This is a genomic window from Myxacorys sp. (genome assembly GCF_059501405.1).
On record NZ_JCACCM010000097.1, the window covers coordinates 101,892 to 196,415 of the forward strand.

General features: G+C 47.5%; 57 protein-coding genes. 28 read left to right on the forward strand and 29 right to left on the reverse strand.

Annotated elements, in window-relative coordinates:
- Positions 1–113: 113 nt before the first annotated feature.
- Positions 114–2,771, reverse strand: coding sequence for an EAL domain-containing protein (locus AC5I6P_RS11880; protein WP_495693968.1), 2,658 nt, complete (start codon positions 2,769–2,771; stop codon positions 114–116).
- A 529-nt stretch (positions 2,772–3,300) separates the two neighbouring features.
- Between AC5I6P_RS11880 and AC5I6P_RS11885 the strand changes: the two genes are divergently transcribed.
- From AC5I6P_RS11885 to AC5I6P_RS11895, 3 genes are read left to right on the forward strand one after another with little or no spacing between them, the layout of a single operon-like run.
- Positions 3,301–5,238 carry a CHASE3 domain-containing protein gene (locus AC5I6P_RS11885; protein WP_495693969.1) on the forward strand — a complete coding sequence of 646 codons (1,938 nt, stop codon included), beginning with the start codon at positions 3,301–3,303 and terminating at the stop codon, positions 5,236–5,238.
- The gene (locus AC5I6P_RS11890; RefSeq protein WP_495693970.1) at positions 5,235–5,690 is read left to right on the forward strand and encodes a response regulator; all 456 of its coding nucleotides are present in this window, start codon (positions 5,235–5,237) and stop codon (positions 5,688–5,690) included. Before AC5I6P_RS11885 ends, AC5I6P_RS11890 begins: the two co-directional genes overlap by 4 nt.
- Positions 5,691–5,720: 30 nt before the next feature.
- The gene (locus AC5I6P_RS11895; protein ID WP_495693971.1) at positions 5,721–6,149 is read left to right on the forward strand and encodes a response regulator; all 429 of its coding nucleotides are present in this window, start codon (positions 5,721–5,723) and stop codon (positions 6,147–6,149) included.
- 53 nt (positions 6,150–6,202) lie between these two features.
- On the opposite strand, the gene AC5I6P_RS11900 is transcribed toward AC5I6P_RS11895, so the two are convergent.
- Positions 6,203–6,409 (reverse strand): hypothetical protein, encoded by a 207-nt coding sequence (locus AC5I6P_RS11900; RefSeq protein ID WP_495693972.1) that lies wholly within the window; start codon positions 6,407–6,409, stop codon positions 6,203–6,205.
- Positions 6,410–6,443: 34 nt separating this feature from the next.
- On the reverse strand, positions 6,444–6,791 hold the full coding sequence (locus tag AC5I6P_RS11905; protein WP_495693973.1) for an S-adenosylmethionine decarboxylase family protein: 348 nt from the start codon (positions 6,789–6,791) through the stop codon (positions 6,444–6,446).
- Positions 6,792–7,063: 272 nt separating this feature from the next.
- Here AC5I6P_RS11905 and AC5I6P_RS11910 point away from each other — a divergent pair, with 272 nt between their 5' ends.
- Complete coding sequence (locus AC5I6P_RS11910; RefSeq protein ID WP_495693974.1) at positions 7,064–7,771, forward strand: hypothetical protein; 708 nt, start codon at positions 7,064–7,066, stop codon at positions 7,769–7,771.
- A 240-nt stretch (positions 7,772–8,011) separates the two neighbouring features.
- Positions 8,012–9,412, forward strand: coding sequence for an FAD-dependent oxidoreductase (locus tag AC5I6P_RS11915; RefSeq protein WP_495693975.1), 1,401 nt, complete (start codon positions 8,012–8,014; stop codon positions 9,410–9,412).
- A gap of 76 nt (positions 9,413–9,488) precedes the next feature.
- Here the strand turns inward: AC5I6P_RS11915 and AC5I6P_RS11920 are convergent, their stop codons facing one another.
- From AC5I6P_RS11920 to AC5I6P_RS11945, 6 genes are all read right to left on the reverse strand, one after another.
- Positions 9,489–9,821 carry a hypothetical protein gene (locus AC5I6P_RS11920; RefSeq protein ID WP_495693976.1) on the reverse strand — a complete coding sequence of 111 codons (333 nt, stop codon included), beginning with the start codon at positions 9,819–9,821 and terminating at the stop codon, positions 9,489–9,491.
- 84 nt (positions 9,822–9,905) lie between these two features.
- Positions 9,906–10,889, reverse strand: coding sequence for an aldo/keto reductase (locus AC5I6P_RS11925; protein ID WP_495693977.1), 984 nt, complete (start codon positions 10,887–10,889; stop codon positions 9,906–9,908).
- Between the two features lie 78 nt (positions 10,890–10,967).
- Positions 10,968–12,101 (reverse strand): alkene reductase, encoded by a 1,134-nt coding sequence (locus AC5I6P_RS11930; protein WP_495693978.1) that lies wholly within the window; start codon positions 12,099–12,101, stop codon positions 10,968–10,970.
- A gap of 357 nt (positions 12,102–12,458) precedes the next feature.
- A complete protein-coding gene (locus AC5I6P_RS11935) occupies positions 12,459–13,259 on the reverse strand; it encodes an SDR family NAD(P)-dependent oxidoreductase (protein ID WP_495694025.1) in 801 nt (266 codons plus the stop codon).
- 223 nt (positions 13,260–13,482) lie between these two features.
- On the reverse strand, positions 13,483–14,430 hold the full coding sequence (locus AC5I6P_RS11940; RefSeq protein ID WP_495693979.1) for a beta-1,6-N-acetylglucosaminyltransferase: 948 nt from the start codon (positions 14,428–14,430) through the stop codon (positions 13,483–13,485).
- Positions 14,431–15,384, reverse strand: coding sequence for a WecB/TagA/CpsF family glycosyltransferase (locus AC5I6P_RS11945; RefSeq protein ID WP_495693980.1), 954 nt, complete (start codon positions 15,382–15,384; stop codon positions 14,431–14,433).
- 740 nt (positions 15,385–16,124) lie between these two features.
- Between AC5I6P_RS11945 and AC5I6P_RS11950 the strand changes: the two genes are divergently transcribed.
- The 7 genes from AC5I6P_RS11950 (at position 16,125) to AC5I6P_RS11980 (ending at position 24,425) form a co-directional block, all read left to right on the forward strand.
- A complete protein-coding gene (locus AC5I6P_RS11950) occupies positions 16,125–17,249 on the forward strand; it encodes a glycosyltransferase family 2 protein (protein WP_495693981.1) in 1,125 nt (374 codons plus the stop codon).
- Positions 17,246–18,682 carry an oligosaccharide flippase family protein gene (locus tag AC5I6P_RS11955; protein ID WP_495693982.1) on the forward strand — a complete coding sequence of 479 codons (1,437 nt, stop codon included), beginning with the start codon at positions 17,246–17,248 and terminating at the stop codon, positions 18,680–18,682. Before AC5I6P_RS11950 ends, AC5I6P_RS11955 begins: the two co-directional genes overlap by 4 nt.
- 55 nt (positions 18,683–18,737) lie before the next feature.
- A complete protein-coding gene (locus AC5I6P_RS11960) occupies positions 18,738–19,682 on the forward strand; it encodes a DUF6625 family protein (RefSeq protein WP_495693983.1) in 945 nt (314 codons plus the stop codon).
- Positions 19,683–19,726: 44 nt separating this feature from the next.
- Positions 19,727–20,833: a glycosyltransferase family 4 protein gene (locus AC5I6P_RS11965; RefSeq protein WP_495693984.1), complete on the forward strand. Its 1,107-nt coding sequence runs from the start codon at positions 19,727–19,729 to the stop codon at positions 20,831–20,833.
- A gap of 93 nt (positions 20,834–20,926) precedes the next feature.
- Entirely contained in the window at positions 20,927–22,060 is a 1,134-nt protein-coding gene (locus AC5I6P_RS11970) for a glycosyltransferase family 4 protein (protein ID WP_495693985.1), read from the forward strand.
- 46 nt (positions 22,061–22,106) lie between these two features.
- Complete coding sequence (locus AC5I6P_RS11975; RefSeq protein WP_495693986.1) at positions 22,107–23,303, forward strand: glycosyltransferase; 1,197 nt, start codon at positions 22,107–22,109, stop codon at positions 23,301–23,303.
- 27 nt (positions 23,304–23,330) lie between these two features.
- Complete coding sequence (locus tag AC5I6P_RS11980; RefSeq protein ID WP_495693987.1) at positions 23,331–24,425, forward strand: family 43 glycosylhydrolase; 1,095 nt, start codon at positions 23,331–23,333, stop codon at positions 24,423–24,425.
- Between the two features lie 29 nt (positions 24,426–24,454).
- On the opposite strand, the gene AC5I6P_RS11985 is transcribed toward AC5I6P_RS11980, so the two are convergent.
- Positions 24,455–25,792 carry an O-antigen ligase family protein gene (locus tag AC5I6P_RS11985; protein ID WP_495693988.1) on the reverse strand — a complete coding sequence of 446 codons (1,338 nt, stop codon included), beginning with the start codon at positions 25,790–25,792 and terminating at the stop codon, positions 24,455–24,457.
- 222 nt (positions 25,793–26,014) lie between these two features.
- Between AC5I6P_RS11985 and AC5I6P_RS11990 the strand changes: the two genes are divergently transcribed.
- Together AC5I6P_RS11990 and AC5I6P_RS11995 are read left to right on the forward strand one after the other, a co-directional pair.
- Positions 26,015–28,117 carry a GumC family protein gene (locus AC5I6P_RS11990; RefSeq protein ID WP_495693989.1) on the forward strand — a complete coding sequence of 701 codons (2,103 nt, stop codon included), beginning with the start codon at positions 26,015–26,017 and terminating at the stop codon, positions 28,115–28,117.
- Positions 28,029–29,453, forward strand: a complete 1,425-nt coding sequence (locus AC5I6P_RS11995; protein ID WP_495693990.1) for a GH39 family glycosyl hydrolase — start codon at positions 28,029–28,031, stop codon at positions 29,451–29,453. The genes AC5I6P_RS11990 and AC5I6P_RS11995 overlap by 89 nt, the downstream gene beginning before the upstream one ends.
- A gap of 62 nt (positions 29,454–29,515) precedes the next feature.
- On the opposite strand, the gene AC5I6P_RS12000 is transcribed toward AC5I6P_RS11995, so the two are convergent.
- The 9 genes from AC5I6P_RS12000 to AC5I6P_RS12040 form a co-directional block, all read right to left on the reverse strand.
- Positions 29,516–33,910, reverse strand: coding sequence for a non-ribosomal peptide synthetase family protein (locus AC5I6P_RS12000; protein ID WP_495693991.1), 4,395 nt, complete (start codon positions 33,908–33,910; stop codon positions 29,516–29,518).
- A gap of 14 nt (positions 33,911–33,924) precedes the next feature.
- Positions 33,925–39,645, reverse strand: a complete 5,721-nt coding sequence (locus AC5I6P_RS12005) for an amino acid adenylation domain-containing protein (RefSeq protein ID WP_495693992.1) — start codon at positions 39,643–39,645, stop codon at positions 33,925–33,927.
- The gene (locus AC5I6P_RS12010) at positions 39,642–42,902 is read right to left on the reverse strand and encodes a non-ribosomal peptide synthetase (protein WP_495693993.1); all 3,261 of its coding nucleotides are present in this window, start codon (positions 42,900–42,902) and stop codon (positions 39,642–39,644) included. The genes AC5I6P_RS12005 and AC5I6P_RS12010 overlap by 4 nt, the downstream gene beginning before the upstream one ends.
- 6 nt (positions 42,903–42,908) lie before the next feature.
- Entirely contained in the window at positions 42,909–43,841 is a 933-nt protein-coding gene (locus AC5I6P_RS12015) for a TauD/TfdA family dioxygenase (RefSeq protein WP_495693994.1), read from the reverse strand.
- A 130-nt stretch (positions 43,842–43,971) separates the two neighbouring features.
- Complete coding sequence (locus tag AC5I6P_RS12020) at positions 43,972–45,531, reverse strand: condensation domain-containing protein (protein WP_495693995.1); 1,560 nt, start codon at positions 45,529–45,531, stop codon at positions 43,972–43,974.
- Positions 45,518–47,179 (reverse strand): aminotransferase class V-fold PLP-dependent enzyme, encoded by a 1,662-nt coding sequence (locus AC5I6P_RS12025; protein WP_495693996.1) that lies wholly within the window; start codon positions 47,177–47,179, stop codon positions 45,518–45,520. Before AC5I6P_RS12025 ends, AC5I6P_RS12020 begins: the two co-directional genes overlap by 14 nt.
- 40 nt (positions 47,180–47,219) lie before the next feature.
- The gene (locus tag AC5I6P_RS12030; RefSeq protein ID WP_495693997.1) at positions 47,220–50,492 is read right to left on the reverse strand and encodes an amino acid adenylation domain-containing protein; all 3,273 of its coding nucleotides are present in this window, start codon (positions 50,490–50,492) and stop codon (positions 47,220–47,222) included.
- A gap of 1 nt (position 50,493) precedes the next feature.
- Positions 50,494–55,215 carry an amino acid adenylation domain-containing protein gene (locus AC5I6P_RS12035; RefSeq protein ID WP_495693998.1) on the reverse strand — a complete coding sequence of 1,574 codons (4,722 nt, stop codon included), beginning with the start codon at positions 55,213–55,215 and terminating at the stop codon, positions 50,494–50,496.
- Positions 55,216–55,227: 12 nt separating this feature from the next.
- On the reverse strand, positions 55,228–63,804 hold the full coding sequence (locus AC5I6P_RS12040; RefSeq protein ID WP_495693999.1) for an amino acid adenylation domain-containing protein: 8,577 nt from the start codon (positions 63,802–63,804) through the stop codon (positions 55,228–55,230).
- Positions 63,805–64,618: 814 nt separating this feature from the next.
- On the opposite strand from AC5I6P_RS12040, the gene AC5I6P_RS12045 reads away from it, so the two are divergent.
- Positions 64,619–66,745 carry an acylase gene (locus AC5I6P_RS12045; protein ID WP_495694000.1) on the forward strand — a complete coding sequence of 709 codons (2,127 nt, stop codon included), beginning with the start codon at positions 64,619–64,621 and terminating at the stop codon, positions 66,743–66,745.
- A 12-nt stretch (positions 66,746–66,757) separates the two neighbouring features.
- Here AC5I6P_RS12045 and AC5I6P_RS12050 read toward each other — a convergent pair whose 3' ends face one another.
- From AC5I6P_RS12050 to AC5I6P_RS12060, 3 genes are read right to left on the reverse strand one after another with little or no spacing between them, the layout of a single operon-like run.
- On the reverse strand, positions 66,758–67,588 hold the full coding sequence (locus AC5I6P_RS12050) for an ABC transporter ATP-binding protein (protein ID WP_495694001.1): 831 nt from the start codon (positions 67,586–67,588) through the stop codon (positions 66,758–66,760).
- Positions 67,585–68,622 (reverse strand): FecCD family ABC transporter permease, encoded by a 1,038-nt coding sequence (locus AC5I6P_RS12055; protein WP_495694002.1) that lies wholly within the window; start codon positions 68,620–68,622, stop codon positions 67,585–67,587. Before AC5I6P_RS12055 ends, AC5I6P_RS12050 begins: the two co-directional genes overlap by 4 nt.
- Entirely contained in the window at positions 68,619–69,680 is a 1,062-nt protein-coding gene (locus AC5I6P_RS12060) for a FecCD family ABC transporter permease (RefSeq protein ID WP_495694003.1), read from the reverse strand. Before AC5I6P_RS12060 ends, AC5I6P_RS12055 begins: the two co-directional genes overlap by 4 nt.
- A gap of 627 nt (positions 69,681–70,307) precedes the next feature.
- Between AC5I6P_RS12060 and AC5I6P_RS12065 the strand changes: the two genes are divergently transcribed.
- The 7 genes from AC5I6P_RS12065 (at position 70,308) to AC5I6P_RS12095 (ending at position 78,841) form a co-directional block, all read left to right on the forward strand.
- Positions 70,308–72,836 (forward strand): TonB-dependent siderophore receptor, encoded by a 2,529-nt coding sequence (locus AC5I6P_RS12065; protein ID WP_495694004.1) that lies wholly within the window; start codon positions 70,308–70,310, stop codon positions 72,834–72,836.
- 12 nt (positions 72,837–72,848) lie between these two features.
- Positions 72,849–73,823, forward strand: a complete 975-nt coding sequence (locus AC5I6P_RS12070; RefSeq protein WP_495694005.1) for a ferredoxin family protein — start codon at positions 72,849–72,851, stop codon at positions 73,821–73,823.
- A gap of 14 nt (positions 73,824–73,837) precedes the next feature.
- The gene (locus AC5I6P_RS12075) at positions 73,838–74,878 is read left to right on the forward strand and encodes an ABC transporter substrate-binding protein (RefSeq protein WP_495694006.1); all 1,041 of its coding nucleotides are present in this window, start codon (positions 73,838–73,840) and stop codon (positions 74,876–74,878) included.
- A gap of 16 nt (positions 74,879–74,894) precedes the next feature.
- Entirely contained in the window at positions 74,895–75,959 is a 1,065-nt protein-coding gene (locus AC5I6P_RS12080) for an ABC transporter substrate-binding protein (RefSeq protein ID WP_495694007.1), read from the forward strand.
- Between the two features lie 13 nt (positions 75,960–75,972).
- Entirely contained in the window at positions 75,973–77,280 is a 1,308-nt protein-coding gene (locus AC5I6P_RS12085; RefSeq protein WP_495694008.1) for an MFS transporter, read from the forward strand.
- Between the two features lie 62 nt (positions 77,281–77,342).
- On the forward strand, positions 77,343–78,041 hold the full coding sequence (locus tag AC5I6P_RS12090) for an ABC transporter ATP-binding protein (RefSeq protein ID WP_495694009.1): 699 nt from the start codon (positions 77,343–77,345) through the stop codon (positions 78,039–78,041).
- On the forward strand, positions 78,041–78,841 hold the full coding sequence (locus AC5I6P_RS12095) for an ABC transporter permease (protein WP_495694010.1): 801 nt from the start codon (positions 78,041–78,043) through the stop codon (positions 78,839–78,841). Before AC5I6P_RS12090 ends, AC5I6P_RS12095 begins: the two co-directional genes overlap by 1 nt.
- A gap of 428 nt (positions 78,842–79,269) precedes the next feature.
- Here the strand turns inward: AC5I6P_RS12095 and AC5I6P_RS12100 are convergent, their stop codons facing one another.
- Positions 79,270–80,940, reverse strand: coding sequence for an energy transducer TonB family protein (locus AC5I6P_RS12100; protein WP_495694011.1), 1,671 nt, complete (start codon positions 80,938–80,940; stop codon positions 79,270–79,272).
- 344 nt (positions 80,941–81,284) lie between these two features.
- Between AC5I6P_RS12100 and AC5I6P_RS12105 the strand changes: the two genes are divergently transcribed.
- The 3 genes from AC5I6P_RS12105 (at position 81,285) to AC5I6P_RS12115 (ending at position 83,792) form a co-directional block, all read left to right on the forward strand.
- Complete coding sequence (locus AC5I6P_RS12105) at positions 81,285–82,016, forward strand: MotA/TolQ/ExbB proton channel family protein (RefSeq protein WP_495694012.1); 732 nt, start codon at positions 81,285–81,287, stop codon at positions 82,014–82,016.
- Positions 82,017–82,095: 79 nt separating this feature from the next.
- Positions 82,096–82,497, forward strand: a complete 402-nt coding sequence (locus AC5I6P_RS12110; protein ID WP_495694013.1) for an ExbD/TolR family protein — start codon at positions 82,096–82,098, stop codon at positions 82,495–82,497.
- A 182-nt stretch (positions 82,498–82,679) separates the two neighbouring features.
- Entirely contained in the window at positions 82,680–83,792 is a 1,113-nt protein-coding gene (locus tag AC5I6P_RS12115; protein ID WP_495694014.1) for an alpha/beta fold hydrolase, read from the forward strand.
- A 15-nt stretch (positions 83,793–83,807) separates the two neighbouring features.
- On the opposite strand, the gene AC5I6P_RS12120 is transcribed toward AC5I6P_RS12115, so the two are convergent.
- The 3 genes from AC5I6P_RS12120 to AC5I6P_RS12130 all read right to left on the reverse strand — a co-directional run bounded on the left by AC5I6P_RS12120 (position 83,808) and on the right by AC5I6P_RS12130 (position 85,566).
- Positions 83,808–84,197, reverse strand: a complete 390-nt coding sequence (locus AC5I6P_RS12120) for a hypothetical protein (protein WP_495694015.1) — start codon at positions 84,195–84,197, stop codon at positions 83,808–83,810.
- Between the two features lie 135 nt (positions 84,198–84,332).
- Positions 84,333–85,034, reverse strand: coding sequence for a Crp/Fnr family transcriptional regulator (locus AC5I6P_RS12125; RefSeq protein WP_495694016.1), 702 nt, complete (start codon positions 85,032–85,034; stop codon positions 84,333–84,335).
- A 10-nt stretch (positions 85,035–85,044) separates the two neighbouring features.
- Positions 85,045–85,566, reverse strand: coding sequence for a response regulator (locus tag AC5I6P_RS12130; protein ID WP_495694017.1), 522 nt, complete (start codon positions 85,564–85,566; stop codon positions 85,045–85,047).
- A 613-nt stretch (positions 85,567–86,179) separates the two neighbouring features.
- On the opposite strand from AC5I6P_RS12130, the gene shc reads away from it, so the two are divergent.
- Complete coding sequence (gene shc, locus AC5I6P_RS12135) at positions 86,180–88,204, forward strand: squalene--hopene cyclase (RefSeq protein ID WP_495694018.1); 2,025 nt, start codon at positions 86,180–86,182, stop codon at positions 88,202–88,204.
- 47 nt (positions 88,205–88,251) lie between these two features.
- On the opposite strand, the gene AC5I6P_RS12140 is transcribed toward shc, so the two are convergent.
- Positions 88,252–88,791 (reverse strand): putative outer membrane beta-barrel protein, encoded by a 540-nt coding sequence (locus AC5I6P_RS12140; RefSeq protein WP_495694019.1) that lies wholly within the window; start codon positions 88,789–88,791, stop codon positions 88,252–88,254.
- Between the two features lie 462 nt (positions 88,792–89,253).
- On the opposite strand from AC5I6P_RS12140, the gene AC5I6P_RS12145 reads away from it, so the two are divergent.
- Both AC5I6P_RS12145 and AC5I6P_RS12150 read left to right on the forward strand, forming a co-directional pair.
- Positions 89,254–91,113 carry a tetratricopeptide repeat protein gene (locus AC5I6P_RS12145; RefSeq protein ID WP_495694020.1) on the forward strand — a complete coding sequence of 620 codons (1,860 nt, stop codon included), beginning with the start codon at positions 89,254–89,256 and terminating at the stop codon, positions 91,111–91,113.
- A 120-nt stretch (positions 91,114–91,233) separates the two neighbouring features.
- A complete protein-coding gene (locus AC5I6P_RS12150) occupies positions 91,234–91,659 on the forward strand; it encodes a hypothetical protein (RefSeq protein WP_495694021.1) in 426 nt (141 codons plus the stop codon).
- 55 nt (positions 91,660–91,714) lie between these two features.
- Here the strand turns inward: AC5I6P_RS12150 and AC5I6P_RS12155 are convergent, their stop codons facing one another.
- On the reverse strand, positions 91,715–92,119 hold the full coding sequence (locus AC5I6P_RS12155) for a response regulator (RefSeq protein WP_495694022.1): 405 nt from the start codon (positions 92,117–92,119) through the stop codon (positions 91,715–91,717).
- A 646-nt stretch (positions 92,120–92,765) separates the two neighbouring features.
- A complete protein-coding gene (locus tag AC5I6P_RS12160) occupies positions 92,766–93,758 on the reverse strand; it encodes a sigma-70 family RNA polymerase sigma factor (protein ID WP_495694023.1) in 993 nt (330 codons plus the stop codon).
- Positions 93,759–94,524: the final 766 nt, after the last annotated feature.

Below are 94,524 nucleotides of genomic sequence, written 5' to 3' on the forward strand. Positions count from 1 at the left end.
TGTTTTACATCTACCAAGTAGCCCCGGTAGGAATACTTCACGACAAAGCAATGCCGAGGACAACCGCGATCGCGGCATTTATAGCGTTGTTTTATTGTGAGGCAAATTGTTTGTCACGACAACGTCTTGGCAACACAACTCGTGAGGTTGCGTTTCTCTGAAAGGAGAGCGGCTGCCGCCGCTTGATCCATTGGACGAGAGAAAATGTAGCCCTGCCCATTGTCACACTTTAAAGCTTTAAGTTGGGCTAATTGTCTCTTCGTCTCCACTCCCTCAGCCACAACATCCAGGCCTAAATTCCAGGCAAGGGTAACCACTGTACGAATAATTTCCATTTTTTCATGGTCGTCTTCTACATTGGTGATGAAGGATCGATCGATTTTGAGAGTATCCACTGGAAAGCGGTGCAAATAGCCTAAAGATGAATACCCTGTCCCGAAATCATCGATCGAGAGATGAATGCCTAAATCTCTCAATTTGTGAAGCATCGCGACCGCAGCATCAGCATTTTCCATCACCGTGCTCTCCGTAATCTCCAGCTTTAAGCACTGAGCGCTAAACCCAGTTTCCTGTAAGATTTGCTGAACTTGATCCACTAAATCGGGTTGAGCAAACTGTCTGCTAGAAACATTGACACTGATGGTAAGAGGTGGATTCATCGGAAACTGAATCTGCCATTCTCGCATTTGACGGCAGGCTTCTCGCATAACCCACCAACCCAGTGGAATAATTAGTCCAGTCTCTTCTGCGATCGGGATAAACTCCGAGGGCGCAATCAACCCCCGTTTGGGATGTTGCCATCGAACCAATGCCTCAAATCCGTTAATTCTGTTATTTCTGATGGACACAATGGGCTGGTAATAGAGCCGAAATTCCTGATTCTGGAGCGCGCGCCGCATATCATTCTCCATATGCAGCAACGCTACTGCATGATCGTGCATTGAAGGATCGAACACCTGCTGCCGATCCCGCCCCAGTGCTTTTGCACGATACATCGCTGTATCAGCATCCCTCAGTAGATCTTCCGGTCGCTCATAGCGTGTTGTGCTGAGAATAATGCCGGTACTGGCGGTGACAAAAATCTCCTGACCATTAAGCTGAAAGGGGTGTTTTAGCGCCTGCTGCACGCGCTCAGCGATTTCAGTAGCATCCTCATCATTTCGGATATCATCCAACAAAATAACAAACTCATCCCCGCCTAGACGAGCGAAGGTATCGCCAACGCGTAGGCATTGACTCAATCGTTCGGCAATTATCACGAGGAGGTGATCGCCAACCATGTGACCCAAGCTGTCGTTGATCACTTTAAAGCGGTCTAAATCGATAAACAGAACAGCAAAGAAGTAGTTCTCATGTCGTTTGGACAACTGAATCGCGTGCCCCAACCGATCCATAAACAAGACGCGATTCGCTAAACCTGTCAGAGAATCGTGCAAAGCATCATGCAAGAGTTGTTCTTCAGCTCGCTTACGCTCAGTAATGTCTGTCTGAGAACCGACCATGCGGTATGCTTTGCCTTCTGCATCTCGGACGATAAACCCTCGGCTCAGCATCCAAAGATAACGTCCATCCCGGTGCAGCAGACGATGCTCACTTTCAAACTGCGTCGTGACCTCCTCCATGCAAGCTGCGATCTCTTGGTTCACTTTTAACGCATCCTCAAGATGAATTCGATCAAGCCATTCATAAGGACTATTTGCAATTTCGCTGTCTTCATACCCCAGCATTGATTTCCAACGGGATGAGAAAAAGATTCGGTTCAGTTCTAGATTCCAATCCCACAGTCCATCATGTGTGCCCTGAATGGCCAATGCATAACGCTCTTCACTTTCACGCAATGCGGCTTCAATCAGTTTAGTGTCAGTAATATCTGAAACAAACCCCTCATAATAAAGCACCTGGTGGTCACGATCGCGCACGACTCGGGCCGTCTCCAAAATCCAGATTACGCTCCCATCTTTGCGATAGACCTGTGACTCAAACTTTGTGATGGCATCCTGCTGCTGCAGCACCGTTACAAATTCTTTACGGCAATTGCGATCGACATATAGCTGATGCTCGATGTTTGTCAAAGCGGTTATCAGTTCTTCAGGTGACTCATACCCATAGATTTGGGCTAGAGCAGGATTAGCGCTGAGATAGCGCCCATCTGGGGTGGTTTGAAAGATCCCAGTTACCGCATTCTCAAAAATACTATGATATTTTTTCTCGAGTTGTCGTAGTGCTGCCTCGGCTCCTCGGCTTTTCAAGAGGAATAAGGCTAACCGTTGCACGAATAGAAGCATAACCCCACCGCCAACTAGCCCGATGACGAGTAGGGAAATTCTGTGATAGCTCAGGCTCTTCTTGCCTTGGTAAATCTCGCGGGGAGTATCGACTCGTAGCAACAGCGGTTGACTGTCAATATCGGTAAGCAGCACGTCTCCTCGCGTTCCCAAAACAGTTTGCCCTAAAGGCTTTACGAGCAGCACTAAATCTATCTTTAGATTTGCGAGTGCTTCTGGGAGGGGATTTAATTTGACGTAGTTGAGGTTGCCATCTTCAATGAAGGTGTACGTGTCATCCCAGGAAGACGAGTCAGCAAAACGATCGCTAACGTCAGCTTGAGCTTGAGCAAAGACACTTAAAACTCCTTTGATGGACTGACGCGTGCTCTGAGCTTCTGCGTCACCCACATGACGCTTCAGAATCGTTGATGAGGCGGTGTACAGCGTACCCAGCAAACCTAGGAAGGTAATGCCAACGAGGAGTGTCTTCTTGGGAGTGATCATGTATTCGCTTTCAACTCTGCATCAAACGGTTCTGCAAACAAGCTATGTCTCCTGTGCTTGCAATACACCAAACTTTCCTAAAGGTGTCTTAACAAGCACAGTTAGCCCACAATGGTCAAACTTGATGAATAGGTTATGGATGAATAGGCTATATGGGGATTGATGTAGCTCCAGTTGGACTTGAGCGGAGGCTAGGAACTGGGACAGTGGTCAAGCCGCCCGTTTAGAAGCCGCTGAATTAGAGTACTAATCTAGGACACGTCGTGGCTAGGCTGCCTCGACATACTCAGTTTTCCCCACAAGATGTAAAATCAACCTCGTTGTAGCGAGGGGTTCTGCCGCAAAAAATTTGCGGCGTAGCAAACTTGGTGAATCAGTACCGAAATTTCAGCACGTTACTACTTTTTCCGGGTATTACGTCATGAACCTCGCGATCACATGCTGAATCGTCATATCCATCTCAATAGGTTTGGTAAATTACTCCCTTTTTCAGTCGGGTTTGTGCAAGTTGAATCAGTAAAATGGCAATATGCTGAGTACTCCGACTCCCCAAGTATCATTCAAACGTCGCCTTATCCAGGCGATCGCTCTGCCAGTCACACTCATGCTGTTGCTGGCAGGGGTGTCCATTTGGCAGATCAGCCGTCTTTTGATTGTGATGCAGTGGGTCGAGCACACCGATCAGGTCATTGCTCAAGCAAACCGAGTGGAAAAGCTATTTTCAGAGGTAGAGTCTGGTCTGCGGGGATATTTTCTCACAGGTGACCCCGAACTGCTTGAGCCGTACCAACAAGCAGAGGTGCTGGTCGAACCTTCATTCGATACTTTGGTCAATCTGGTTTCAGACAATCCTTCTCAAAGTCAACGTTTAATTCAGATTGAAACGCAATATCAGCAGTGGAGCAGCTATATTCCGACGTTGGTTGCTGGCAAACGGAATAACGAGGCTCTACCGATAGCAGACTTAAAAAAGCGCAATCGAGTCATGGTCGCAATCCGTCGGGACATGAGCCAGTTTATTCAAACCGAGGAGCAACTGCGAGATAGCCGAACTAAAACGGTTCAACGTACAACTCAAACGGTAATCGGCAGTAGTATTACGCTGGCTACTGTACTTGGAGCCATCCTTGCCTATTTCATCTGGCAGCAAATTCGATCGGTATCCCGTATTTACGAACACGCCTTACAGGTCGCTCAGGAACAGACTGAATCCGTACAACGATCGGCTGAGCGCCTCAAAATTCTGCATGAGATTGACCAGGCAATTTTAGCGGCTCAATCGATTGAATCGTTGGCTCATGAGACGCTTTCCAAGCTGAAAAGCCTTACTGCCTACAAGGAAGGCGCAGTCATTCTGCTCAAGTCTGATGACACGACCGAAACCCAGATCTTGGCGGAAGAGATCGATACAGAGCTGGCTGGAGCGATCATCCTCATGACCGAGCAAGGGTCGCTAAACTCGCTTGAATGCAGTGACTCTCTCTGCTATGTCAAAGACATTTCTACCCTTGCTCATTGTTCGCCTGCTCTAGAAGCATTATTAGCCAAAGGTTATCACAGCCTTCTGACAGTGCCTCTGCGCGTAGAGGGAAACTCGATCGGTAATCTGCATTGGTTTGCGACGCCGGTAGATGCGTTCAATGCTCAGAAGCAGGACGTCTTTCGGGAAGTAGCGGCTCAATTAGCCATTGCGATTCAACAGTCGAGGTTACGATCGCAACTGCAAAAATATGCTGCCGAACTAGAGCAGCGAGTGGCAGACCGTACTGCCCGTTTGCAGGCAGCGAATGAAGAGTTAGAAGCGTTCTCTTACACGGTTGCCCATGATCTCAGAGCACCGCTGAGAGGAGTTGAAGGATATGCGTCAGCCCTGATTGAAGATTATGGAACGCAATTAGATGAAGTCGCGCAAGACTATATTCATCAGGTCATTGCAAGTATTGACCGGATGAATACTCTTGTCCAAGACTTGCTAGCCTATAGCCACCTGAGCCGAGAAGAGATTAAGCTTGTACCCGTTTCCTTGACACAAGTGATAGCAGAGGCTCAAGCGCAACTAGAGTCAGTATTAAAAGAACGACAAGCCCAAATCGCCGTGGCTGAACCATTGCCTAGAGTGATGGGGCATTATGCCACCCTCGTTCAAGCCGTTGTGAACTTACTGTCTAACGCCGCTAAATTTACAGTTGTGGGAAGTAAGCCACAAATTTGTATCTGGGCTGAAGAAAAGACGCACTGGGTGCGTCTTTGGGTCGAGGACAACGGCATTGGAATTGAACCACAGTATCAACAGCAGATATTTGGAGTCTTCGAGCGGTTACATGCTAGAGATGCTTACCCTGGTACCGGAATTGGTTTAGCCATTGTCCGCAAAAGTGTAGAGCGTCTGAGCGGTCGCTCGGGTGTAGAATCCATACTGGGTCAAGGAAGCCGATTTTGGGTGGAGTTACAGACAGTAAAACCGTGAATAGCCTGCACAACTCTACAATTTTGCTCGTAGAAGACAACCCGGATGATGTGTTTAGGATTCAGCGAGCATTTCGCAAAGCCAACATAGCCACTCCTATGCAAGTTGTAAGCGATGGAGAACAAGCCATTCATTACTTAAGCGGGCAAGAACTCTATCAAGATCGGGATTGCTACCCGCTGCCCGTTCTTGTCTTACTTGACCTTAAATTACCCCGACGCTCTGGATTCGATGTCCTCAACTGGTTGAGAAATGAGTCTGATATCAAACACTTGCCTGTAGTGGTTTTAACCTCGTCTGAGCAACAAAGTGACATCGAGCGAGCCTACGCCGCTGGAGCCAACTCTTACTTGGCAAAGCCACCGAGTCCGGCTGAATTACTAGAAATGGCGCGGACTATCGGTCTTTATTGGATTCTTTTCAACCGTCCACCGAAAGCTAGGATTAGTTAAGACAGATTATATTTTTATAGGAAAATTAAGATGACACAAGTACAAGAGCTACAGCAGAAAACAGTTCTGGTTATAGAAGATGAGGCATCCGATCGCTTCCCTTTAGAGAGAGCATTTCATCAGCTTGGCTCAGAATTTTCTCTTCACGTTGTTGAAACAGGACAAGCAGCGGTTGCCTATCTTGAGGGCAAAGAACCTTACAGCGATCGCTCACAATTTCCTCTACCTAATTTAATTGTTTTAGATCTGCGGCTGCCGGGCATGTCGGGTCTAGATCTGCTCAAATGGATACGCCAGCAATCCCAATTCAGCGACTTACCGATCATCACCTTGACAGCTTACGGAAACCGCGATTTACCCCGTGCCTATGAACTAGGCATTAATTTTTACCTGCTCAAACCTGCAGAAGCTCATGCATTAGCTGAAATATTGGAAGCCATTGGCTTATATCAAAAATAAAGGATCTCTTGAAGGTGGACTATCGCATAACTGCAAATGCTGGCAGGATTGTTTCATTGTAGGAGAGGAAAAACTTTGTCCAACTGATTGGCGAACTGCCGTTTGGCAGCAGCCATCGAAGTGAACCCCAACGTGCGAGCTAGGGTAATGAAGACGTTGAGGACCACTGACCAGTTCGCGGCAGCATTCCTACCCGTTTGCGGCAGGGTTGTTTCATTGTCACCGGGAGATATCTGGAAGTCCCAAGTCCTCGTTTGCAAGGTTCAAAAAATTCAAGAACGTCGAACGAGGGAATCAAGCAGCCAGTTTTTCATTTCTCACAATGAAACAGCCCTGCCGTTGATCGAGTAGTTGAGTTAAATGTTGCGCTTTTGAATAATTATCTTGTACGTAAACACAAACATGAACATCAACGGTCACTTTGCCGCATTCCGTCCAAACGTGTAGTGCAACATGGGACTCTTCTAAAATCAGTACAACCGATACTCCTTGCGGCTCAAACGCGGCAGACGCTTCACTCACTGCATTTAGACCTGCTCCTTGCACAACGATTTTTAGCAGACCCAGCAATTCTGCGGGTAGCATAGTAACAATTTTATCCGTAGCCGTCAAAATGGCAGAAAAATGATGCGAGCGGATCATGAAGGATTGTGCCTGCCTAAATAGGTGAGCGAGATAAGTAGGTGAGCGAGATTAAGTTTAAGATAGACCACCCTCAGCATCCGCTAAAAACTCACCAAACGGAGACAATTGCGATTGATTGTAGACGCGAGCCGCGCGATCGCTTAATTTTGACAATTGCAAGCATTCACTTTCTCGGTTCGTAACCCGCAATTAAATGTGCTAAAGACCTATTTAGGGCAGAGCCTGCGTACGTTACGCTAAGACTAGAGGCGACGTTTGGAGAATGAACAGTGCTCCCCAATTTAAGTCATAGAAGCACAGAAGACCTCAAACAGGAGATTCTGAAGCTGGCTGAAGGCAATGATCGAGCGCCTTTAAGTCAAAAAGTAAAGTTTTACAAAAGTACGCTGGAACCCCTGTTTGCAGAATTAAGTCAGCGCAACCCATTTCCCAATGCTGAAGAGCAGGTAGCGATTTCGCTAGGCGTGTGGCTTCCAGTCTGGTCTACAATTCCATTCATTGAAATTTTGCCCGGACGAGTCCGAGACCAGTCCTATCAAATCTTTCAAGACAATGGCTACTACGCCAATATTGCCCGCTATGCTCCGGGGCAACGCCACTCTTTTCTCCGAGCGCTTTCTGCCGTTCTGCTGGCTTACGACTTTATGTTGTTGCAGAAATTTTCAGTGCAGAATGGCCAGTGGTACATCCAGAATGTTGGCATTGAACAGGCTTTCAGGTGGAGAGGGAATCTGCTCACTCCCGAAAAGGCAGGGAGTTGGCTGACTAAAGTCGTCAGATCCAAGCTGAGTCAAGTCGATGTGCCAAAGGCACCTGATTTGAGCAGCCTAGACAAAAGTACGGCTAAAAAGGTTGGCACCAGTTTCTTAGCAACTCCTCAACTTGAGCATCTCTATATTGACCACGACTTTCGTGTAGTTAAGAGTCAACGCGATCAGCAACGACCTTCTTACACGATCGCAATTCGCCACCAGTAATACTTTTAGAGATATTGAATAGCTACGGGAACGCCGAGTGAAATCAGGACTGGTTGAGGGCTTGAGGGGTAGAACTCCTGCACCCTGTCAGCAAATTGGAAGTGGAAGCAAAGTACTTTGCTTCAGACGATCAGGAGTGCCTTAATGGGTGCCGTTGCCTCCTTGGAAGGAGGGTTAAGATCATCCATTATAGATAGGGCAAGCTAAACAGATTGCTTGAACCTTTCAGGGGATGTCCCGATGCAACACAAGACGCGTGCCTTAGTCATTGGCGGTAGTTTGGCAGGTCTGTTAGTAGGTCGATCTTTAGCAAACCATTTCGATCACGTCACCATTGTAGAACGTGATTTTTATGCAGATCTGCCTGCGCCTCGTAAGGGAGTACCCCACTCTCGCTTTCCGCACAGCCTCATGCTGCGAGGACAACAAATTTTAGAACAGTTCTTCCCAGGACTCCGAGCAGAACTTGTAGCGGAGGGTGCGATCGCGATGGACAGTATGAAAGAAATCGCGTTTCTGACCTCCGCTGGATGGACGACTCGGTGTTCCTCAGATTTGCAGCTATTTACCTGTAGCCGGGACTTATTAGATTGGGCAATTCGCCGTCGATTAGCAGCATTTCCCAACGTGCAATTTCTGCAAGGAGCCAGCGTTACCGGATTGCTGACGGATGCAGAACACACAAAAATTGTTGGGGTATCGCTGCACCGGCATGGGGATTCTAACCCCCAATCACCCGAGGAACTCTATGCCGATCTGATTGTGGATGCAAGCGGTAAAGCGTCCCACGCGCCACAGTGGCTAAAAGCTGTGGGATATGAGCCGCCACACGAGACAGAAGTCAATGCGTTTGTGGGTTATGTTGCCCGAGTCTACCAACCTCCAGCAAATTTATCTGTAGATTGGAAACTACTGTTTGTGCCAACAGCCCCGCCCCAGCGACAACGAGGTGGAGTCATTTTTCCGATTGAGAGCGATTTCGAGTTACCCGAAAGGGGTTGCTCTGGTTCCCCCAACACTCGTTGGATTGTCAGTTTGATTGGTGGCGATCGCGATTATCCTCCTACCGATGAGGCTGGCTTTTTAGCCTTTGCTCGCAGTCTACCGACCCCAATTGTGGCAGAGGTGATTGAACGAGGCACACCACTGACGCCGATTTATGCCTATTACAGCAATGAAAACCGCCTGCGTCATTACGATCAACTCTCCCATTCACCCGCTCATTTTATTGTGGTGGGACATGCGGCTTGCTTACTGAATCCCACGTATGGACAAGCTATGACCGTTGCTGCACTTGAAGCAGTGACTTTGGATCAATTCTTGCAGCACCATTCGATCGACGACCTCAACTCCCACACCCGTCACCTTCAACAACAGTTGGCGAAAGCACATCACGAGGCTTGGATGGCTGCAACGAGTGCAGACTACCGTTACCGCAATGTGCAGGGCAAACCGATTAACGCTGCTACTTGGTTTACGAATTGGTATTGGGATCAACTGATGGAATTAATCGTCGATCGCGCACGGGTCTATCGTACTTTCATGGAAGTGCTGCACTTGCTTAAACCCTCGATCGCATTGTTTCAACTCCACATTTTGAGCCAAGTGGTGTGGCATCAATTAAACAAGCGTTCGAGCTGACATTAGGGCAAAAAAGGGCAAGCGGACTGAAAAGCCCTGCTCAAGTTGAGTTTCAGAAAAACTGTCAGCAGCAATTTCATTTCAGTCGGCAGGCATGAATGGGTGTTGCTAAGGAATACATAACTCTGCAAACGTTCGAGAATGTGGCGATCGCTGCCAAATTGAATTCGCCCTTTGCCCTCAGCACTCGCCGCTCCGCCTTCCAAACACGAAACTTCACCTTCCGAACTCGGAACTTTGCCCTCGGAACTCGCCGCTCCGCCTTCCAAACCTGGAACTTCGCCTTCAGAATGAGAAACTTCGCCTTCCGAACTCGGAACTCCAAGCTCAGAACCCGGAACTTCGCCTCCAGAACTCGGAACGTCGAGCTTTTTACTTCAAAAATGAAGCTCAGAACCTGGAATGTCAAGCAAATTGGTTCAATCTCCGCGTTCTGAGCTTCAACCAGCCGCTTCAGAAGTCAAATGAATGCGGTTTTCCCTGACGTTCACCTCTATCGATTGACGGTACTCATATCTGGGTAGCGATCTCCCACTGCAATTCCGGGCGGCAGTGCCTTGCCGATCTGCTCCAACTCTGCCTGAGTCAACGTCACCTCTGTTGCTGCAATATTCTCTTCCAAATACGTGCGACGCTTGGTTCCAGGAATCGGCACAATGTCCTCTCCCTGAGCCAACACCCAGGCTAGAGCAAACTGTCCGGCTTTGATTCCTTTAGCGGAGGCCATCTGCTCAACTTGCTCCACCAGTTCCAAATTGTGCTGCAAGTTCTCGGCTCGAAAGCGGGGATAACGCTCAGCCCGGTAATCTCCCTCCGTTAGATCCTTGAGGCTTTTGATCTTGCCTGTCAGAAAACCACGCCCCAACGGGCTGTAAGGCACAAAACCAATTCCCAACTCCCGACAAGTCGGCAAAATTTCTGCTTCTGGCTCTCGGCTCCAGAGGGAATATTCCGTCTGGAGAGCAGAAATAGGATGCACCGCTTGGGCGCGACGAATCGTTTCTGGAGCCGCTTCCGACAATCCCAGGTAGCGAACTTTCCCCTCTTGCACCAACTCCGCCATCGCTCCAACGGTTTCCTCGATCGGAGTGTCGGGATCAACCCGATGCTGGTAATACAAATCGATCACGTCAACACCAAGCCGCTTTAGACTGGCTTCACAGGCAGAACGAACATAGTCGGGCTTGCCGTTTACCCCCAGAAAGCTGCCGTCGTTACCCCGCACGTTGCCAAACTTGGTCGCTAGGATCACCTGATCTCGGTGGTTTTGAATCGCCTTGCCAACTAGCTCCTCGTTGTGACCGACCCCATACATATCAGCCGTATCGAGGAAGGTCACGCCTAGCTCTAATGCCCGCTGAATGGTCGCGATCGCTTCTGGCTCATCGGGAGTGCCGTAAAACTCAGACATGCCCATGCAGCCCAGTCCCAGTTCCGAGACCACTAATCCTTGATTGCCGAGTTTTCTTTGTTTCATACGTGTCTCCTGGTGCATTTAGTCCTTGAAAACCTGTTTTATCAGCCCTGGTTTCAGGCGTTCGACTGATTGAAATTCTCAAGCGGTTTGGCGATCTAGAGCAGGATAATCGGTATAGCCTTTCTCGCCACCTCCGTAGAATGTGTTGCGATCCCAAGCATTCAACTCTGCACTCTGGGCAAATCGCTCTGGCAAATCTGGGTTGGCAATGAACAACCGCCCATACACGATCAAATCCGCCTCGCCCGCCGCCAAAACCGCTTCTCCACTGTCGCGATCGTAGCCGCCTGCTGAGAGCAACGTTCCGTGAAACATTGGGCGAAAGAAGCCCGATGTCATGCGGGTCGAATTCGCCTCCAAGGTCACATTGCCGTCTACTCTTGGCTCGACAAGGTGGAGGTATGCCAGACCAAACTGGTTCAGAGCTTTCACCACATAAGTAAACAGCGCTTCTGAGTTGGAATCAGACATGTTGCTGAACGTACCGCTAGGAGAGAGACGCACGCCCACGCGATCTGCGCCCCAAACCTGCGTTACGGCTTCTAAGACTTCCATCAGCAGTCGTGCCCGGTTCTCTATCGAGCCACCGTATTGATCTGTGCGATGATTCGAGCCATCTTGAAGAAATTGATCCAGCAAATACCCATTCGCGCTGTGGACTTCAACTCCATCAAACCCAGCCGCCAGCGCGTTTTTAGCCCCCTGACGAAATTGCTCAACAATGCCTGGAATTTCGTTAGTTTCTAGGGCACGAGGTGTGACAAAAGGCTTCTCTCCCTCAAATGTCGATGCCATACCCTCTGGCGCGATCGCGCTTGGAGCCACGGGCAACGCACCACCGGGTTGCAGATCAGGATGAGAGATTCGACCCACATGCCAAAGCTGAAGAAACATGTGACCGCCCCGCTCGTGAACAGCATCGGTAATGGCTCGCCAACCTTCTATCTGCTCTGGCGAATGAATACCAGGCGTCATTGGATAGCCTTGCCCCTGTGGTGAAACTTGGGTGGCCTCTGAAATAATCAGTCCGGCTGAAGCTCGCTGACTGTAGTAAGTCACATTGAGTTGGTGCGGAACGTTAATTGCAGTTTCTCCAGAGGAGCGCGAAACGTTAATCGCACGATTACGAGTCAACGGTCCCATCACAATCCGGTTCGGCAATTTATAAGGTCCCAGCGTTACAGGCGAGAGTAGACGTAGAGAACTAGTCATAAGCGTTCAATCTCCATAGGCTACTGCATAAGAAGCAAGAGGTAACACTCAGTTTTGCAACCGATCCTGCTCCCAATAACGGAGGATTTAGCTTAACAAATACCAGATGCTAAACGAAGCGATCGCGCTGCTACAGTCAGTTCCTTGTTGGTTATAAAGTTGATAATAAACATTTTCAGCAACGCTTCACTCCTCTGCTGTTATTCAAATGCGCTGCTACTAACAGAGATAGACTCTTGTTCCCTCTCCCGTAGGACAGGGCTAGAGTGAGGCAGCTTCGAATACTAGATCTAATGTTGCCAACTTAACAACAAGCAACCTTTGTGTAAGTCCTAAATTCAGCGATCGCAACCCCGATTACTTGTTAGCCGATCCGGGTTCAGTCAGTTTACTGTGCAGTTCAGCCCGGAGAGGTTCAGGTAAGACCTTACTCACAGCACCCTGAATCTTTGTCATCAGTGAACCTGCAATGATCTCGTTTTTGCCCGCCATCAACGCTTCAAACCCCTGCTTTGCCACCTCGGCTGGGTCGTCGTTCTGGCTCGAACCTACTACAGTATCGTCCATATCAGCGCGGTGGAAGAAGTCGGTATCAGTCGGTCCGGGCATGAGTGCTGTAACGGTAACGCCCGTATCTTTCAGCTCGTTTCGCAGCCCCTCCGAGAAAGAGCGCAAAAATGCTTTCGAGGCTGCATAAACTGCTTCAAACGGGCCAGGTAGCAAAGCCGCGATCGACGATGTAAACAGGATGCGTCCCTTGCCGCGCTCGACCATATCTTTCACGACTCGCTTCGCAAGGTGAACAGATGACACAACGTTCAAATTAATCAAATTAAGCTCGTCCTGCAAATCTGTCTCGCGGGCAAACTCACCACCAACTCCAACCCCAGCATTGATTGCGATCGCGTCCACAGGTCGCCCTGTCGCCTTGATCCGACTGTAAAGTGTCTCAACTCCATCAAAGGTCGCGAGATCAGCCTGCACTGTCTCGACTTTTGCACCCAGCTTCTCGCAAGACTGAGCCGCTTCATTGATGCTCGCTCCGGTAGATGTGATCAGAAGATCGAAACCGTTTTGAGCGAACTGTCTGGCGAGTTCATAGCCAATGCCCTTAGAGGCACCTGTTACGACAGCCAGAGGACGGGTTAACGTGTCCATCACTATTCAAAAACTCCTATATGACTGCTCCTTGCTTGCCCTGGCTTGCTGTTCTTCTGCTACCAGGCAACACACATGAGCCGTTTGCAAACACCTGCGATCGTAGAGAAGCAGGAGCAAAATTACGTCTTTCCAACGAGGGAGCGCCCTTTTGGCTGAAAGCTAAATAGTTGATATAAGACTTCCACAAAGATTTCTCTAAAACTTCAGCAAATGCTACACCCTATAACAACGCCAAATCGATTAAATCAAGAACTTTGCTATCTTTATTTAGATCAAACTTTCGAGCAAAATGAGCTTGACTGTGCTTTAAGCGTGGAAAATCATCCACACCTAAAGTACGAGGATGACCATTGTGGGTTTGTGAGAAATCAAAGTAGCGTTTGCAGTCATTGCACAAGTTAAATTTCTGACTGTTGACTAATATGGTTTGGATCAGAGATTCATCAGGAATCTCGACAGTTTTATAATGGTTAATGACAGTAGAATTTGTTCTAACAAAATTATCTATATATTCAACACATTTCCTAGAAAGTGTGCTTAGAAATGAACCTCCATAACACCCAAATTCTGTTGTAAATGGAGCCCGTGTTCTTAATCCCAATGTAAAACCGTATGCGAAATTCACCCGGAAGAAGGGCTGAATATAATTCAAAAATTTAGCTGGCTTCAAAAGATCTTGTTGCCAGTCAGGCAAAGGACTGGTCAGCGTTCTGTATTTGTAGCAGTAGCGAGTATAGCCTGCTCTTTTCTTCCAAGGGCTTTCATCGGAGAAGACATCAAAGTAATGAATGAATGCATCGTAATTTGTGCTGGACAAAAATGCTTCAATCTCTGCGATCGGTTGAATTGGATAATCTTGTCCCGACAGGTTGATAAACCAATCAAACTCATGATTGCTCTCAAGTAGCCATGCGATCGCGTCCAAATAACTTTGGACGATCGCAAAGTTTCCCCGCCCTCCCCGTGAAGCAAGAATTTTGACGTTTGTTAAATCTTCAAACAAGGTTTGCTTTAAATCGCAATTAGTAAAGTCATGACTAATAATGATCAGAGCATCAGGGCTTGATTTCTTGATTGTGTGAACGAGTCGATGAATTTGATTTGGGTCTTTGTGGGTTTGAATAAGATAACAGACTCGCATGATGGATGATATTGGATGAGAACGCATTTAGCCTAATTCAACTTCGACCTGATTTGAAGTAATTAGGCCAGTCTCAAGGAGATAATTCTCAAGAGATAAATCTATGGAATCAGGTTCAACTCCACGTTGACGAGACTTTCGAGTAACAGGTTTCATCAATTGAACTTTCAAAGAACTAGAATAGGTTCTCGCTAAAGCAAGATGAAGCGCAAAAGCTGGATTGCCGAACAGATAGCGAGCCGCTAATCGTTTAGGTTCACGGCAAAGGCGATAAAACCATTCCAAGCCAATGTTGGACAGCACCGCAGGACAATCAGGAACGATCCCCGCCATGCGATCGATAATTGCGCCTCCTGGCATGATCACATTGACATCAAGCTGATGGCGATTCTTTTGAATCCAACTCTCCTGAATTGGCATTCCCATTCCAACAATTAAAATGTTGGGTTTGAAGCTGTTGATCTGTTGCACCACGCGCTGATTCTGGTGGGGATCGCTCATATCAAAGTAGCCGTGATGCCCATCCACCGCAAGATTGGGATACTGATTTCGCAGCTGAGCGATCGCAGACTGTAAGTATTCAGGTTTCGCTCCTAAAAGAAACACTGAGAATCGATTTTGATTACAATGCTCTAACAGTTCTGGCATGAGAAGGCTGTAAGAGGCGCGATACTGTAATGGTAATTTCAACCCCATTAAGCGAATAGCACTAAGAATACCAATGCTGTCACAATGAGCAATGTCAGCGTTCTGAAGGAAATTGTAGAACCAAGGAACTTGCATTGAGAGATTGAAGCTATGCACATTGTAATTTGCAACGGTTAGCTTGTCGCCCTCGATACAAGCAGTGTGAATAGCATCTACGATCGCCGGAACTGTCATACAGGTAATGCGTCGCCCTAGCAGGAACACGTTTAGGTTCCGAAGCGTTTCCGACTGATGCTTTTCCAACTTGCGTGAATCTGCTTGCACAATCATCATAATTTATCCAAGATGCAACTGAAGCCCTGTCGGCTAGACCAAGATGTTCTATCCGAAAAAAAAAGAGTTGTAAGCGAAATCAAAATCTGGAATTTTGGGTGGTCAACGAAACTCTGCTAACAGCCCAACTAATTAGGGAAAGACTACACCATACATGCGAAGAGCTCAGACTGGACACCTAACACTTGCTTAAGAAGCAAAACCCACCTCACCTGGTGTTACTTCTCTAGTGAACGCCTAGAGCGTTTGGTTTTGTTGAAAATCATAAGAGCGTCGAAATTACAATGACATCCTTCTTAATGTAGACAAACAAACATAGTGTTAGGTGTAAATTCACATGCAACATCTATCAAAGGCTATACAAGTCACCTACCAATTACGCATTTGTCTAATGTGTGTAGATATTGATGATCGAGGTCTTTGAAGGTGGTGTGTAAAACGAATTACACATTCTATGTAAAGAGGCTTACCTTACTGTTGTCATTTCTGTTTGTGACACTGATGTTTTTGTCACAGCTACTTGTATCACGTACGGTTGCTGCCTGTATCTGCTTGCATCTGTGTTTGTTACAACGGTTCTCCTTTTGTTTTATAAAGTTATGATGAAATTTGCTACTTCCACAGTTCTAAAATTGAAGATGAATTTGAGTGCGATCGCTCAAATTAATTGTCAGATCTAGTCTCTGAGCGATTGCCGCACTCCAACATTCTTGCTTCAGAATTATGAAGTTAGTGTGAGGATGCTGCCTCTATACCTTTGGGGAGAGGGTGTTTCTACGGCAATATCTCCTATTGTTAAGAAACTTGTTACGAGACTTCATTCACAATCTTTAGCTCACAGTTTGATTGTTCTGTACTCAAGTGATGTGTACTCAAAGCAGTGTAAAGGTCTTGGCATGAGCACTTCTCCTAAAGTCACTGTTGTGGTTCCCACCTACAATGTGCGTCATTACATTAAAGAGGCTTTAAGCTCTTTAATGCAGCAATCTTTTCAAGCTTTCGAGGTGATTGTTGTAGATGATGGGTCTACCGATGGAACTACTGAAATAGCCCAATCGTTCTGTCAGCAAGACGATCGCTTTCGGGTCGTAACAAAGCCCAATGGCGGACTTTCTTCGGCTCGAAACTGCGGCATTCGCCAAGCTCAGACAGACTATATTGCAATGCTTGATGCCGATGATGTTTACGGAGTCGATAAGCTGGCAAATCATGTTGCACAGCTTGATGCTGATCCACAAATTGGGGTGGTCTACAGTGCCTCAAACATCATTCGCGAAGATGGTCGCTTGAGCTGGATGTCATTGAGCGGCAAACCCATTTTGCCGGATACACTCATCTCTCTTTTGTGTAAAAACTTTGTGGGTCATGGGTCTAACGCTGTTTTTCGACGGGCGTTAGTCGATGAGGTAGGCGAGTTTGATGAAACCTTGCGGAGTTCTGAAGATATCGATTTTTGGTTGCGTATAGCCGCTACGGAACGCTGGCGCTTTCATCGAGTTGCTCGCGCTTTGTGTAGTTACCGAGTCCGTGCGGCTGGGTTAACTTTTAATGTGGCACAAATGCAGCGATCGCATGAGCAAGTTCTTCAATCGGCGTATGAACGCTCCCCAGAACGGGTTGCTCCGTGGATGCCTACGGCCTATGCCTATTTATATCGCTTGCTCGCTCGCCTGTCCCTCACCGCAGGCGATGCCGACCAAGCCAAAGCGTTTATCGGGCAAGCTTGGTCAGCTGATCGCTCCATTTTTGCCCGTGATCCCCGCTCGCTGCTCACTCTGCTCGCAGTACAAGGTGCGCCCGTCTCGAAGCAACTGATTGAGCGATCGCTAGGGTTTGCAAAGTCAGTTCAAGGTAAGAATCTATGAAGCCAGTCTCACTGCTTAAAAGTGGGTTGTGGATTACCTACGCCACGTTTATCACCCGCATTTTCGCATTTCTCAGCAGCCTAGTTCTGGCACGATTGCTGCAACCTGCTGATTTTGGCGTGATTGGGATCGCTTATGTTTTCTGGTCTTTTTTTACGCTGTTCATTCAAGATACAGCAGGCAATTTCATTATTTATAAGGGGACGGATAATCCCAAATACATTGACACTAGCTACACTATTAGCCTATCAATTGGGCTACTTCTCGGTTTAGGAATGGCAGCAACCGCTCCTGCTGTGGCAATGTTTTTTAATGAGCCAGCCCTATCTAGCATCTTGGTTGCGTTTGCATTTAATTTACTGTTGTCGTCAGCAAGCTCTGCACATTCAGGCGTGATGACACGGCAAATGCAGTATCAAGCGCTCGCTAACATCAGCTTAGTCAGCTCTATGACGCGATTGCTTTGCACGGCCGGAGCTGCAATGTTAGGTCTGAGCTATTGGTCTTTTGTTGTTGGTGATACAGCATCTTGGGTGGTTAGTTGTATCTTGACGCGACATTACTCAGGCCATCGGTTTCGGCTCCAAATTGATCCAGAGATCCGCTCTGAAGTTTTGTCCTTCTGCTTAGGCTCAACCTTTTCAAGTTTTGGCTTGTATGTCAACTTCAACACCGACAACTTCACAGTAGGAAAGCTGTTAGGTAGCGCTAGTCTTGGCTACTACAATCTTGCTTATCAATTAACAATGGCAGCATCAAGCATTTTTAGTTCCGTCATTAGCCAGCTTGGGATGCCAGTCTTTGCCCAATTGCCAACCGATGAACAGCAAAAGAATACGCTCTCTCAAGTGGTTGAACAAACTGCTTTTTTCATAGCTCCTCTATATGCATTAATGTTCCTAATTTTTGATCCACAAGTCGTGACATTCGTCTTTGGTTCTAAATGGATACCGATTTGCACAGTGATCCCAGGATTATTATTTTTTGCGTATTTTCGCGTTATTAATTCACTTCTCTTTTCTATGCTGGTCGCCAAGGGTCGCCCTGACATAAACGCTAGGGTCAATCTCCAGATTGCTCCTATTGCGGTTCTTAGCTTTGTTGTGGGTGCTCGTCAGGGTGGCATCGTTGGAGTGAGTCTAGCGGCGGCACTGATACTTGGAATTTTCTGGACGATTTACTGGTGGTTGACCGGCTGTAGAATCTTGGGCTGGCCGTTGAAGAAGTTTCTTCTCCCCTGCTTTATTCCTATTCTGCTGAGTGTTCCAGGAGTTGCTAGTTCGTTTGCGTTACCTTTGTTGCTGAGACCATTCGTATTTCTCCTAATTTATTTAGTATGTATCCGCATTCTCATGCCCAAGCACTTTTTTCTCTATCAATCTGTGCTCGATCAGCTAGTGAATCGTTTGGCCAAGTTGCGGTTTAGTCGTTAGCTTCTCACTACTTCCTGTCTAATTCTTGTTTTCACACTGTTTTGTTTCAAGTCTCATGCAGAAAAAAATTATCTTTCTAATGCCTTATTTTGGTCGCTGGCCAGAATGGTTCGAGTTGTATTTAGAGTCATGTCGTTGGAATTCAACGATTGATTGGCTATTTTTTACTGATTGTCCTGTGCCCGAAACCGCACCACCCAATGTTCGATTTGTCAGTCTTCGCTTTCAAGACTATCAGCAACTTGCTTCCGATCGATTGGGCATCAATTTCAAAACAGATTCCTCTTATACCCTTTGTAATCTTAGACCCGCTTATGGCGTAATTCATGAAGAATATCTGGACGGCTATGATTATTTTGGTTTCAGCGATATTGATGTAATTTATGGAAATCTCCGAGCTTTTTACAACGATGAGATTCTTGTCCACAACACATTATCTACTCACTCTGACAGGGTTTCTGGTCATCTTTTCTTAATCAAGAACGATCAGGAATGGTTGAATGCATTTCGCCAAATACCCGACTGGCAGCATCTCATGAGCCAACCCATTAATGTGCCTATGGATGAAGGCTATTTCACAAAGTTATTACTAGGACGCAGGCGGCTTCCAAACGCTCTGCGTCGGATCTGGGGAATGTTTGACCCTTACAAGCGCAATCATCTTTTTAAGGAAAGATTTAGCACAATTTTATCAGATTACCCCTGGATAGATGGCAGCTATCACTACCCAGCTAAATGGTTTTGGTATCAAGGTAAATTGACGGTTGAATCGGGCGAGGAGCTCATGTATCTGCATTTCATGAATTGGAAATCAAGCCGATATTTGCAAAAGCGCTATGGAGATCAGGCAGCTTGGGAATCACTACCTCAACTCATCGATCCTGCCCTAACCGATTTGAGCCAAGGCTTTTGCGTGAGTCCTTTGGGGTTCACGCCTCTGGATGTCACGGATACTCTTGGGAAAGCCGATGAGCCTAGATCAATCAGCTGTGTTCAATAGGTTTTTATTTGCTTGAGTAATTTTTATGGCCGGAACATAAAGCGATGGAGACTAAAACTCTTTTGGTAACAGGTGAGCCTTTATTCCTTGATCGTCACCAGTTTCTATTTAAAGCCTTATCTGATCATTTTGCTCAACTACGCTTTTCTCCTAGAAAAAATGAGTGGTATGAAGCGAACTTACCTAGAACAGTGCTGAAAGGCCTGTTAACGCTTCGCGCAGGCTCTTTGAGTAAAGCAAACGCAGTGTTTCAGAAGAACAGAGCGGCGTTTGTACTCAAATCTCGGCGAGCTGAACGGGACATTCAGCAACTCAGTGAGCAACCGGATCTTGTTTTTCAGCTATTTGGTACCTATAGCCCCTTTTGGAAGACTTGCGATATTCCTTACATAATGTTCCTTGATTACACAACCGCTCTAGCCGAAAAGAACTGGTCCGACTGGGCAACCTTTTTAAGTGATCATGCTCGCGAGGCATGGTTTGGGTGTGAGCGTTTAGCCTATGCAAGAGCAAAGCATATTTTTAGCATGAGTCATGTCGTTAAAACATCGCTTATTCAAGATTACGGAATAGCTCCTCAAAAAGTAACTGTTGTTGGCTCCTCAGGTGATTTTCAGGAGCCTTATACAGGAGGAAAAACTTTTGGCAGCCGACAAATTCTTTTTAATGGCTCAGATTTTGAGCGAAAAGGTGGAGACATCGTGTTGGCTGCCTTTAGAAAGGTGAGACAAGTGATTCCCGAAGCGAAGCTAGTCATTATTGGCAAAAAGCTGCCGATTGAAGAAGCTGGTATTAACAATCTAGGATACATCGCGTCTCGTTCAGAAATTAGTGATCTGTTTTTAGGAACAGATTTAGTTGTTGCTCCTGCCTACTGCGACCCCTTTCCGACTTTCTTGATGGAAGCAATGAACTACGGCGTTCCTTGTGTTGTTTCAAATCGAGATGGAATGCCTGAAATTGTTGATCACAAAGTAGATGGAATTGTAATCAACCAACCTACGGCTGCTCTATTAGCAGATAATATGATTCATCTTTTAACTAATCCTTCTGTATTAGTAGCAATGTCACAGGCGGCACGACTTAAAGTGAAAACTAAACTGAGCTGGAATATCATAGCTAAAACCATAGCGGACACTATTGCTGACTAGACCGTCTCAGGCATTAATACCGCAACAAAGCGGATATGAACAAAGTGATTAGTGATTGTTAAATTAATTTAGTAATGGTGAAGACTGGACATCATGTTTAATTTTGGTTTTGTTATCGAACAAATGCTTGGACATGTTACTCACGGTCAGAATTTAAAGTATTGGGTGTCACAAGACCCGTCGATTCATCCAACCTGGCTACCCATCGATGCAGAGAGCAATGATCTATGGGAACATCTCCCCGTCGTTCGATCAAACTGGTCGCTCAAAAGCAGTTTGCGGACTCGTGATGCTATTCGTCGGGCACTGCGATCGCACTCCTTCGATGCTCTATTCCTGCACACTCAAACGCTCGCACTACTGGCAATGCCATTTATGCGTCACATTCCAACCGTGATCTCAACCGATGCAACGCCGTTCAACTATGACACGGTAGGAGCCGGATATAGCCATCATGCAGCGGGGCAATCTTGGTTAGACCAACAAAAATTTCTGTGGAATCGAAAAACTTTTCATGCGGCGACTGCTATCGTAGCGTTCTGTCAGTGGGTAAAAGAGTCAATTGTTCACGATTATGGCGTTCCGGCAGAGAAGGTCACTGTGATTTCGCCAGGACTTGATTTAGCACAATGGAATTTTGATCGGGAGCAACGTTCGGTTTCCGACCCTGCACGGTTGCTATTTGTAGGCGGGGATTTTACCCGCAAGGGGGGACAAACCCTGCTCGAAGCCTTTCGGAGCGGATTGGATCACAACTGTATACTAGACATCGTGACCAAAGATGAGACACTTTGCCGGGATTTAGCAGGCATGGAGCGGGTACACGTTCATCAAGGATTACCACCAAATAGTTCTGATCTAAAAGGCCTATACGCAAATGCAGATATGTTTGTGTTTCCAACGCTGGCTGACTGCTATCCCAACGTCATTCTAGAAGCCATGGCGTCAGGATTACCTATTGTTTCGACCGATGTGGGCGCAATCAGCGAACAAGTCCAGCATGGAATTAATGGATTGCTCGTGCCTTGCTCAGATAGTAGGGCGTTGGCAGCTGCTGTGAATGAGTTAATCAATGATGCCTCGAAACATCGTGCTATGGCGATCGCAAGTCGCCGCATTGCCGAAGAACAGTTTGATGGTCGGCGAAACTACGGCGCAATTACGAGTTTGATGAAGCAGTTGGTTGAACAGCACCCTGAACCCTCGCTTTTGCCCTCGTTGCGCTAATTTTTTAGAGACTTATAATTTCTTAAAGACTTAAATCTATAGGATCATGACGATTGCAAAAGGTTTGAATGTACGATCGCAGCCTAAGCCCTCTGATTCGCAAGGAAACTCTCCAGACATCGCGATTTTTCTGCGAGGACTGTATGGTGGCGGAACCGAGCGAGTCATGCTCAATTTAGCCCGTGGTTTTATCAAGCGGGGTTTAAGAGTCGATTTGGTGCTTGCCCGCGTTGCAGGACCTTATCTGGAAGACGTTCCACCTGATGTTCAGATTGTCGATCTAGGGGCAGATTGGATACCCTCTAGTTTGCCTAAGCTGGTGAATTACTTGCGTCGTGCCCGTCCCAAAACACTTTTATCGGCCCTGCATTATCCGTGTGAAATTGCACTATGCGCCAAACGGCTTGCAAACGTTCCCACTCGCGTTATCGTCTCGGAACATAATACGCTCTCTTTAGAAGCCGAACAGATTAACCAACTGTCTGTGAGATTGAGTCCATTTGCAGCTCGATTGTTTTATCCGTGGGCAGAAGGCATTGTTGCTGTTTCCCAAGGTGTTGCTAATGATTTGGCCAATGTCATAGGCATAGATATCAATCAAATTAAAGTTATTTATAATCCTGTTGTATTACCTGAACTATTAACGCTTGCAAAGCTGCCAGTGGATCATCCCTGGTTTGATGATGGGCAGCCTCCCGTAATTTTGGGTGTTGGAAGATTATATCCACAAAAAGACTTTTCCACGTTGATTCGTGCATTTGCTCAAGTGCGGCGGATTCGCCCGGCCCGGCTGATGATTTTAGGAGATGGGCCAGAGCGCGATCGCTTGCAAAATCTCATCGCAGAACTTGGCTTAACAGACGATGTTGTGCTCCCTGGTTTTGTGCAAAATCCCTATGCTTACATGGCGAACTCGGCTGCGTTTGTTCTATCTTCTGCTTGGGAAGGGCTGGGAAATGTGTTGATTGAAGCAATGGCAATTGGTACGCCTGTTATTTCTACCAACTGTGAGAGCGGCCCTGCTGAAATCCTGGCAAATGGACGGTACGGCTCGCTCGTTCCAGTGGGTGACAGTGACGCGATCGCCGAGGCGATCGTTGAAGTGTTATCTAATCCAATTCAGAACATTGATCCCCACTGGTTAACCCAGTTCACTTTGGAAACCTGCACGCAGCAATATTTAGATGCTTTAGGTTTTGCCGAGCATCAAGCCGGGGTATGCATACCCCATCTATCAAATTAGGTTAGGGCAAATTAGGGTGAAAACAACATGAGATTTAACAGCACGCTCTATCAAACAACAGCACAGTTGGTCGGTCAATTGCCAAAAGGCAGATCGAAGGCGTTGGGAACACTATTCTCATTGTGGAATAGCCATCCTAGTTGGGATCCTTGGATTCTGAAGGATGGCGATATCTACCGTCTTTTCTATCTATTAGGCTCAAGCAAATCGGGCCCTTGGTGGCTAGAAGGCAAAATTTGTGGGGCAATTTCAACCGACTTGGAACGGTGGCAGGACATTGGAGTCGTGCTGGAAGTGAACCCTGAAACCTCCTGGGAAGCTGGAAGAATGTTGGCTGGTTGCGCCCTTAAAGAAAACGGCGTTTACTACCTTTTCTATTCGGCAGCTGGGCAGGGTGACGACATTATGAACGAGGGAATTGGTTTAGCAACCTCTGTAGATGGTGTGAACTGGCAGCGAAGCCCCAATGAATTAGTCAAACCAGACGCTAACCATCGCTGGTACGGTCAGTATAAGCGGAGCCTGGGTAAGTGTGAGTATGACCATTACCAATGGCGCGACCCATACGTTGTGAAGGATCATGAGACTGGCCGCTACTACATGTTTATCTGTGCATACCTAAAAGAAGGCGGTTACGGAACGTTTAGAGGATGTGTGGGTCTAGCAGTGGCAGACCAAATCGATGGCCCTTATGAACTTCTGCCGCCTGTGGCGACACCGACGGTTGAAGGAACCCAAGAGTCACCTTTCTATGAAATGGAACGCCCTCAAGTTATCTATAGGAACGGTCAGTATCATCTATTCTTTTCTTGCTGGACAACTTGGTTAAATCCTAAGTGGCTGCAGACCGTCGATCGCAGCCAAATCACAGATTCGTCTCTGTACTGGTACGTCTCCGATCGCATCACTGGTCCCTTTAAGCCCGTCAGTCAAACACCCGTTGTCAAGGGTAGTGAAAGATCGGGAATCTATGGAACTAACTTTTTTCCCGCCCCAAATGCCCCTGATGAATTTATCGCTTATGGTTGGTATTGCAGACGCATGACATTAGCGGTTTCTCCCCTGACACAAGTTCTGTGGGGGGCAGATTCAATTCAAATTGTGAATCTGGCTGCTAGATGAAGGTATAGCTGCACGTTCGAGCAAATTAATTAACTCTGCCCAGATATCTGATCCCAACTGGTCAGACGGGGCTGCTGGGGTCGTGCTTCACTGAGTACAGCACCTAACCAGGCAAAAAAGAACCAAATATTGACTGCCATCCAACTCAATGGAGTGGCGTTGCAGCTGATGTAGAGGGTAACTAGGCAAGCAAACGCCCATATACAAAATGAGTTGCCTCGAACGGCTGGAGTATATACAGAGAAAAGTGTCAATAACAGGGCAACAACGAAGACAATGAACCCAACAATGCCATGTAAGTAAAGAACTGCAGCGTACGTAGAGAAAGAGCCGAGTCCAATGTAGGAATCCTCATACAGATGCGCTCGCCCCCGGATCACACCCCAGCCAATCCAGGGCGACTCTTGCCATGCTTCAAGGGTTTTCTGCACCACCAGTGCCCGTTCTGCTGAAGAATCTGCACGAGCTTGATTAAATTCTTCAATAGGCTTCTGAATCAATCCTACGATCGGTATTTGCAAGGTACTGCAGACTAGGAGGACTAAGGAGGTGAGCCAAAGTGAGATTTGGCGAAACAACCCGCTTTGAAAGCAAACACTAACAAGCAGAGCTACCGGAAGGCCAACCCAAGCGCTTCGGCTGGCACTCACAATCAAGGCACCTATGGAACCCGCCAACGCTAAGTTCCGTAGCCGTCGATTGGTTTCACCTAGACAGATTAGAAAGCACAAGACAGCACACAACCCCAAGATAGGCGGGTCAGGGGTGTAAAGGACTGATCTGGGCAGCGGAATACCCAAGAAGGGTGAGTAATTTGCAAACATCACTCGCAAACTGCCTTTATCTCCAGGCAGCAGACGTGCAAGAGGAGGAAGGTAGCCGTTGCTGCCAATCTTGAGAACCAGCATCGCGATTTCAATTGCGATCGTGACTAAAAAGCCCGATGCCATCCAAGCAACCGCTCTTGTGACAACTTGAACGCGAACATGGCTCCAGAAAGGCAATGCAAGACAGGCAAAAATGAGAAAGTAACTCTTGATAAAAGTGACGGCAGCGGCAGCAGCGGTCTGAAGATTAAATCCCATTTCGTTGATACCTAGAATGGCTGTCCACATCATGGTGATCGACATGGCTAACCAAGCCCAGGCACACGCGGGAAGTGGCTTCTGAATCACTTTATCAATACTAAAATGAGTCGCTAGTAATCCACTGACAACGAGTGGATAGAAAAGCGGCTGGATTCCCATCAGCCACCAAACTGGAGTCAGAACGATTGTCCAATAAACTATCCGTTCAGAACGCGATAGAATAACATCCTGGGTGCTAATTGAAAGAAAGTCGGGTCTAATAGATGGAAGATTGAGCATCTTGATTTTTCAAGTCCTTCTTACAGACTTACTTAAGCTTAAAAATTAGTCGAGGAAAATCAGTCGATCGGTAGATGAGAAAGGCAGGTTATTTCTAACATTGTTAACACACAGTGTGTGCCCCTGCTATCTATGCCTATTTATGTAGCTAAGTGTGAATCTGCTTGCTTAGAATAGCAGTCAGCTGAAAATTTGAAAGTTTAACGATACCCAAGCGTGGTTATGAAAAAAAAAGTAGCCGTCACTGTTTCAAGGCACTGGAAAGCTCTGCTGGGTTTCAATCTTCTAGTGTTCCTTGGAGCGTGGGGCGTAATTTTAACCTCCCCCAAAGTTTGGACTGCTAGTGCTCAGCTAATTCTGCCTTCGTCAAACGGTGGTGATCTCGATGCGGATCTAGGTACCCTTGGCTCCTATCGCAACAATGATCCCAGTTTTTCCACACAAGTCAATCCTCTTAAGATACAGCAAGAGATCTTAACCAGTGATGCATTGTTAACGCAGGCATGGGCAAGTGATCCTGAACGCGATCAGGCCACCAAACCCCGCAATTATGGCGGTTTCTTCGAGGTGACGCCAGTTGAGCAGACGAGCATTCTGCAACTATCGGTAGCGGGTTCGAGTCCTGAAGTTGCAACTCAGCGAACGAGTGCACTTTTGAAGGCCTATCAGCAACGGTTGGATCAATTACGCAGCGCTAACAATGACGCACGAGGAAAATTCAGCCAGAAACAACTGGAGGAAGCGCGACGTAACTTGGCAAAAACCCAAAGCGCGTTGGCACAATTTAAGCGATCGACAGGACTAGTCAACAGCGAAGAGCAAACAAAAGGCACTCTCGGAACAATCAATCAGCTTGAAGCATCACAGGCAGAGGCAGCCGCGCAAGCACGGTCTAGTCAAGAACGCGCGAAGACGCTCTCTGCACGGTTGCGGCTGTCGCCTGATCAAGCTGTACAATCGGTGGGTCTCGATCAGAACGAGGACTACAAATATTTGCGAAATCAATTAGCGCAAGTTGAAGCAACCCTTGCGAAACAGAGATCAACCTTTACTAACAATAATCCTGTTGTGCAAAGAACGCTGGACGAACGAGCAAAACTTCGTCAGCAGATTGAGCGGTATGTGGGTCAAGTGTCAGGCGGGCAAGTGAAGGGCGATCCCAGTATTACTAGCGGTGCAGAAGGACGCGGAGAATTAATTCAAGCATTGGTGTTGGCAGAAAGTGAGGCGCGGGGTCAGCGCCAGCAAGCGGCTCAACTGCAACAAAAGATTCAAACCCTGAGAAATTCCCTGACTGCACTTCCCGCTCAGCAGGCTCGGCTCGGGGAGTTACAGCGTCAGGCAGAGGTAGCAGAAGGCGTGTATAAAGGACTAGTAGCGCAAGTTCAGCAATCTAATATTGATGCCTTTGGTGCTTATCCCAATGTTCAGGTGCTAAATGCGCCCAGCGTGGATGCAAAACCATCGAGTCCAAAGCGATCGCTCGTGGCAATTAACGCCACTCTTGCCGCGATCGTCGGCAGCATTGCCCTAATTCTGTTGCTAGAATCTCGCAATCCGTTGCTCACTCCCAAAGATTTGCAATCGTTCAAATTCTCGGTTGTGGGTCGAATTCCACGGGACAAACAGTTGAGCGATCGCTTGAACAGTCAGTCAGATCGAGGGTTGAGCCAAGACCTAGATGTCAGCGGGGCATCAGAAGTCCCGTTTCAGCGATTGGCATCCGCCATTAGTCTACAGCCATTGCGCGACCGCCGGATTCTGATTACAAGTGCTGTGATGGGCGAAGGCAAGACAACCGTAACCTTACAACTTGCAGAAGCTCTGGCAGATCTCGGATTTCGGGTGCTGATGGTGGATGCTGATTTTCGAAAGGCAGACCTGAGCGGACGTTTAGGATGTATGCGGGATTTCGCAACCGACAGGCAAATTGTTCAAGTTGAACCAAATTTAGATTTAGCTCCCACTCAGCCCAAGCTCGGCAAAAAAGTTGTAGATATTTTGAAGCGGGGTCGATTTCAGCAGTATTTAGCAGCGGCTGAAGCTAATCATGACTACGATTATGTTTTGATCGATAGTTCTCCAGCTAGTTCAACGAGTGAAACGGCTTTGATTGCGGCAGTGGTTCCTAATGTGCTATTTACCGTCTATCCTGGCGTGAGCGCTCGTAATGCCGTTAACGAAAGCATTGAGCAACTCACACAACACAACGCTACCATCATTGGCTTGGTGATCAATGGAGTGGAAACGCAGTCTAGTTCTTACAGCTATCGGTCTACTGGTGCTGTGTTCGATCGCGATCGCTCAATTAGACGGGAGTCGTGATGGTGCAACTACGGCTACGGTGGACTGGAATGCTGTTCAAGGAACAGTGCCGCGATCAGCCTTTGGACTAAATGCCTTTCAAGGCTTTCGGACGCAAAATCAAGCCTATCGCAAAAATCTGGCGTTTATGAATCCGGGGCTGATTCGCTTTCACAATGGTGGTGCGATGCAGGATTCGAGTACCCCGGATGGTTTGATCGATCGCGATCGCAAAACCTGGGATGCCCGTAAGGTAAAAAGTGCGTTGGCCGCTTCCTTCTCTACTTTTGGCAAGCAGCAACCCCAGCGGATGATCAACATTCCGACTTGGGCGGATTGGATGGACGCCGATCAAGATGGCTTTCTAGACGCCAATCAGTTTGATCGCTTTGCTCAGCTGTGCGCTGACTTGGTTCGTCTAGTGAATCGAGAGTCGCGCTTTGGCGTGAAGTATTGGGAGATCACCAATGAGAAGGACAATACCTATTTTTCTCAGTTTCGGAATGGGGGGGGATGGGGCAGCTTAAAAGATGATGCAAAGCCCGATCGTTTGAATGAACTCATTGCAATTTATACTAAAGCCGCGATCGCGATGAAAAAAGTTGATCCGACCATTCAGGTTGGCGCACCTGCGATCGAGCGGTCAGATTTGCAGCCGTTTTATGTTCCCTTTATTAAAGGAACCGCTAATCATCTCGACTTTTTTACCTATCACTTCTATGCGACCGGAAGTGCTTCAACACCCGACTCAGAAATTTACGAAGCCACGCGATCGATCGCGTCGCGAACCGAAACGATGGTTCAAGCGGTAAAGACTGCAATTCCAAATCGATCCATTCCAGTCATCCTAGGAGAGTACAACATCAGCTGGACGTGGGAAACGCGTGATCCGCGCATGACGAATCATAAAGGTGTTGTCTTCGATGCGCTGTCCATGATCCGAGCGCTTTCTAAAGGTGCGACAGCAACCCTTGCTTGGAACGAGAAAGATGGAGTTTACGGCAAAACAGATGATCAAAATAAGTTGCGCTTAAGTGGGCGGTTTTTTCAGTTAATCAATCGGTTTTTAATTGGAGATCGGGTTCGGAGTGTAACTAACAATGAGAAAGATATCACTACGTTTGCAGTAAAGAATCAGGCATTGCATCACAGGTCTTATTTAATTGTGAATCACTCCTCAAAATCACAACCAATTAAAACGAATTTTGGTAGCTATAGACCAAAGCGATTGAGCGTTGAACGGTATGAGTTGTCTGCTTCTGGTTATGCCAAGAAAGCAATTGGCTGGAATGCCGTTCAGAAGGGGATTGTAGTGCCGGATAACTCGGTCACTTTGCTAGTCTTTGCTGATCCTTGAACCAAGAGCGGTTTGCCAATTTTGGCAAACCGCTTCGAGACCCTCTGCAGAAGCCGCGATCGCTACGTCAACGAATTACAGGATTCTGTGGGCGCTTCGAGTAGTCCTTGGGTGATGAGGTATGAGAAGTAAGGATGCACTAAGTCGGCATCAACAGACGGGCAACTCAAGGATGCCAGCACTAGACTATCCAAGGTGTTTTGGCAGTCAAACTGTAACGATACATCAGCATTGGATGTTTGTTCTGATGATTCTTGTTCAGATTGTGCCAGAAACGGGACGAGAGGATGCAGCGCATGATTTGGATCTTGTCCAGCAACTTCGCGCAATTGCTCACGCCATTGTTCATCAGGTATTTCTTGCAGGGGATAGCCTAGCGATCGTACCCATCCAATCACCTCGCTCCAAGACGCAGGATTTGGGTTAACAAGATGAAAAGTTTTACCTAAAGCTTTTTCCTGTTGGGATAGCTGCACGATCGCTTTGCTAGCAAAATCAGCGGGAATTAAGTTGACTGAAACATCACGTTGCGGAACGCTGCCTAGTTGAATGCAACCTTTGATCATTCTAAAGGTGTTGTCACCAGTGCTGCCTATACCAGTTCTGCTATCCCAGGCAATGCGTCCAGGACGGTAAATGCAGATTGGCAAGCCGCGATCGCGGGCTGCCAGAACTAACTGTTCCGCAACCCATTTGCTTTGAGCGTATCCTGTCTCAATGACCTCATCAGGATCTAGAAAATCCGATTCGTACATCACCCGCACTCCCATCCCCTGTTTCGGAGAAACTGCGTTGGTTGTGGAGATAAAATGCACAGGCTTAACTTTCACTTGACTTGCTAATCTCAATACCTCCTGAGTTCCTGATACATTGGTGAGTTTGAGAGCAGCATAAGGATAGGTAAAGTTAACCAGTGCCCCATTGTGATAAATCACATCGATTTGACTCGCCAACTCCTGAAACTGAAGTTTAGAAAGTCCTAGGAGAGGTTGAGCGAGTTCACCAACGACAGGAATAATGCGAGAAGCAAACGATTCCTGCCAAAGTAAATAGGTTTCTAGGTTCTTTCGGAGCTTCTTTTGAGCAGATTCAAGGTTTGTGGAACGAATTAGACAATAGATATCGGCTGAGGTTTGTTCTAGCAGTTCGCAGAGCAAGAAGGCACCTAAGAAACCCGTTGCTCCGGTTAGGAAAATTCGAGTGGGTTTTGTTGTAGCCCAAGTAAATGGAGTCGTTGGACGAATAGCAGGATCTAGCGTCGCTTCTGCAACCAGATCGACCTTAGGAACGATCGCATCTCCATTTTCTCCTAAACGACTATACTCAATTTGCTTCGCTAGTCCTGCTACAGTCGGCGTGACAAATAAACGACTCAGAGGGAGATCGACTTGAAATGTCTCTCGAACTCGAACTAAGAGTTGGGTCATTAATAGCGAATGTCCACCCAACTCGAAAAAGCTGTCGTGAATGCCGATACGACTCACTTTTAACAGATCTGCCCAAATATCCGCCAGAACTGCCTCAATTGGTGTTCGAGGAGCCACAAAAGTTGTTGCTGAGCTGCTCTGTTCTTGCTGGGGTGCGGGTAAGGCTTGACGATCGACTTTGCCGTTCTGAGTCAAGGGCAGAGACTTCAGAAACACAAAGGCGGAAGGCACCATGTATTCTGGCAATTTCTGCTGCATGAAATGGCGTAATTCTGTTGTGCTAGGAGAGCATCCTGGCTGAGACACGATGTAAGCAACCAAACGTTTGTTTGAAGTTGCATCCTGATATTGAGTGACCACAACTTGCTTGATTTCAACACATTGCTGCAACACTGCCTCAATTTCTTCTAGCTCAATTCGATAACCTCTGATCTTGACTTGGTTGTCTGTGCGACCGAGGAAGTCAACCGTTCCATCCGGGAGGTAACGAGCAAAGTCTCCGGTTTTATATAAACGTGCTCCTGGTTGAGGATTGAATGGATTGGAAATGAACTTTTCTTGCGTGAGGTCAGGACGATCGAGATATCCCCGCGTGAGCGAGTCTCCTCCAATGTATAGTTCACCCTTAACACCGATCGGGACAGGTTGCTGGTGTGAATCGAGGAGATAGATTTGAGTGTTGGCAATCGCTCGCCCTAGAGGAACGATCGAAGTCTCAGGTTCATCCTGACCTTGAGGGACAGCATAAGTCAGAACTCCCACGGTTGCTTCAGTCGGTCCATAATGGTTGAGGATTTGACAGTTAGGTGCGTATTTCTGAATGGTTTTGATCAGTTCCCAACTGGCAGCTTCGCCTCCTAAAACAAGACATTGACGGGGCAGAATTGCTGCTGTCTGAGGAGAGATCAACAGCGCTTGCAAATGAGAAGGAACAATCTTGAGACAGTCAATTGGGTGACGATGACAGTAGTCAGCCAAGGCTTGAGGGTCAGAGATACGATCGCTCGATACCACATGCAAACATCCTCCTGTACACAGCGCTGGAAAGATAGCTGTGTTGCCTAAATCAGCCGCAAGTGTAGAGACAGTGGCAAAGTGCGCACCTGCCGACAAAGACAACCGCCCCAGAATCCCGTAGAGGTAATTGAGTAAATTCCGATGCTCAACTGCAACTCCCTTGGGCTGACCCGTAGAACCTGAGGTGTAAATTACATAAATTAGATTTTCAGGAGTAGCGGTGTTGGGAAGATTGGAGGTGCTATGTTGAGCAATCTTATTCTGGTCTTGATCCAAGCAGATAATCTGGAGAGTGGAGCCTAAACCAGATTGAACTGACTCAAGCAATCTTTCTTGTGTTAGCAACGCGATCGGTCGAGCATCCTCCACTCTGCTAGCTAAGGCTTCAAGCGGCAAAGCAGGATCTAGCGGTAGATAGGCGGCTCCTGCTTTGAGAATGCCAAGTAGACTGATGATCGTATCTAATGAGCGATCAAGATAAATGCCGACTAATTCATCAGGCTGAATGCCTAAGGTTTGTAAGTAGTGGGCAAGTTGATTGGCACGAGCATTCAGTTCTGCGTAGGTTAGTTGCTGATCTTCAAACACTAACGCAACTTGATCAGGAGTGCGTTCTACCTGTGCCTCAAATAATTGGTGAATGCATTGGTCTTTGGGAAAATTAGTCTGAGTTTGGTTGAACTCAACTAATAGTTGATGATGAGCACAATCGCTGAGAATTTCTAGCCGATCAATGGATGTTTCAGGAGCAGCGATCGCGCTAGCCGCTAGTATTTGAAAATGCTCAATTAAACGATGAATATCTTCTGCATCAAACAGGTTCACATCATAGTCAGCGGTAGCGATTAGCATTTCTTCGCGTTGAATGCAGGAGAGTTTGAGTTTGAAGCAATCGGTGTAAGCAAACTGTTTATCAAGCTTAAAGGAAACCTCACCTGCTGAAAATCGAGTGGTCTGCTGCTGAAAGTCGAACCCAAAGGACAATTGTCCTAGCTGAGCGCTTTCTGCCCAATTATCCCAGGTAAAATACTCCTGCCATTGCTCGACTTCCTGGATAGAAGCATGAGTTTGTTGCAACAGTTCCTTAAAAGAAAGATTTTCTAAAGAACAAGAGAGCGGCAGATATTGGGCTAGTAGCCCGATCGTCGTTTCTAGCTCCTCATATTTGCGCCCATTCATAGCAACACCGATCGTCAAGTCCGGCTGTCCAACAAAGCGCGACAGTAGAATTTGCCAACATGCCAACAAGAAACTAGAAGGTGTAGTATCCGTTGATTTGGCAAGAGCTGAAATCTTAGCAACAATTTCAGGTTGAATCTGCCACTCTAAAGAGTCGATCACAAAATTTGGCGAGTTTGTTCGCGACTTTTTCTCAAACGGCAGCCTCAACGCCGTTAAAGAGGAAAATTTATGCTTCTGCCAATAGGTCTGCTCCTCTGTGTCCTCTTCTAAAAGTTGATTTCGCCATTCAGCAAATTGAACATACTGCACTACCTCATCCTGTAGTTCTGTTCCTTGCAGACATGCTTTGTATGACTGACACACTGCTTCAACTAGTCGTGGAATGCTCCAACTGTCAGCACAAAGCGCCGGTAGACTCAGGAGCAAAATGTGCTGCTGCTGAGATAAGACAAGAAGCGAACCACGCAGTAGCGAATGTTGCCAATTGAACGGGATAAGTTGCTCTTGTTGAAACAAAGTCTCGATTTGCTGGGTTTGTTGCTCTGCGTCGTAGCCCTGCAAATCGACTTGTTGCCAGTCAAATGTGCTAGTTTCTGCAATCACCTGAAGCGGTGTTTTAATACCTGCCGGACGTTGAAATGTGGTGCGAAGAATTTCATGACGATCGCAGACCTGCACCAACGCCGCCTTTAACGTCTCAATCTGAAGCAACCCTTCTAGCCGAATGGCACACTGCACTCGATAAGTAGGGTTATCTTGCTGCAATCCCCAAAGCCTTTTCTGCTGCGGAGACAGGTGAAAACCGTTGATCACTCTTTCTTGAACTTGCATGATTTTAACCTCTCTCACACTGCGGTTTTGGATAACGCGATCGATGGATTACTGATGAGTTCTCCCATTGCCACGACAATCTTGCGTGGTCCTACATAGGGGTTGCGCCCGTGGGCGGTCAGCATGTTGTCTAGCATCAACACATCGCCTGCTTGCCAGGGAAATGCGATCGTAGCTTGTTGATACAATGCACTAATTTCTTCAATCACTGAATCTTCAATTGGGGTAGCATCGCCGTAGTAAACATGGCGGGGTAGATTGGCTTCTCCAAATAAAGCCAAAAGAGAATCGCGAACCGAGCGATCGAGATAAGCAATGTGGTGCAACTGGATTTGATTGAAGAATACCCAGTCCCCAGTTTTAGGATGTTGAGCAATAGCTTGCCGCACCTCGCGAGTTCTTAAACCGTGGTCTGTCCATTCAAACTCAATGCCATGCTGATGACAGTATTGCTCAACAACAGCACGATCGCTCGTGTGAAAGAAATCTTGCCAACTCACATCTAGACCATCAGTGTAGTTGCGAACATACATCAGTTGTTGTTGGGCAAATTTTTCTCTCAGCTTCGGATTGAGCAATTGGTAGAGCTTACGACAATCGACGATCGGGGTTTCTCCGCCCTGCTGGGCTGGCTGAACACAGAAAAACCAGATTTTGAGGGGATAACGATGCATGTGAGAGCTTTCGTTATGAAACAGAATCGCTTTGTCGGCTGGATATGGCGTAGAACTGTAGACTTTGCCACCCACACCTTCGCGAGGAAGATCCCCATATTCGCCAAATAATTCTGGACAAATTGCTTGAGCAAAGTTCTCAAAATCCTGCACACAGTGAGTGTTGAAACCTCGGAACAGTAGTCCCCCGTGTTTGAATAACTGAGTTTCGATCCAGGCTCGGTTGGATTTTGCCCAGTCCACCAAATCAAGCTCTCCAACATTGGGTTGAACGAGGAGCGGCAGAGATTGTCCGGGTTGTAGCTCTTCAGTTTTGACAAATTCGGTTGTCGGTAGGCTCACTGCTTTAGGCTTGACAAAGTTGAATTTTTGCCGATTTGATGCTTCCCGTTGTTTTTGTTCAGCCATTTTTGCGATTTTTTCAGTTTCAGTCAGCATTTCTAAAGTGTTGAGGCGGCTGTCGGGTTGAGTCACAATGCTATCTAGAAGGGTTTCAAAGTGCTTGGAGAACCGGGTGAGAGTGGCTTGATCGCAAAACTCCCGATTGTATTTCCAAGTGCCAGCCAATCCCTCAGGGGTTTCTACCATAAACAGCACCAGATCAAACTTGGAAGCATGATTCTCAGCTTCTAGCGGAGTTAGGGTCAGCCCTGGTAACTCCAAAGGAGGCATCGGTGCATTTTGTAGAACAAACAACACCTGAAACAGAGGCGTTTGGTTGAGGTGACGCTCTGGTTGCAGATGCTCGACGATTTTACTGAAGGGTAAATCTTGGTGAGCATAGGCTCCCAAGGCGACCTCTCGCACCCGATCTAACAACTCTCGAAAACTGGGATTGCCCTGCAAACTGGTTCGTAAGACCAAAATATTGATGAAAAATCCAATCAAAGCTTCTGTTTCAGCCCGATTGCGATTGGCAACATCGGTTCCAACCACCACATCTTCCTGCCCGGTATAGCGGTAAAGCAGGGTTTTGAGGGCTGCCAGCAGCGTCATGAACAAAGTCGCGCCTGTTTCACGACTCAAACGATTTAGGGCTTCAGAAACAGTGGGAGACAGAACAAACGAGTGAGTTTCGCTTTGACCAGTTGAACAAGCTGATTGACCAGAGGATTGCTCAGTCTGGAGCCGTAAGACCGGAAGTTTACCACCTAACTGCTGTTGCCAGTAGCTCAACTGCTGGTCTAACACTTCACCTTGTAAGTGCTGTCGCTGCCAAACAGCAAAGTCTGAATACTGGATTGGCAGTTCGGGCAGGACGATCGACTTACCTGTGCAATAGGCGGAGTACAGCGTCGTCAGTTCTCGAATTAGTACCCCCATCGACCAGCGATCGGAGATGATGTGATGCATCGTAAACAACACGACGTATTCGGTTTCACCAAGTTGGAGCAAGGTGACACGCAGCAAGGGAGCTTGAGCGAGATCAAACGAAGTCTGAGCCTCTTGCATTGCTAATTGTTGAATGCGCTGCTCTTGCTCAGTCCCTTTCAGATTTTGCAAATCTACGATAGGCAACGGTAACGACACTGTTTCTGCGATCGCTTGAATGGGTTGTCCGCCTCGTATTACAAAGCTGGTTCGCAGGACGGCATGCCGTTGCACGATCGTGTTGAGACTTTGCTCCAGCGCGGTTACATTCAAAACACCCTGTAGCCGGACTGCTGCGGGAATGTTATACGCTGGATCGCCGGGTTTGAGTTGATCCAAGAACCACAGCCGTTCTTGAGCAAACGAAAGGGGTAAATCTGCTGACTGTGAAACTCGCTCAATCGGAGCTTCTGAGCTTTGTGCAATATCAGAAATGGCGATAGCTAAGTCTGCGATCGTTGGTGCCTCAAACAAACGACGAAGGGGTAACTCAACTTGAAAGGTCGTTCGCAGGCGAGAAACAACTTGCGTTGCTAACAGAGAATGCCCGCCCAATTCAAAGAAGTTAGCCTGAACTGATGGAGGTTGAGAGAGATTGAGCACTTCTGTCCAAATGTCAGCGATTGTTGCCTCAATAGCAGTGCGAGGAGCAACGAAATTGCTTTCTAGATCAGAACTAATATTGGGTGCAGGCAGAGCGCGGCGATCGAGCTTGCCATTCGCGTTAAGGGGAAGCACGTCTAGAAGCACAAACGCCGCAGGCACCATATAATGTGGCAACTTCGCCTTTAGGAAGCAACGTAGATTTGGAATCAGAGGTGTCGCTTGGCACTCAACTACTGAAGTTGGAACCACATAAGCCACGAGACGCTGATTACCCGGATTGTCCTCTCGTGCGATGACAACAGCTTGTTTGATCTCTGGATGCTGTTCCAATACAGTCTCAATCTCACCTAGCTCAATTCGGAAACCTCGAATCTTGACTTGATGATCAATTCGTTCAATCACCTCGATCGTGCCATCAGATCGGTAACGACCCAGATCCCCTGCTCTGTAGAGACGAATTGATTTGGAGTTGTCAATTTGGAAAGAGATGAAGCGCTCAGCCGTCAAGTCTGGGCGATTTAAGTAGCCACGTGCTAAACCCTCCCCACCGATGTAAACCTCTCCGGGCACACCAACAGGGACAGGGTTAAAGACGTTTCTGTCACGATGGGAATGCTGGTTCAAGATATAAATTTGGGTGTTGGCGATCGCTCGCCCCACAACCACTGAACCATCTCCAGGCTCTACTGGATGAATGGCTGACCAGATGGTGGTTTCCGTTGGTCCATACATGTTCCAGAGAGACTGACATCTCTTGAGCAGTTGGTTTGCCAATTCTCTAGGTAGGGCTTCGCCGCCGCAGAGCAGTTTCAATCGTCGATCACCCTGCCATCCTGCCGCTAACAACAGTTGCCAAGTTGCTGGTGTTGCCTGCATGACAGTGACATTAGATTGCTGAAGAGTTCTAGAAAGTTGGGCTGCATTTGAGGCAACGTCACGGCTGACTAACACCACGCGAGCGCCAACGATTAATGGAAGGTACAGTTCCAGCGCCGCAATGTCAAAGGAGATCGTCGTTACGGCAAGCAGCACATCATCAGCGGTTAAACCTGGCTCCTGACGCATGGAGTGCAAGAAATTAGTCAGTGCCCGATGTTCAATTTGCACACCTTTGGGTTTGCCAGTAGAGCCTGATGTGTAAATGGTGTAAGCCAGATGTCTGTCTGTAACGCCACTATCCAGGTTTTCCTGTGAGGCGATCGCAATCGTCTCCCAATCGGTATCCAAACAGACCACCTGCGCCGCCTGGGGTTGAAGCTTCTCTAACAAGTTGTGCTGGGTCACGAGAACTGGAATATGTGAGTCTTCCAGCATAAATGTCAGTCTTGCTTGAGGATAGGACGGATCTAAAGGCACATAAGCACCACCCGCCTTGAGAATGCCAAGCAGACCGATCAGCATTTCGAGCGATCTTTCCACACAGATGCCCACCAAAACATCTGGAGCGACACCCAACTTTTGCAAATGACGTGCAAGTTGATTCGCACGTGTATTCAGTTCTCGGTAGGTGAGTTGTTGGTTTTCATAGACAACGGCAATTGCCTCTGGTGATTTTGCTGCTTGTGCTTCAAACAAGTGATGCAGACAGTGTTTCGGTAGATTTTTAATTGAAGGCGGGTTCCACTCTACCAATTGTTGCTGTTCTGATTGGGTTAGCAGAGGCAAGGTTACGATCGAGCGATCGGGGTCAGCAACAATTCCTTCTAGCAAAGTTTGGAAATGCCCAACCATTCGCGGCACAGTGCCGACATCAAACAAGTCTTGGCTATACTCAAATGCGCCGCTCAAACCTTCGGGTGACTCCCACAGATTCAGAGACAGATCAAACCGAGACGTAGTGCGCTCTAAGTCCTGACTGCTCAGCATCAGTTCGGGTAGTTCCAAGGTAGGCATCTGGATGTTGCGCAGAGCAAACAACACCTGAAATAAAGGATTGCGGCTCAGATCGCGCTCGGGTTGCAGAGTTTCGACGAGCTTCTCGAAAGGAAGATCTTGATGGTTATAAGCTCCTAGCGTCGCTGTCCGCACTCGTTGCAACAATTCGCGAAAGGTAGGATTGCGGGATAAATCTGACCTCAGGACTAGGGTATTGGCGAACAATCCAATCAGACTCTCAGTTTCGGCGCGGTTGCGGTTAGCGATCGCAGACCCTACAAGAATGTCTTCCTGCCCGGTGTAGCAATAAAGTAGAACTTTGAAAGCAGCGAGAAGCGTCATAAACAAGGTTGCGCCTTGCTGCTGGCTGAGTTGCGTTAGAGCCGCAATCAGGGGTTGTGGCAAGACAAAATTGACCACGCCACCCCGATAAGTTTGCACAGCAGATCGAGGTCGATCGGTCGGCAAGTTCAGAATCGGAAGCTCTCCCGAAAGCTGCTGTTTCCAGTAGTCAAGATGTGTTTCGAGTACCTCTCCTTGTAGCCACTGCTGCTGCCAAGCGGCAAAATCAGCATACTGAATTGGCAAGTCAGGCAACGATGCAGGCTTTCTAGTCACGATCGCTTGATACAAAGATGCCAATTCTTGCAGAAAAATTCCCATCGACCAGCCATCGCAAATGATGTGGTGTAGGGTGAACAGCAAGACATAAGCAGAACTGTTCAGATGCAGTAATTGAACTCGTAGCAGCGGTGCTTGAGCCAAATCAAAGGAAGTTTGCGCTTCGACGATCGCCAATCGCTGTACTTCCTGTTCAGGTTCAGGGTGCGATTGTAAATCGGTGACTGGAATCGTTAATTTTAGTGTTGGAGCAATATTTTGAACGGGTTGCCCATCGATCGTAATAAACGTTGTTCGTAATATTTCGTGTCGTTGCACTAGTGCATTGAAACTTTGCTCTAATGCAGCAACATCTAACTTGCCTGTCAGTCGCACGATCGCTGGAATTTGGTACGTTGGATTGCCCGGATCGAGCTGATCGATAAACCACAAGCGCTGCTGAGCAAACGACAACGGAAAGGTGTTGGTTTCGCGGCTGAGTGGACGAATAGAAACACCTGTATTATCTTTTTTCTGGTTTAGCTTTTGCAGCAATAATTCTCGTTTAGCCGGAGATAGCCCCGCAATACGCCCACTCAATTGACTCATGACTGCACTCCTTGCACCAAAACAGTTTGGGCGTCTTCTTCTGACAGTTCTTCTAGTTCTGCTAGCATTTGCGCTAGCATTGTTTCATCTGTTTGCTCTGTTAGCTTTTGGACAATTACAACTGCTAAATCAGCTATTGTCGTTGCCTCAAATAAGTGATGAAGAGGCAACTCTACTTGAAAGGTTTGCCGCAGTCTAGAAACAACTTGAGTTGCCAGTAGTGAATGCCCACCCAACTCAAAAAAGTTGTCGTAAATACCAACTTGATCCAATTTGAGAACTTCTGCCCAAATATCAGCTAAGGTTTGCTCGATCGGATTGCGGGGAGCAACAAAATTTTCTAAGGTTGTGTGAGTAAAATCGGGGACTGGCAGTGCTTGGCGATCGAGCTTACCATTCGCCGTTAATGGCAAGGTTTTCAGCATCACAAATGCAGATGGCATCATATACTCTGGCAGTTTCTCACTCAGCCAACGATGCAACTCGCATTTGTCTAGCATCTCCTGCTCATGAGGTAGTACATAGGCAACCAAACGCAACTCACCACTCGTATCTTCTTTGACAGCAACCACTGCTTCTTTTACGATCGAATGCTGCTTTAGTACGGCTTCAATTTCGCCAAGTTCAATACGGAATCCCCGAATCTTCACCTGATGATCGATTCGCCCTAAGAATTCAATATTTCCATCGGGTAAGTAGCGGGCTAGATCTCCGGTTCTATAGAGACGCGCTTCTGTACCAGACATGAAGGGATGAGGAATGAATTTTTCTGCCGTCAGTTTCGGTTGGTTAAGATAGCCTCGCGCTAGACTGTTACCCCCGATGTATAGCTCTCCCACAGCACCAACAGGGACAGGTTGAAGCTCGGCATCCAGAATGTAAATCTGGGTGTTGGCAAGGGGACGACCTAAAGGAACAGTTTTAGAAATATGGGTAGGTTGGTCTAGTTTTACTTCATAGGTCAGAACCCCGATCGTGGCTTCAGTCGGTCCGTAATGGTTAAAGATGCGGCAATCGGGTGCCAACTCCTGCACTGTTTTCACCAAGTCCCAACTCAACGCTTCGCCTCCTAAAATTAGGCGTTGACGCGGCAAAATTGCTTCTGGATAAGTACAACTTAACAGTGCAGACAAATGAGAGGGAACAATTTTGAGACAGTCAATGGAATGATTGCAGCAATACTGCGCTAGCACTTCTGGATCAATCGATCGTTGCTGAGAAATTATATGCAAACAGCCTCCAGTACACAGCGCCGGAAAGATAGCTGTATTTCCCAAGTCGGCAGCGAAAGTAGAAACCATCGCAAAATGGGCACCTTTGGGTAACGCTAGTTGGTGCAGAATCCCGTCTAAGTAGTTCAGCAGTTGTCGATGCTCGATCGCGACGCCTTTAGGAGCACCTGTAGAACCCGATGTGTAGATAACGTAAGCCAAATTTTCGCTTGTGGTTTGACTAATACAATTTTGTGAACTCTCCTGAGTAATCAAGTCGAAATCACGATCTAGGCAAACAATCGGCTGTGTGAAGTTTCCAAATTGATTTACCAAAGATTGTTGGGTCAGTAACACAGTTGCTTTAGCGTCTTGCAACACGCGTGTGCGACGCTCTGTTGGCATTGCGGGATCAAGAGGTAAGTAAGCACCTCCAGCTTTGAGGATACCGAGTAGGGCAACAATCGAATCGAGAGAGCGATCGCAGCAAATCCCAACCACAACTTCTGAGTTTACGCCCAGCTTTTGCAAATAATGAGCAAGCTGATTAGCGCGGCAGTTAAGTTCACGGTAAGTGAGCCGTTGATCTTCAAAGACAATAGCAATCTGATCAGGCGTTTGTTCTGCCTGTGCTTCAAATCGCTGATGTACACACTGGTAAGGTACAAAATTAGCTTGAGTTTGATTGAATTCAACTAACAGTTGATGACGGTGACGATCGTTTAATAAATTTAACTGAGCGATCGAGTTTTTTGGATGAGTAACAGCGCTTTCTAGCAGAGAGGCGAAATGCTCTGATAAACGCTGAATATCAGTTTCGTTGAATGCATTAGCATCATAGTGAAACTCTACGTTTAGAGAATCATTTTGTTGAGTACAGAAGAGTTTTAGGTTGAATCGATCGATATAGCTGCACAGTTTTTGAATGGAAAATGCCAAATTATTCTGACAACGTTTTTTAGGTAATTCTTGAAAATCAAAACTAATCGGAAGAAATTCTATTTCTTGAGCATCTTCGGTTTGAATTACGTCTTTCCACTCAAAATATTCCTGCCACTGCTTAGCGTCTTGAACAGATTGATGAACTTGCTGCAATACCTGACTAAACTCTAGCTCAGTCGCAAAATTAGTTGCTAATGGAATTGTCTTAGATAACAGCCCAAACGCTGTTATTAGCTCTTCATAATTTCTTCCATTGACGGCAATTCCAATCACAAGATGAGATTGGTGATTAAACCTCCAAATGAGTGTTTTCCAACACGCTAGAAGAATCGTTGAAACTGGCACATTCTCAGATTGCGACAGTGCGATGATTTTTTGCTCTAGTGGCTTGCTGATTTCTAAACTCAAACACTGAGGATTAAAACTGTGTTGCGAAGCTTCTTTCTGTTCTAAAGGCAATTTAGGAATGTCTGAAGTATTGAATTTTAGCTTCTGCCAGAATACCTTTCCAGCCTGAGACTCGTCTGATTCTAATAACTCAGTTTGCCATTGGGCAATATCGGCATATTGCAATGGATCTCGCGTTGATTTGTCTTCTAAACATTCTGAATAAGTATCACAGACGCCTTGTAATAAGTTCACCAATGTTGAACTGTCCGCATTCAATGCAGATAGATTGATCAACAAAATGTGTCGGGCTGAAGACAACGTAATGAGAGATGAAAATCCAATTAGTCCTTGCTCGAAATCGAAAGATTGTTGGCCTATTTCATGCCATTTTGATTCAATCTGAATTAGTTGCTCGGAAGGTGATAAATGGCTCAGATCGTGTTCAACGATCGAAAATTGATTTGCATTTTGGATGATTTGCAGCGGGATTGTCATTCCCATTAGACAAACAAACCGAGTACGCAGAATTTCATGACGATCGACCACACATTGAAAAGCTTGCTTGAAAAGGTCTAAATTGAGATGACCCTCAATCAAAATCGACCCTTGAACTCGATAAGGAAAAGTAGGATCAAGCTGCTGCGATCGCCATACCCATTTTTGCTGGGGAGAAAGTTGAAATCCTTCGCTAATTCCTGTTTGTAAATCTTTCATTTCTACCTAAACCTCCTGCTGTGTAGATGCTTTAGCCATACCCACAACGACCTTGCGTGAACCTGAAAAAGGGGTGCGCCCGTGGCTAGACAATAAATTGTCAAGTAGAAGAACATCTCCTTCTTGCCAAGGAAATAGGATGGTTTCTTGCTGATAAACCTGACGAATTGTTTCTAAAACCGAATCTTCGATCGAAGAGCCATCACCGTAGTAAACATTACGAGGCAAATCTTCTGGTTTGAAGGTGGCTAAAAGCTCATTGCGAACGGTAGGTTCTAGACTAGAAATATGGAATAAATGAGCTTGATTAAACCACACTGTTTCTAACGTTTTAGGGTGTTGAGCGATCGCTTGACAAACTTGTCGTGTTCTCAATCCATCCTTGGCTTTCCACTCAAACTCAATTCCTGTTTTTCGGCAGTAATTTTCTACTTCAGACTTGTTCTGAGTATTAAAAACAGTCTGCCAGGGTAGATCAATATTGCCTCCATAATTCCGCACATACATTACCTTTTTTTGAATAAATGTTTCCCGAATGGTGGAATCGATTTTTTGAAAAACTTTTCGGCTGTCAGCGATCGTTGTTTCTCCGCCCTGATTTGCTTTTTGCAAACAACAGAAAGCAATTTTAAGCGGGTAAGTTCGTGTATAAGACATCTCATTGTGTAACGGAATGACTTGATCCGCAGGATATTCTGTTGAGGTATAAATCTTTCCGCTTACTTGACTGCGAGGAGTTGATTGAAAAGTGTAGTTCAGCAATTCTCCATAATTTGCTTGTATAAACTGCTCAAATTCTGTTGCTCCTGCAACTTGAAAACCTCGGAATAAAATGCCTCCATGCTGCAATAATCGAGTTTCAATCCAAGTTTGATGCTGCTGAGACCAGGCTGTTAAATTTAGACCTCCGATCGCTGGCTCAACAATTAAAGGAAGCATATGTTTTGATTGAAAATAACTCGTTTTGATTAATGTTTCAGATGAGAGACTAACAGCTTTACGGCTAGCCATCCCTAGTTTTTTTAGGTTGGAATTTTGAAACTCTGAAATAGCCATTGCTAGTCCTCGATTAGTCAGACAATGTACTTTGTGCTTTGCGTCGCATGAACTTGAGTTTGTTTAAGTTTGCTGCTTTTATATCGTGTTCGTACTGAAGCCGATACTGTTTTTCGGCTTCGGCGAACATCGCGGCTAATTCACTCAATTGGATATCAGGTTCAGCGACAATTTTGTTCAGAAAAGCTGTGAAATGTTGGATCAATCGATCGCAGGTCGCCGCATCAAATAAGTCGGTTTTATACTCCCATGTTCCCTGCAATCCAGATGGCGTTTCCCACAGGTGTAGGCTCAAATCATGTCGGGTCGTGCCGCTCTCGATCGCCAGTGGACTGATAGAAAGTCCGGGTAGCTCTAAGCTGGGCAAGGGCGTGTTGTGCAAAGCAAACCAAACCTGAAATAGCGGATTGTAGCTCAGACTTCGCTGAGGTTGCAATTCCTCCACTAATTTCTCAAACGGAACATCAGCATGAGCAAAGGCTTCTAAAGTAACCTGACACGATCGCGCTAACACATCTCGAAAGCTGAAATCAGCATCAAGTCGCGTTCTTAGCACTAGAGTATTCACAAAGCAGCCAATCAAGTTCTCTAGTTCAGGCAGATTACGATTGGCGATCGGCGTTCCTACCAAAATATCGTTCTGCTGGGTATAGCAGTACAGCAAGGACTGAAATGCAGTTAAAAGCGTCATAAACAAGGTAGCTTCTGCTTGCTGACTCAGCGCTTTTAGAGCGTCAGTTAAAGCGAGAGGCAACAGAAACGATCGCTGTGCTCCCCGAAAGGTCGGTGCGGTAGATCGAGGGCGATCAGTGGGTAATGGGGGAAGCAATGCTGCACCTGACAACTGTTGTTTCCAGTAATGCAACTGGTTCTTTAACTTTGCAATTTGATCAGAGTGTTGTTGCCAAACCGCGAAATCGGCAAATTGAATTGGTAAGTCTGCAAGAGGAGATGACTTGTTCTCACAAAACGCTGGGTAAAGCGTTGCGACTTCTTGCACCAGGACTGCGATCGACCAGCCATCGGAGATAATGTGATGCACCGTCAGTAGTGCTACAGACTCGGTTTCACTCAGTTGAAGCAACGTCACCCGAAGGAGTAGTTCTGCCGTTAGATCAAAAGGATATTGCGCTTCTGAAATCGTCGATCGCTCTACTTCTGCTTGTCGATCCGGCTCCGGTAGTTTCTGCAAGTTCACAACAGCGAGCTTGAAAGAAAGCGTAGGAGTAATAACCTGTACAGGTTCACCGTTTAGGGTTGCAAAAGTAGTGCGTAGTGCTTCATGCCGTCGCACTACTTCATTGAAACTACGTTCTAAAGCTGCTACATCTAAGCGCCCCTGGAGTCGCACCGCTGCTGAAATGTTGTAAGAAGGATTGCCAGGAGCCAACTGAGCGAGGAACCACAAGCGTTGCTGAGCGAGCGAGAGCGGAGCAGGACTGAACGGAGTGCGGCGCGAAATCGTTGTTGTCGTTTCAGCATTCGCGGTCTGTTGTCGCAGTGCTTGCAACAGGAGTAATCGTTTTTGTGGCGAAAGTTGTTTAAGGCGCTCTGCACGGTTAGTAGCAGTCACAAGTAACCTCCAAGCTCATCTGATCGGGGGGAACAACCACAGGTAATTGAGCAGCAGTCTGGAGCTGATCGGCGAGAACTGCATCAATGTCTGCTTCCGTACTCAGGGGGTTAACAATCACGGCTCGTAGCGCCACGATCGCTTGTTGTTGCCCGTAGATACTGGTAGATAAGGTCGTGCGGGAGATAAAGGTTTTGCCCGCTTGACGCTGAGCATTTTGCAGCAGTTCGTTAAAGTCATTAATCGATCGCTGATCCACTTCCGTCAGTGTTTTGGTCGTTAACTTCTGCCGAAATGGTTTTGGAATATAGCGGTACAGCAGCAGATTCATTTCGGGTTCTAGCAAGAGTTCAAATTCTGGGCGCTGACGAATTTGATTTGCCAGATATTGCGTCTTCTGAATTCCAGCATCGATCAGTACAGCATATCCCTGCTGACCGATCAGCTTCAAAGCGGCTTGCAGAAATAAAATCATGCCGGGACGAGAGCCTTCGATCGAGCGCTTACCCAAGTCGATCGAGTCTTTCCGAACCGTGTAGCTAGCATTTTTTTCAATTAGTGCAGCGAGGTGAGGATTGCGCAAAAGCACCATACCAATTCCCATTGGCAAATAGAGTTGCTTGTGCCCGTCAATCGTGACGGAATCGGCATCTTCAATACCAGCTAGCTTATGAGCGTGTTGTTCGGAAAATAGCACCGGACCGCCCCAAGCGGCATCCACATGAAAGTGAACCTTGGCTTCCCGCGCGATCGCGGCTATTTCTGCCAACGGATCAATACTGCCAGACTCCGTGCTGCCTGCGATGCCAACAATTGCCAAAATGAGTTGCTTACGATCGCGACACTCGGCAATCGTTTTCCGTAGCGCTTGTAAATTCATGCGGTGATTGTGATCAACCGGAATTTTGAGCAGATGACGATCGCCAATTCCCAGCAGTCCTGCTGCTTTCTCAAACGAGTAGTGCATCAAGCTAGAACCAATGATCACTGCGCCTTTGTAGCCATAGAACTCTAGTGCAGCCAATAATCCCTCTTGTTCCACTCCCGCAAAACCAGCTTGAGGCTTGAGCGCGACATTCCGAGCGCACCACAGCGCCGTGATGTTTGCCAATGTACCCCCGGTCGTCAGAATGCCCAGCGTACTTTCACTCGCTTGGATGTGTTGACTGTAGAAATCGTCTGAACAACCGTAAATTAATCGGTGCAACATTGCTAGAGCTTGACGCTCATAGAAGCTGAACGTTTTAGCTGTTTCCACTTTGACAACATTCTGATTCATCGCCGTCATGAGCTTCCCCAAAGGACGCACAAAGTAAGGCAAAGCAGTGGTCATATGACCAATAAATTGTGGTGAGGAAGTATGAATCGAGTGGGAAATAACGCTGGAGGTTAGTTCATTGAAATACTGATCCACGTTACAAGCAGTCAGTGGAATTTGACTGTCTGTAAACTGATCCGCGATCGTCGCTAAATCAATGTCTGTACTGATGGTTTTGGCATTGACAAACGCTTGAACGATCGCGTCAACGCGAGTTTCCAATTCTTGCTCAGTTAACAAAGTGGTTTCTGAACGAGAAAACAGTGCCATTACGTCTATCAGGCGATTAGAGGGTTCGGCGAATTGGATATCATCACGCAGATTTTGCACCCGAAATACTCCTTGATTTAGGAAGGGCTGAGAGTTGGGATTATGACGTCAAAATGCTCTGTGCTGTTGCTGTTTCATCCGTTGCCTCTAGTTGGTCTAACAGTCGATCGAGATCGGCTGGATTGGACTGAGCAAGAATGGCATCCTCGATCGTTTCCGCCAATTCGCGAATGGTAGCAGCAGCAAAGAAGTCAGGTAAACTTAACTCTACCTCAAACTGTTTACACACACGGGATATAAGCTGCATCGCCAGAAGAGAATGTCCTCCTAAGTTGAAGAAGTTATCTTCAATGCTTACTTGCTCTAACCCCAATACGGTCGCCCAAATGTTTGCCAGTTCTACTTCGATCGGGGTTTGTGGCGGCACAAACGAGTTGGTTGATGCCCGCTGGTGCGTTTCTGGAGCAGGCAAGGCACGACGATCAATTTTGCCGTTGGGGGTCAGTGGCAGTGCCTCCAGCAAAATAAACGAGATCGGCACCATGTACTCTGGTAACTTCTCGCTTAAGAAATTCCGCAACACGTCGTTAAGAGGCTCAACTGATTGCTGTTGTTCTAGGCGGGGAACTACATAAGCAATCAAGTGAGAATTGCCGGGAGAATCTTCCCACGCAATCACAACGCTTTCCTGAACCGAGGGATGCTGATCGATCCAAGACTCGATCTCTCTCGTCTCAATGCGAATTCCGCGCAGCTTTACTTGATGATCCGATCGTCCCAGGAATTTAATTTCTCCATCAGGTAAGAAACATCCCAAATCTCCCGTTTTATAAAGCCTCGATTGCTCCTTCTGAATCTGGAACGGGTTAGAAATAAATTTTTCAGCCGTAAGTTCTGGACGGTTCCAATATCCTCGTGCTAGACCTGCGCCAGCAATATGAAGCTCTCCAGGTACACCAATAGGAACAGGTTGCAAATGACGATCGAGAATATAAATTTGAGTATTCGCGATCGCTCGACCAATGGGAATGAAATCAGACAAGTGATTAATACTCGTGTCATGCCAAGTCACATCAGCAGCAACCTCTGATGAGCCGTATAAGTTAATTAAGATACAATGCGGCACCTGCTGGCGAAAGCGCTGACAAAGCTCGATCGTCAAGGCTTCACCACTGCTGACCCAATATTTTAACTTAGGCAAGCGATCGTGTAGATCTGGAATCGTTTCTAACAAGACGCGCAGCAGCGAGGGAACCAACACTAGACGTGTCACCTGCTGTTCAGCAAGCATTTGCACAAATTGCAGCGGGTCTTTTACGGCTGAATCTGGCAAAATCACAGAGCGAAGCCCGTGCAGCAAAGGAGCGAAGATTTCCCAGACAGAATCGACAAAGTTTAGAGAAGTTTTTTGGCAACAAACGTCATCCGATGTGAAGGGATAGGGATTCCAGTGCAAACGATTTACCGTGCCTCGGTGCAGCCCCATTGCTCCTTTGGGCGTTCCGGTTGAGCCGGAGGTGTATAGCACGTATGCCAACTGATCTGCTGTAATATTTTCAGTGAGATTCTGTTGGCTCGCTTGGCGAATTTTGTCCCAGTCTGTATCAAGGCACACTAGTTTTGCTGAATGTTCAGGTAGGGTGTCTGCTAAGTATGATCGCGTCAGCAAAACAGCCATTTGAGCATCGTTCATCATGAATGACAGACGCTCTTGTGGATAGGCTGGATCTAAAGGTACATAAGCTCCTCCAGCCTTGAGAATGCCTAAAAGCGCCATGACCATTTCTGGAGATCGTTCTAAACAAACACCCACCAAAACTTCTGAAGTAACTCCCAGAGTTTGTAAATAATGAGCCAGTTGATTAGAGCGTTGATTTAATTCTCGATAGGTAAATTGTTCATCGCCATACACTAACGCAACGGCATCAGGTGTACGTTCTACCTGTGCTTCAAATCGTTGATGAACACACTGATTGGGATACTCAACTTGTGTATTATTCCATTCCGCCAACTGGTGCTGTTCTGCTTCGGTTAAGATCGGCAAGCCAGACAAGCATTGATTTGGATGAGAAATCATTCCTTCGAGAAGAGTCTGGAGATGCCCTAACATACGAGCGATCGCGGCTGAGGCAAAGCGTTGACTGTCGTACAGAACTTTCAGCCCCAATTCTGAACCGGGAAATGCGATTAGCGTTAGGGGATAATTTGTTTTTTCAAAGGCACGAATATCTCGAATTTCCAGATCCGTTTGCGTTTGTAGAGCAGCATTGATCGGATAGTTCTCAAACACCACCACACTTTCAAATAGAGGCAAGCCGCGCGGCACATCACTCCAGCCCTGCACTTCTACCAAGGGACTGTACTCATACTGACGTGCTTCGACCTGTTGCGCCTGGAGTTGTTGAAGCCAAGGCAACAAATTCTCTGCTGCCTGTACCTGCACTCGGACAGGCAAAGTGTTGATGAATAGCCCAACCATTGCCTCAGAGCCTGCCAGGGTGGGCGGACGACCAGAAACCGCTGCACCAAACACAACATCATCCTCGCTACTATAGCGGCTTAGGAGTAGCGCCCAAGCTCCCTGCACCAGAGTATTTAGCGTTAGTTGGTGCTGACGAGCAAACGACTGGAGAGCCCTAGTCTTAGCAGTTAATAGCTGAATATGCTGTTCGTCGTAGCTGACTTGAGCATCGGCTGCATCTGGATCAGTTGCAACTTTCTTTAGAAGCACTTGCTCGATCGTCGTCGGTGTTGAGAAGCCTTGAAGCCGTTGCTGCCAGAATGCTCTAGCCTTGGATAAATCTTGCTGCTGTATCCAAGCAATGTAATCCCGGTAGGGACGGGGACGAGGCAAGGATGAGGATTGCCCTTGGCAAAGGGCTTGGTAATCTGCAAAGACTTCCTTGAGCAGCAATGGAGTAGACCAACCATCGAGCAAAATATGGTGATGGCTCCAGACAAAGCGGTAACTCTGCTGATCTAGACGAATCAGCGCAAATCGCATCAAGGGAGCTTGAGTGAGGTCAAATCCCTGTTCTTGGTCGGTTTTGAGGAAGTGTTCTAACTGTTCTTGCTGCTCACGAGGAGAAAATGCCTGCCAGTCCAGTTCTCGCCAAGGTAGTTTCACCTGTCGATGCACGACTTGCACAGGTTCCTTAATTCCTTCCCAGACAAAAGCGGTGCGTAAGATCGGATGACGATCGCACAAAGCTTGCCATGCCTGTTGGAACAATTTTGTATCTAGCTTGCCATTCAGCGTACAGCTTAACTGCTCATAGTACATCCCCGATCGAGGTGCACACAGAGTATGAAAGAGAATGCCTTGTTGCGTTGGTGAAAGTGGATAGAAGTCTTCGAGATTGCGGTTGCCCATTTCAAGCGTCTCCAATTGCAGTCAGAATATCGTTCAAATCAGTCTGGCTCCATTGACTCCACTGGAAATCTGAAAAATCAGAGGGAGTATAGTTGATCGCATCTTCAGATGGGTTGTGAGCAATCAGCGATCGTAGAGCGTCGATAAATCTCTGTGCCAAGCCTTCGACTGTAGAACGTTGGTGTAAGGCTTCGCTATACGTCCAGTTCAAGCGCAATTGTTCACCTGAAACAAAACCGTTGATTTCAAGCAAATGGCTACGATGTCCTTTGGGGCTAAAGGCTAAGCCACTAGACGCTTGGGATAACCGAAACAATCTTCCCTCCAGGAGAACTTGGTCAAACTGACCGAGATAGTTGAAGCTGATATCTGCGGTTGGTAAAGCTTGCAGTTGTTCAACAATCTGGCGATCGCCGCTGAGATAGCGCAGAATGCCGTAACCAATACCGCGATTGGGGAGCGATCGAAGCTGTTCTTTCACAGCGTTGAGCGCCTGACCGAGAGTTGCTGTTTCTTCTAAATGCAAACAGACCGGAAACTGCGTGGTAAACCAACCGATCGTGCGGGATAAATCAACATCGGCAAAAATTTCTTCTCGTCCGTGTCCTTCTAAGTCTATTAGTAAAGTGGGTGAGCCTGTCCACGGCGCAACTGCCTGCACTAGAGCGGTCAGCAATACTTCATTGATTTGGGTGCGGTAGGTTTTAGGAATTTCGTGTAGAAGCGCTTGAGTTTCTGCGGTGCTGAGGGCAACCCCGAAGGTACGAGACATGGCGATCGTGTTTGCTGCGTCAGGATAATCGACGGGGAGTTGAGCAGTCGGACGTTGCAGAGCGGTCAACCAATCATCGAGTTCTGCTGCCACTGATGGCGCATACTGGTTTAACCGTTCTGCCCATTGCTTGTATGAAGTGGTTTTTGCAGGAAGTTGAAGGGTCTCGCCTCGATAAAGCTGCTGGTATGCGGTTTCAAAATCTTCCAGCAAAATTCGCCATGAAACGCTATCAATTGCTAAATGATGAACCACAATCAACAATCGATCCGGTTGGTTTTCGCCTAACTTGAAAAGTGCAACTCGCAACAAAGATCCTTCAGAGAGATTCAAACTTGCCTGAAATTCTGTCACCGTTGCTTCTAGTGTGCAGAGTTGCTGGTCGATCGGCAGCGTTGACAGATCGATATAGCTGAAAGGAACAACGTCATCTGGCTCAACATTGCGCTGCTGCCACCCTGACGCATCACGGGTAAATCTTAAACGCAAAGCGTCATGATGCACCAGTAAATGTTGCATCACCCGTTCCACCAACGAAGAGTCTAACGTTTCACCCACTTCTAGCAATACTGCCTGATTCCAGTGGTGCGGTTCTGCAAAGTCTTGCTCAAAGAACCAGTGTTGAATCGGAGTAAGAGGAACTAGTCCGGTTACTACACCTTGTTCCGCTTGAGTAGATTGATTTGCGTGAACAACGGCTGCTAATTCCGCGATCGTCTGATGCTGGAAAAGCTGCTTAGGAGTGATTCTCAGCCCGACCTGGTTTGCTTTAGCAATGATTTGGATACTAAGAATTGAATCTCCGCCCAATTCAAAGAAGTTCTCATGAATGCCAACTTGCTCAAGTCCTAGCACTTCTGACCAAATTTTCACAAGCTGCTGTTCAGCCTGAGTCGAGGGAGCGGAAGCGGTGGGCAGTTCGGGGCGAGTTTGGTCTGGAAGGGGGAGCGATCGACAGTCAATCTTGCCGTTGGCAGTCAGAGGCAGAGTATCCAACACAACAAAAATTGCAGGCACCATGTATTCCGGCAATTTTTCTTTCAAAAAGTGCCGGAGTTCGCTGAGATCAAGAATTTGCTCTAGCTCTAGTACAAGGTACGCGACCAGCCGCTTTTGTCCAGGCATGTCTTCTCGCAACAGCACCACGGCAGTCTGCACCTTTGCGTGGCTATTTAGCGCTAGTTCAATCTCACCCAGTTCGATCCGAAATCCGCGAATTTTAACTTGATCATCAATGCGTCCCAGGTACTCTAGATTACCGTCAGCGCGGTAGCGTACCCAGTCTCCTGTTTTGTAGAGTCGTGCTTCTGGATCAGAGCTAAAGGGGTTGGCGATAAACTTTTCACGAGTGAGATCTGGATGGTTGCGATAGCCTCTCGCAAGACCGACGCCCCCAATGTGCAATTCACCCGGCACCCCAACGGGCACAAGCTGCAAGAACTGATCCAACACATAAGCCTGAGCATTAGGAATCGCTGAACCGATCGGTAACGCTGAGTGCGTTGAATTCTCAGTGAACTCCCACTGCGTCGAGACGATCGTGGCTTCCGTTGGACCGTAAGTATTCAGAAGCCGTACAGAACTCTTCACATGCTTTTGCCAAAGCGCGAAGCGATCGATCTGTGCTTTTTCGCCTCCAATGATCACCAGACGAACAGAAGACGGCAGCGCTAAGCGATCGCGCTCCAAACTAGTTGTGAGTTCATGCCAGTAGGCAGTTGGCAAATCTAACACGGTGATATTCCAGTCCTGACAGGCTTGCAAAAACTCAACCATCCACCCTGATAGAGCGTTGCTTCGTAACACTAGAGTTGCGCCACCAGTCAGACAGGGAAAGATTTCTTCAGCACTCGTATCGAAGCTGAAAGAGGCAAATTGCACAACGCGATCATTACGCGTCAATTGCCAATTTTCTACCGCAGCTTGAGTGTAATTGACAAGCGATCGATGCTCGATCATCACACCCTTGGGCTGCCCTGTTGAACCTGATGTGTAGATGACATAGACCAACTGGTTTGGGGTTGAACAACTAACCGGATTGGTTTGAGGCTCCTGAGCGATGCGTTGCCAATCTGTATCTAAACACAACACGGTGGCATCCGTAGCGGGAAGGCAATGGTGCAGATGGTTTTGAGTTAACAACACCGAAACTTGAGCATCCGTTAGCATAAATGCCAAACGATTTGCAGGGTAAGCCGGATCTAAAGGCACGTAGGCACCTCCCGCTTTCAGAATGCCGAGAATGCCAACGATCATGTCGAGGGAGCGATCGACACAGATTCCTACTAAATCATCTGCCCCCACTCCCAATGTTTGTAGATAATGAGCAAGCTGATTGGCACGCTGATTCAGTTCTCGATAAGTGAGTTGTTGGTCTTGAAAGATAACCGCAATCGCGTCTGGTGTTCGTTCTACCTGCGCTTCAAACTGTTGATGAACGCATTGCTCTAAGCAATAATCAATCTGTGTTTGATTCCATTCCAGTAATTGTTGGTGTTCTGCTGCTGTTAGTAATGGAAGACTAGATACAGATTGATTCGCATTCGCCACAATTCCAGTCAGCAGGGTTTGAAAATGCCCTAACATTCGAGTGATGGTGCTGTCATCGAACAAATCTGTACTGTATTCCATCAGCACTTGTAGCCCATCTGCCACTTCTGTCACGTCTAGGCTCAAATCAAATTGAGTGGTGTGAGTTTCAATTGGTAGCACGCTAAGGGTTACACCCAGTAGTTCCAAATCTGGCATTGGCGCATTGCGAAGTTGGAACATCACTTGAAACAGCGGATTATAGCTGAGGCTACGATCGGGTTGCAGTTCTTCCACCAGTTTCTCAAACGGCAAATCCTGATGAGCGTATGCTTCTAAAGTCACCTGTTGCACTCGTTCCAGCAAAGTGCGAAAACTAGGATTGTCCGAAAGATCAGTCCGTAAAATTAACGTATTGATGAAAATACCAATTAACCCTTCAACTTCAGCCCGATTGCGGTTCGCGATCGTGGTTCCGATTACTAAATCGATTTGATTTGTGTAGCGATACAACAAAATTTTGAATGCTGCCAACAGCGTCATGAACAGCGTTGCGTTTTCTCGATGGCTGAGGTCTTTTAGCGCTTCGCTTAATGACTTGGGTAGCAACAAAGACTGAGTTGCGCCGTGAAACGTCTGCTCTGGTGGGCGAAGTCGATCGGCGGGAAGTTCTAAAAGCGGAGGGGCACTCTGAAGCTTCTGTTTCCAGTAGGCAAGCTGCGTTTCTAGCATGTCTGTCTGTTTCTGCTGCCAAACTGCAAAGTCAGCATATTGAATAGGCAGGTCAGGCAGGTTAGGAGTCTGTCCAGTTGAGAACGCTTGATAGAACGCAGCTAATTCCCGGATCATCACACCGATCGACCAACCATCCGCAACAATATGGTGCATTGTGAGGAGTAGTACATACTCCGTTGCATCCAGTTGCAGTATCGTCGTCCGCAGCAACGGGCCATGTTCTAGATCAAACGCTTGCTGAGCTTCTTTGAGGGCGAATTGCTGTACCTCCACTTCTCGTGTAGCTACGGGCAACTCTTGCAAATCGATTAACACTATGAAGACAGCAGAACTAGCAGGAGCATTTGTCTCCGACCAGCTTTTTGCTATGACCTGAACAGGTTGCCCTTCCACCTGCTTAAATGTGGTTCGCAATGCTTCATGACGCTCAACAATAGCATTAAAACTCTGTTCCAGAACAGCTACATTCAGGTGTCCTTGTAGGCGAACCGCCGCTGGGAGATTGTAGAACGGTTTTCCGGGTTCAAACTGATCTAAAAACCACAAACGCTGTTGAGCAAAGGAGAGCGGAGCCGTATCACTGGCAGGTCGGACAGGAATGCCTTGTGACGAGGCTGTCATCCCTTGTTCGCGCAGCAACACCTCTAGCAACGCTCGCTTTTGAGCAGAAAGTTTAAAGGAACTCATAGATTACCCTCCTCAAACACCAACTTGAAGGTACGATCGCTTTTCTTCGAGCAGAGTCTCAACTTCGTGATCAGAAAGCTCGGAAATTGTTAACAACAGTTGAGCGGTTTGCTCGACTTGCTTTGCTTGAACAGAATCTTTGAGTAAATCCGCTGCTTGCTCTGCGATCGTGGGTGAGTCAAACAAGCAACGCAAGCCTAGATTGACTTGTAGAGTATCCCGCACGGCTGACACCACTTGGGTTGCGAGTAAAGAGTTGCCGCCCAAATCAAGAAAGAAATTGTCGTGAACGCCAACTTGCTCTAGTTGCAACACGTCTGCCCAAATTCCTGCTAGCACCTTTTCTAAAGCAGTCTGGGGAGCCACAAAGTTTCTTTGAGATGCGATGACATCGAGATTGGATAAGAGGAGTGCGGCTAACGATCGCCGATCGACTTTGCCGTTGGGTGTTAGGGGCAGTGCATCCAACATCACGAATGCAGAAGGCACCATATATTCTGGCAATTTCTGACTCAGAAATTGACGCAGTTCTTCTACAGTGGGAGTCGCTTCTGGTGCTGTAATAACGTATGCAGCTAGACTCTGACGGTTAGGCTGTTCACCCACTGCCATCACGACGCTTGATCGCACCATTGGATGTTGATTGAGAACCGCTTCGATTTCTCCTGCCTCAATCCGTTGTCCACGAATCTTGAGTCGGAAGTCGTCTCTGCCTAAAAACTCGATGTTGCCATCTGGTAAATAGCGCCCTAAATCCCCGGTGCGATACAAGCGTACGCCCGTCACCGGATGCTGGATAAAACTCTCCTGTGTCTTGTCTAGATTGCGCCAGTAGCCTTGTGCTAAACCCACCCCCGCACAGTACATTTCACCGGGAATCCAGACGGGGCAATCTTCTAAGGCTTTGTTCAAAATGTAGTACTGGGTATTCGCGATCGGTTTGCCGTAGGGGATACTTTTCCAGTTGGGATCAACGACTTCGACCGCATACCAGATGTTCCACAGAGTAGTCTCGGTGGGTCCTCCGACACTAACGACCTGCGCTTCTGGAACCAACGCTTTGAGACGATCGGGCAACGTCACAGAAATCCAGTCGCCGCCTAAAAATGCCCACCGCAAACTTGCAGGAAGCACTTCGGGACGTTCGGCAGCATACTCTAACAGCATCTCCATCATGGCAGGAACCGAGTTCCAGAGGGTCACCTGTTCACGCATCATTAACTCTGACCAATGTGCCGGATCACGCCGGAGTGCTGCATCCGGGATCACGAGGGTTCCACCTGCGGCTAACGTGCCGAAGATGTCATAGACCGACATATCGTGATACAGCGCGGTTAGCGCCAAGACGCGATCGCGATTGCAAATTTGGAAATGCTGATTCGTCTGAGCGATCGCATTTACGACACCTCGATGGGCGATCATCACGCCCTTAGGCAATCCTGTTGAGCCAGAGGTGTAAATTACATAGGCGAGATCATCGAGTTGCTGTACAGGTTCAAGTGGTATTACTGGTTCATTGATCAATTCATTAGTATCAATGCAAATAGATTGAATTGTTGGTGGTAGTTGTAATCGTTCGCGTAACCACGATTGCGTTAACACAATCTCAGCTTCAGCATTCTCTAAAACGTAGTGAAGGCGTTCTTGCGGTAATTCTGGATCAATGGGTAAATAAGCAGATCCAGCATTGAGAATACCCATCACTGCTAAAATTTGCTCCCAGCCTTTATCCATCACGATCGCCACAAGCTGATTTGGACGCACTCCTAATTGGCGCAACCGATGTCCTACCTGATTCGATCGCTGGAACAATTCCTCGTAAGTGAGAGTGCAATCGGACGTAATCACAGCAACCTGTTGAGGACGCTGGGCAACTTGCTCGGCAAACAGCGTCTGCAACAGCTTGTCTGGAACGGGAGCTTGGTTGGCACGAAACGCACTCTGCTGCGCTTGCTGAGCTGGAGGCAATAATTGTTGGTTAGTTTCCTGCCATGTTGTCTCTTCGGTTGCAAGCCGTTGCAGCAACCTACAATAGGCAGCAAACATATCGTCTAACATACCTACTGGGAAGAGTTCTTCGACCGCATCCCAGTTCAAACACAATGCGCCCTCTGCCTCACTAAACTGACTATCAATCCAAACTTGGGGAGTTTGTCCGAGGATATAAACAATGTCTCCCAGTTCTTGAATCAGAGTAGCGATCGAGGAATTAGTTTCTCCAGGGGTGTTCTGTGGATAGGTTGTGAACACGATCGGCATGGGGATTCCTGTAGTCTTGCCGTGAGCTTGAGCTAGTTCCCGCAACACGCGCACACCACTAACATAAGGATGCTCTAAATCTTGCCAAAGTTGCGCCTGCAATCGTTGTGCGCGAACCTCAAAGGACGCGGGATGAGTGTGATCAACCTCTAGCAGGGTAAACGAGGCAAACTCACCAATTAGGTCATTCACCTGCGGATGGAGCGGCAATCGATTGAAGCGCGGGACGTTGAGCGTGAAGCGTGGACTCTTACTCCAAGTCGTTAGAACCTCGGCGTAGACCGCTAACAGAACGCCTGTGGGAGACAGTCCAGCTCGCCTGGAGCGAGCCTTTAACCGTTGCCAAAGTTCAGGAGCTAAAGTAGCACTCCAACGCTTGAAGCGGGGTTGCGTGAGCGAACTTGGAGCCTTGGCTAGCGGTAGCTCTGGCGCAGGAGGTAACGTTGCTAGTCGATCGCGCCAATACTGCAAAGATTGTTGATAGATGGGAGTGTTTTGCAGATCCAGCACTGCCAATACATAATCCCGAAAAGAAAGTTCTAGGGGCATCAATGCGGCATCTGGATTTCGATAAAGCTGCATCAAATCCCGGAACAGAATTTGATAGCTCCAGCCATCTAAACAAATGGCATCCATGCTGATGTGCAGCCGAATTCGACGATCGCTTAGCCGAGACGCCCGCAGATCAAACAAGGGAAATCGATCGAGTGGTAATACTTGATGGGAGAGTTCCTCTCGAATGGCTTGTAGTTGTGACTCTACTTGCCCTGTTTCTTGTCCCCGCAAATCCAGCACTGGAATTTGATAAGTCGGCACCTGCTGCAAAATTTGCTGGTGTCCATCTGGTAGCACGATCGCTCTCAGCATATCGTGGCGTTCTACTAATCGCTGCCATGCCAGATTAAACCGTTCCAGGTCTAGCTCGTCGCTCTCAATCTCGACGTAACCATGAATTGCGACATTTCCCATTTCAAAAATGCTCGTTCTGCCTAGCCAGTAAGCTTGCTGCATTTCATTCAAGGGGAAGGGCTGGTAGCGTTGGCTGATATCAGGCGCGATCGTGGGTAGATTGTTGAGGGGTTGAGGTTCCAGCAATTTTGTTTGAGCAATGGTATTTGCTAGGCTGGCGATCGTCGGGGTTTGGAATAAACAGCGTAACGGCAGTTCCACTTGCAGCACATCTCGTATTCTGGCAATGAGTTGTGTTGCCAGCAGCGAGTGCCCTCCCAACTCAAAGAAGTTGTTCTGAATTCCAACGTGTTGCAGCCCCAACACGTTTGCCCAAATTTCAGCTAACTGTTGCTCTACAGCAGTGCGAGGCGCAACAAAAGCGGTTTGTCGTTCTAGCGTGTCTGGTGCAGGTAGGGCACGACGGTCTACTTTGCCATTTGGAGTGAGAGGCAACGCTTCTAAACAGACAAAGTGCGATGGAATTATGTACTCCGGCAGTTTTGTCTGCAAGAAAGAACGGAGATCGGCAGTTGCAGGTGCGAATGACTGGTGTGGCACCACATACGCGACTAAATTCTGCTTGCCGTGCTCGTCCTTCCGAACCACTACAACGGTCGTTTGTACCGCTGGATGGTGACTGAGTACCGCCTCAATTTCACCCAGTTCAATGCGAAATCCTCGCAGTTTTACCTGGTCATCTAGGCGACCTAAAAACTCAATGTTGCCATCCGATCGATAACGCGCCAAATCTCCAGTTCTGTATAGCGTCGGGCTATCATGTTCTCCCTGAAACGGATTGGAAATAAATCGCTCAGCCGTTAGCTCTGGACGATTGAAATAACCACGTGCTAGTCCATCTCCACCAATATAAAGTTCTCCGGGAATCCCGATCGGGACAGGCTGTAACTGATCATCCAGGAGATAAACTTGCGTATTGGAGATCGGACGTCCGATTGCCACAGTTGCTCCCATTGGGTCGGGGTCTACGATTGAGTAGCAGCAGGTGAATGTCGTATTTTCAGTAGGTCCATATCCATTAATCAGCCGTAATTCTGGTGAAGCTTGCAATAACTTCTGCACATGAGAAACCGATAAAACGTCACCCCCCGCTAACAGTTGCCGTAGTGGTTTTAAGTCCTCTAGCTGCTCATCGACCATTTGGTGAAATAGCCCTGCCGTCAGCCACAGAGTTGTAATCTGGTGCTGTCGAATTGCCTGCCCCAACTCGCGCAGCGAAGGAACGCCAGGAGGCATCAGCACTAACCGCGCTCCATTAAGCAAACTGCCCCAAATCTCAAACGTCGAAGCATCAAACGCGATCGGCGCTAGCTGAAGAAACACTTCTTCGGCAGTTAAGTTTGCGTAATGGTTGTTTTGAACTAACCGCACGGCTCCCCGATGAACAATGCTGACTCCTTTGGGTTGCCCAGTAGAACCGGATGTGTACATCAGGTAAGCCAAGTTATCAGGCGTGGCTGAAGACACAGGATTTTGATTAGTCTCTTGAGCAATGATTTCCCAATCTGTATCCAAACAGAGGAATGTTGCTTGAATTTCAGGTAATTGCTCTAACAACGGCGATCGCGTCAGCACAACAGGCACCTGTGTATCGCTCAGCATGAATGCCAAACGTGCTTGAGGATAGCTTGGATCAAGCGGCACATAGGCTCCTCCAGCTTTGAGGATGCCGAGTAGACCAATGATCATTTCAGGAGAGCGATCGACGCAAATCCCGACTGGAACTTCCGGCTTGACACCTAGCTTTTGCAGATAATGAGCAACCTGATTTGCCCGTTGATTTAATTCTCGATAAGTTAGTTGCTGCTCTGCAAATACGATCGCAATTGCATCAGGTGTTTGTGCAACCTGTGCCTCAAACTGCTGATGAATGCATTGATCATGAGGATAGTCTGTCTGAGTTTGATTCCACTCAACTAACAGTTGGTGCCGTTCAGTAGAAGACAATAAGGGTAAATCAGACAGCCGTTGATTAGGATTCGCGACAATGCCTTCTAGTAAAGTTTGAAAATGCTCGATGAAACGATCGATCGTACTCGTCTGGAACAAATCAGTGTTATATTCCAGCGTGCCGATGAGTCCCTCAGCCGTTTCCTCTACAAACAACGTGAGATCAAATTTTGCAACTTCTGTATCGACCTCGTTCAAGCTCAGCGTCAGATCGGGTAGTGACAGAGTTTGAGTTAAAGCAGTTTGCAGAACAAAAGAAACCTGGAATAACGGTGAATAGCTTAAATCGCGCTCTGGCTGTAGTTCTTCTACTAGCTTCTCAAACGGCAGATCCTGATGTGCGTAGGCTTCTAATGCAACGTGTCGAACTCGGCTCAACAACTCCCGGAAAGAAGGATTGCTTGTCAGATCAGTTCGCAGTACCAACGTGTTCACAAAGAAGCCAATTAGGTCTTCTAGCTCAGCCCGATTCCGATTCGCGATCGGTGTTCCAACTAAAATATCTTCCTGCCCAGTGTAGCGATGCAGCAATGTCTTGAATGCAGCTAACAATGTCATGAACAATGTTGTGCCTTCCTGCTGACTCAGTTTGAGCAGTGCTTGGTGCAATAGCTGAGATAGAACAAACGATCGTCGCGCCCCGTGGAACGTCTGCATCGGCAGACGGGGAAAATCAGTTGGCAGATTGAGAACAGGTAAACTGCCTGCAAGCTGCCGTTTCCAATAAGTGAGTTGAGCGTCTAAAATCTCTCCCTGCAACCACTGACGCTGCCAAGTTGCAAAGTCAGCATATTGAATCGGTAAAGCGGGAAGGAGTGAGGATTTTTGAGCGAGAAATGTTTGGTAAAAAGATGCAAGTTCTTGGAGAAATATGTTGGTTGACCAACCATCAAAAATGATGTGGTGAGCACATAGTAATAGAACATGCTCATGCTCACGCAAGGACACCAGTTGAGCACGTAACAAAGAACCCTGCTGAAGATCAAACGACGATTGTGCCTGCTCTAAAGACAATCGCCGGACTTCCGATTCTTGTGCTGTGGGTGAAACATTGCTCAAATCAAGGATGGGCAGATCAACACGCATCGTCGAAACGATCTGTGTTGGCTGACCATCCACACTGACAAATCGGGTGCGTAAGATCTCGTGTCGTTCAATCAGTGCATTCAGGCTTTGGTGGAGGGCTGCAATATCAAGATGTCCTACCAATCGAATTGTTGCTGCCAGGTTATAGAAGGGATTGCCCGGTTCTAACTGATCTAAAAACCACAGTCGCTCCTGTGCAAAGGATAGCGGTAAGTTGCGATCGCGCGAGATTGATTCTAACGGCAACACTGGTGAGGCAGTTTCAAGTTGCGCGAGAATCTGCTGTGCGAATTGAGCAATGCTTGCACCACTAAAGAAACAGGTAAACCCGATCTCAATTTCTAAATCTGTCTCAACTTGATTTTTAAGTTCAACAATCTTGAGAGAATCCAATCCCCAAGCAGCTAGCGGTTGGTGAGGATCAGGAGAAGAAGCCGCCTTTAAGATACGGGTAACTTGGTGCTGAAGATACGTTTCTAATTGGGTTTGACGGGCTTCTAAAGACGTTGCCAGTAGAGCTTCACGGCTGAGACGACGATCATCGCGCTCCACCTCAGTTGCTTCCAGAATGCTGCTTCCCAATACTTGTAACTTGCCTGCAAGAAACTCCGATCGACAAGCCCGACGCTGAATTTTACCACTCGAAGTTTTCGGAATGGTTCCTGGCTTGATCAGCACAACACCGTAGGCTTGTACCTCGTACGCTTCTGCGATCGCTTGACGAATTGCTGCCGTCACGTCTGCTACATCTGGCTTTTGGCGAAACTCGACCTCTTGCACCACAACCAATCGTTCTTCGGCATCAACTTCAACGGCAAACGCCGCACTACTACCTGCCCTCAACGCAGGATGACTTTGTTCTGCCGTAAGTTCAAGATCTTGTGGATAAAGATTACGTCCGCGAATGATGATTAAATCTTTAGCTCGTCCGGTAACAAATAACTCCCCTTGATGCAAAAAGCCTAAATCGCCAGTTCTTAGAAAGGGACCCTCGTGGGTATCGGATAGATAGGCTTGAAACGTGCTAAATGTCTTATCAGGACGATTCCAGTAGCCTTGACCGACACTCGGACCTGATACCCAAATCTCTCCAATCTCATTGTCAGCGCAGCGAGCGCCGCTTTCAGGGTGAGCAATCACGATTTGCTGTTCGGGAACAGCCTGACCACTACCGACCAACACATACGAGGCTACCTGACTTTCAGCTACAGCATCTACAGCAAGGTTTTGAATGTAGTTTTGCTCTAATGCGGCTGCATCTACGGGTTTGCTAATTGGTCGATCGGCTTTACTGCTACCTGTCACCATTAAGCTAGCTTCGGCTAACCCATAGCAGGGATAGAAGGCTTCAGGTCGAAACCCACATTCTGCAAAAGTAGCTGCAAACCGTTCTAACGTAGACTGACGAATCGGCTCAGCCCCGTTGAATGCCACACTCCAACTGCTTAAATCGAGAGTTTTCCGCTGTTCGGGTGTAATCTTATCAACGCACAACTCATAGGCGAAGTTGGGACCTCCGCTAGTTGTTCCCCCGTAGCGGGAAATTGCTTGCAGCCAACGATAAGGACGCTGAAGAAACGAAGCAGGCGACATCAACGTACAAGGAAACCCACCATAGAGTGGCTGTAAGACTCCACCAATTAATCCCATGTCGTGGTAGACCGGCAACCAAGAAACAAACTGGCTCGTGTCAGAATGCTCCATGCAGTGGTAGGTGATGGCAGCATTGTGCAACAGATTGCCATGACTCAACATCACTCCCTTCGGCGTTCCTGTTGATCCAGAGGTGTATTGCAGAAACGCCAAACTGTCTGCCACGATCGCGGGGGTTTGCCAATCTTTAGCAAGGCGATCGTCTAAAGTATCGGTTGCTAGCCATTGAATGTTATCTAATTCTGTTTTGTCTGCAAGTAGAGACTGAGTGCGGTCTTGGATAGTGCTGGTCGTTAGCGCGATCGTGGCGTTAGCGTCTGCAACAACTGCCTGAATTCTAGGGGTGTTGCGCTGATTGTGCGGAGGATACGCTGGAACCGCAATCACGCCAGCATACGAACATCCAAAGAAAGCAGAAATGTAATCTAATCCTGGTGGATAGAGCAGTAAAGCTCGTTCGCCCCACAAATTGAATGCTTGCAGTTGCGCTGCAATAGCTCGACTACGCCGATCTAATTCTTGATACGTGAGGCTGGCAGACTCGGTTTCTCCATCACCTAGAAAGCGATACGCTGTTTGCCCGGGCTGATGCATCGCTCTGTGACGCACAAGGTCAACCAATGTACAGCGATCGAGAGGTTGTTTGAGAAAGTGATGATGAGGGGCGAACATTAAAGTCTTCCTGCTTGATGAACCCAGAACTTTAGAAGCAGCCAATCTGGCTATCGGTAAGAAATAGTTGTCAAATCTGATATCAAATTTGAAGCAGTTTGCTCGTGCATATAGTAGCGATCGCGCGCTGCTACATCAGAAGATTAGCCCTACTTGCTATGAGGGCATCTGCTTTGAAGCGTTTCTGCTTAAACTTCATGGCTAAACGATGCAGTCAACTAGTTGTACTGGCTGCTAATCTCCACATAATTGCTCACCAGCATTAGAGCAGAGTTGCACTGTGATGACACTGCAAAAGTAGTGACTAACCAAAAATACAACAGATGCTAGTTATTCTCAACAAGAGTTAAGAGATTTGCTAAATTTACTGGTAATTAATAGAGAATAGTTATCAATAAACAGATGGGTTAAGTTGAACTAACAGAGCAATGCATTTCAGGTTGCTCTACTCACAAAGACATATCGGTTAAGAGCGGTAGACAGAAATTTCAATAACATCCGACTCATTAGACGAGGATGATCAGCAAAACTTCAACAAGAACAACTCACACATATCAATCTTGATAAGCTTGACAATAACAGTATTTATCCCACCTAATAATGAGTGGAGTTCTCATTTAAGTTCGGCATTGATTGAATCAATGCCAAAAAATTTGTTATCTAGATTCATGTTGTAATGCGCACGAGCAGCAGCAAGTTAGCACTCGTTCCAAGCCAATGACTCACGGGGTTTAAATCTGTCGTGTTATTGCTCTGCAAAAAATTAGTTTTCCTGTTTTGTGTAGCATTCGAGTTCACCATTTGAGCTACGTTTATGTCATTTATACGATTTAAGCCGCCTCATCTTCGGAGTCGCCTACTCTCAAGTTGCCTAGCTGTACTCGATTCTGTATTCGTCCCGATCGCTGATCTCAACAAACATGCGATCGAGCAGACCGAATTACTGTGGGATACTTATGGCGTTCCCCACATCTACGCGCAAAATTCAAAGGGTTTATTTCATGCCTTTGGTTGGGCACAGATGCACAGTCATGGCAACTTGCTGCTGCGTCTTTATGGTCAAGCCAGAGGACGAGCAGCAGAATATTGGGGAGAGGACTACTTAGAATCGGATCAGTGGACGCGAACGATGGATGTTCTAGCCCGCGCTCAGCGATGGTATGCAGCGCAAACTCCCAGATTTCGTCGCTATCTTGATGCTTTCGCTGATGGAATTAACGCCTATGCTCAACAGCATCCTGAAGCGATCGAGGATGCCGTCAAAATCGTGCTGCCAGTCACCGCAGTCGATGTTCTAGCGCATACTCAACGGGTGCTCAATTTCACGTTTGTGGTGAATCCTGAAAAAGTTGCAGGAATCATCGAGCAGCAAACAGAGGAAGTCGCGAGCGAGCATGTACCTGGTTCTAATGGCTGGGCGATCGCGCCATCTCATTCCAAAAGTGGCAATGCTATGCTGCTCGCAAATCCACACTTATACTGGTCTGACTTGTTTCTCTGGTACGAAGCTCAACTAACTGCTCCTGGAATTGATGCTTACGGAGCCGCGTTGGTCGGTACACCTGTTTTGGAAATCGCCTTTAACAATTCTTTGGGCTGGACTCACACCGTCAATACTCACACTGGTTGGACTGCTTATGAACTAGAACTAGCCGAAGGTGGCTATCGCTGGAATAACAGAATTTGCGCCTTTAAAACCAAGCAGCAAACTCTGAAAATTAAACAAAGCGATGGAACCATTCAGGAGAAATCTTTTCCAGTCCAACACTCGATTCATGGTCCAGTGATACATAAGCCAGATGGTCGAGCGATCGCGATTCGAGTCGTTGGACTAGATCAACCGAGAGCCTTGGAGCAGTGGTGGAAGATGGCACGCGCCAATAATCTATCTCGGTTTGAGGCTGCGCTGAAACGGTTGCAAATTCCAATGTTTACGGTGCTGTATGCCGATCGTGCTGGGCACATTATGCATTTATTTAACGCTCAAGTTCCGATTCGTTCTCACGGAGACTTCAAATCCTGGAAAGAGTTGATTCCTGGCAATACCTCCGCAACACTGTGGTCAAAAACTCATCCCTACCGCGATCTTCCTAAAGTGGTTGATCCCACTAGCGGTTGGTTGCAAAACGCGAACGATCCGCCTTGGACGACCACATTTCCTGCGCCACTGCATCCCACAAATTATCCAGCATATATCGCTCCGAACGGCTCAATGAATTTTCGAGCGCAACGCTCAGCCCGTATGCTGCAAGAAAATGACAAACTTTCATTTGAGGATGTCATGGAGTTGAAATATTCAACTCGTTCAGAGCTAGCAGATCGTTTGTTGGATGATCTGATTCTGCTAGCACAACAGCAGGAAGATGAATTAACTCGTCGATCGGCGGAAGTATTAGCCAATTGGGATCGGCACACAGAGCCAGAAAGCCGAGGCGCAGTCCTGTTTGCAGCTTGGGTACAAGAGCTTGACTTGCCCAACTTTTTTGCAACATCCTGGCATCCAGATTCACCATTGAGCACACCCAATGGCATCGCTGATCCTGAAACAGCGATCGCTGCCTTGACAGCCGTTGCTCAGAAGATCGAGGCAGACTACGGTTCTCTCGATCTTCCATGGGGCAAAGTCTTTCGGATTCAACACGCAGGGAAGAATTTGCCCGCAGATGGTGCAGAAGATCCCTTGGGAATCTTTCGTAATCTTTGGTTTGTACCTGGTGAAGATGGACAATTTACAAACATTGGTGGCGACTCATTCATTGCAGTCGTGGAGTTTTCTAACCCAGTGAAAGCTAAGGTGCTTAACACCTATGGCAACTCGACTCAGCCTAATTCACCTCATCAAACCGATCAGTTACCATTCGCGATCCAAAAACAGTTACGTCCTGTTTGGCGATCGCGACAAGAAATCGAAGCGCATCTAGTGTCCCGTCAGGTATTTTGAGCTATTGCCAACTTATCGACGCCGACCGACAGGAATGCAGAGTGGTGTTCCGACAACCGGATCTTGAATAATTCGGCTCTCTAGCCCAAACACCTCTCGCACTAACGCTTCCGTCATGATCTGGGCAGGTTCTCCCTGAGCTACAACCTGTCCTTGCGCGATCGCCACCAAACAATCGGCGTACCGACAAGCTTGATTCAAGTCGTGCAGCACCATTACGATCGTTCGTCCTTGAGTTTGATTCAAATCGTAGAGCAAATCTAGAACTTCGATTTGATGCGCTAAATCAAGAAATGTAGTTGGTTCATCGAGCAAGAGAATGTCGGTGTTTTGTGCCAGTGACATGGCGATCCAAGCTCGTTGGCGCTGACCTCCAGAAAGAGTATCAAGCGAGCGATCGGCTAGCTCAATCATGTCAGTAATCGACAAGGCTTGCTCGACCATCCACTCATCTTCTTTTGACCACTGTTGCAGCCAGTTTTGATGCGGATAGCGTCCCTGTGCTACCAATTCTCGAACCGTCAAACCTTCAGGAGCAACGGGTCCTTGGGGCAAAATACCGAGCCGTTTTGCAACGTCTTTGGTAGACAGCTTAAAGATAGAAGCACTGTCGAGGTAAACGGTGCCATGACGGGGTTTAAGCAACCGAGCTAAACCGCGCAGTAGCGTAGACTTACCACACCCGTTTGATCCAACAAGAACGGTGATTTTTCCAGCAGGGATTGCCAGATCTAGGTCTGAAATGATAGACGTGCCATCGTAGGCTAGAGTGAGCTTACGAGTGGTGAGCGCAATTCTCTGCGAGAGAGCTGCTGCGGTTGCTAAAGAATTTTCTACATTCATTGATGACGATTTTGGTATAGCAAATAAAGAAAGTAGGGTGCGCCGATCGTTGCGGTAATCACACCACAGGGTAGCTCAGTTGGAGCGAACAGCGTCCGCCCAAGCAAATCAGCTAGAACCGTGATCATGCCGCCCATAAGGGCAGCCGTTGGCAATAATCCTTCATAACCAGCTCCGACTAATTGCCGAGCCAGATGAGGAGCCATCAGTCCAACAAATCCAACGGTGCCTGCTGTTGCTACCGAAGCACCCGTTAGTGCAACACTTGTAATTAACAATACGATACGCTGCCATTCGACTCGGCTCCCTACTCCCCGCGCAACATCGTCTCCTAAATGCAAAACATTCAAATCGCGAGACAGCAACAGCGCCAATGGAATCAAGACGATGAGCCAGGGCAAAAGCGGCAAGAGATGCTCCCAACTGCGTCCGTAGACGCTTCCCGTTATCCAAATCCACGCTTGGCTAACGCTATTGATCTGTCCAAACGTGAGCATAACTGAAGTAACAGCATTGGTTAAAGCCATGATGCCTATACCGATTAAAATTAAGCGAATCGGTGAACTTCCTCCATTCCATGCAAGTAGGTAAATTAAAATTGCAGCCACAAGTGCTCCTGCAAATGCCGCAATCGGGAGCACAAATCCTGGAGCAGATGGAAACAACACGATTAGGCTAACAGCAACTACGCTCGCGCCTCCATTAATGCCAATTACATCTGGGGCTGCAAGTGGATTGCGCGTTATTCCTTGTAAGATTGCTCCAGAAATTGCAAATCCAACTCCAACCAGAAAAGCAATCAATGCACGAGGCAACCGCAACGTGTAAATAATAAAATCGTAATCTGCGTTGTCTGTCTCAAGTTTTAATAATGTCTTTAATACATTAATAGGCGAAATGGGATATTCACCTTGTCCTAAACTTAGAATCACGATCGCGAAGCTAATGAGTCCCAATACGATTAAAACAATGGGAACACGCCGATCAATGCGAAACGAAATCTGCCGAGATCGAACAGTTATCCAATGATTCATCGTTTTACCCGCGATCGCGCTAAATAAATAAAGAATGGTGCCCCTAAAAGACTGGTCATAATCCCAACCGGAAGCTCTTGAGGTTTGAGGATTAAACGAGCACCAATATCTGCTAGCAGTAAAAGAATGCCACCGAGACAGGCAGAATAGGGAAGCAGCCAACGATAATCAGTACCGATCAAAAACCGAGCAACGTGCGGAACAATCAGCCCAATAAACGAAATGGGTCCTGCGATCGCGACAGCACTGCCTGCCAATAGCACCACTACAACTATTGCGGTCACTTTTACCCACCCTGTTTTCAGTCCTAACCCCGTTGCGACATCTTCACCTAACGCTAACGTTGTTAACGGTTTACCCATGGCAAACGCCATGAGTAAACCAACAACCATGCAAGGAAGCACCTGCAAAAATAAGCTCACATCTCGTCCTGCCACTGATCCCGCTAACCAAAAACGAATTTCATCCAGCGTTTCTTGATCGAGAATCAGAATGCTTGTCGTGAGTGAAGAGAGGAGATAAGTTAGAGCAGACCCCGCTAACACAAGCTTCAACGGAGTCATGCCGCTTCGACCTAAAGATCCCAACATATAGACTGCGATCGTGGTTAGACCTGCACCGAGAAAGGCACATCCGACATAAACCGGAGCAGAGACACTACCCAGGAGAGATAAAACTACCACCATTGCAAATGATGCACCACTGTTGATGCCCAAAACATCGGGTGAAGCTAGAGGATTGCGAGTGAGTCCTTGCAGAATGGTTCCAGCAACTGCTGACGTTGCCCCGACCATCAACGCAATCAGCGATCGTGGAACTCTTACCGTTTGGATGATCAAATGCTCCGCCGAACCATCAAACGCTGTCAAAGCAGCAAAGACAGTATTTGGGTGAATCTCTGCTGCCCCAAAGGTAATACTCGTCATCAAACAGATGAAGAGAACTAGCAAACATAACGCAAGTCCTACCACGAGTAAAGCCTGCGATCTCCCTATAACCTTCTGAGGAGATCGCGCCTTTTCTCTGATTAATGAGGATGGTTTGACCACTCTCTTCATCTCCTAGCGGGTTTGCAAGAAATGGGTTTGCAAGAAATAATTGTGACTACGAGCCAAGGGCGCAAGCCTGGCAACAGAATTAAACACGGGTTGAATAAGCTGAGAGGTTTTCTCAATAAGATTAAACGGTCAGTTGCTACATTGCAAGTAGAGTTGAAACAAACTTTCAAGTAGCCAGGTTCACAGCAAATCGTTTAGCGATTGGAACGTGGATCGAAGCAAAATTAGCAGATCAGATCCTCAAAGACTCTAGTAGCACGAAACCTGATTGGTTTTATCGATGGAGCAAGAAGTTAACATCCTCAATAGAACACGGTTGACAGAGGAACCACTTCACTGCTTAATGATAAGTTATGTCATCTGCTTGACCCAATTAGCAGAATTGTTCAAGCAACTAATAAAAAGCTTTCGCGTTTAAAGTTGTGATTCCTTTGGAGTTGAGCTTTGCGCAACTTGTGGCTTTGCCTCTAACGTTCGTCCCGTGGAGGCTGTTTAGTCATGCTCAATTTTTATGCTCAATTGTTATCCCATTCCAATGTTTTCGTGTGAGGAGAGATGTTGAAAGCGCAGTCATTTACTTGTTTAGGCGTTACTTGTTTAGGCGTTGTAGGTCTAGCATCGATCCTGATGGCTCAGCCAGCTTGGGCTGAGGTTACACAAATCACAGCTGTGCAGGTCAAGCCAACATCTAAGGGGATTGAACTAGTTTTAGAGAGCACAAGCAGCCGGCCACTTCAAGTCTTTACAACCCGCTATGGTCAAACGCTGATTACAGACATTGCTAACGCGCAATTGCTGGAGGGCAAAACGTTTCGCCAAGATAACCCAACTGACACGATCTCTAGTATCACGGTAACGCCCTTGGGGGCGAACACGGTGCGAGTCACGATCGCAGGCAAAGCCGGGCTGCCGTCTGCCCAAGTTGTTGAGAACACGCCAAGACTGGTTCTAAGTGTTGCTGCCCCAGCGACAGCTGCCACAACACCCCTGCCCCCTTCTGAATCAACCCCTAACCCAGCTCAGACAAACGGTAACTCGCCAACTCAGTCTAACCAACCTGAGTCATCTGCCGATGAGGAAGAGGTCGCTCGGGCCAATCCATCTGCACCTGCCGATCGAGCATCAGATCCGTCTGAGGAAGAATCTGCCGATGAGGAAGAGGTTGTTGTCACAGGCGATGGAGAAACAGGATATCGTGCTCCTCGTGCCACAACTGCAACCAGAACAGATACACCCCTGCGAGACATTCCTCAGTCCATTCAAGTTGTGCCCCAGCAAGTGATTCAGGATCAGCAAGTCACTCGGATTGGGGAAGCGGTTCGCAACGTCAGTGGTGTGACGGTCTTGCAAGGTTACGGTGGCTCAACTGATAACTACACGATTCGCGGTTTGGCGGCGTCTAGCAACCTGAGAAACGGATTTAGAGACGATGGATTTCTCACATTTACTGATCCCGCCAATATCGAGCGGATCGAAGTGCTCAAAGGTCCAGCTTCGGTACTGTATGGACAGTTTGAGCCGGGTGGCGTGGTGAACTACGTTACGAAACAACCGTTGAGCAATCCCTTTTACGCGGGTGAGTTGGCGATCGGTAGCTACAGCTTCTACCGCCCATCGATTGATTTTTCGGGTCCGCTGACTCCAGATAAGTCAGTGTTGTATCGCTTAAATGTTGCCTACGAAAACTCAGGAAGTTTCCGCGATTTTGTTAACAGTGAAGTGTTTGTTGCGGCTCCAGTCTTGACGTTTAAGCTCGGTGAGGCGACGAACTTGACGTTGGAGTATGAATACGTCAATGTAGACCGCACCTTCGATCGTGGCTTTCCTGCTGTACCCGAGATTTTTAGACTGCCGATTGGCCGCTTTTTAGGAGAACCTAGCGATCGTTATCGCTTGACGGGTAACAAACCTAGCTTGACTGTAGAGCATCGGTTCAATCCAAACTTGCGGTTGCGGAGTGCATTTACGGCGCAAATTTTTGATGCCGATCGTTCCAATGCTCAAGCCCGCAATTTTCGGCTGAACGAAGATCGTGAAACGTTACGACGCAGATACACCGTTTCTGAGGAGAAAGCTGAGGATTACGGGCTACAAACAGACCTGATTAGTAACTTCAATACCGGGTCTGTTAAGCATGAATTGTTAGCAGGATTTGAATTGAGCCGAAATACTTATGATGCTGTGTTGCGGCGTACCGAGTTTACTCCAATTAACATCTTCAATCCAGTTTACGGTTCTCCGATTCCGACTGATCTCGGTACTGTATTTGATAATGATCGACGTAGCGACACGCTAGGTATCTATTTACAAGATCAAATTGCCTTATCACCCAATCTCAAACTTCTCGTTGGCGGTCGTCTCGATTTGATTGATTTTGAGAATGAAGATAGATTGACAGATACGACTTCTAGCCGTAACTACACTGCCTTCTCTCCCCGCGTTGGTCTTGTTTATCAACCGATCGAACCCGTTTCGCTGTATGCCAGTTTTAGCCGATCGTTTAAACCGAATGTTCTCGCTACCACGAGCAGTGGAGATCTGCTAGAGCCTGAAAAAGGCACACAGTATGAAATCGGGGTTAAAGGCGAACTCTTTGATGGCAGGCTCTCTGCAACCCTAGCGGCTTACAGCATTACGAAAACCAACGTTGCCACGACTGATCCCAACGATATTGATTTCTCGATCGCGGTGGGTGAAATCAAAAGCCGAGGGGTTGAGCTAGATGTGGTCGGAAGACTCGCTCCTGGCTGGAATGTGATTGCCTCGTATGGGTACAACGAGGCCTTTGTGAGTGAAAACGAGGCCTTTGTGGAAGGAGATGCTGGCAGCCTCGCTGTAGGCAGCAGATTGGTCAACGCACCTCAACACAGCGCGAGTTTGTGGACAACCTATGAAATTCAGAGCGGCAGCCTGAAAGGGCTAGGGTTTGGTGGAGGTCTTTACTTTGTGGGCGATCGCGAAGCCGAATTGCCAAACAGCATTGAGTTGCCTTCATTTGTGAGAGGCGATGCTACCATCTTTTATCGACGAGATAACTACCGAGCTGCGCTCAACTTCAAAAATCTCTTCGGCACTCGATACTACGAAGCTCAGGGAACCCTAGTGTATCCAGGTTCGCCTTTTACAGTGGTCGGTTCTCTCTCGGTTGAATTTTAGGGATGTGCTCCAATGGTAGACAGTTTCTTTTGCACCGAGGAGTCCCAGGAGGCGGGTGAAGACCTGATCGGCTCTGCTGTAGCTGCTCAAATCTACATTCTTGTAGAATGCCCTCCACTGTGGTCAGCGAATGCCTTTGCTTCCAAAGGCATTCCAGCCAATTTGCGAACCCTGGTTCAAGAACTCAAGCAAGATAAACGGTCTATCAGACCTTTGCTGATTTACCGCGATCGACCGAAGCAAGAGCACCATACCAGCGTACTGATTTTTCGTCAGCAAGAGGGGCTGTCACGAGGGTACAGCAAGCAAGAGTTTCAGGTTTCAAGCCTTGAAGCAGTAGCACCGCTTGTAACCGATTACTTGTTTAGCGATCGCTTGAGCCATGAACCTGTAGAAACTCAAACTAGAGACATTCTCGTTTGCACGCATGGCAGCCATGATAAATGCTGTGCGAAGTATGGTCACTCGTTTTATCGTCAAGCGATCGCGACCGTTGCTCGCTTGGCACTCGATCCAGAAGTGCGAATTTGGCAAGCCAGTCACATTGGCGGACATCGCTTTGCGCCGACTGCGATCGCGTTTCCTGATGGTAGATATTACGGCAGGCTAGACCAAGAATCGCTAACGGCAATTCTGACCCAAAGCGGCGACATCCAATGCTTCAACCAAGTTTACCGAGGCTGGGGCATTCTCCCTTGGGCAGCGCAAGTTGTAGAGCGAGAATTGCTCCTGAAACACGGCTGGAATTGGTTTAACTATCAAGTGATGGGTCGAGTCATCGATCACAATGAAGACGAAAGCCGCAATCGAGTTGAGATTACCTTTGCAACACTCAATCAAAACCTAGAAACTTATCAAGCGGATGTCGTTGAGAATGTCAGCAAAGCTTTGCATTTGCGGGGTAGCTGTGGCAGCACAGACACTTACACCATGTCTCAATACACCGCTGAAGATCTCGTTAGGCTCTCTTACTCAGACATACGTTGAAGGTATCAAATCGGATGCGAACACTTCTGCGATCGTGGTTAAGCGGCTCTCTGTCAACCAATCCACAATACTCGATCTCCCCTGCCCCCCTCAATAAGGGCGAGGGGATTTCAGTCGCTATGGATGTAGTCAAACGATCGCTACTCATTCCCCTCACAGTTCTGCTGTTGTCAGCCTGCAATTCGACGAATAGCAATAAGCCTAGCGCCCCCGCTGCATCAACATCCTGCCGAACCGTAGAACATGGTATGGGCCAAACCTGTGTTCCGCCCAATCCGAAACGAGTGGTTGTACTGAGCAATCTTGATAATGTTTTAGCTTTGGGAGTCAAACCAGTTGGGGCAGTCACGCTCGACAATGGTAAGTTCATCGACTATCTCGCTAATCAAACTCAAGGCATTGAGAATGTCGGGACTTATAGCCAACCCAATCTGGAAAAAATCCTTCTGCTAAAGCCAGATCTGATTTTGGGGACAACTTGGGATGGCAAAGAGGTTTACGACAAACTATCTCGAATTGCGCCGACGGTTTTTGTTCAAACCGACGACAACCGTTTATGGAAAACATGGCTGAAAAAAGAAGCGGAAGCGTTGGGTAAAACTCCAGAAGCAGAAAAGCTGTTGCAAAACTACGAACAACGAGTGCAAACTTTCAGGAAATCGATGGGCGATCGCCGACCCCAAATCTCGGTTGTTAATTTCTGGCAAAATAACGTTCGTATCTATATGAAACAGTCCTTTAGCGGACTGATTTTGCAAGATGTAGGTTTGCCACGTCCTCCTGCTCAAAATAAAGACAAACTGTGGGAACGCATGTCTTTAGAGCTAATTCCTCAAATGGACGGGGATGCCATTTTCTTGCTCTTGGGAGATCACAACGAATCAAACCTAACGCAGTTTAAGCAACATCCACTGTGGTCACAGTTGAAGCCTGTTAAAGAAAACAAAGTGTATGAAGTAGATAATTATATTTGGGTTGCCGGATGGGGGATGATCGGAGCAAACCACGTGTTGGATGATCTCTTTCAGCATTTAGTCGAGCAGAAAAAGCAGTAGCAGTGGAGAACAAGTAGTGGCACCAACGGCTCCGGGGATCAAGAAAGACTGGCTTTATGCACAAGTTTCTAACAAGTTGCTCTTGCTCGCAACTCTGACACTCTTCTCGATCGCAGGCTGTGGTAATCCGGCTTCTCGGAAAAGCGTAGATACCTCGTCCGTTGGCTCAGAGGCATCTTGTCGAAGTATCCAACACCGATCGGGAGTCACGAGAATCTGTGAACAAGCTCAGCGTGTTGTTGCGCTTGATCCCCATGCGCTAGATCTGCTCCTAACGCTAGGAATACAACCCGTAGGCTATGCAGAAGACAAACGCGCCTTAGTCGGTTCTCCAAAGTCAGGAGAGCCAACGGTACAGGTTAAGTATCTCGGCGATCGCCTCACCCGACCTCCAATTCATGTTGGCACATGGCAAACTCCTTCTCTAGAAGCCATTCTGAAACTAAAGCCTGATTTGATCTTAGGACGGATCGAACCCTCTCTCTATCTGCCGCTTGCAAAGATTGCGCCCACTCTGCCCTTAGAGCCATCTAGCCAAGAGCGTTGGCAAGACGGCCTTTTGAAGTTGGGCAAGGCGATGAATCGAGAGGCTCAAGCTCAACGCGAGATCGAGCAGCATCAGCAGCGAATGGCGATCGCTCGAGATAAACTAAAACCAATTACCCAAACCTCGAAGCTCCTTTTACTAGCGGTTTCAGCAACAAATCAGATCGAAATCTTTACCGATACCACATATGCAGGTGGATTGCTCAAAGATCTTGGTTTTCAGCTTGTGATACCGAGACCGACGAATTCTGGCGAAATTAACATTTCTCTAGAAGCCTTGCCTCAAATCAATGCTGACACCATTATTGTGATGGCAAGTGGCAATAGTAACGTAGAGCAAGTTCAGAAAGAATGGAGAAACAATCCCATTCTTCAGTCGCTGCCTGCGAGTCAAGCCAAACGAGTTCACTTTGTTGATTACCAACTTTGGAGCCGCATCGAAGGACCGATCGCGGCTGAACTGATTCTGAAGCAAGTTCAAGAGCTTTTGCTGCCCGCTAAAGCACTGCTGCCTAAGGTAGAGACTGAATCTTAGCCATTACACCAACATGCGTACTTTTCTTATCATCTGGCTAGGTCAGCTTGTTTCTACCTTTGGTAGCCGCATGACCAGTTTTGCGATTCAGATTTGGGCATGGGAACTCACAGGACAAGCAACCGCACTGGCACTAGTGGGATTCTTTTCCGCCCTGCCTAGCATCTTCGTCATGTTTTTTGCCGGCCTGATTATAGACCGTTGGAATCGCAAATGGCTGCTGCTGATCGGGGATACTATGGCGGCGCTCTCGACGCTGACGATTCTGTGTCTGTTTCTCACTCACCAGTTACAACTTTGGCATATCTATGCACTGGGCGCGATCGAAGGAATTTTTATCGAAATTCAGACGCTTGCTCACTCCGCTTCGATCGCTCTGCTAGTTCCTAAGCATCAGTATGGACGTGCGAGCAGCCTCAATGCCTCGATTCATTATGGAGCAATTATTCTCGCGCCAGCTTTGGCGGGTGGGCTCTACGCCGCGATCGGGCTAGGAGGGATTGCCATCATTGACCTGATCGCTTTCGTCATTGCGTTGGCAACAGTCCTGCCAATGCGGATTCCTCAACTCGAACTCAGCCAGAAAGACCACCAAACGGCGACCACAATCTGGCATCAACTTGTTTTTGGTTTTCGCTACATTGTTGTGCGTCCTGGCTTACGAGTGATGGTTATCTTAATGTCTCTATTTTGGTTTGCTCATGATGTAGGAGGTGCCGTCTACGCCCCTCTAATTCTGGCACGCACCGGAAATGATGCCCGGATACTCGGCACGATCGCGTCTGCAGCAGGGTTGGGTGGGGTAACTGGAGCATTGATTTTAAGTGTCTGGGGAGGCCCAAAACGTCGCATTCACGGTGTGCTTTTAGGAATGATCGGGGCAGGCTTGAGCAAAACGATTTTTGGTCTGGCTCGGATGCCGTCGGTCTGGTTCCCTGCTCAATTCTGTTCTTCGCTGAATTTCCCGCTGCTTACCAGTTCTGAACAAGCCATCTGGATAGCAAAGGTGAACCCCGATGTCCAGGGACGGGTTCTCGCGGCTCGATCGCTGATTTTACAACTCGTTTCTGCGATCGCGCTGCTGATTGCTGGACCGTTTGCCGATCGAGTGTTTGAGCCTGCAATGATGACTAGCAACGATCTAACATCTATTTTGGGTGGCATCGTTGGCACTGGAAAGGGTGCAGGAGTAGCTCTCCTGTATATCATCACCTCGTTAGGACTCATTCTAGTCGGCTTAGGCGGATATGCGTTCTCCAGCGTGCGTCAGGTAGAACGCACTCTACCCGACCATGATGCAACTTCAACAAAACGAAACTGACGACCTAGACTGAATATCGATAGGGTTGTTGACAAAATAGGGTTTTGACAAAGGAGATGCCAGTGACAACTGAGCCAATTAAACAGAGAGCTACTCAAGCGGGGCTTGCTCATGGCTCTCTCCTTTCAGCCGTCAGCTTAAGCCGACAATTGCAGGGACAATGGATCTGGCAGGGTATTAGTTTTGATGCTTTCCAAGGCGATCGCATCGCTGTTGTAGGGCCTTCAGGGGCTGGCAAAAGCCTATTACTGCGGGCGCTAGCAGGTCTTGACCCAATTCAGGCAGGACGCATTATCTTCGATGGGCAACCGATGGAGCGTCAGTTTATGCCACGCTATCGATCGCAGGTGATTTATCTTCACCAACGCCCTGCACTCACAGAAGGAACCGTTGAAGAGAATCTTCAGCAGGTGTATCGATTGGCGATTCATCGCGATCGCACTTACGATCGCAACCAAATTTTGCATTATCTCAAGCTCTTAGGACGGACAGCAGATTTTTTGCAGCGCCCTAGCGCAGTCCTTTCAGGCGGAGAAGCTCAAATTGTTGCCTTTTTACGAGCCTTACAGCTTTCGCCGCGCATTCTTCTACTCGATGAGCCAACAGCTTCGCTGGATATTGAGACCGCTCGACGACTCGAAGCATTGGTGCAAGCTTGGCGGGCTGAGAATTTACAAAGAGCTTATCTTTGGACGAGTCACGATCCGACTCAGATTCAACGGATCACCGATCGTCAAATTACCTTGAATGGAGGAGGGTGATGGAGCAGAGCTACATTCAGATCAACAACGGACAACTCGCTTTAGCAGCGGCGTTGATTTTGATTAACGTGATTCTGTCTGTTGTTCTCCAATTAGGGCTTGAGCGTCGTTTAGCGATCGCTTCAGTGCGGATGATCGTTCAACTTTTGCTTGTGGGATATGTCCTAGAGTGGGTTTTCACGCTCCGCAATCCGCTATGGGTCTTGCTAGTTGCGCTGGCAATGACAGCCATGGCGGGTGCCTCTGCGGTCGATCGGACTCGAAGACGATTTAGACGCATCTACTGGAATAGCTTTTTCTCAATTCTAACCTCCTCGTTTCTGGTGACCGGGCTGGCAGTGAGTGGCATTATTCGTGTCGAACCTTGGTACGACCCTCAGTATGTGATTCCCCTTCTGGGCATGGTGTTAGGAAATGCTCTCACAGGCATTTCTCTGGCGCTCGATCGCTTTACTGAAGACTTGGCGAGCCGCCGGGATCAGATCGAAGCGTTTTTGGCATTGGGCGCAACCCGATGGGAGGCAGCCCACAAGCGGATTCAAGAAGCGCTGCGGACGGGGATGATTCCGACCATTAATTCGATGCTGGTGATGGGATTGGTCAGTTTACCAGGAATGATGACAGGGCAGATTTTAGCAGGAGCAAGTCCGATCGATGCTGTCCGCTATCAGATTGTCATCATCTTTATGATTGCCTCTGGCACTGCGCTAGGAACGATCGGCGTTATATTGCTAACGTTTCAAGTGTTATTTAGCCGAGAACATCAGCTTCGTCTAGAACGGTTAAACAAGGTTAAATAACACTCGAAATTTTGCTGCACGGAAGCGAGCAAAATCGAACGTTCTCAGAAACTCAAAACTGGGGTTTCAACTTGTACTTAACAATTTTCTGCTTTCTGAACCGATCTAACACTTTAGCGATCGCTACCTAGATATGTCGGTCACGTTAGATAAAATGCCAATGCGAAGACGAATACAAGCATTAATGAATAGAGACACTGAATACTGATAAATCTGTATTGATAAACTTGTTCATGCTTCTGCTAATCGCCCAGATATTTTAGACATCAATATTTAGACATCAAGATTGTTACAGGAGCCGCTAGTTTTTGCGTTTTCCTTGGATCATCCCCTTGTCAATGAGTCTATTGTCAGTGAATCCATGTTGGAGTTGCGTTTAGTGCTAAACGCAACTCAAAAGAAACTGCTCGCTAATTTAGAATGCAGCCCTATTGACCTGTAGGTGGTGCTTCTACAGGGGGTTCTGCCGGTGGTGGTTCCGCAGGGGGCGGTGCTTCCACAGGAGGTGCTTCGGCGGGTGGTGCTTCTGGAGGAGGCTCCACAGGAGGTGCTTCGACGGGCGGTGCTTCTGGAGGAGGCTCCACAGGTGGTTCCGCAGGGGGCGGTGCTTCCACAGGGGGCGCTTCGGCGGGTGGTGCTTCTGGAGGAGGCTCCACAGGAGGCGCTTCGACGGGCGGTGCCACAGATGGAGGTGTAGTCGATTCTGCGGGCGGAGCCGATGCCGGGGGTGTAGTTGGTTGCGAAGCGGCGGCAGGTGGACGGCTCTCCTGCGCCTCACGTTGAAGCCGCTCTTGCTCTAAGCGCTCCTGTGCAGCCCGTTGGGCATCCCGCTCTGCCCGTTGCGCTTCTTCGGTGCGACGGCGTTCAGCATTTTGGCGCTGGAAATCAGAGTTTTCCATCTCTGAAGTTACGCGAATGCGCTGTCCTTGATAGCCATTTTCCGAGGCTTCATACCGACGACGTTCGATCGCTTCTTGCGCTTTACGATCGACCTCTGCATTGCCGCTCGATGTTCTCAACCGAATGTTTGTTGGCTTGCCGTCTTTATCAACATCAAAATCAAACCGAGCCGATCCTTCTGCCCCCAAATATTCATCTAAACTACAGTTGTCTTTACATTTGGGCTTCTTCTTGCCCGATCGCGGTGGATCGGAATCCTCTCGTGGCGGAGCTTGCCGAATTGCTACAGGAGAAGATTGCGGTTCGGGCGCATCCGGTTTTCGACCTTGTTGCCCTGCTCCAGTTCCATTTCCAGTACCGCTACCGTTTCCGTTTCCAACACCATTTCCGGTGCCACTATTACCGATTCCGTCTCCAGTACCGTTTCCAACACCATTTCCAATGCCATTCCCACTACCTGTGCTAGTTCCGCTCGCAGTATTTCCATTTTGACCTGCGCCGTTCTGATTTCCAGGCTGATTCGCACTGCCAGCAGTACTATTCTGGTTCTGCTGATTATCGGCAGTACCTTGAGCACCGGGAGCGGCTGCAACTGAGGTCGGTGAAGGACTTGGTGAAGGGGTCGCGGCTTGAGGAGTCGGTGAAGGACTTGGACTCGGCGGCGCATCAGGATAAGGCGTTGAAGTCGGAAATGGACTTGGTGAAGGGCTAGGAGTTGGACTAGGGCTGGGAGTGGGAGTCGGACTAGGGCTTGGAGTGGGAGTGGGAGTCGGTGTAGGAGTGGGAGTTGGTGTAGGAGTAGGGGTTTCTTCAACGACCTCCGGCTCTTCGACGGGTGGAGGTGTCTCAATCGGGTCAAGAGGGACTACTGGAGCAACTGCAACCTCAATAGAATCACTAGTAGGCGGCGGAGCAGGATTTGGATTAAACAAGGAGAACTGCTCGTCGCCGCCTCCACTGCCGCCTGCATCTTCACCCACCGGAGCATCCAGCGGTTCCTCGATCGGTTGATCGTCAGCGATAATTTCAATCTCATCCTGCGCCTCAGCCACTTCTGGCAACGGACGCCACGCAAACGCAAAGAGAGCGAGTAGCACAATGTGCAGCGCGATCGCACCCGGAAATCCGCGTGACAGGAATTTTTTTAGCAGGGCGGACTCTTTCTCCCGCTGCTCAGAGGCGATTTTGGAGAAACTCATGAGCTATTGATAAATAGTTGCAGTTGACATTTTCCTCCTTGTCAGATTAGTTCAGTCGATGATCCCTGTCAATAGATCATTTTGCACAAGCTGTTGCTCAAATTTTGATGCTTAGATTTTTGTATAAGTGATTAAAAAGGCCGATCTGATTGAGTTTTAGGGAGCAAAAGAGTGTTGTTCAGCCCGTACTTATGTTTGTTATTTGTGAGTAAACTCTTGACAGGGATGACCGCTAGATTTACGCTCACTTGAGGAGTCTATATTGAGAAGCAGTTGCATTATGTGATGCTCCTATTTGCTACCTCCATTTTTCTGTTGTGCCAAATCGCTGCTGGAGCAAACTCATGCTAGAATCTTTGTTAAAAATGCCCCTAAGTGGGCAGTTGGTTGTTCTCATTCTTTTTGGCTTTTTGGTTATCGCCACGGCTTTGATTGCTGAACGAATTCGATTTTGGTCAAGAGTTGTCAAGCGGCAGCCCCGCTTTGCCAAAGAATTGGTTGAGTTATACCGACATCAGCCTGAACTTGTAGAAGAGAAAGTCAAGCGCAATATTGATTTACCGATCGCACGCATTTTCTCAGCTGCCTTCGCCTTAGAAAATCCCTCACCTGAGGAGTTTCGCCTTGCTATGGAAAGTGAGCTACAGGCAGAAATTCCAGTGATGAAGCGATTTGGTAGCATTCTCGAAATGTTCGTTGGCTTAGCGCCATTGCTCGGATTGCTCGGAACAATCACAGGACTAATCACTGCCTTTGGTTCGCTAAATATTGGTGACATTGGTGGAACGGCGACCGCAGGCGTTTCGGCGGGAATTAGTGAAGCCCTGATTACGACAGCGGCGGGGATGGTGGTCGCGGTGGTATGTCTCTTGTTTGCCAGCATTTTTAGAAACTTGTATCAGCGACAAATGGCATTGATTCAAGAGTACGGCGGGCAACTGGAACTTGTATACCGCAAGCGCTGCGATTGGCGAAACCAGACTGTGGAGGATCGCAGTGCCGATCAGTCTTTGATCAATCAACTATCCGCAGCAATCCGTCACCTCGCGTCAAATGGCGGACAGTCTAGCTATTAAGCCTAGCTATTGATAAAAGTTGCTCCAGCAGTTTCTGCTCATCTATTGTCCAAACCCTACCTCATACCCTATACCCTTTATGCGTGCGCCTGAAGAACAAGACTATCCCCTTGAGTTAAACGTTACTCCAATGCTCGATGTGGTCTTTTCGATTCTGACATTCTTTATTATGTCAACGTTGTTTCTGACGCGATCGGAAGGACTCCCGCTCAATCTTCCGCAAGCCGCAACTGCAAAAAGCCAGCAGCAGACCCGAATTGCGGTGAGTATTCAGCCTGACGGTCAAGTTGCACTAAATCGCAAACCGATCCAATTAGAGCAACTTGAAACGGGTGTGAGAACACTAGTGCAAGCAAATCAGCAACCTGTTGTGGTGATTCATGCGGATGAGAAAGTGGGTCATGGTCAAGTTGTTGCGGTGATGGATCAAGTCCGCAAAATTGATGGTGTGAAAATGGCGATCGCAACGAAAAAGAAATAAACCGTTAACACCAACTAAACAGATCCCTCAATAGCTCGAACACTTCGGCGATCTCAAACTAATTTAAGGAATCTATATCAAGTAAAATACTGCTCTATTTCCAACCTTTGGATGTTGTGAATATCTCGGTTTCACGTATATAGTCAAAACCGGCTATTTATCCTCTCTAAAGGTTTTGACACATGGTGTTTACGCCGCTTGATTTTCTATTTCGATGGATTGCAGGACTGATTTCGATCGCCCTGCTGGGTAGCGGCATCTACATACTTCACGAGTGGTACGAGCAAGACTTGCTTGACCGCGCTTGGTTAATTTTGGGATGGGCACTGGTCATCTGGTCGTGTGTGGGTTTTTTGCCCATCACCCTTTTACTGCGGCGCTTTGGTCAGGATGAACCCAACATGCAGCGCAGTCATAGGGCACAACGGATCTCACGTCCCGATGGCAGCGAAATTCACGTTGAGTTTTACGGCTCACCGGATGCACCACCGCTGATTTTGACCCACGGCTGGGGACCTAACAGCACCGTCTGGTACTACGCCAAGCAACAACTTGCAGATCATTTTCACCTGATTGTGTGGGATCTCCCAGGATTAGGCAAATCTACTAAACCAAAAAATCGCGACTATTCGATCGAGAAATATGCTCGTGATCTCGAAGCGGTGCTGTCTTTAGCCGGAGATCAACCTGCCCTTCTGTTGGGTCATAGTATGGGTGGCATGATCTTGCTCACCTTTTGCCGCCTGTTTCCAGAGCATTTGGAACGACGAGTGGCTGGGCTAATCTTGGCCGATACAACCTACACGAATCCGCTTAAGACTGCAATTCTCAACCGAATGCTCACTGCGTTGCAGAAACCGTTGATTGAACCGTTGCTGTATCTAACAATCGCCTTATCTCCCTTGGCTTGGCTAATCAGTGGACTGAGCTACCTTAATGGTTCAATGCACCTGACAACAGAACTATCTGGATTTACTGGGCGGGAGACCCGGGGACAACTTGACTTTGCAACACGCTTAGGATTGATGGCTTCTCCCGGCGTACTGGCAAGAGGCACGCTGGCAATGTTGAAGTTCGATGAGACCCAAACGCTATTGGGTATTGATGTTCCGGTGCTGGTTATTGTTGGTCAGTCTGACATTGCTACTCTCTTGTCGGCTCATCGTCGGCTCAGTCAGGATATTCCCAAAGCAGAGCTGCTTGTTCTGCGTCCTGCTGGGCACATGGGCTTGATGGAGCGCAATGCTCAGTTTGCTGAAGCGGTGCGATCGTTCGGAGGATTGCAGCAACGGTAGCTCATGCGATATCTGTTAACGCGGAAGAAGCTCCCTCAGAAGAGTAATCAATTGCTCTGCAACTTCCATATACATCACATATTCATCCTTACCAACCTGAATTGTCCTGCCTTCCAGATCCTCGCTAAAACCTTCTGCCAAAATGACGACTGGAGTCGGTAGCAAGTTTAGCGATCGCTGAATACGCCGTCCTACATTGATATAGTCTTCAATTGTGAATCCGACTTGATTAATCAGAATTAGGTCAATCTGACCATTAGCGTGAGAGGTATGCGCAATGGCGTCCTTCTCATCCACTGTGGCAATCACTTGATAGCCCCAGCCCTGGAGGTTAGCTTGCAATAAGGGGCGAGTCTCATCATCGGACTCGATTAGCAAAATGGTCTGATGTATTTTCTTGCTCATAAAGGCTGACAACTTAAAAGTCTCGCTCACTGATGTTCTTACCTTCGGTAGTGTTATGGATGGGTGGTTAGGCGATCGCATCGCCCCTTTAAAACACAGCATCAAGGCTGAGCAGCAGGTCTACAACTCTAAACCTTACGTTCCTCCCAGCAGGCGATTGTACTCCTTCCTAAGGCAGCTAAAACACTCGCAGGCAGAAGATTCTAGCCCCTGCTGATCGATGATCTGGATGTGTCCACGCCCATAGCGAATCAGCCCTCTTTCTTTAAACTTTTGAGCGGCTTGCGTCACTCCGGCTCGCCGCACGCCTAACATATGCGCAATAAATTCCTGCGTTATTTTCAGGTCGTTCGATTCACTGCGGACTTGTACCTCTAAAAGCCAGCGTGCAAAGCGTTGCTCTAGCGGGTGCAGACTATTACAAGCAGCGGTTTGAGAAACCTGAGCAATCAAAGCTTGAGTGTAGTCCAGCAGAACATCCCGCAGTTCTTGACTCTGGTTAAACTCTTGGCGCAAAACTTTAGCATCAATCTTAAGCGCACTGCCTTCTTGCTGAATCATATAGGTTGTCTGGGTCGTTGCCGGTCTTCTGCTGAGAACGGCGTTGATGCCCACAACTTCGTGCTTCCCTAGCAAAGCCGTTTCAGCAGTCGCGCCGTTGTTCATCGCAATTGTGACTGACACTAGACAATTAAGCGGAAAATAGACCTGCTCAATTGTCTCACCCGGATAATGAAGCACAACTCCCGTTTCAAAGAAGACTTCTTTGAAAGAAGGACTAAGGTTTTCGTAAAGTTCTTTGGAGAATAGATTAAGCAGATGGTTTTTAGCAGGCACGAGAAAAGCTTTAGAAATGGGGAGTGTCTCCAGAGTCTGTTTTAAGAGATGAACACCCTTCACAGCAGAGGGCATAACTGGTTCCGCTAGACCCTAACGGAACGCGATGGTAAGGTTGAGTTAACTCAATAATGACTCCTAGAAGTTCGTCCAAATTACACGGCTTTGCAACGTGCCGAGAGAAGCCAGCGGCGATCGCCTCTTCACGATCGCCCTTACTTGCATGGCAAGTAAGGGCGATCGCTGGAATCTCAGCATGACATGCAACTCCACGTGTCTTGGACTCTGTGCTAAACCGTTCTTTCACCTTCTGCACGAGCGAGTAGCCAGTTTCATCCGGTAAGCGGACTTCGCTAATCAGAAGGTCGGGCGACATTTGATTCACGATATTCAGAGCTTCTTCTGCGCTGGCTGCCTCAACCGTCGTGATGTCATACAAATCGAAGAACATCGACAACAGTCTTCTAGAGTCAGCGTGAGCATCAACTACTAAAATCTGTAAACCCTTGAGTAGCGAAGAGAACTTAGCCATTGTAGTTCTGAAAAAATATGATAATGCAGATTACCAAGCATCCAACTCACGTTCGCAAGATCTTTTATGAACAAATAAAGCTGAGATAAACTTCCATATAATGCCCACATAACAGTCTATACTCCAACAGTAATTTTGCCCTGCAGAAATCACAGTACGATTGCGTACTAAAAATTTTCTAATTTTAAAAACAAGGCTCAGACGGCGCTTTCCTTTGGTAGCAATGGCAACAGGTAAACTTAACTCTATTACAAAACTATTTAGGGCTACATAAATCGACGTCCTGCAATCGTAAGTACTCTTCCAATTGCTCTACTCATTGCTGCTCTTGTTTAACCTGCTGATCCATGCTTTTCTTTTGTAGCGATCGCAACAAGTAAACTTAACTCTATTACAAAACTATTCAAGGCTATATGGATCGATATTTGCTTTGGAGAAGCGGTTATCGAATTTATTCTCGATTTTCCCATTCTGCGGGGTAGCAAGTCTACGGGATAGCAAGAACTGAGCGCCATTGCATCAACTGATGTAAAAAATTCGCTACAGTCTTTAGAGTAAGTACTTCTAATAAGTACGGTCTTTAAATTCAGGTGTTGAGTGAACGGAGTGCAATATGCAACTGGAGAATCGGACGGTCGTCTCTCCTCTAGAGCGCGCTATTAGCGCTAGTCAAAATTATTTATTATCAATTCAGAAACCCGAAGGGTATTGGTGGGCAGAACTCGAATCAAACGTGACGATGACAGCAGAGGCAATTCTGCTGCACAAAATTTGGGGCACAGATCAAACTCGTCCGTTGCATAAAGCCGAGAAATACCTGCGATCGCAGCAGCGTGATCATGGCGGTTGGGAACTTTACTACGGGGATGGCGGCGATCTGAACGTCACGGTAGAGACCTACATGGCAATGCGATTGTTAGGCATTCCTGCCAGTGATCCGGCATTACTGAAGGCAAAAGCATTCATCCTCTCTCGGGGTGGCGTCACCCAAACCCGCATCTTCACGAAGTTTCACCTCGCGCTGATTGGCTGCTATGACTGGCGTGGGCTACCGTCGATTCCGCCGTGGATTATGCTGTTGCCGTCGCTAAAGGTCGAACTGCCCAATCCGTTTGGCTCAGAGCCGTTTTTCTCAGGTCATACCTTCAGCATTTATGAAATGTCGAGTTGGGCGCGAGGCAGTACAGTTCCGTTGTTGATTGTGTTCGATCGCAAGCCGATTTTCATTACCAATCCAACGATTACCCTGGATGAACTTTATGTCGAAGGTGTATCTCAAACCAAGTACGAACTGCCGAGCAACTCTGACTGGTCGGATGTGTTTCTCGGTTTAGACAAGGCGTTTAAGATCGCTGAAGAGTGGAACTTAGTTCCGTTTCGTGAAGAAGGGCTAAAAGCGGCTGAAAAGTGGATTTTAGAGCGGCAAGAAGCAACAGGCGACTGGGGTGGCATTATTCCGGCGATGCTGAATTCGATGCTGGCGTTGCGCTGTCTTGGTTACGATCCATCTGATCCCATTGTCGAACGCGGACTGAAGGCGATCGACAACTTTGCCATTGAAACAGACGATACCTATCGAATGCAGGCCTGTGTCTCTCCGGTTTGGGATACAGCGCTAGTGATGCGATCGCTCGTTGAGTCTGGCACCGCTAACGATCATCCTGACCTGATCAAGGCTGGACAGTGGCTCTTAGACCAGCAAATTCTTGACTATGGGGATTGGACAGTCAAGAATCTTGACGGAAAACCCGGCGGCTGGGCGTTTGAGTTTGACAATCGGTTTTATCCAGATGTGGATGACACGGCAGTAGTAGTGATGGCACTGAGCGCGATCGCAATGCCAAATGAGCGATCAAAGGCACAAGCCATTAAACGTGCCGTCGATTGGATTAGCACCATGCAGTGCAAGCCCGGAGGATGGGCAGCGTTTGATCTCGATAACGATCAAGAATGGATCAATTCAGTCCCATATGGCGATCTCAAAGCCATGATCGATCCCAATACAGCCGATGTGACAGCACGAGTATTAGAAATGCTCGGACGATTAGAAACGTCGTCGATTGATCCAACCCTCATTGCGGCATTAAATCCTCAGCGAATTCAGCGTGCCCTTGATTACCTAGAGCGTGAACAAGAACCCGATGGATCATGGTTTGGGCGTTGGGGCGTCAACTACATCTACGGCACGAGTGGCGTTCTGTCTGCTCTGGCGCTCGTTGCTCCTACGACGCATCAGCACATCATTAAACGAGGAATGAATTGGTTAGTTCAGTGCCAAAATTCGGATGGCGGCTGGGGTGAAACCTGCGCTAGTTACAACAACAAGTCTCTTAAAGGCAAAGGAGAAAGTACCGCGTCTCAGACGGCTTGGGCGGTGAGCGGATTGCTCTCGGCGGGAGATGCTATCGCGGACTATGCTTGGGATACCATCGATCGCGGGATTGAATTCTTAATCAAGACGCAGCGCGACGACGGCAGTTGGAATGAAGAGTGTTTCACCGGAACCGGGTTTCCTGGTCACTTCTACCTGAGATATCACCTTTACTATCAACACTTCCCGTTAACTGCCTTAGGACGGTATCGATCCGCGTCAGCGGCTCGCCATTCGCGGTCTTTAGAGACGAGCGATCGCGGCTAGTTGGGCAAAGATCTCCGACTTGTTTAAAGAATCGGAGATCGCACAACTTAAAACCGTAGACCTACGCCGCCTTGCAAGGACGTTGCGGCTCCGCCATTCTTGTAACCCCCAAACGAGATTACAGCATTACCAAACACAACTAAATTGCTGTTTGGTAATGCATAGTCAATTCCAGGCTGAATCGCAAAGCTTGTTTTGCTGCCTAAAACTGTGTTGCCTCCAATCGGAATCGAGGCACCAGCACCCAAGTAAACATCAGTCTGCCAGTTGAGTGGGTAATCGTAAGAAACAGTGGGCACTAGCGTAACTCCATTGCCAACAAACGCTTGGGCACGCGCTGAAATTGGGGCTTTCAGAAATTTGTAGCGACCCGCAATAACCCCAGCAACTTTTCGATCGTCCTCATCTTGATTCCCTTCGGTAATGCCAAACGCCGGACCTACCCCGATATAGCTGCCGTAAGCAGCTTGGGCAGAAGCAGATTTCTGACCGATGCTAACACTTAGCCCCACAGAGGCTAATAGGGCTACATTCGCTAAGAGTATTTTAATTAGAACGGGTTTGTGTGACGACTCAATCTGTTTCATGGCTCAACTCCTCTTTCACCCATCAGCATCATGTTTAGACTTTTGAATGCGACTACCCGAAGGGAAACTTGCTTAGCAAACCGCGCTTTACAATTCACTCAAAAATATCTAAAACTTAGTATTTATGATACTCAAACTTTGTAATGTTTAGATCGTAAATTCACAATATCTAAAAACAGCAATAGATTGATAGGGCTTGTGCGAAAAGATTGAGAAAACCAGTTTGAAACATAATTTTAGAGCATTAAATTTACTACTAGGTTGCAAATAACACAGCCTTAAGAAAGGCTACTGAATTACGGTTAAAATGCTTGTAATGCTTCTGCCAAAACCGTTTCAACCAGAATTAGCGTCTGTCAAGCTGGCAAACTAGCCTTCATTCCCAGCGCTTTGTTTGACTTTATATAGAGTTTGACTTTTATAGAATAGTAGAAGGTCATTCACTCTAAAAGACGAAACTCTATGCCTGAACAAGCCCTGCGCGATCGCTATAACGATCTGATTAACCAGATCATTCAACAAACCCTCAAAGGCAACATTCGCTCTAAAGAGCAGGTCTATCAACTGCTCGTGCAGGACATTGAACCCGATAGCGGCGAAAGTTTTGAAGCTAGTCTCCGCGATCGCACGACCACTCTGGAACAAGATGCCAAATCAGGCGACGAACTGAAACAAGCGAAAGCCACCCGGAGTTTGCGGGCAATCAAAACAATTCAGGGCGAGTGGGCACGCTGGCAAACCGAGAATCAGACTCGCGGCGCGATCGCGGCATCCGTCAATCAAATTCTGCAAACTGACCCGTCAGAACGCTTGCTTGCCGTCCTCAAGGTTACCGACCCCAATCGTCCTGAAAGCCTCAACGCGGATCAACTGAAGCAACTCGCGATCGCGCTGCGTCAATACCCGGTTTCAGATGCGGATACTCAGCAAGAACTCGCTCAAATTTCGGACGGCATCAGTCGCGGCTTAAAGTCTTGGTCGGGGCTACAGCCGCATCTAATCAGTTGGATGTATGGTGGTCAGCAACTGGGCTTTGGCAGCAGCGCTCCAGGCGTCAAACCGTGGGAACTATGGTCAAAACAGCAAATTGGAGCCTTACTCAAATCCTTGTTTGAAGCGTTGGATCAAGAAGAATCTGCGATCGCGTGGGCTGCCCATCAGTCCAATGTTACGTTAGCCGATTGGATTGAAGCCGCGATCGCGCTGCAAACGCTGCAACGGGGTTTGGTCAACTGGGCAGAAAATCAGGCGTACAGTGCCAAAATTGGCACCCAACTTTCGGTTTCGATCTTTCTGACCTTTGGCATTCTTTGGTCGCAGCTTGCAAGTGGCTTTCAACAATCCACCTTGCTCAATTCGATCAACCGCGATCGCCTGGCAGAAGCTTCGTTTCGCATGACCATTCAAGGACTGCGAGTATTCGCCCAACGCGATTACTTTCCGCTCTACGGAACCTTCTTTGCATCGTTCACAGGGAACTACTTTCGCGACGCGATGAATTACCTCAGCGAACCGCTCAAACGCGCCGAGGGCACTCAAGAACAAGCTAGAATCTTGACCTTACTCGGTTCGACTCAGCGCGTTGTTGGAGCCTTAGATGCTGCCAGAGAACTACACGTCACTGCAAAAGATATCGCTCAAGAAGCGGGCGATCGCAAGTGCGAGATTGCGAACTTAAATCACCTCAGCCGAATCTACGTCAACGAGAAAAACTACGCTGAAGCGATCAGCTACGCTCAACGAGCGTTAGTCCTAAGTCGGCAAACGGGCGATCGCATGGGAGAAGCCAACGCACTCGCTAATTTAGGCTATAGCGAAGTGTTTCAAGCTCAGCAGCTAGAGGCCGATGCCGATCGCTATGAAATCGCCATCACTTATCTAGAACAAGGGTTGGATCTGTCTGACCGACTGGGAGATGCGCAAAGTAAAGCGCTCTGCTCCATCAGTTTAGGCAGTGCCTATGTGACATTAGACAATCCAGAAAAGGCAATTCCTCATTTAGAAAACGGTCGGCAACTCGCCTCAGCATCAGGAGATGCCTATCTTTATGCTGTCAGCCTTGCTGCCTTTGCCGAAGCCTTTTACCAGCTCAAAACTTACGACAGTGCCATTCTCTGCGGCGCAGTATCGATGTATCGACTAGAGCAACTCGGCTCGTCTGAGTGGCGACAAACTGCGGGTTTACTCAGCATCTTGCGCGGGCAGTTAGGCGAACAGTTTCAGAACAGCCTCAAAGAGCAACGATCACGACTGATTGCAGAAATCGGAGTAGACGGGTACGACTATTTGAGCGAACTTCTCGACCGTTATCAAACTTCTTAGTCTCTATATCGCTTACCTCTCTTGGTGCGTGCCACTTGAACAAGATAACCACCGCGTCGATAGGTCGCTTCGGTAACTGTTCATACTGAAAGTGTCTTTACGCTACCCCCGGTGATAGGTATGAAAACTTCTTTAAGATGGTCTATTATTCCAACCGCGATCGCGACCGTATTCGCCCTATCCGGTTTGGCAACGAGTCAACCTGTCTCGATTTCACCCAATTCTCAATCGATTTCCTTAAGCGGTACGTCTGGCGGTTCCAAAAAAGATAGCGGCTGTGCAGGCTATATTTCCCAAACCCCAAACCACAGTATTGAAGTCACGGCCGACAGCAATCTCCGCTTCAGCTTGCAGGGAGCGGGTGCGCCAACCTTGCTCATTACCGGATCTCAAGGACAAAGCATTTGTCTACAAGCGGATAAGCTTTCTAACGGCAAAATTGAGATTCCGGGACGGTGGACAAAGGGAAGCTACTCTATTTTTGTTGGCGATCGCGTTCAGGGACAGAACCCCTACACGCTCTCTATTGCTCCGCAAAATCAATAAAAAGCGCAAGAATTCAGTGTGATCCTTGCGCTTTCTAGCAATCCGATAATTCTCATTAGCCCTCACTTTTATCAGCGTGATTGCCAAGCTTATTTATCATCGCGATGAGTTCTTTAATGGCTGTATCCTTCTTACAGAAAGCGTCTACTTTCGCCGTCTGCAACATCACTTCCGTTTGCGGGTCCTCCAAAGATGAATAGGCAAGAATTCGAGTATTAGGATAGAGGGTCTTGATCTCTGTCGAAGCGCTAAGTCCATCCAATACTGGCATTTGCAGATCTAGAATAATCACGTCGGGTGAGTAGCGAGTCGCCATTTCTACAGCTTCTCGACCATTACTTGCCAAACCCACGAGTTCAATATCGGTTTGGCTTTGAAGAGCCAGCTTCAGGCTGAAGCGAGTTAGCTCATGATCATCGACAACTAAAACACGCAACACTTTTTGCTCACAAGACAACATGGGACATAGATAACCAGGACTGCTGAATCTAGTAACAAAGTCTAAAGCTTGATGCTGCTAAAGTCCTCTACCAAAGGGATTACGTTAATTCTGTTGGCAAAGTATAGAGCCGTTAACAACAGCTAAGAGTACGTAATTTAACCTAGAAAATTAAGTCCAGTTTGTTCACACACAAACCATTTAGCCAGTCAAGTTTAATTGAGTCATTTGCAGCGGACAAGGTTCCCAAGGGGGGCTAAAAGCAACAAACCTTTCGCAATTTTGTGGAGTTATACAAAGCACTAATGGCTGATCAGCCGCAGACCCTGAGCAAGTTTATACCGACAGATGCTGATGCAAACATTTCGGACTAACCATTAGTTATTTTGCTGAGATAACTAATGGTTTCACCAATTTAAGACGATACTTAACTACTAATTATCAACATTTAGTTGCCCAATGAAATAGTCTAAGTAGGGGATTTCAGATGCGATCGATAGAAGCGAAAGGCTGAAACGAAGTACGTCAATCCGATAAACTGCGCATCGGTATCCCCGATCTCTTGAAGAGATCGGAGATCTTCGCACAAAGGGGATACAATCAATCCTGTGTCTCTACTTATGATTCGCAATCTCAAAAACGCTCCAAAATTACGAATCCCAAGAAATTACATCCAGTCTTTCAGCAACGCTTGACGACGAGGATGCCGCAGCTTGCGCATGGCTTTTGCTTGAATCTGACGCACACGCTCACGCGATAAATCATAAATTTGACCGATTTCGCTTAAGGTATAGTGCTGACCATCAGTTAAGCCAAATCTTAGCTTAATAATTTCGCGTTCTCGATCGCTCAAATGCTCTAAAACCGAACCCAAGCGATCGCACAACAATTTGTGATCTAAGTTGTCATTCGGTGCAACATTGTCTGCGTCTTCAATGAGTTGCATCAGTTCTGTATCTTCGTCCCGCCCTACCCAAGCGTGAAGCGACAACGTGCGCTGACTGACATCTAGAACCTGTTCTAGCTTGTCTTCATCCATATCCAAAGCGGCGGCTAATTCGCCCTTGTTAGGCTTGCGTCCGAGCGTCTGTGACAGCACTTGACGAACCTTCCGCACTTGATTTAGTTTTTCTACCATGTGGACTGGTAGGCGCACCGTGCGTGATTGAGATGCGATCGCGCGGGTAATGCCCTGACGAATCCACCAATAAGCATAGGTTGAGAACTTGTAGCCCCGTTCATAATCAAACTTTTCAGCCGCTCTCATCAATCCCATTGCGCCTTCTTGAATCAAGTCCAAAAATGGCACACCGCGATTGAGATATTTCTTGGCGATCGACACAACTAACCGAAGGTTTGCTCTCACTAATCTTCGTTTTGCTTGTTCTCCCTGAATGCCACCTTTTGCAATTTCTCGTGCCAGTTCGATCTCTTGAGCTTGGGTCAACAACGGATAACGAGCCATTTCCCGTAAGAACATTCCAACGGAATCATCCGATAGCCCCATGTACTCGCTTGCTTTGCCGCGTAACGCTTTCGCTAACCCTTCGGGGGAAAGATCTTCATCGTCAACAAGCACTTCTAGTTCAGACGGGTCAACATCGGTATCCGCAGCAAAAGGATCAACTAGAAGAGATTTAGCAGGGGATTGAGTTGTCATTTGAGGTCACGCCAAAGGGGGAATTAACGCCTTAAAAATTTGATTCCAACTGTAGCCCACTTTATGCAAGTTGTTTACAGTTATTCCCGAAGAAGATCAATCTTTATATTGTTGTTTGATCGAGCTTTTCCGGTTTGGTTGCCTAAATTAATATCATGATGCTTTCAAATTAAAAATCAGTACCTCTACGGAACAAATAACTATGGGACAAATAATCAAATTAGTTGTTTCCCCTGAGCAGGCGAAGTAGCTGAAATGGGAACAGCAAGGCAAGGCGAGGCTATAGTATGAGTGAAATTACTGACAAGAGCCTTCTAGAGTTGGCAATCAAATCAGTAGATAAGATCGAGCGCGAAAACATGTTTTCGCAAAATAATTGAGAATAGAGAGGTCTTTACGAAAATTTTCAAGTGTTAAGTTGGGTAAAAAGCCATCCACGATACAAAAACCATTGAAGAAGCTTTAGAAAAGATAACGATTTGTAGGCCAAGCAACTACAACAATCAGTGCGCAGTAGGACAAACATAAGGGTAGGAGATGACGAAGAGATGCTCTTTTCAAAACGGTGCAGGCTTGTAGCCACGGAGAAACCAAACCCTTCTTCAATATTCTCTGAAAATATTTTTCTCTGTTAGTCAAGTGCAGTTCTACTCAGATCTGACTTACAGCAGAAATGAGAAGGAGTTAGGCGAAAGGCCCTCTAACTCCACAGCCTGCTTGACTGACAAAACTAAGAAGCTGGAAAGCTAGTGAGGACGGTGAATTC

What these genes read in the sequence shown, in the direction of transcription:
- AC5I6P_RS11880 (WP_495693968.1), bottom strand. Translation starts at nt 2,771, where the DNA reads ATGATCACTCCCAAGAAGACACTCCTCGTTGGCATTACCTTCCTAGGT.
- AC5I6P_RS11885 (WP_495693969.1), top strand. Translation starts at nt 3,301, where the DNA reads ATGCTGAGTACTCCGACTCCCCAAGTATCATTCAAACGTCGCCTTATC.
- AC5I6P_RS11895 (WP_495693971.1), top strand. Translation starts at nt 5,721, where the DNA reads ATGACACAAGTACAAGAGCTACAGCAGAAAACAGTTCTGGTTATAGAA.
- AC5I6P_RS11905 (WP_495693973.1), bottom strand. Translation starts at nt 6,791, where the DNA reads ATGATCCGCTCGCATCATTTTTCTGCCATTTTGACGGCTACGGATAAA.
- AC5I6P_RS11915 (WP_495693975.1), top strand. Translation starts at nt 8,012, where the DNA reads ATGCAACACAAGACGCGTGCCTTAGTCATTGGCGGTAGTTTGGCAGGT.
- AC5I6P_RS11925 (WP_495693977.1), bottom strand. Translation starts at nt 10,889, where the DNA reads ATGAAACAAAGAAAACTCGGCAATCAAGGATTAGTGGTCTCGGAACTG.
- AC5I6P_RS11930 (WP_495693978.1), bottom strand. Translation starts at nt 12,101, where the DNA reads ATGACTAGTTCTCTACGTCTACTCTCGCCTGTAACGCTGGGACCTTAT.
- AC5I6P_RS11935 (WP_495694025.1), bottom strand. Translation starts at nt 13,259, where the DNA reads ATGGACACGTTAACCCGTCCTCTGGCTGTCGTAACAGGTGCCTCTAAG.
- AC5I6P_RS11940 (WP_495693979.1), bottom strand. Translation starts at nt 14,430, where the DNA reads ATGCGTTCTCATCCAATATCATCCATCATGCGAGTCTGTTATCTTATT.
- AC5I6P_RS11945 (WP_495693980.1), bottom strand. Translation starts at nt 15,384, where the DNA reads ATGATGATTGTGCAAGCAGATTCACGCAAGTTGGAAAAGCATCAGTCG.
- AC5I6P_RS11950 (WP_495693981.1), top strand. Translation starts at nt 16,125, where the DNA reads ATGCTGCCTCTATACCTTTGGGGAGAGGGTGTTTCTACGGCAATATCT.
- AC5I6P_RS11955 (WP_495693982.1), top strand. Translation starts at nt 17,246, where the DNA reads ATGAAGCCAGTCTCACTGCTTAAAAGTGGGTTGTGGATTACCTACGCC.
- AC5I6P_RS11960 (WP_495693983.1), top strand. Translation starts at nt 18,738, where the DNA reads ATGCAGAAAAAAATTATCTTTCTAATGCCTTATTTTGGTCGCTGGCCA.
- AC5I6P_RS11965 (WP_495693984.1), top strand. Translation starts at nt 19,727, where the DNA reads ATGGAGACTAAAACTCTTTTGGTAACAGGTGAGCCTTTATTCCTTGAT.
- AC5I6P_RS11970 (WP_495693985.1), top strand. Translation starts at nt 20,927, where the DNA reads ATGTTTAATTTTGGTTTTGTTATCGAACAAATGCTTGGACATGTTACT.
- AC5I6P_RS11975 (WP_495693986.1), top strand. Translation starts at nt 22,107, where the DNA reads ATGACGATTGCAAAAGGTTTGAATGTACGATCGCAGCCTAAGCCCTCT.
- AC5I6P_RS11980 (WP_495693987.1), top strand. Translation starts at nt 23,331, where the DNA reads ATGAGATTTAACAGCACGCTCTATCAAACAACAGCACAGTTGGTCGGT.
- AC5I6P_RS11985 (WP_495693988.1), bottom strand. Translation starts at nt 25,792, where the DNA reads ATGCTCAATCTTCCATCTATTAGACCCGACTTTCTTTCAATTAGCACC.
- AC5I6P_RS11990 (WP_495693989.1), top strand. Translation starts at nt 26,015, where the DNA reads ATGAAAAAAAAAGTAGCCGTCACTGTTTCAAGGCACTGGAAAGCTCTG.
- AC5I6P_RS11995 (WP_495693990.1), top strand. Translation starts at nt 28,029, where the DNA reads ATGGAGTGGAAACGCAGTCTAGTTCTTACAGCTATCGGTCTACTGGTG.
- AC5I6P_RS12000 (WP_495693991.1), bottom strand. Translation starts at nt 33,910, where the DNA reads ATGCAAGTTCAAGAAAGAGTGATCAACGGTTTTCACCTGTCTCCGCAG.
- AC5I6P_RS12005 (WP_495693992.1), bottom strand. Translation starts at nt 39,645, where the DNA reads ATGAGTCAATTGAGTGGGCGTATTGCGGGGCTATCTCCGGCTAAACGA.
- AC5I6P_RS12010 (WP_495693993.1), bottom strand. Translation starts at nt 42,902, where the DNA reads ATGAAAGATTTACAAACAGGAATTAGCGAAGGATTTCAACTTTCTCCC.
- AC5I6P_RS12015 (WP_495693994.1), bottom strand. Translation starts at nt 43,841, where the DNA reads ATGCTTCCTTTAATTGTTGAGCCAGCGATCGGAGGTCTAAATTTAACA.
- AC5I6P_RS12030 (WP_495693997.1), bottom strand. Translation starts at nt 50,492, where the DNA reads ATGGGCAACCGCAATCTCGAAGACTTCTATCCACTTTCACCAACGCAA.
- AC5I6P_RS12035 (WP_495693998.1), bottom strand. Translation starts at nt 55,215, where the DNA reads ATGAGTTCCTTTAAACTTTCTGCTCAAAAGCGAGCGTTGCTAGAGGTG.
- AC5I6P_RS12040 (WP_495693999.1), bottom strand. Translation starts at nt 63,804, where the DNA reads ATGTTCGCCCCTCATCATCACTTTCTCAAACAACCTCTCGATCGCTGT.
- AC5I6P_RS12045 (WP_495694000.1), top strand. Translation starts at nt 64,619, where the DNA reads ATGTCATTTATACGATTTAAGCCGCCTCATCTTCGGAGTCGCCTACTC.
- AC5I6P_RS12050 (WP_495694001.1), bottom strand. Translation starts at nt 67,588, where the DNA reads ATGAATGTAGAAAATTCTTTAGCAACCGCAGCAGCTCTCTCGCAGAGA.
- AC5I6P_RS12055 (WP_495694002.1), bottom strand. Translation starts at nt 68,622, where the DNA reads ATGAATCATTGGATAACTGTTCGATCTCGGCAGATTTCGTTTCGCATT.
- AC5I6P_RS12060 (WP_495694003.1), bottom strand. Translation starts at nt 69,680, where the DNA reads ATGAAGAGAGTGGTCAAACCATCCTCATTAATCAGAGAAAAGGCGCGA.
- AC5I6P_RS12065 (WP_495694004.1), top strand. Translation starts at nt 70,308, where the DNA reads ATGGCTCAGCCAGCTTGGGCTGAGGTTACACAAATCACAGCTGTGCAG.
- AC5I6P_RS12070 (WP_495694005.1), top strand. Translation starts at nt 72,849, where the DNA reads ATGGTAGACAGTTTCTTTTGCACCGAGGAGTCCCAGGAGGCGGGTGAA.
- AC5I6P_RS12075 (WP_495694006.1), top strand. Translation starts at nt 73,838, where the DNA reads ATGCGAACACTTCTGCGATCGTGGTTAAGCGGCTCTCTGTCAACCAAT.
- AC5I6P_RS12085 (WP_495694008.1), top strand. Translation starts at nt 75,973, where the DNA reads ATGCGTACTTTTCTTATCATCTGGCTAGGTCAGCTTGTTTCTACCTTT.
- AC5I6P_RS12095 (WP_495694010.1), top strand. Translation starts at nt 78,041, where the DNA reads ATGGAGCAGAGCTACATTCAGATCAACAACGGACAACTCGCTTTAGCA.
- AC5I6P_RS12100 (WP_495694011.1), bottom strand. Translation starts at nt 80,940, where the DNA reads ATGAGTTTCTCCAAAATCGCCTCTGAGCAGCGGGAGAAAGAGTCCGCC.
- AC5I6P_RS12105 (WP_495694012.1), top strand. Translation starts at nt 81,285, where the DNA reads ATGCTAGAATCTTTGTTAAAAATGCCCCTAAGTGGGCAGTTGGTTGTT.
- AC5I6P_RS12110 (WP_495694013.1), top strand. Translation starts at nt 82,096, where the DNA reads ATGCGTGCGCCTGAAGAACAAGACTATCCCCTTGAGTTAAACGTTACT.
- AC5I6P_RS12115 (WP_495694014.1), top strand. Translation starts at nt 82,680, where the DNA reads ATGGTGTTTACGCCGCTTGATTTTCTATTTCGATGGATTGCAGGACTG.
- AC5I6P_RS12120 (WP_495694015.1), bottom strand. Translation starts at nt 84,197, where the DNA reads ATGAGCAAGAAAATACATCAGACCATTTTGCTAATCGAGTCCGATGAT.
- AC5I6P_RS12130 (WP_495694017.1), bottom strand. Translation starts at nt 85,566, where the DNA reads ATGGCTAAGTTCTCTTCGCTACTCAAGGGTTTACAGATTTTAGTAGTT.
- shc (WP_495694018.1), top strand. Translation starts at nt 86,180, where the DNA reads ATGCAACTGGAGAATCGGACGGTCGTCTCTCCTCTAGAGCGCGCTATT.
- AC5I6P_RS12140 (WP_495694019.1), bottom strand. Translation starts at nt 88,791, where the DNA reads ATGAAACAGATTGAGTCGTCACACAAACCCGTTCTAATTAAAATACTC.
- AC5I6P_RS12145 (WP_495694020.1), top strand. Translation starts at nt 89,254, where the DNA reads ATGCCTGAACAAGCCCTGCGCGATCGCTATAACGATCTGATTAACCAG.
- AC5I6P_RS12150 (WP_495694021.1), top strand. Translation starts at nt 91,234, where the DNA reads ATGAAAACTTCTTTAAGATGGTCTATTATTCCAACCGCGATCGCGACC.
- AC5I6P_RS12155 (WP_495694022.1), bottom strand. Translation starts at nt 92,119, where the DNA reads ATGTTGTCTTGTGAGCAAAAAGTGTTGCGTGTTTTAGTTGTCGATGAT.
- AC5I6P_RS12160 (WP_495694023.1), bottom strand. Translation starts at nt 93,758, where the DNA reads ATGACAACTCAATCCCCTGCTAAATCTCTTCTAGTTGATCCTTTTGCT.